Raw genomic sequence first — 115,343 nt, forward strand, 5'->3', positions numbered from 1 at the left:
ATCTTATGCCGAGAGTCTGTATTTGTCACTTATCAATTCATTCTGTCATAATTAGGCATTCTGGTCAGTGATCACACTGCCGCTTTCGCACCGGACTTATCATCCCGTTTCATGAATAAGAGAACAGAAATACATGCAAGCCCGATCGCAAGGAACCATTTCGGATGAATCGGATCTCCTGTCTGTGGCGAAAGATCGGTAGCCGCAGTCAGATTCGCCGTATCCACATAGATCGTATAAGGTGAAAAGTGCGTTGCTGTAAAGGAAATACAGTCTACACCGTCGATCGTATTATAACGGGCATTCAGCTTATCCAGAGTCCCATCCACGACACCTGCCGCCTTATTGTTTCCGGCATAAGCAATCTGTCCATCCGGAATGGGCAATGTGATATTCACCTGCAAGCCGGAAGCATCTGCAATCTGCACCGTCCCCGTGGAATCATACAAAGAGATGTCCATCGACGTATATACAATATTGTCCAAACTGCCAAACTCATTGATCAGTGCAGCCTGCACTGCTTCGTCCGCAACGGTACTTTCCGTAATTCTGACAATAAAGTTATCATCAGAGCCTTCCACCGTGGCAGAAGCAAGATCTGTGTTGGAAAATCCGGGCTTCGTGACAATCACAGTCGTATTTGTATCTGGCGTCGTGTCATTTATCGTTGTTACCGTACCATCCGTGCCGTCTCCTGTGCCACTGCTTCCTCCACTGCCGTCTCCGGAACCGCTGCCCGTACCCGTATTGCTATCCGTTCCCACGACTGGGGCAGTCGTACTGTAAGTAGTCCCGTTTCCGCTGGAACCATCCTTGTAATGTGCAGTTACCGTAACACGATTGTCCGGCATTGTAAACGTTGTCGTAGAATTTTGCGCATTAGCCAGTGCTACATTTTCTGACTCTGTTGTCCAATAATGGAAGCTCTGTCCCTCTGGCGCCGGATTAGCCGTAATTGTAACCGTACGGCCCTTCTTATAACGCCCGCTTCCCATTCCGTTGATGACAGTTACGGTATGGATGTCATCATCATCGTCATCGTCGTCATCATCATCGTCGTCATTGTCATCATCCGAACTGTTACTGCCATTGTTACCCGGATTGTTCGGATCATTGGGGTTTCCCGGATTACTCGGATTGTTCGGATCATCAGGGTTATTCGGGTTATCCGGATTATTTGGATCATCCGGACCCCCGTTATTTCCGTTATTCAATGGTTCATATTGGGCAATGATAACCCGATCTTCATATACCTTTTCAAAACTACCTTTCCAGCCTGTAAACCGGTATCCCTCTCTGGTAGGGCTGTCAGGCAGGATGGCGTCTTTGCCCTCCTCCACATACTGCGGTTCTCCGATCAGACTTCCATCATAATCGTAGAAACATACACGGTAGGTTTCTTCCAGATATTCCACTCTTACGCCATTATCTTCCGCATAGGAAGCTGCTGCACTGTCTCTGTACGTACGGATCGTCACTCTCTCCGAATGGTCAAAAGCCTCGTCATGGACAGACACTTCTCTGCCCGGAACTGTAACGGTAAGGCTCGGAACATTGACCGGCTCCCCATTTTCATCCAAAAAGTCTGGCCTCGCAAAAGCCTCTTCCTGTATTTTCTTAATAGAAGTAGGCAGCAACACGGAATCGAGCTTTGCACAGTTTTTAAACGCATATTTCGGTATCGTATCAAGCCGCGTCAGATCGCTGAGATCTACCGAACCGATTTTATTACAATTTTCAAATGCAGACTCCTGTATATGCGATACATCCTTCAGCAGGGGATCGGAAGCAGAATTCACAACCCCTTCTTTCTGCGGCAGACATTCTTCAAGAATCAGACTGCCATCCGTATGTTTGGAATACAGAATCAAATTCTGCGCCGGACAGTCTTCACTTCCTTTCAGATCATTCAGATTGTCACAGCCCCTGAATGGTGCATTTCCCACTTTCTTCAGATTGCCCAGCTCTACTTTCTCCAACGCTTCACAGCTGTCGAAAGCATAGTCCGGAAGTTCCTCCACATCAGTGAGAATAATCTCTTTGATATGGTCATTTCCCTTGATCTTCTTTTCTTTATCTTCCGGCAGATCCTCGTCAAACCATCCGCTGAACAGGCCTGGCACAACGCCCTCATCCGCACCGTCCGCGCCGCCGGAGTTCGTATACTTATCTCCGACATCACTCAAATAGTACATTCTGTTGGTACTGTTGGCGGCATCTCTGTAATAGGAATACGCATCGATCGACCGGACGCCTTCCGGAACCGTGATATACATAGTGGCTTCCACAATAGCCGTACCTTTGGCAAACGGAACCGTCTCCACATTCTTCTTTGCATTTTTCAAATCCCTGAGATCTGCAGAGTCACCAGTCTCCGGCTCTGCCCCGTCATAGGTACCATTCACGGCGTTTTCATATACTTTCAGAATATCATACGTATGATCTGCATAATACCTGCCAAGTCCTTCATTCACGGCTACAGAATTATCTGCCGTCACATTTCCATCCGCATCTACTGTAACTTCCGTAATGCAACCGTCAGGATGCGTGCTGGAAGGAGCATCAATCCGATAATGTTTCCCATTATACTCAAATATCATCTTATCGGCGGGAGCCCCCTGATAATTATTCCATGGGCCGTCGCACAACTCAAGCTGTTCATCTGCACCATCCACACCGTTCGCACGGTCAATGAGTGCTTTCGCATACAGAACACGGAATTTGTCAAACTCTTTCGGCATATATCGGCTCTCTAAAGATGCCTCCGCCTCCGCAATGAATTCCGCATTGTCCTCATTGACATCCGCATAATGTGGATAATCCACAAGTGTGGGAACCATAATCGGATTACCGTCCTCGCCTCTTGTTCTGTCGACAAGAACAGTCAGATTCTGCGGCGACAAAGAATAATAACAAACGTTCAAACCGGATTCTTCATTGATAGTTGTTGTCATTGCATACGTAAAAGGCGCAAATTTATTTTTAATATCGCCATGGAATGCCACCGGATTCCCGGCAGACTTAAACGCATCAGTCCCCATCTTAAACGCTTCATAATAAGCGTCCTTGGCACCCTCAGCCTCCGGAGAACGGAAATACACTTCCACCGTCTTATTGCCAAATCCCGGACCGCTGCCGCAGTTTGCAAATGCACTGTTACCGACCGTTGTCACGCTGTCACCCAGATCGATATATGTCAGCTTCGGGAAATTCTCAAAGGCTTTATCCGCTATAGAGGCAATCTTACCACCGCTCTCAATGACAAGACCGGTCATATTTTCCATAACCTCTCCGTCATCCTGATGGAAGCAGTCGGTACTGATCCCTGTTACCGCCGTATCGCCTACTTTCGCCGGTATCGTAACTACCGTATTGGTGCCATCATTGTGGTCGGACGTAATGACTGACACAAGCATCCCAGATTCCGTATTGACTGCGTTGACATACGACTTGTCGTCGATCTCGTAATAATCGACCCGCTCTTCCTGATTGTAATAAATATATGGCACCTGCTGGCTCACAAGCGTTGCCGCAGCCCAGGTAGCTTTTCTCGGTCTTGCAGGATCACTCGTGGCAAACCACTGTGGTCCCCGTACCCGAAATTCTTTATTCTCCACCTCCCAGAACAAAAACGGATCATAAGTTACCGTACGTCCATACTGAGAATTGGTTGGATCGTTGCCGGTGAAATCCACATACTTCAGATTACGGCAGTCCACAAACGTATACTTTGGAAGCGAAAACTCCGTCCTCGTATTTCCCGCCCAGGTCGAATGCGGCATATATACTGTCTCTAAATTGTCCTGCCCTGCCAGAATATAATTACCAAGGAATTTTGTCCCATCACCGGCAGTACCAGTATTACTGTCCGCTCCAAGATCCGGAAACTTGAACTCTTTCAAACTACCGTTTCCTTCAGAGAGCGCAAAGGCCGCGTCATCTATCTTCTGAATCTTGGAACCCGAGCCGTTCCAGTCTACAGTGGCCAGAGCCGTACAATCATAAAATGAAAATTTACCGATCGCACACTGAATATCAATACTCTCTGCAGATACCTTCTGCAAAGTACCACACTTGGAAAAGGCACCCGGTCCCAGTTCTCCCAGACTGTTCGGTATCTCAAACTCTGCCAGCTTTGTCCCGCTGAACGCCTCCGCCCCGATCGTACCGATCGTACCAATTCCATTGGCATTTCTAAAATTCAACGTTTTTAACTCGGAATTCTTAAACGCCCGGTTACCGACGGACTGTACACCAAGACCTGTCAGATCCTGAATAAAAGAATGTTCAAACGCACTGTCACCAATATTATGTAAGTTTGGCGGCAGAATCAGCTTTGTCAGGTTACGCACTCCAAAGAACGCATAGTCAGCTATTCCTGTGATTGAATTGCTGATATCGCCACATACGAAACCGCCGGTCTTATCAACGTTACTTTCCGCATTGGCATCCACTTCCAAAGAGCCGGAGACATTGTTCGACTGCGCCTGCGGAATATATCGGATCGTATTCTGATCGCCCGTCTGATACACCCGCTTCAAAACACAGCCTGACAAGGAAACTCCCTTCACTGTACAGGTCATATCACAGTAATACTCCAAAACCTGATTCTCTGTCAGATTGGCAAAGTTCAGTTCCAGCTTTTCTGTCCATGTCTGCGCAGTATGACTCGGATCTGAATCAGCGATCCAGGCATCATACCTCGCTTTATACGCATTATACTCTTCAGCAAAATATTTACGAACAATGTCAAACATTGTTCTCGGTGTAACCGTCAGCGTATTATGTTCCGTCAACCCATTTGCACCGTCATTCATCAGAGCCGGTACCCGCAGATCGGAAAACTCAACACCGTTAAGTGCTATCTTTTCAATGCTGCTGTAATCAATGGGATCTTTTAACGTAACGATAAATCCCTTCTGCCTCTTGTCTGCAAACGCTCCCTGCAGCATCTCCGCATGAGTTACGACCTCATAGTCTTTGCAGAGAAAGTTTGGAATCTCAATCTCTGTCGTCCCCACCTGATCGTCCAACATGTTGTAATTCGTATTATAATCAGTGATCACGGCAGAGCTGCCGCTTTCATATAATTCAAACTGATCCTGCTGGTAAATAAAGCGACCGCCGAATTCAAACACATAAGAAAACTTCTCCGGCGTCACACCACCCGGGGGCTTCAGGCTCAGTCTCGTAATATCATCCACCTTTGCCACTGTAACTGCTTTTACCGCATCTCTTGACGCTTCACGATTGTCAATTCCGCCTGCATCCCGGAACGCCTGATCCGCCGCTGCATTATAATCCGCATTCACCGCATAGGTCTGATAATCATAACGATGCTCCAGATTTGCCTCATCGGGACCGGTAACCACCGCCTTGGGACCTGCAAACTGCGGAGCCGCCGTATTTTCCGGCACCGGAATCGCCGCTACGATGATCGAAGTGATCAGCATCACAACTGCCGTCGTCTTGCGCGCCCTCCTGCGCAGCTTTCTGTTTTTTTTCTTTTCTCCCTTTGCCATATTTACACTCTCCTCTGAAAATATGCTTAACCTATACGCTTTGCAACAACGACAAATCTGCCGTCTTCCTCCCTGCTGTCACAGGTGGACAAAGTCAATAGCTGATCACCATAAGAAGCCTTGACGCCTGTGTCATAGAGAGACATTTCGGCCATCGCTTTCATATTGGAATCAAATTCCTCCGGGGAATTTGCATCAATAAACTGATAATATTTAAAGGCAATCTCCGTGTCCTGCTTCAATTTATCACGAAACACATACATCACCTGCCATGTCCCCTTTTCATACAGAGTGTCAAACTGTATTGTACGATGCGCTTCCATATATTCTTTCGACTCGTAGAGATCCAGGTCTCCGAACATATTTCCCGATCGCATATGATGCCCATACAAGATCAGATTCGTACTCGGTTTTAAGACATCACACGCCGGATCCATGAAAATAGAACCGTTTCTGTCATATTCCTGATTAAAATTATGTGTCAGGTAATATTCCGAATCCGGTGACCGCATGACAGGGTAATCTATTATTGTATCGTCAATTTTGAGCCATCCGATTAGACTTTTGTTCTTATTATATAAATTTTTATAATCATCCAAAATATCCGGTGTCTCGCTTTCCCCCGTCTTATTGATCAGAAACGGGGTTGACACTGGCTCTTTGCCCCGCAGATCGGCAAGTTCTTCAAACTGACTGCCGGACCTGTCCGCCAGATAATAATATCCTGCAAAATATCCCAGACTTACAATAGCAAGGATCAGACAGACGCTGGTAATAATCCTTCTTCTCCGCACCCGCCTTTTTAACTGGAGAAGAATTTCTTTCTGCATCTTCTCATCGTACTCTTCCAAATGGTATCTGGCCGCCTGCTTTTTCAAGCTCTCCTTCGCCATTCTGTGTATCTCCTCCTGCACATACTCATCCAGTATTTTATTCTTTTACATATTACTATTTTACAATATATTGCGAGAAATTCAAGTACTTTCACAACATATTGCGACAGTTTACACATTTTTTTGTAATATCGGCTTCCTTCGAACCGCAAAAACAGCCCTGTCCTTTGACAGAGCTGTTTTGATCTGTTACATTTACCCACGAAATACGATCAATATAAATATTCCAGTTCCAGATCCGAGTAGACACCTTCTTCAACATGAAAGGAAAATCCTGCCCCAAATGCAATGGTCCCCGTGTCCCTGAACTCACTCTCTTCCTCGATTCTCTCAAATCCATCAACGACTGCCATGATCTCCAGCGTCCCTGACACTTTCTGACCCTCGCCTACCTCCTCCACACGATACTCTTCCACTTCAATTTCATCGATACCGTACAATATGGCAAAATCGATTGTCTCTTCGAATAGATCCGCCAGTTCATAATCATCCAGTTCCATCACACAGTCGTCCGTAAATGCTTCGATTTTATCACCGAAACTGCTTCTTAAAATTTCGGATATAATATTTTGATTAAAGAGCATACGCCTGTCACCCCGACCAATTTCTCTCATTCCACATAATACAGGCCATACCAAGTCTGGTATGTCCTGATCGCATCATACAGCCTGGTCTGCCTGAAATCTTCTTTTCGGTACGAACAGAGTAAAACATTGCGTACCTTTGCCTCTCCAAGTATCTTTCCATTGCCTTCATCGGCAATACCGCCCAAAAACCGGCATATATCATGACCATTGGTAATCTCGTACAATTCTTCCACAGACAGTTCGCAGGCTTCTTCTCTGCATGCCGCCCGCAGCTCCTCCGGTATCCGTACTCTGTCAAACAAGAGATCAACCGGAAATTCTCCTCCCCTTTGGACGAGATCTCCAAAACCTGCCTTCTCAAAATTGATCCCCAGTCCCTGCTCCTCGTTCTTCCTGCGCGCCACACTGTACGGTGAAAGCGCGCGCAACGCTTGCTGCAATAATGCTGACCCGGAGCCATCCTCCTCACAATAGACGCTGCAAAATCCCTGCAGAACGTCCCTGTTTTTTAATAGCATCATTTCCAGGCAGCAAGTATCGTATACAAACATTCTTTCCGGAAGCGTTCCCGGATCGACATAATCCCTGTCCCTGATTGCAATCACCCGCTCGTCACGAATCGAACCGTCCTCTATCAGCTCAGTCAAACCGTTCTTTCCGGCAAACGATTCGTAGGGAACGACATGCTCTGCAAACACTCTCCTGACAAATTTCACGTCGCTGGCGCCTTCCACCAGAATAAAGCAAAGCTCATGACCGAAATCTGCATTCAGCTCTGCCTCAATATAGGCGACAATATCCTCTTTTGTTAAACTGTCACTTATGGAGTCCCTCTGCATACTGTTTTCCCAAATCTCTCTGAATCGCACGATTTCCGTTTACAATCTGCACGGAATGTGTTGCAATAACAGCCTTTATCCCTTTCCTGCGCACAATCGTCTGCATATCCTCAGCGAACATTCTCTGCCAGGCGATATGCAGAGAGATCTCCGGTTCATCAACAAGAAGCAGGCTGTTTCCCGGCACTTCAAAAATCAGTTGATAAAATAACACCAGTGTTTCTTTTTCTCCCGACGACAACCTCAGAAGTGGAATCTCATCGCCCTCATCATCATGGATGCAGATTCCCTCCTGCATGGAGACAGAAATATGCTTAAACCGAAACCTCCGGTTCACAATGTCCGTAAACAACTCCAACTGATCGATCAATTCATCGTACTTCTCGTATTTTTTCTGAAAATCCTCAAAGTAGACTTTCAGCGCCCGGGCGTCCGCCTCTTTGAACTGGATCTCTTCCAGCTTCGCAAAACCGGAAACGCCGTATTTTTGCAGTTTCATCACCTTTTCACGAAGAGAAGAAAGCGCCCGGTCAAATTCCTCCTTTGTCAGTCCTTCCGTCTGCTCAAACAGTCTCTGAGGAAATGTACTGTCCAGCTCACTCGAAATCTGAGAATATTCATATGCCACACTGCCGATCTCCGCTTCCAGCTTTTCTGATATTTCCTCCACAGCCTGAATAATCTTCCGCTCAAACACTTTCTTTCCGTCTGTCCGGTTCACTCTGCGCCGCAAGACGCTTCTCACAAGGCGCTGCTCCTCAATCCAAAATACCTCGCCTGTCATCTGCTTCAACATAAAAATAACAGATGTAATGTCTTCCATCAATTCCACATACTCATCAGACGGCTCCTCTGCCGCCCTCCGCAGACCATACCGTTTCCAGCTCATAAAATCCTGATTGTTAAATGTTACTGCCCCGATAAAAAGGTAGTCTCCGTCTTTTCGAACCACAAGATTATCATTCTGGCCGGTCCCCAGGATTTCGATCTCATCAAATTTCAGGTCAAAGAAATAGTCCATATTACCGCCGGCAAGCGCACTGATTACATGCAGAATCGTAGACTTGCCAAAGCCATTGGGTCCGGTAACGATTGTCATCCCTTCTTCTGAAAATAAAATTGTATAGTCAAAACGTCCGAATAATTTCCTGACTCTGATTCCCTGCACTGTTCTCTCCATCCGGCAAACCACGCTTTCGACTGCCTGGCCTGACGCCTAACTTGCTTTTTCTGTCCTTTTGTTTTCTTTTGTTCAGTTTAACATAATCCCAAATTTTTTTCCATACCGGAAACAATGACAGGCCGTCGCTCATAGTATAAACCATAAATAAACTTTTGGAGGCTTATATGAGCGATTTAACAGCTACTTCCTGCGGATGCAACAATTCTCCTTCCAACGACTGTGGATGCGGCAGCATTCTCTGGATCATTATTTTATTCTGCCTGTGCGGCAACGGCGGCTTCGGCGGCGGCATGAACTGTGGATGCGGCAGCTTCAACATCTGCGGCGGCAATGATAACTGTGGCAGCGGCTGCGGTTGTGGATGTGGCGGCAACATTCTCTGGATCTTGATCCTTCTGTGCTGCTGCAACTAATATTTTCATTCTCAAATGAGCCGTTCTGGCTCACGCAGGCATGTCTGAAGCCTGACAGTATGGAAAGAGGCGGCGTAAAGCTGCCTCTTTTTCTGCATATCTTCTATCCGGACGGCATAATTCTTAATAATGATAATGGAGAGACGTTTCTATGGATGAAAAAGAGCAGGACAACGTAGCGGCTTTCGACACGTTGTTTACGACAAACCAGATACAGATCATGAAGGCTCTCCTGCCCTGCCTCGACCGTCCCATGCAGAAATATCTCGCCATTTATATCAAATATCAGGAACTGCAGTATACCATTTCATATTTTAAGAATCATTCCTACTCGATATGCGGCGATCCCTCACAGCCAAAGACAGACATCAGAAAAGTCCTTCCCTCCATTCTTCCCTACTGTAATGAAACACAAAAACAAAAACTGCAACAGATGGAACAGATGTTTTCTTCTCTGGAAACCTATAAGGAAATGATGGAGATGATGGAAATGATGCAGGCTATGACAAACGCTGCCTCGGACTCGGATGATCCTGATGAAAATGCGAAGCAGGAAAACGGTATGCAGATGCCAGGCATGGAAGCTCTGCTCTCCATGCTCGGTCCTGAGCAGCAGGCAATGATAGAATTGTTAAAAGGAGGAATGCAAAATGAATGAACCGGAATGGATTAAAGATCCGGCGCTTGCAGGTATCGATAAAGCAAAATTAGATTTTCTGCAGATGATGGTGTTTGAAGGAAACAATCTCACCCCCAAGGAGATGCTTCCCTTTCTCATGAACCTTGCCAAAAGAGGAAAAGACAATTCCGTATCTTTCTCCAAAGAGGAGATGGAACTGATCATTACCGTCGTCAAAAAGAACAGTACCCCGGAAGAAATCGTCCGCATGGATAAGATTATGAAACTGATGCAAAGTAAGAAATAGTTCCAGATCAGAAAAGAGGAATCCCACCCGTGGGATTCCTCTTTCATCTATTTTACCACAATGTTGACTATCCTGCCCGGCACATAGATCTCTTTGACCACATTGCCACTTAACTTACTGCCAAGCGCTTCTTCGCCGCGCTTGATGGCATCTTCTTTGGAAATGTCCGCAGGCACATTGATCACGGCTCTTGTCTTGCCATTGATCTGTACGGCAATCTCCTTCTCCGTGTCGGCCATCGCCTCCTGATCGGCCTGTGGCCATACCGCATGGAATACAGAGTCCGTACCGCCAAGTTCCTGCCAAAGCTGCTCACTGATATGAGGGGCAAAAGGAGCCAGCAGAATAACCGCTGTCCGCAGCGTCTCAGCATCCATGCCTTCACTTTTAGCCATCTCAATCATCTTATTGTTATATTCCATAAAGCCGGAGACAACTGTGTTCAAACTGAAGTTTTCCAGCCTTGTCGTTATATCATGAACCATCTTATGACGGAGCTTTACCATCTCTTTCGTCGCTGTTACGTCTTTGTCTCTGTTTTCCATTACGAGCTTCCAAAATCTCGTCAAGAAACGATAAACACCGTCAATCCCTCTGTCATCCCACTCGGAATCCAGTTCCGGAGGACCGACAAACAGCTCATACAGGCGCAGAGAATCACAACCGTAATCCCTCACGAGATCATCCGGAGATACAACATTTCCTTTGGACTTGGACATCTTGATCCCGTTTTTCCCTGTGATCATCCCCTGGTTAAACAGCTTTTTAAACGGCTCGTCAAAATCAATGACACCAATGTCACATAAAAATTTTGTATAAAATCTCGAGTAAAGCAGATGCAGTACCGCATGTTCCACGCCACCGATATACATATCAACCGGCAGATACTGATCGGCTTTCTCTCTGCTCACAAGTTCCCTGTCATTCTTACTGTCCACATAGCGCAGGAAATACCACGAAGATCCTGCCCACTGTGGCATCGTATTCGTCTCTCTCCTGGATGGCGCGCCACAGACCGGACAGGTCGTATTGACCCACTCCTCAATGTCAGCAAGCGGCGACTCCCCGGTACCTGTCGGCTGATAGGACTCTACATCAGGCAACAGCAGCGGAAGCTGGTCTTCCGACACCGGCACACAGCCGCACTTGGGACAGTGAATGATCGGGATCGGCTCCCCCCAATACCGCTGTCTGGAAAACACCCAGTCGCGCAGTTTATAATTCACCGTCTTCCTGCCGATTCCCATCTTTTCGATCATAAGCGGCGCCTCTTTTTTCAGTACCGCACTCTCCATTCCATTCCATTCACCGGAGTTGATCATCGTGCCGTTAGCTTCCGTATAAGCCTCCGTCATCGACTCGATCTCTTTGCCGTCTTTGGCGATGACCTGGATAATCGGAATCTTGAATTTTGTGGCAAACTCGAAGTCTCTGTCGTCATGAGCCGGCACACACATAATCGCCCCTGTTCCGTAGTCCGCTAAAACATAATCCGACAGCCAGATCGGTATCTTTGCGCCGTTAAGCGGATTGACCGCATAACTGCCGGTAAACACCCCTGACTTTTCCTTATCCTGAAGACGGTCCACATTCGACTTCATCGACGTATCATAGATGTATTTCTCGACTGCCGTTCTCGTCTCCTTTGTCGCAAGCTCTGCCGCCAGCACATGTTCGGGAGCGAGTACCATAAAAGTGGCCCCATGCAGCGTGTCCGGTCTGGTCGTATAGACCGTAAGTGTCTCCTCTCTGCCATCGATCGGGAACTCCACTTCCGCCCCATACGATTTGCCGATCCAGTCAGTCTGCATCTTCTTTACTTTTTCCGGCCAGTCCAGCTTGTCCAGATCATTCAACAGTCTGTCCGCATATTTAGTAATTCGCAGCATCCACTGTTTGAGACTTTTTTTCGTCACTTCCTCGCCGCAGCGCTCACATTTTCCATTGACCACTTCTTCGTTGGCCAGACCTGTCTTACAGGAAGGACACCAGTTGATTGGCATCTCCTTTTCATAGGCAAGGCCTGCCTCAAACATTTTGACAAAGATCCACTGAGTCCATTTATAAAAAGCAGGGTCCGTGGTATTGACTTCCATGTCCCAGTCATACAATGCCGCAATCTGGCCAATCTGCCTCTTGATATTGGCGACATTATCCGCCGTTGATTTCGCGGGATGAACACCCATTTTGATCGCATAATTTTCTGCCGGCAGCCCAAACGCATCCCACCCCATCGGGTGAATGATGTAATGTCCTCCGTTTAACATTTTATAACGGCTCCATACGTCGGAAATGACATATCCCCGCCAATGCCCGACATGCAGTCCGTTTCCTGAAGGGTAAGGAAACATATCCAGACAGTAATATTTCGGCTTTTCGCCGTCATTGACATTGACCGGATGCTGCTCCCACTCTTTTCTCCATTTTTCTTCGATTTCTCTGTGATTATATGGTATTCCCATCTTTTATTTCCTCCTGGTTCTCGCCGACTCCCTATATTTTAGTTTTCTGCTCAAAGATTGTCAAGTATTACACAAAAGAAACCGTGACAAACATCCCTGGAGCCGGCCAGTGAAAAGCGATCAGCCATCTCATCCACCTGCTTCCGGCCATGTCAAAGCGGCATACGCCCTCACGGGTATATGCCGCTGTTTTATCTCTCTGCTCTATTGATAGATAATGCTGTAATAAAAGGTTCCTCTGTCTGTCGCAAACGTAATGGTCGTATCGGAGTTGTCAAGGTCATCCAGCACGACAGGCTGCCCGTCGACGATCTGGATCACTTTAAATACCCGTCCCGGACTCTGTAACTCGGCCGGAATCTGGAACTGATAATTTTTCGCAGCCTCGAACGACTCATAAACCTGGTCGCCGGTCGTGACCATATTGGAATACGTATACCCATAAGAGTAACCAGCATATCCATGATTCAAATAATATGCAACAATATTCAGATATTCTTCTCCCTGAACGACACGCCGGGATGTCACCGCCAGGCCTGTCATTTCATAACCAGGCGCGAAACGAAGCGGAGAGACAAACGTCTGTGTCTGGATCTGCTCTTCCTCCCGGCCCGCCATCTCATAACGTCTTGTCGCATCCTCATTGTCCGCCGAGTACACAAACGGCACGTTGGGCAGTGTCTTCTGGCGCAGCTTCATCTTCATATCGCCATTATCCATAATATAGACAATGTTGGCGGTACGGCTCTGCCCCACCCGCGCCCAACTGTCAAGACTCGTATACGGTATTTTGTCGCCGATCATCCTCGTTGTCTCTTCCGTACCGATGATCCGAACCTGCGGCGCGCTGTCTATCTTGTCAAACGCATTCCCGCTTTTGATAAAAGTCGTACTGTAGACTGTAATATATCTCAATTTATTAAATTCCGCAAAGGCTTTCGTCCCGATGTCCGTAATCCCCGGTCCCACATTGACCGCCTCGATCAGAACGCCATGCCAGGGCCGTGTATACAATGTATCATTTGTGTAATCCGGTATCGCCCCCGTCCCTTCAAAATAAAGGACTCCTTCTTTCACATAGGCGGTGACATTATCTCCAACCTCCCACACCTGTGAAGACTGGGACCACTCATGACGATCGATTTTTTTAGCCTCGGCCTGCAGCGGTACAGCACACATTGCACACAGCGCCGCCGACAACATCATCGTCAGAACTTTCCTTCCAAATCTGCCCATCGCATATCTCCTTTCCAGTCATTTTATAGTCTAAGTTTACCTATTTTGTAATATTTTGTCAACACGGGGATCTTTGGCAGAACAGGAAACTTCTGCCAGAGTCCGGCCTTTGGACCCTTGCGCTCTTACCCGATCTCTTTTACCGTATGCAGGCCATATCCCTCGGTATAACGGAGCGAGATCCGGTCCCCGATCACATAACGGATGATACCGATCAGATCCTCATCAGCCATCGATACGTCAAAAATATCTTCCGAGCCTTCCACACACACATAATAGTGCGTCGTTCCTTCCAGCACGATGGGCGCCACCGCGGTGATCTTACCCGTGATCTGCTTCAGTGCCTCCGCATTCGGACTGACAATGCCGTTCGTGTTCAAAAGCTCACTGTAATTTTTTTCTCATTCCTGGATGGTGTCTCCGATCGCCACCCACTGATATTTCTGTACGTTGACCATCGCATATTTCTTGACCAGGCCGGAGGCATCCTTGAGCGCCATGAAGTACGTAGGTTCGTCTGCAATATTCAAAAGCAGCGGGAACGTGGCCACATAACCAAGGTTCTGTACCTGCCCTTCCGCCGATGACATGGCGGAATCCTCGATTGCACCCTCCACCTTATAAAATCTCGTCTCCATCGTGCGCTGATTCATCAGTACAAATCCCACATTGGACTGGTCACCGCTGACGGAAGTGACACCGGAATAGACCCACACATCATCGTCGAGCGCGATATAATTGTAGCCGTTCGTAGACTGGAGACAGTCTCTCTGACCAAGTACACTGTTCAAAAATCCATGCTTCAAGATCCCGGAATAGTCATACAACTGTGTCAACAGCTCCGCAGAATATACTTTATCGACCCACTGGGGCACATCTTCCACCGCATAGTCAACACACTCTCCCGTCACAGCGTTGCAGAGTACGACATTGCCCACAGTCTGACCGCCGAACAGCCCGATATTAAACTTCTTCACCGGGCACACCCAGTAAGGCGTTCCCTCCTCATCGATCTCAAAGAAAAGCTGATCGTCAAAAATATAAGTCGGATAGCGGAACCGCAGATGCCGGTACAGATTGCGGTTGAAATATTCCGATTTGGAATACTTGATGCCTTCCGGAAGTTTGACACACTCCGTATCCTGTGTCGCCATGTCGATCAGTATATAGGCCGGGATGCCGTTTCTGTTATTTGTCAGCCACTTGATCGGATTGGCATAGGAAAGCGGTGTCACCCGCACCGGTTTCCCCTGATAATTGATCTGGGTATAATCGTTGCTCACTTCAAACTGAGACACCATATCCACGAGACTTCCCATCTTGCGGTTGCCGAGAAGCGCCGCCGAATTTTTGTCGAGCAGCGGAATCGTATTGTAATCCGCCTCTTTGATGTCGTCGGTAAAGTTTCTCTCTTCTATCATCAGAAGCTGCTGGTATTTTGCGGCGTTGACAACCGGCGAAGATAAAATGCTGCCGACCAGATAGATGACAAACACCACCCCCAGCAGGATGCCCATATATTTCAGCCCTTTCATCTCCTGAAAGTCCACATTAAGCCGCAGTTGTCTGCCATCTGTGACAAACAGACGCCTTCCGGCCTTTCGGAACCCATAGACCGCCATGCATACGACGATCAGGCCCATTATAAAAAACCAGAAGCTGGCAGAGTGGATGTTCACCGCCGGCAGGTAGATATAATATAAAATGCCTGCGGCCAGCAGTCCCGCCAATATAAAAAGTAAATTCCGCGTCATTTTTTTCATGATTTGTCCTCCAAAAATAGTATGTGGAAAATTATACTACATATTCTCTCTGCCGTCTCTTAAATAATACTTAAAATTACTTCGTCAGTCAGCTCAGATACCAAAAGGACCCGGGAAAGAGGCCGCATACCGCGGACGCATTTCCACAGGTCCCAATCTTCCTGATTTCAATCTTTCAGTTGCAATGTGTTACTGTCACATTTGCCATCTTGCTTTTCATCAGCGCCATGGCCATCCTGCTTTTGATCAGGCACACCTGTCCGTCACGGTCATGCTGTCAGGCGTCCGCATTCTCCGCCACCTTCGCTGCGCGATCGGCCACTTCCTTCTCCTGCACGTCGGAGGGTGCCTGCTCATACCGCGAGAATTCATAGGAATACACACCCCGGCCACCGGTCATAGACCGCAGATCGGTGCAGTATCCGAACAGTCCCGTCATCGGTACATCCGCCTCGATGACCTGTTTGCCGCTGGCAAGCGGATTCATACCAAGGACACGGCCCCGGCGTTTATTCAGATCACCCATGACATCGCCCGTGTACTGATCCGGCACGGTCACTTTCAGAGAGACGATCGGCTCGAGCAGGATCGGCTGAGCTTCCATAAAGCCTTTTTTAAACGCCTGGATCGTCGCCATCTTAAATGCCATCTCGGACGAGTCTACCGGATGATAAGACCCATCATACAGCACGGCTTTGACGCCGACAACCGGGTAAGCCGCCAGAGGACCTCTGAGAACAGACTCCTGAAGTCCCTTCTCCACCGCCGGAAAATAATTTTTCGGTACGGCGCCGCCCACGACTTCCTGCGCAAACGTAAAACTCTCTTCCAGATTACCGGAACTCTCAAAACGCATCTTCACGTGACCATATTGTCCATGTCCACCGGATTGTTTCTTATATTTGTATTCCACATCGGATTTTTTCCGTATCGTTTCCCGGAACGCAACCTTCGGTTTGGACAGTTCCACTTCCACCTTATATTCATTCAAAAGTCTGCTGACCACGATCTCCAGATGCTGATCGCCCATTCCATACAGCAGCGTCTGTCTGTTTTCACTGTCGTTGACTGCCTTTAATGTCAGATCCTCGTGCATCATCTTCTGCAATGACTGTGAAATTTTATCGATGTCGCCCTTATTCTTTGCGTGATAACGCATATACGTATACGGTGTGGAAATTTCTGTCTTCCCATAGCGGATCGGCGCCGCTTTCGTGGAGAGTGTATCGCCGGTTCTTGCCGCCGTCAGTTTTGCCACCGCCCCGATGTCACCGGCATGAAGCTCCGGCACTTCGATCGGCTTATTGCCCTGCAGTACATACAGCTTTCCAACCTTTTCTTCCAGCTCTTTGTCCTGATTGTAGATCAAATCATCGGATTTGAAGACACCCGAACATACTTTGATCAGAGAATATTTACCGATAAACGGATCGACAATCGTCTTGAAAATATAGGCAGATTTCGATTTTGCAAAATCATAGTCAGCCTGGAAAATCTCGTTCGTCTTCAGATTAACACCGGCGATCTCCCTGTTCTCCGGACTCGGAAAATATTTCACAATATCATCGAGCAGTGTGTAAACGCCCTGGCAGAGCACATTGGAACCCATGGACATCGGTACGATCGTGCCGTCCATAACGTTCGTGCGCACCGCTGCACGAATCTCCGCCTCGGAAAAAGTCTCTCCGGCAAAATAGCGGTCCATAAACTCTTCACTCGTCTCTGCCACAGATTCCATCAATGTATCCCGGCAGAGCTGCAGATTCGCCTGACTGTATTCAGGAATCTCGCAGTCAACGACTTCCTTGCCTTTCCATCTGTGTCCGGTCTCGCTGATTACGTTAATATAACCGACAAACTTCTCGTTCTCACGGATCGGCAGATGAAACGGCGCCAGCTTCTTACCATATTTCTCTGTCATATCTGATACGACCTGCCGGTAGGAAGCATTATCCACATCCATATCAGTGACAAATATCATCCGCGGCAGTTTATATTTCTCACACAGCTCCCATGCTTTCTCAGTTCCGACTTCCATTCCCGCCTTACCGGAGACAACAATCACAGCCGCATCCGCCGCACTGACCGCTTCCTCCACCTCTCCGACAAAATCAAAATAACCGGGCGTATCTAAAATGTTGATCTTGGTCCCTTCCCATTCCAAGGGAACTATGGAAGTGCTGATGGAAAATTTTCTCCTCTGCTCCTCTTTCCCAAAATCGCTGACGGTATTGCCATCTGTGACCTTACCCATCCTGGATGTAAGGCCCGCCAGATATGCCATCGCTTCTGCCAGAGAGGTCTTTCCTGCACCGCCATGTCCGAGTAATACTACATTGCGAATTTTGTCAGTTGTGTAAACATTCATATAAATTCCCTCCAATTATGCTGTTTAGGGTGTTTTGCCAAGATCTGTTCTCATCCTTTCACATGCCCCATGTGTACATTTTACTAAATTCCGGCATCAATTACAAGTAACTTTACACATTTTCGATAATCCTTTGTCCGCTCTTGCCCGCGTTGAGACTTAGTGTTATCATGAGTACGGAAAGGAGTCATCCACATTATGAAAGCAATTTCCTGCGGTTTTATCGGCCTCGGCCTGATTGGAGGTTCTATCGCCAAGGCCCTGAAGGAAACCCACAATACAATTACAATTTATGCCTGTGACACGAATGCCAAAGCGCTCCGTCAGGCAAAAGAAGAAGGCGTTGCCGACTTCATCTTCGATCAGGTCGACGCTGCCTTTTCCGGCTGCGATATGATATTTTTATGCGCGCCCGTCTCCTGCAATGAAGAAAATCTGCTGCGGCTGAAGCAGTTTCTGGCAAAGGACAGTATTCTCACCGATGTCGGAAGCGTAAAGACAGGCATCCACAGACAGGTGGCGGCTCTGGGACTGGATCAATCCTTTATCGGAGGCCATCCGATGGCCGGCAGCGAACGCTACGGCTATGCCAATGCGAAGGCAAAGCTGCTGGAAAACGCCTACTATATTTTAACCCCCACGGAAACTGTCCCTGCGTGGAAACTGGATTTTTATAAAGATCTTGTCTCTTCCATCGGCGCCATTCCGCTTGTCCTGCCGTTTGCACAACACGATTATGTCACGGCAGCCATCAGCCACCTGCCCCACGTCATCGCCTCCTCCCTCGTGAATTTTGTCAGAGATTCCGATTCGCAGGACGGCATCATGAAACTGATCGCCGCCGGAGGCTTTAAGGATATTACCCGCATTGCCTCCTCCTCATCCGACATGTGGCAGCAGATCTGTCTGACAAACACAGATAATATTTCCGAGCTCCTGGGACGTTATATTCAGGCGTTGCAGCGTGTCAAAGCACAGATCGATGCACAGAGCGAAGACGAGATCTATGACTTTTTCAGCAGCGCCCGCATTTACCGCGATTCTTTTATCGAGGCATCCAGCGGTCCGATCAAAAAAGTATTTTCCATCCGGATCGATATTGCCGACGAACCGGGGGCACTGGCCTCTATCGCCACGATTCTGGCTCTGAACAGCATCAGTATCAAAAATATCGGCATCACCCATAACCGGGAACGGGAAGAAGGCGCTCTGCGCATTGAATTTTACGGGGAAGAAAAGATGCAGGCAGCCATCTCCATTCTCAAAAACAAAGGCTACCACATTTATGAAAAAAAATAACATGCGACAATGTTACCCTCAGTGGACAAGGGCACGAAACAACATTCATAATACATACAACTATGGAACTGTAAAAGGAATACCAACAATAGTGAGGAAAACAGACGTGTACAGCAAAGAGAATATCATATGTAAAAAAGCAGAAAAACTGCGGGGAACCGTAACTGTCCCCGGTGACAAGTCCATCTCCCACCGGAGTGTGATGTTTGCCTCCCTGGCAGAGGGAACCTCAAAGATCAGCGGATTTCTGGAAGGCGCGGACTGTCTCTCCACGATCGCCTGTTTCCGGAAAATGGGGATTGAGATTGAGAAACAGAAGAACCCGGGCCATATCCTCGTCCGCGGGCGGGGCCTGCACGGGCTGTGCGCCCCCTCTTCCACATTAGATGCCGGCAACAGCGGCACGACGACCCGGCTGATCTCCGGCATTCTCGCCGCTCAGCCGTTTACATCAAGACTGACCGGTGACGCTTCCATCCAAAAACGTCCGATGAAACGTATTATCGAACCCCTCTCCCGGATGGGCGCCCAAATCAAAAGTGAACGTGGCAACGGCTGCACCCCCCTTCTCATCGAAGGGGCTCCGCTCCATGGTATCCACTATACGACAAACGTCGCTTCCGCGCAGGTGAAATCCGCCATCCTGCTCGCCGGTCTGTACGCGGACGGAGAAACCAGAGTCACAGAGCCTTATGTAAGCAGAAATCATTCCGAGATCATGCTGCGTCTGTTCGGGGCTGACATCTCCTCCGAAGGAACGACTGCGCTCCTCCGACCGGGCAATGCCCTGTACGCACACAATATTCAAGTGCCGGGAGATATTTCCTCCGCCGCTTATTTTATCGCCGCCGGGTCATTGGTTCCCGGTTCTGAGGTCCTGATCAAAAATGTGGGCATCAATCCGACGAGAGACGGCATCCTCAAAGCCGCCAGAATGATGGGCGCTCACCTGACACTTGAAAATATCCGTGACGACGGCGGGGAACCGTGCGCGGACATTCTCGTCCGCTCTGCTTCTCTGCACGGCTGCGAGATCGGCGGCAGCCTCATTCCAACATTGATCGATGAGCTTCCTGTCATCGCTGTCATGGCCGCCTGCGCCCAGGGTACGACCGTCATCCGGGACGCCGCCGAGCTGAAAGTCAAAGAGTCCGACCGCATCAGCGTGATGGTGGAAAATCTGCGCGCGATGGGCTGTGAGATTGAGGCCACCGACGACGGCATGATCATCCACGGTGGCAGACCACTCCACGGCGCAGTCATCGACTCTCACAACGATCACCGCATCGCCATGAGCTTCGCCGTGGCCGCCCTTATCTCCGACGGAGAGACACAGATCGCCGGCGGCGACTGCGTTGCCATCTCTTATCCGACATTTTATGAACATTTAAAGGCGTTATGCTGACAAACTCTATGCTTGCGCCAGCTCTGCCCGGCTTCCAGTCCGCGGGATATTCTCTGCTGATGACCGTCTTTGGCTGGACGCCGATCAATCTTTCCTATCTAATAAAAAAGCGTCTGTTTTCAGACGCTTTCCAGTGCTTCCCCTCTTATTCTCCCTGTCTGTTTCTCAGACATTTGTAAGCGGATTTTCTCATCAAATAATAATACATACCATGCCGCCATTAGAGTCGTTGACAATCTTCTGCATCGTTTCCTGCAATTTTACCTGACTTTCATCACCGATCATGGCGATTTTGCTCGAAATTCCGTCATTCACAAGCTGTTCCACCGTCTTACCAAATATATTTGTCTCCCAGATGCCATCTTCCGTATTCTCCGCCTCAGAGATATAGCGGATCAGGTCTTCCGCCTGCTGCTGGGTACCGACGATCGGCGCGATCTCTGTCTGGATATTGGCACGGATCATATGGATCGAAGGACTTTCCGCCTTGATCTTTACGCCGTATTTGTTGCCATGCCGGATCACCTCCGGTGTCGCAAGACTGATCTCCTCCCGCTCCGGCGTCACAACGCCGTACCCTTTGGCCCGCACGGACTCTATGGCATGGATCACTTTCACATACTCTTTTTTCATCTGCGCAAGTTCCTTCATCACAGAGATCAGATGATATTCCCCTGTGATCTCCTCGCCAATCAGATCACTGAGCATCTGATAATAGTAGGCGTCTTCCACCTCCAGCACGACCCGCACCGTGCCGTCCGACATACTGATACCGTCTGTCTTGCATCGTTTCACATATTCGCTGCTCACTGTGACCGGATGTTCCAGCACATCACGGATCGTATTCATATCCCTGACAAGGCTGCTCACCTGCTCGATGATGTCTGCCTTCAGCGGATGAGTAACCGGCAGCATCTCCACCCATTTCGGCACATAAAATTCTATCATCGAGAGCGGGAACTCATACAGCACATTTTCCAGAATATGATAAATGTCGCTTTCTTTCAACTGTTCACAGTTGACTGGCATCACAGTCAGGCCGTATTTCTCCGTCAGTTCTCCGGCCTGTCGTTTCACATCTTCCGAATATGGCTTTTCCGTATTCAGCAAAACGATAAACGGCTTCTTCAGACGTCTCAGCTCATGGATCGTCCGTTCCTCCGCCTCTATGTAATTTTCCCGCGGCAGTTCTCCGAAGCTGCCATCCGTCGTCACAACGATGCCGATCGTGGAATGGTCGCTGATGACTTTCTTTGTCCCGATCTCTGCCGCCTGTGTAAAGGGAATCTCCACGTCAGACCATGGCGTTTTCACCATCCGCTCCACGTCTTCTTCCATATGTCCGGCAGCGCCCTCTACCATATAGCCCACACAGTCGATCAGCCGTACTTTTACGTCCACACCGCCGCCGAGTGTGACGCCCGCCGCTTCTTTTGGTATGAATTTCGGTTCTGTCGTGGTGATCGTTTTACCGCCGGAGCTCTGGGGCAGTTCGTCCTGTGCCCGTGTCTTCGCGTGTTCATCATTCATATAGGGAAGTACCATCAGATCCATGAACCGCTTGATAAACGTAGATTTTCCGGTGCGTACCGGACCTACCACACCCAGATAGATCTCCCCTCCGCATCGATTTTTAATATCTTTGTATAAATCATATTGCTGCATTGTCGCTGTATCCATAAAACGACCCCTTCCATCCTTTACTGTAATCAGGTAATTGCGAAACTGATTTCTGTGATAACGAGTTCGGTCAAAACATACAAAACAGAGCTCAAATACGTTTTAAATTCGCTCTTTATTTCTATGTTTTGTCAAACTCTGCTTTAAAGGACTGCCGTTTCGCAATTTTTATTTTACTGTAATGTATGAAAGGGGTCGTTTATTTATGACAAAGGATTCCACCGTCACCGCTTCGCCTGCGTCATCAACACGGTCATCGCCCGGTTGAGACCGTCCACCGTCAGCTTATACATGGGAAATACTTCCTTCACGGCTGTCTCCGCTTCGCGCCACGGCGCTTTCCCCGGAGCCATCTTCGGATTCATCCAGACGATCTTTTTATAATGCTTTTTCAGGAGCAACAGCCAGTCCATGCCGGCAAGTCCGCCGTTTGGTCCCCTGTAATTGCCTGTCTCGGAATACAGCTCTTCCGGGGCCATGGCCGCGTCCCCGACAATGATCACTTTATAGTCGCTGTCCAGATTGCGGAACATCCACTCCGTCTCAATCCAGTCGCCGTTCTCGCATTCCGGCGTCTTATACAGATGGCTGTAGATGCAGTTATGAAAATAATAGACTTTTACGTCCTTATAGTGATTGGACTTATTTACGGACTGAAACAGATCGTTGAGCAGCCTTGTGTAAGGGATCATCGTCCCGCCGGAGTCCATCAGCAACAGCAGCTTAACCGCATTCTTCCTCGGTTTCTCCATCACGATCTGCAGGCAGCCGCCATTATTGCATGTCTTATCGATCGTTCCATTTATGTCCAGTTCCGTCTTGGGAATATCCAGTCTCGTGGAAAACTGACGCAGACGCCGCAGCGCCTGCTGGAACTGTCTGTTGTCAAGCACTCTGTCATCGCGGAAATCCCGGAACTTACGATCGCCGATGACCGCAAACGCCGACTGGTATCCGGTCTGTCCGCCGACCCGCACACCACCGATATTGCCGCCCGTATTGCCGAACGATGTTTTGCCCATCGTCCCGATCCAATAGCTGCCGCCGTTGTGTTCGCTGTCCTGATCTTTCAGCCGTTCTTTAAACTTCTGCTCCACATCTTCCTTATCGACTTTGATCTCCTCGAGCTGATTGAGCCACTGCTTTTCCTCGATCTGCAGCATTTCGTTCATCTCTTCCTTGTTAAGCCAGCGGAGCATCTGATTCGTCAGCGCATTCTCGGACTGTATGCCCTGAAAGCATTCCTCAAAGGCCATATCAAATTTATCAAATTCCACCTCGCTCTTAACGAGGATCATGCGGGAAAGATAATAAAATCCGGTCAGACTGCTCCCGGCCAGCCCCTTATCCAGCGCTTCCTGCAATGTCAGCCATTCGCTCAATGTGATCTTCAGGCCCTTGGCTTTGCATACTTCGAAAAATTTCTGAAACATAAACGCTCTCCATCCGCCTCATTCGGGCAGTCATCAATCCGTATTGTGCAGCACAGTCTGCAAATCTTCGTCTTTCTTTACGACAACGCCGATAAACGGCAGCGCCGTTTTGATCTGCTCCGCGCAGATCCCGCCGATCTGCAGTGCATTCACCCAGTCGATCAGCTCCGATGTACTCGGTTTCTTGCGGATGTCACGCATCGAACGAATATCATAAAAAGCCTCCATGGCATTTTTCAGAATATTATCTTCCACGTGCGGATAGTGTACTCTGACAATCTCTTCCATCAAAGCTGCATCCGGAAACGCAATGTAATGGAAGATGCACCTGCGCAGAAATGCATCCGGCAGTTCCTTCTCCGCATTGGAAGTAATGATCACGATCGGCCGCTGTTTCGCCTTAACGGTCCGTTTTGTCTCATGAATATAAAATTCCATCTGGTCAAGCTCCCACAACAGATCATTGGGAAATTCCAGATCGGCCTTGTCAATCTCATCGATCAGCAGTACGACCTGCTCCTCACTGTCAAAGGCTTCCCCGAGCTTACCCAGCTTGATATAGCGGGAGATGTCGTCCACGCCTTCTTCCCCGAACTGTCCGTCATACAGACGCTGGATGGTATCATACACATACAGGCCATCCTGTGCCTTCGTCGTAGACTTGATGTTCCAGACAATCAGCCGTTTGCCGAGAGATTTTGCCACTGCCTCCGCCAGCATCGTCTTGCCTGTTCCCGGCTCCCCCTTAATCAGCAGCGGCTTTTGCAGAGCGATCGCCACATTGACGCTCGCCATCAGCTCTTCCGAAGCTACATATTCCCTCGTACTTGTAAAATTGTTTTCCGCCATACTCTTCTCCTTTTTCATTCCCACGGCATATCTGTATTCTCTAATTTTTTATCCCGCAGCATCAGATCTCTTACCGCCTCGTCCGCCTTCTTTCCGTGGAACAGTACTTCATTGACCTGCTCGATGATCGGAATCTGCACATCATACTTCGCAGCCAGTCCCATGGCCGCCTTTGCGGAGTGCACGCCTTCCACTACCATCTTCACCTCTTTCATTGCTTCCTCACAGGTATACCCCTTCCCGATCAGAATACCCGCCCTTCTGTTTCTTGAGTGCATACTGGCGCAGGTGACAATCAGATCGCCGATGCCTGAGAGTCCGGCAAATGTCTTCGTCTTGCCTCCCATCGCCGTACCGAGCCTTGCGATCTCGGCAATGCCTCTCGTAATGAGCGCCGCCTTTGTATTGTCTCCATAACCGAGGCCATCGGCAATGCCCGCCGCCAACGCCACCACATTTTTCAGCGCCCCGCCAAGCTCGATACCGAGCACATCCGGGCTCGTATAAACGCGAAACACCTCGCTCATAAACACGCTCTGTACATATTCCGCCGTCTCTCTGCTCTCTGCGCCGACCACAATCGTCGTCGGTATCCCCCTGCCGACTTCCTCCGCGTGGGACGGACCGGACATGACCGCCACATCGGCCTGCGGAATCTCTTCTTTGATGATCTGCGACAGTGTCATCAGTGTTGCTTCCTCAACACCTTTGGCCACATTGACAATGATCTGTCCCTCCCGCACAAGCTCTCTCATATTGTGCGCCGTGCTGCGCACAAAAGGAGACGGTACAGCCAGAATCAGCATATCTTTCGCCACAGCCTGTGACAGATCCGAGGTTACGAGCAGGTCCTCCGGCAGTTTCACACCGGGGAGTTTATCCGGGTTTTCTCTCTTTGTCCGCAGCAGCTCCACTTCTTCCTCAATCACGGACCACAAAGCCACCTCATGTCCATTATTGTACAAAAGCAGTGCCAGAGCGGTGCCCCAGCTCCCTGCCCCGATTACACCAATCGATGCCATATTTCTGTCCTCCTGTATGATAATTTTCTGATTCTTCTTACACTCTGTCATGGATTCCGATGTCAAAAGGCATCGTTTTCCATATTCTGTCCGTTTTTATCTGTTTCTGTTCCTGCAACTTGACGGAGAAGAGCATAACGGAAACTGATGAAAACGGACAATGTAAAAACAAAACCTGCCTTTTGACACCGGAATCGTTTTCTCTTCCTACACTTTATTCTTTTTCGTCAGATATGTCTTTCTCTCCTCACCCTTACAGAGCCGCACGATATTGGCCCTGTGTTTCACATAGGCCATGACCGTCAGAAAAGCGCCGACGGCATACAGCTCACAGAGGGCCGTCTGGCTCATATGGAAAAATCCCATCTGCCCCATCACGATAAGCTGGATCAGAAAGCCCGCATAGAGCATGAGCGATCCGAGGGATACATAGTGTGTGACAAGAAAGACCGTAAAAAACACAATCACACCCATCGGCAGAAAAGCAGGATGAAACGCAATCAGTCCAGCCGTAGTTGCAATGCCTTTACCTCCCCGAAAGCCCATATAAAACGGGAAATTGTGTCCCAGTATCGCACCTGCTGCCGCATACAGCATCAGCAGATAGACAATATCCGGTCTGCTGCCGCTGAATAAGAACCTTGCCAGCAGAACCGCGATCACGCATTTCAGTACGTCTCCGACAAACACGATCAGACCGGCTTTTGCGCCAAACACACGCAATGTGTTAGTCGTACCCGCGTTGCCGCTCCCCATTTGTCTGATGTCCACGCCATGCATCTTCCCATAAATATAAGCCGTCTGAAAAAGTCCCAGCACGTATCCCATTCCAAGACAGATGATCCGTTCCATTATTTTTCTTTCCTTTCTCTTATGATAAACCGCAGAGGCGTCCCCCGGAACCCAAACGCTTCTCTGATCTTATTTTCAATGTATCTCGTATAGGAAAAGTGCATCAGCTCCCTGTCATTGACAAAGATAACAAAGGTAGGCGGCTTTACCGACACTTGTGTCATATAATAGAGTTTCAGTCGTTTGCCCTTGTCTGAGGGAGGCTGCTGCAATGCCACCGCTTCCGTCATAATCTCGTTCAGCACACCGGTCGCCACTCGCTGAGCGTGATTTTCGATGACTGCGTCGATCAGATCAAACAGTTTCGGCAGCCGCTGCCCTGTCCGTGCGGAGATAAAGATCAATTCCGCATAAGGCATGTATGACAGCACTTCCCGCACCTTGTTCGTATATTTATAGATCGTCTTGTCGTCCTTCTCCACTGCATCCCATTTGTTGACGGCGATGATTACGCCTTTGCCCCTCTCATGGGCAATTCCGGCGATCTTTGCATCCTGCTCCGTGACGCCGTCCTGAGCGTCGATGACGAGCACCGCCACATCCGCCCGCTCTACTGCGCCAACCGTGCGGATGATCATAAACCGCTCCAGCTCTTCCTTAATTTTATTTTTCCGCCGCAGTCCTGCCGTATCAATCAGCACATATTCCCGGCCGCCATGCACGACCTCCGTGTCAATAGCGTCTCTCGTCGTCCCGGCAATATCCGAGACGATGACCCGGTTTTCCCCGATCAGCTTATTGATGATCGACGACTTACCGACATTGGGCTTGCCGACAATGGCGATCTTCGGACGATCATCCTCTTCCTCATCCTCCGCAGTCTCCGGGAAATGACTGATTACCTGATCAAGCAGTTCACCGATTCCCAGACGGCTGGATGCCGAGATCGGAATCGGTTCACCGATCCCCAGATTATAAAATTCATAGACGTCCGGCATGTACTTGTCAAAACTGTCCACTTTATTGACAACGAGAACAACCGGTTTCTGAGAACGGCGCAGCAGATCAGCCACTTTCGCATCCGCATCGGTAACGCCCTGTCTGACGTCTGTCATAAACAGAATAACGTCCGCCGTATCGATGGCGATCTGTGCCTGTTCCCGCATCTGGGATAAGATCACATCTCTGCTGTCTGGCTCAATGCCTCCGGTATCAATCAGCGTAAAGGCTCTGTCAAGCCATGTGACGTCCGCATAGATTCTGTCTCTTGTAATTCCCGGCGTGTCTTTTACGATGGAGATCATTTCTCCCGCCAGTCCGTTGAACAAGGTGGATTTTCCTACATTCGGCCTGCCCACCACTGCCACAATCGGCTTTCCCTTTTTTCCGCTCATCTGGTTCTCCTGTTTTGGTCTGTCTGATTTCGGTTTCGATTCCTGTTCCCGATTCCCGTTCTAAGTTTTAATTTTCCGTATCCGATTCCCGATTCTGTCTTTTATTCAGGTCCTGCACTCCGACCAGCTGTTTCACAAAATCATATCCGCTTGATTTTACAATATTTATGTCTGCTTGTAAAGCACTTCCCAGTTCGGACAGGGTCATATCGTCCAGAAATACCTCTTCCCCGCTGCGCAGCACATTCTCCGGTAAAAACAGGGTCTCTCCCAGCTCTTTTCCTGCAAGCTGCGCCCTGATGTCACTGCCCGTCAGCAGACCCGAGACAGTGATCTGTTCCCCGAAGAACTGATTGCGGACCGGATAGACCCGTATCGTCAGCGCAGGCTGTATGTCCGTCAACCGCTCCGCCATCCTGCGAATATAAGAATACGCCAAAAGTCCCGTAGCCACAGACACTTCCCGCCGGCGTTCCAGGCGAAAACCACTCTCACAGAGGTCCTCCAACGCCTCCCGAAACTCCTCTTCCAGAAGCCGGAGCATCCCCACCCCGTTTTCAAGCTGCAGATAACCGTCATAACGCTCCTGTTCGGGCATCTCCTGCCCCGCCAGAATATACCACTCATCACTGGCATGGACAAAGTGCAGACCCGTCCGCGCATAGAGCTCTTTCTGCCAGCGGTGGATCACAGAGAGCACTAGGACCGCGTCCTCCTTCGAAAACGGTTCCAGCGGATACAGGCCTTCCCGGTACTTCGATAACCCGACCGGCACAACCGAGACACTCTCCAGAAGCGGCATATATCCGGTCAGATCACGGATGCTCCGCTCCAGCTCCGCGCCGTCGTTGATCCCCTTGCACAACACGATCTGTCCGTTCATCGCAATCCCGCCTTCATAAAGCCTGTCTACCTTTTTCAGCGCTTCCCCGGCGAAACGATTGTTCAGCATCCGGCAGCGCAGTTCCGGATTCGTCGTCTGAAAGGAAATGTTGATCGGCGAGAGACGATACCGGATGATCCGCTCTATATCATGCTCCGACAGATTGGTCAGCGTCACGTAATTCCCCTGCAAAAAAGAAAGTCTGGAATCATCGTCCTTAAAATAGAGCGTTTCCCTCATCCCCGGCGGCATCTGATCAATAAAACAGAAAATACATTTATTATGACAGGACCGGTAATCATCCATCAGTCCATTTTCAAACTCGACACCGAGATCCTCTTCGTATTCTTTGTCTATTTCCAGAAGCCATTCTTCTCCCGAAGGCTTTCTGACCAGCACTTCGACGGCTTCGTCCTGCATATAATACTGATAGTCGAAAATATCTGTGATCTCATTACCGTTAATGGAAAGCAGCAGGTCTCCCGGCTCAATTTCCATCTCCTGCGCAATGCTTTCCGGCAGCACGTTCCGGATCAGATGTCCTTTTTCCTTCATTTTCATGGCTCCTTTTCCCTTTCATTTTACTAGAATTTTCTTGACGTGTCACTAACATAATGTTATAAAAATTATGAGTGATCCTATCACAAATTATCATTTTTCCGGAGGTAATCATGCCAAATGTCGAAAAACTGGAGTCTGCCCTCCCGGTGGCTCCATTAAAACTGGTCGCTATGCACTCCGCGGAGAATCTTGGCCGCAAAATCAACGATCACCTTGTGGAGTTTCGCCGCAATATCCATCACTCTTTAAAAAGTGATCCCGCCTTCCATGGCTACACAGAGAGCAGCTATCTGTGCCATGCGGAATGCCCCCGCTTCGGTTCCGGGGAAGGTAAAGGCATTTTCTATGAAAGCGTCCGCGGAAAAGATCTCTATATTCTCGTAGATGTCTGTAACCACAGTCTCACCTATCAGGTGAACGGCTATACCAACCATATGTCACCCGATGATCATTATCAGGACTTAAAACGAGTCATCTCCGCCGCGGCCGGGAAAGCACACCGGATCAATGTTATCATGCCGTTTCTCTATGAGGGAAGGCAGCATAACCGCGCCAACCGGGAATCCCTGGACTGCGCTTATGCACTGGAAGAGCTGAGCAATATGGGCGTCTCCAATATCATCACTTTTGATGCCCATGATCCCCGTGTGCAGAACGCGATCCCGCTCTCCGGTTTTGATAACTTCACTGCGCATTATCAGTTTTTACAGACCCTTCTGAAAAACGAACCAGATCTGCTTATCGACAAAGAACATACCGTCGTCATCAGCCCCGACGAGGGCGCCCTGAGCCGCGCCGTCTATTTCGCGGGTGTACTCGGTGTGGACACCGGCATGTTCTACAAGCGCCGCGATTATTCCACGATCATAGATGGGAAAAATCCCATTGTGGCACATGAATTTCTCGGGGACAATATTGATGGAAAAGATGTGTTCGTCATCGACGATATGATCTCCTCCGGAGAAAGCATTCTCGATACGGCCAAGCAGCTCAAGGCCATGAATGCCAAGCGTGTCTTTCTGTGTACGACATTCGGTCTCTTTACGAATGGACTGAAGCAGTTTGACTATGCGTATGAGCACTGCTGTTTTGACCGTATTATTACGACGAACCTCTGCTATTTGCCGCCGGAAATCAAAAACAAGCCTTATTTCCTGGAGGCTGACATCAGCAAATTCCTTGCATCTATCATTGACTTCAGCAATCATGACAGCTCTCTCGGAAATGTACTGACGCCCACGGAGAAGATTCATGCTATCCTGAAAAAATACAATTCCAGGGAAGCTGTGAAATTGTAAAACAGCGACACCGGATAAAATTACATACAATAACTGAGGGGCGAATCACTTCGCCCCTTTTCGTATGCCATATCTTTTATAAAATGTTATCTGCTTCTCTCCCATCCGCTGTCAATCCGCTCCTGCAACTCCTGAAAACTTTTCAGACCGCTGAGCGTATCGTATGTTTCCACACAGGAAGCACCGGCAGCAGCGGCAAACTGCAGACATTTTTTCAGCGGACAGCCGTCGAGCATCGCCATCAGAAACGCACCGATCGCCGTATCGCCCGCTCCTGTGGCGGAACGCACCTTCTCCGGCACAAAACTCGGCATAAACCCTTCCGCATCCGTCCAGTCACCGCAGTCATGTCCCAGCTTTCCCGACAGCCTGTCGGCAAGCTCTTCTCCCGCCGTCCTGTAATACAGCCCCGGCGCGCCGCATTTGACGACGACACATTTCGCTCCCATGGCGATACAGCGTTTGGCGAGAGGCTTTACATCTTCCTCAATGGAAATAACTTCCGTCACATCCCCGCCGCCGCTTCTCTCCAGTACTTCGTAATATTTCTCTCTGTCCAGCAACTGCAGCAGCTCTTCCACGCTCGGAAGGAAGAAGTCAATATAAGGCAGCACCGCCGCCAGAATCCCCGGCCAGTCCGCCATTGCAGCCTGAGACTGTTCCTGCATTACGGACATGTCGAGCGATGTGAGCACGCCAAGTTCGGATACGGCCTGAAACATCCGGATCAGTTCCGCCCCATTGTTTTCATTCATGGACTTCATCACCGTCGGATAGCCGAAATGAAATAATTGTGCCTGTCTGATTTTCTCCAGATCGAGGTCTTCCAGATAAAACGTATCATTGGCACCTGCATTATGAATAAAAATACGGTCAATCCCCGGGATGGCCAAGATAATGGAATAAGCCGTACTCACCCCTTCCGAGACGATCAAGTCTTCCCCGCAGCCGTATTCCGCAAAGAGACGGCGCAGAAGCCCTCCGAAATCGTCTCTGCCCGTCTTACCCATCAAAGTCACGTCCCCGCCCAGTATCTTCATGGCCAGTCCGGTGTTCGACACCGAGCCGCCGGCGCTGACTGTTACATCGCCGGCAAGAAGCAGTTTCCCCGGCGCCATGACCTCGCTGAGATGGGATACTTTTCTCCCCGGAATCTCCGGTGTGATGTCAATACAGACATTCCCTGCCGCAACGATTTTCTTCCCCATATTTATGTACCTTCCTTTTTGTAATCAGACGAGAGAAAACACAGGATAACAGATCTGTCTGCAAGCAGCCAGTTTGCCATCCTGTATTTTCGCACTGTTCAATGTCTTCGTGTCTCCTTGTCCTCTGAGGGTATATTATCACTATACCACAAGGGAGAAGGTAATCACAACCTTAAACAGGTCGCCGTCAGAGAAGATTTCAAATTTTCCTTTCTGTAATTCGGTGAGGTTTTTGGCGATCGACAGTCCGAGACCGCTGCCCTCTGTCGTGCGGGCGGCATCTCCACGGATAAATCGTTCCGTCAGATCTTCCGCCTCCAGGTTCAGCGGCTGATCGGAAATATTTTTAATCGAAAGGCGCACCTTTCCGGGGCTGTCATCCTCCGGAATTTTCTTTACCTCCACATACACTCTCGTATTTTCCAGTGCATATTTATTCACATTGTGAAAGAGATTTTCCACCACGCGCCAGATCCGTCTCGAGTCGGCATAGATCAGCAGCGGCCGTTCCTCCATATTGACGATCAGACGCAGCCCTTTTTCTTCGAACCGTTCCACAAATTCCCCTACCGTCTGGTTCATCAATTCCACCAGATCAAGTTTATCACATTGCAGTTCAATATTACCGGAAGAGATCTTGGATGCTTCCACCAGGTCTTCGGTCAGCTGTTTCAGGCGCTGTGACTTGTTCTCCAGTATTTTCAGATAATCTCTGACCTTCTCATTTTCCGTCTCCTCCCGTTTGATCAGATCAACGTAATTGATGATCGAAGTGAGCGGCGTCTTAATATCATGAGATACATTCGTGATCAGGTCGGCCTTCATCCGCTCGTCCTTCATACTTGTCTCCACCGCATGCCGGATTCCGTTGCCGATACTGTTTACCGCTTCGGCCAGTATGCGGTTGTCGCCGTGCATTTTCGCCACGTCAATCTGATAGTCCAGATCACCGCCGCGGATCTTCTCAATCCCTTTTAAGATCTTCTGTCTGATCCTGTTATTGTAATATAGAAAAATTCCCACAAACAGATCGAGCACAATCGCGATAAACGTACCGCCCCGCTCAAACGGATTATCCAGGCTGATCAAAAACAGATTGACGCTCACAAAGAGCAGATAAGGCACCCATATTCTGACCACATTTCTGCTGTCGTCATAAATTCTCATGAGAATTCTCTTTATAGCCAGAAAAATCCGATAGATCAGAAAATTCTTCCAGAAAATTCCTGCCTTGATCCTGCGGATCAGACTTAAATAGAAAAACAGGAATGCACTTCCGGTGATTGCCGAGCCCACTGCCAGCGCTGTCAGCATCTGCATACGGTCCGCCATCTCATCATAGTAAAGTTCACTGACTCCGATTCCGGTCATCACAAACAAGGAAAGCACTACACCTGCTGCCAATGAGGCGGCAACCTCCGTATACCACCTGTCAAACCACAGCAGGGAGATCGTCTCTGATTCTGTCTTTCTGCCCGCCATATAAGTCATCACGCCCAGCAATACAAGCGCCAGAATGCCACAGATCACACTGCATAAAATATACAGGTACCCCGGCGCTGCCATCTGATAGCTTTCCTGTGCGCTTTGAAACAGATCCGCATATTGGAAAGAAGTATCGATCCCCACCCAGATCAGCGTATCGTCCGGATAAGCGTAACGGTATTTGTTCCACACACCGCGCACGGATTCTTCCCGGATGGACATATTGCTCTCATAGGTAAAATCCGCCGGCGAAAAATAAAGGCTTCTCCCCAGGCCGGAAAAGTATTCGTATACTTCCTGCATCTCTTTCCCAGCAATCGCCGTATTGGTATAAACCTGGGTTTTTCCGTCTCTCTCCTGAACTATATAGTACTTAAAATTCATTTCTTCATTATCATATCGCTGCTGATATTCTTTATAGGAAATATAATTATCTCCGAGCATGTGGAGCGACTCACGCAGATAAAAGGTCATATTCTCCAGCTCCTCCACGCTGTCTACATGGGCCAGCATGGATCTGCCATCTGCCGGAAGATAACGTTCCACCGGCACAAGCGCATATTGATCTTCCTCCTCGTACGCCGCGTTTTCTTCCTCCCAATCCGTCCCGTCCGGCTCCCAGTCAATAGATTCCTCAATCACTGTCAGATCATTTTCCTCAACCGTCTCCCCGGTCAGAATTGTCTCCTCCACCCCCTCTGCGACATAGACATGCTCTGTCACTTCCACCAACGCTTCTTCCTCATCGGCGCTCTTTGCCTTTTCAAAATTCCCGGTTTCCCATTCCTCAGTCTTCTCCTGCTTCGTTCCTGCCGTTTCCGCGCCGGTCTGCGACGAAGACTGCTGCGCGCTCCTTTCCTTTTCCTCCCGTATCATCTGTTCCACCTGTTCACAGGTATATTCATTGACGGAAATTCCTTCCCCGTACTGTCCCCATTGAAGCAGATCGCCCAGCCGATAAGAGATACTGGTAGCTGTCACCGGAACTTCTTCCAGATGTCTGGCATACTGTTCAATATCTATCTCCTTCTCTTCATCAAATATGCCGTCTGTCTCCATCTGATTGCGGATCACACCGTAACGGACGACGTCGCACATGCTGTCATAGACCACATCATAAAAGACATCGGAATCCTCAAAATCTTCTGTCTTGGAAAAAGGACTGATATAATACGGCCGCCCGGAGATTCTGATCACTGCGTTGCACGATACGATACCAATACATACGACACACAGGGTCATGAAAGCAACCTCCAGAACTGTCACCGCTGCTTTCACGCCTCTCCCATATTTCCTCGTTTTCATCATTGTTCCTCCCTTTTCCTGTGCACCACCCCGCAGCCAGTGGCCGGACGGTCATCTTTCATTGTTTATCCACTTTGTACCCGACGCCCCATACGACTTTCAGATAGCGCGGCTCTTTTGGATTGATCTCAATCTTTTCCCTGATATGTCTGATATGCACAGCCACCGTATTGTCAGCGCCAATGGCCTCTTCGTTCCAGATACTCTCATAAATCTGACTGATGGAAAACACCTTTCCCTGATTTTTCACAAGCAGCAGCAAAATATTGTATTCGATCGGTGTCAGCTTTACCGGCTCATCATCCACTGTCACCTCCTTCGTCATGTCATTCATGACAAGACCGCCCGTCCGGTAGATCTGCTCCATGTCTTCCGCATTGCCGATACTGCCGAGCTTCGTATATCTGCGCATATGCGACTTTACACGGGCTGTCAGCTCCAGCGGATTAAAAGGCTTTGTCACATAGTCATCGGCACCGATATTCAAACCGAGTATTTTATCTGCGTCTTCGGACTTCGCAGAAAGTATAATGATCGGAATGCTATATTTCTCCCTGATTTTCAACGTAGCGTGAATACCGTCCAGTTTTGGCATCATCACATCCATGATAAGCAGGTGGATCTCCTCCGACTCCAGAATTTGGAGCGCCTCTTTTCCATCGTAGGCTTTGAAGACCTGATACCCTTCCTGCACCAGATAAATCTCTATTGCCTCCACAATCGCCCTGTCATCATCACACACTAATATATTAGACATTTTTAATCCCTCTCATATTGCGCTTTCTCTCTCGTATCTTCCTGTCATATCCTATTGTAACAGACACTCATTAAGACATAGCGCATGTTTTGATTAAGCTTTTCTTAAATTATTATAACGCATTTACATAAATAGCGGCTATTTTCATAAAAAAGAATCCTGCAAGGCAGGATTCTCCGCCTGCGGCGGGTCGCGACAGCGACATATTCCCCCTCCGCCGCAGTGCGATAATCATTTTTTTACCATATGGGAAATTCGGAGAACTTTCCTATATGGTAAAAAAAGAGCGGTGACATGCGCCGCTCTCTCATACTTTTATTCATAAGGCTGTTTTTTGCAGGCTTTCACTAACAACATCATCGGCCGACGCAGTTCATCTTTCATTCCAGGTAAGCCCATCATTTCCACGGGTGGCTGCGCCTCCTCCACAGCCTCTAGCACAAAGCCGCTGTTCAATAATCCCATCAATATCTGTGTGAGTGTATGATGCTGTTTCACTACGTCACACCCTAAAAACTTTGTGCTCCGCGCTCCCGGCAGAAAATAGTTATCAACCGGCCAGTACTCAGGATCTCCGTTTTCCGTATGTTTCCCGTTTGTACCGGCTGCCATTCCCATATCCCCAGTCACCGCAGCACAAGAAACACGCCCAGATTACCTCTCATCCCCTGCGATGCCCTGTGGGAGAATAAAAACTGCGGATTGCAGCAGGTACAAATGTCGGTGACACTGATATGTTCTTCCAAAATGCCTGCCTCGCGCATCACTCTCCGGTTGGCTTCCCAGAGATCAAGCAGATATTTGCCGCCGCCCTTTTCCTGTAATACACTCTTTACCGCCCCGTTCGTTTCGCGCTCCTGCCCGGTATTCGCGGGAAATGCCTGCCGGAATTGCCCGGCCACGTCCTCTCCAACCTCATAACAGGAACCACAGATCGACGGCCCGATCGCCGCCACAATATCACCCGGCTGACTGCCGAACGCCCGCTGCATCGCCTCCACTGTCACCCGGCCGATCTTTTGCACTGTCCCTTTCCAGCCGGAATGAGAAAGGCCGACTGCCCGTCTTACCGGGTCCACGAAGAGCAGCGGCACACAGTCCGCAAAGAATGCGGACAGCACAATCCCCGGCACATCGGTAATCAGTCCATCCACATCGGTATAATCCCGCTCTCTCACAAGCCCCTTTCCCCGGTCGTCCTCCGTCACTCTTCTCACATTGGGCGTATGTGTCTGATCGGTAAAGACAAAGTCGGTACAATCTCTGCCAAGCGCTGCCGCGATCCTGCGAAAGTTTTCATCGACGTTTTCCTTTCGGTCCCCTCTCGTATAACTGAGGTTCATACTCCCCAGATGTCCTTCGCTGACACCGCCAAGCCGGGTACTGCACAGATGATCTGCCACACCCGCAGCCTCCAGCGCCGGGAACGTCAGATACACAAGCCCGCCTTCCCGGTGAACCCGCAGATTCTTATGATCTGCATTCGCTCTGTCAGTCTCTTCCTTTTTTGTCTTTCCTTTTCTTATGATCTCCATAATTTCTCCTTCTGTCAGTGTTCGCTTCTGTTGGCCGCTGCCCGCTCACAGGCAGATATGCTCAAACGCATTCCGGTGCCATCTGATCTCCCGTCCGGTAATAGCCACCACATCATAGCGGAATGGATGGTAATCCCCATAATGATGAAGATACCGGTAGTAATCCGCTGCTCTGCAAATCTTTTTCTGCTTCTGCATCGTAACGGCACTTTCCGGTGTCCCAGTTCTTTCGTCTCTTCTGTATTTTACTTCCACAAAGACAAGACAGCCTTCGTGGTATCCGATAATGTCGATCTCTCCCTGTCTGCCGGAAAAGTTTTTCTCGCAGACTCTCATGCCCTGTGTCTCCAGATAACGGACTGCTGCCGCCTCCCCTTCTCTGCCAAGCATGTACTTTGACTTTTCTCCCCGCATATCCCTCCTGTTTTCTCCTGACTTTCCCGCTCTGTTTCCCTAACGTTTTCTATTTTTTCATCTTCGCCTTGATCTTATCCATGGCGTCCACGAACACAAGAATCTCTGCCACCGCCTCATACAATTCCGGCGGAATGGCATCTCCGATCTCCAGACGTGACAGGGTATCCGCCAGCTTCGTGTCTGCATGGACCGGTACCTCGGCCTCCTTTGCCTTCTCGATGATCCGCTCTGCCAGTGCACCCCGGCCACTGGCCACGACTCTCGGCGCATTGTCCGATGGATCATAAGAAAGTGCAATCGCCTGTTTTGGTTTCTCGTCTCTGCCACTGCCCATATCCGGTCTCCTTATGCTCTCACATCAAACGACAGATCACTGACGACACTGATATTTCTGTCTGTCTTTATGATCTCTTCCATCACATTATCCTGATCCTCTTTCAGCATCAGCTTTGTCTCCGCATGATACCCTTTCTCTGTAAGCCTTTGGGTAAGCCGGTCAATGTTTTTCTCCAGAAGATCCAGACTTGCCTCGTCTGCCAGATAAAAATTGGTATTGATCCTGCCCCGCTCCATCGCCACATACACATCGACCCGGCCCAGATGTGACATATCCAGATGCAGAAAGGCACTTACATTGCCATCCTTCCTGGCCAGATTCTTCTTATTTGTATATACATAGAGATCGCCATGGGCATTTTGTCCTTTGAATTTCAGCGGAAGCTGCACATAGGCGTACATCTGATTGAGCTGATTCATAAAATCGACGTTTTCTCTGATATTCTGTACACTTCTAAAGAGCGGTGAATCCGTTCTCGCCGTCTCCGACAGGGCGCGCGTCAATGCCCGTGTCTGTTCATTCAGACGATCGTACAGCTTCGCCACCTCTTTCTTCTCCACCTCTTCCGGCGAAGTAAGGGTCCACTGATTCGATATTTTATCCTGAAGCACCTTTTGAAACGGTTTTGATAAAAACAGATCTTTCACCGCTGCCTGTTGCTCGGGGCTCTGTGCCTGCCTGCTCAGCTCCCTGACTGCCCGGTAAAGCTCATCTTCTCCGAGTTCTCCCTGCTGGAGCTGACGGATCAGTTCCTCGCTGCCACCCGCCCCTTTCACAAGGGCTGCCAGCTTCGCCTGTTCCTCTTTCAGCACGGCATTTTCCACTGCCGATGCCTGTTCCGTTCCGGCTTTCCCGGTCTGCGCGGTTTCCTGCGGCTTCTGTCCGTCCAGGGTCTCCCCGATCTCCTCCTCCACAAAAACCGCTGCTTTCTGTCCCTCGGACGCCGCTTTCTGCGCCGTCTCCTGCGACTCTGCCTTTCCAGCCGCCTCTCCTTCCGGGCGCACGGCTGTTTCCTGCTCCGTCTCCTGCCCTTCTCCCTCTTCCAGTATCGAGACATCTTCCAGCACCTGTTGTCCTGACACAGATGTCATATCCCCGGCGGCGGCTTCCTGCCCTTCCTTTCCGGCAAAAATCGTCAGCAGCTGATCGATAAACGCCGCCGTCTCCCCGGGGCCTCCCGTGGCAAACAGGTCCATCACAGCCTGCGGAATCTCCTCCGCCACCTGCGAGAACGCAGAGAGAAGCTGATGTTCATAATTTTTATAAGCCGTGAACTGCTGCAGATTTTCCGGCGTCACCGGAATGCCCAGCCGATTCATCTGAACAATGGCAGTCACATCCGCCTCCGGCATTTCCGCTACCTGCTGGTACATATCCTGCACCGCTTCCTTCCCGATCGACATCCCTTCGGACATCATGGAAAAGATCATCTGCATACTTCTCCCGTTTGCCTCAATGCCAGCCTGTGAAAGCGCTTTCAGCGCTGTGCTTTCCTGCGACATATTCCAGAACAGCGGACGCAGGTTAATCACACCGGAAGACTGGGAACGGACTTCGAACGTCACGTTCTGTCCTGTGGAAGCTGCGATCTCCTGATCCATCCTGGCGTTGACGACAACGTCTCTGGCGATCCGTATCTGTATTTCATTGCCGCTTTTGCCGACAATCTCACCACTGATCGTCTGTCCCGGTTCCAGGCTGCCCGTCTGAACAGGCGTCTGCGGCCTTCCCCCATCGTTCGTCGTCGTATCTGTACGGGAAGGGACAGTATCTGTCCTCATATCCGATCCGTTCGTATAAAAAAGTCCCGATAAATTCAGCGCCATGATCTCTCCTGTCTTTACCTGCCCTGATCTCTGTCCTGTCCGCTCTGTTCGCCACCCGGCTGATCCACTCCGGAGCCTGATATATTTTTAATAAAAGTCTTTCTGTGAATCGGGCTGGGCCCGAGTTTTCTCAGCGCGGCAATATGTTCCTGTGAGCCATAACCTTTGTTGGCAGCAAATCCATAGCCCGGCAGTACGGTGTCATAATCTGTCATCATCCGGTCTCTCGTTACCTTCGCTACAATACTCGCCGCTGCAATCGATATGCTTTTGGCATCTCCTTTGATGATCGGTATCTGCCTGATCTCCACCTGCGGTATCGTCACCGCATCGTTGAGTAAAAGATCCGGCTTTACCGTAAGCGCGCTGATCGCCTGCCGCATCGCCTCATAGGTAGCCTGCAGAATATTGATTTCATCGATCCGCTCCGGAGATACAAAGCCAAGCCCCACACTCACAGCCTTTTCTATAATTATATCGTACAATTCTTCTCTTTTTTTAGCGCTGAGCTGTTTGGAATCGTTAAGATACAAAATATCACAATTCTTTGGCAAAATAACAGCCCCCGCCACGACCGGCCCTGCCAGCGGCCCTCTGCCAACCTCATCGATACCACAGATATAGGTGTACTGCCCATACTTTTTCTCGTAAGCCTGCATCGCCTCCGTGCGCTTTTTCTCTTTTTCCAGAGCCATGACCTGCCTGCGCGCCCGCTTCACAAGCGCCTGCACGCCCGCGCGCGCATCATTTTCATATTGTTTGACAAATGCAGGCAGCTTTTCCGTATCCGCTGCCTGCATTTCTTCTCTGATCACACTGACCGTAACCGCACTTATCTTCCGTTCCATGGATCTCCTTTTACCGATGATCATTTGTAACCGCCATCTACTGATGCTTCAATATCCCAAATTTACTGAACGGCCAGATCCGTATCCAGGCCCGGCCGATAATGTCCTGACGCCGGATATTCCCTACGCTTGGGTCCCGGCTGTCCGAACTGTTGTTTCGATTGTCACCGAGCACAAAATATTCATCTTCACCGAGTGCAATCTCTTCGTAAGCACGTCCCGGCGATTCCATGATCTCCCGGCCGTAAGACTCTTCCAGTACTTCGCCGTCGATATAAATCGTTCCTTCTTCATCGATCTGCACGGTTTCTCCCGGCATACCGATGATCCGCTTAATATAATAGGTATCCTCATCATACCGGAACGGAAACACGATGATGTCAAACCGCCTGGGGTCACTGAACCGATATGTGATCTTATCTACGATCAGGTTATCGCTGTCGCTGAGCGTAGACTCCATGGAACTGCCGCTCACCTCTGTCCTCTGCCCCACAAAGGTAATAACCAGATAAGTGAGTGCCAGTACGACTAACAGATAAATACTTGTATCCAATAGTTCTTTCACTGCTTTTTTCATTTTATCTTACCTGCTCCGGTCTTTCCAGAGTAATCCTTCCCAGCTTTCCGCTTCTGAATTCTTCCATAAGTATGGAAGAGGCTTTTCGTATATCAGGTTGTTCTCCCTTTAAAAAGCATCTGCGTTTCACACAGATTTCCGTCAATATAGAATAATCGTCCCCCGTCTCCTCCACCGAGAAGCGGTCATATAAAATTCCCGGATACTGCTCCCGCAAAAAGGAGATCAGCTCGACCGCCAGTTCATCCATATGCAGAATTTCATCGTTCATGGAGCCAATCAATGCCAGCCGCAGTCCTGCCCGCTGATCCTCGAATTTCGGCCAGAGGATTCCGGGAGTATCCAGCAGCTCCACGCCCCTGCCAAGCCGAATCCACTGTTTTCCCTTCGTCACCCCCGGCTTATTTCCGGTTTTGGTGCAGGCTCTGCCCGCAAATGCGTTGATAAAAGTCGACTTTCCGACATTGGGAATGCCCGCCACCATCGCACGCACCGGACGATTCAAAATCCCTCTTTTCCTGTCCCGTTCGATCTTTTCCCTGCACGCTTCCTGCACGGCTCCCTGAATCGACTTGACTCCGGCGCCGGTCTTGGCGTTCACTTCCACCGCCAGGATGCCTTGGCTCTTAAAATATTCCATCCACAACTGATTGACTGCCGCATCTGCCAAATCAGACTTATTCAGAAGGATCAGCCGATATTTATTTTTTCCAAGCGCATCGATGTCCGGATTTCGGCTGCTCTGCGGGATTCTCGCATCGACCAGCTCTATGATCAGATCGATCAGTTTGCTATTCTCCTGCATCATACGCTTTGCTTTCGTCATATGACCTGGATACCATTGATAATTCATTGTCTCACACCTATTTGATAAATCCCATACCGCTCTCCGCAGAGGCCATATGGAACCATGCTTTTCCTGTAATATTGTCGCGTTTTACCGGCCCGATGTTGCCGGAACGGCTGTCTTCACTGTTATTGCGGTTATCACCGAGCACAAAATATTCGTCGTTTGCCAGCGTAATCTCATTTTCCGCAATGCCCGCATCGGCCATCTTATCGTAGATCTCGTCTTCTTCCACCATCACGCCGTTGATATACAATTTTTCATCCTGTATCTGTACCGTCTCACCTGGAAGCCCCACTACACGCTTGACGTAATAGTGAGTATTGGGATTGCCATTTGGCAGAAATACGATCACATCTCCCCGCTTGGGGCTGACAATTCCATAGATAAAATGATTGATCAGTATCTCCTGACCATTATACAGTCCCGGCTCCATCGACACACCGATCACACTCGTGCGCATTCCTACGGAAAGCACGAGCACTCCTGCAATCAAAACGGCAGTAAACAACAGGAAAAACCACTGCGCAATTTCGCGGATCGCCGTGCTGCTGATTTTCTTTTTCTTCCGGTAAAAACTCAATCCCTTTTTTCTGCCCATCCGGCTCCACCACCATTTACCATTTTACACAGATCATTGTAAGAGAACGGAAAATAAATTGTCATTTCCACAACAATGCCACGATTTCTCAATGATCTGATAAACGATATTATTTTACCACAAAACAAAAACAGGGGCAACTGCCGCCAGCTGCCCCTTTTCTCTCTTTTCTTATCTTACAAGTTCCTTTACTTTGGACTTCTTACCAACGCGGTCTCTCAGATAGTACAGTTTCGCACGTCTTACCTTACCCCTTCTCACGACTTCAATCTTCTCCACGTTAGGGGAATGCAACGGCCATGTCTTCTCAACGCCCACGCCATTGGATGTTTTTCTGACCGTAAATGTCTCACGGCTGCTTCCTCCCTGTCTCTTCAGTACCGTTCCCTCGAAGATCTGAATTCTCTCCCGGTTTCCCTCTTTGATCTTACCATACACTTTTATGGTGTCACCTACGTGAAACTCCTGAACTTCTGCTTTTAACTGTTCCGCTTCAATACTTCTGATAATATCGTTCATGTTGTGCCTCCTTGTATCTTCGGACGTTCTTAATGCACTTCGCAACAGAGGACCATCTCATCTTCGCAACATTAATAATTTACCATACCTGGCCCGGAAATGCAAGCTATTTTTCCGGAATCAGCCGGACGGAAACAGCCCGGCAGACAGATAAACAAACGGCATGTAAAAACACAAATATCAAATCAATACTTCCTGTGGTTTTCCCTGTATTTCTCATACAGATCGGGCCTGCGCTGTCTGGTACGATTGACAGCCTGCTCCATTCTCCACTCCTCAATCTTTTTATGATTGCCGGACAAAAGCACTTCCGGTACCTGTCGGCCATGCCAGACCGGTGGCCGGGAATACTGCGGATATTCCAAAAGTCCGTCCTGAAAGCTCTCCGTCTGCGCCGATTCCTCATTGTGAAGTACGCCCGGTACGAGTCTGGCGATGGCATCAATCATGACCAGAGCCGGGAGTTCACCGCCAGTCAGCACATAATCACCGACGGAAATGTAGTCCGTCACTGTCTCCTCCAGCACTCGTTCGTCGATTCCCTCATAGTGTCCACACAAAAATATCAGTTCTCTCTCCCCGGCAAGTTCGCGGGCAAGCTCCTGCGTAAAAGTACTGCCCTGCGGCGTCACGTATATCGTGCGCACAGCTTTTTCTCCCTGAACCGCTTTCCAGGCATCATACACGGGCTGGGCCTGCATCAGCATACCGGCGCCGCCGCCATAAGTGTAATCGTCTACCTTTTTATGCTTATTCAGCGTATAATCTCTGATATTGACCGTATGAAAAGACAGACAGCCTTTCTCTGCCGCCCGCCCAAGAACGCTTGTTCTTAAACACGACTCCACCATGTCCGGAAACAACGTCAAAATATGGAATTCCATCGCGATCTCCTGTCTGTCACTCATCGACCAGTCCCGGCAGCAGATGGACGTGCATCTGTCCCTTTTCGATATTGATGTCCAGAATACAGTCTTTGATCGCGGGAAGCAGGATTTCCCCGCCCTCTTTTGTCGTCACACTGTAGACGTCATTGGCGCCCGTCCCGATCACATCACTGAGGATACCGATCTCCCTGTCCTCTTCATCCAGCACGGAAAGACCAAGCAGATCAGCAATAAAATATTCATCCTTCTCCAGCGCGACCGCATGTTCTCTCGTCACATATAACTCTTTCCCTTTATAGATCTCGATCTCATTAATGCTGTCATAGCCCTTGAATTTAAGGATCACAAACTTTTTAAAATATTTGACGCTCTCCACTTCCATCACTTTTTTTTCTGTTCCTGTATCCAGCAACAGTTCCCTGCAATCCTGAAAACGTCCTGCATCATCTGTCAGAGGGAATATTTTGACTTCCCCTTTGATGCCATGTGTAGAAGTGATAACCCCTACTTTCAATACCTGTTCCATATATTCTCCCTGCGCATGGTAAGAGACTAACAGACAGGGACGACTCTGCCGAGTCGTCCCCACCTGTCAGATGATTTCTACATCCACTTTCTTATTGTCTTTCGATGATGCTGCTTTTACAACAGAGCGGATTGCTTTTGCAATTCTGCCTTGTTTCCCGATCACCTTTCCCATATCAGATGCTGCCACATGAAGTTCTACCGTCACATTTTTTCCGTTTTCCTTCTCTGTCACAACAACTTCGTCCGGACGATCCACAAGTGCTCTTGCAATCACTTCAACTAATTCTTTCATAATCCACCTCCGGAAGTCTGCCCCACGCGGTATACGCAGTACAGACAAGTCTATTTTTCAATCCCTGCCTGCTTAAAGATCCTGCTGACAACTTCCGTAGGCTGTGCACCGTTTGCAAGCCATTTCTTCGCCAGTTCCTCATTTACCTTAAAAGTACTGGGCTCTGTGTTCGGATCATATGTGCCGATTTCCTCGATACATCTTCCATCTCTTGGAGAACGGGAATCCGCAACTACGATTCTATAAAAAGGAGCTTTCTTCTGTCCCATTCTTCTTAATCTGATTTTTACTGCCACTTTCTTTCACCTCCGAAAAATTTTCAATTCCTTACCATTGGGTTTCCACCCTGTATATCTAACGGGCAGGTACAGTTTCCTGACCGCTGCGCGGGACGCGCGCTGCCTTTGCAGCTCTTACCCCTGTGCATTAAAAAGGAAATTTGAATCTTCCCTTTTTACTACCAAAACCACCCATCATGCCCGGAAGCTGTTTCATCATCTTCTGCGACTGTTCAAACTGTTTGATAAACCGGTTGACAACGCTGATGTCTACCCCCGCCCCTCTGGCAATCCGATGTTTGCGGCTGGGATTAAGCAGCTTTGGGTTTCTTCTCTCTTCTTTGGTCATGGAGAGCACAATCGCTTCCATGCGGGCCATCTGTTTGTCGTCGATCATCGACTCGATGTCACCCAGCTTACTGCCGCCCATGCCCGGCATCATCGACAACAGACTCGTAAGACCCCCCATTTTTTTCATCTGGGTCATACTCTCCAGGTAATCTTCAAAATCGAATTTCCCCTTTTTGAGACGGCCTGCCATCTCTTTGCCTTTCTCTTCATCTATATCAATACTGTTTTGCGCCTTCTCGATCAGGGAGAGCACATCTCCCATTCCAAGTATCCGGCTGGCCATCCTGTCCGGATAAAACTGCTCGAGATCGGATAATTTCTCGCCCATGCCGACATACAGGATCGGTCTGCCTGTCACAGCCTTGACCGAAAGTGCCGCACCGCCTCTGGAATCACCGTCCATCTTGGAAAGGATGACGCCGTCCACGCCTACTTTCTCATCAAAATCTTTGGCCACATTGACTGCATCCTGACCTGTCATCGCATCCACGACCAAAAGTGTCTGATGCACGTCTACATTCGCCTTTATATCCTGCAGCTCCTGCATCATCTCTTCATCGATATGCAGCCGCCCCGCAGTATCCAGTATCACAACATTATGTCCGTTTTTCAGAGCATGCTCCAGCGCTGCCTTCGCAATGTCCACCGGTTTATGCCGTTCTCCCATGGAAAAAACATCGACCTGCTGTTTTTCCCCATTGACCTGAAGCTGTTTGATCGCCGCCGGTCTGTACACGTCACAAGCCACAAGAAGCGGCTTCTTGCCTTTCAGTTTCAGCTTTCCGGCAATCTTCGCCGTCGTTGTCGTCTTACCCGCACCCTGAAGGCCGCACATCATAATAACGGTGATGGCCTTACCTGGCTGAAGCGTGATCTCTGTCGTCTCCGAACCCATCAGAGCGACCATTTCCTCGTTTACGATCTTGATAACCATCTGCCCCGGATTAAGACCGTTCATCACATCCGCACCGATGGCGCGCGCTTCCACGGATTTAATAAACTGTTTCACGACTCTGAAGTTGACATCGGCCTCCAGCAGAGCCATCTTTACTTCTTTGAGCGCAGCCCTGACATCCTCCTCGGTAAGCCGTCCCTTGCCACGGAGCTTTTTGAATACATTCTGCAATTTATCAGTTAAACTCTCAAATGCCATCTATAACTCCTCTAAGATCTCCTCCGCAAGTCTGCCGATACGGCTCATCGTCTGACCATCTTCGCAGCCTTCTCCTGCGCTGAGCGCTTTGATCTGCGCCGCCCTCTGTCTGACATACACAAATTTCTTCACCAGATGAAGTTTATTTTCATAGTCAGTCAGAATCTTATCACACCGTTTCAGCAGATCATGGACACCCTGTCTGCTGATGCCATTGCTCTGGGCGATCTCACTCAATGACAGGTCATGAAACACAACGTCCTCGTAAATCTGCCTCTGATGCGCCGTTAGAAGTTCTCCATAAAAATCATATAAAATTCCCTGTTCTACGATTTTTTCCATAACTTCTCCTGCACTGCTTTGACACAAGTCCTATCATAACGGAAATCACAGATAGTGTCAAGTATTTTTTCTTGACACACTCCTTTTTGTAAGATTTATGGTTTGTGATCACATACTGTCAGATTGCCGGTTCCATAATCTCCACCAATGCCTGACACATACTTTCATCTCCTCTCAATTCTTCTATCATCTGTTTATTCGCTCCGACACTTATTTTAATATGGAATCTGCAAGTTCCTTGTCAAATTTTTATCCATAGGCGTATATTATTGCATCGTGAAAGCAGGCATCCCCTATCAGGACCCGCCGTTGGAGTTACAGATACAGTATACTGTCAATATGAGGATTGGCGAAACACTGGTGAAGGATGGTTGCCTGCTTTCTATATGCGGAGGAATTGCCCGTTTGCTTTATAAATTGATGTTAAAGAAAAGGCACAGGAAATAGAACCCCGGTTTTCAGAATTGTAGTTACTCGAATTTACCGCGTTATCAAATTGAATATTATCCTCCTTGGGAGCCACCAGTTTCCCGCTTGAGAGCCACCTGGAAGTTTCCACCTTGAGAGCCACCCCGGACACAAGATATAGTAGTACTGCCTCTGTTGCTTCAAAATACAACAGAGGCAATAACATGTATAGCTTATTCAGACGATCATGATTCTATTTCGTCAACAAGCTTTTTCAGTTTCTTTGAATCATACAGCTTTCTCAGGTTTGTTTCATTTGTAGGGATTTCATAGGCATTATGGATAATCCTGTCCATGATGGAATCTGCCTGCGTTCCGCCGCCGAGCCTGCCATGCCATTCATCGAACGGAATCGCAGCATTGAACAGTAACGCTCGCAGCTTACTTCGGCCTCTTTTACTAATGGTCGTCTGTCCCTTATGCTTTCCCGAACTATTTTCCCGTAATGAAAGTCCGGCCAGTTTTTGTATCTGCCTTGGTGAAGCCAATCAGGAAGATTGTAGTAAATCAGAACACGCACAACATAATCACTAAGACGCATACCCACACGAACCTCAAAGCTGTGGACTTCGGCTTTTGCACAAAAAGAAAGGACAAGCCTATAGTGCCAGTATTCAGAGTAGAAAAAGTTAAAGATTATACAATCATGCCATGTCGAATCCCCCTTGGGCATTCGACTCTCGCGGCAGTCGTCAAGGTCAAGCCAGCTTGACTTTGACTCGTTGCTCGCGGAAATACCCACTTACGCAACCGCCAGTTATCCCTGCGGGCAAAAGGATTGCTCTGTCAAATGCTCTCATTGCCCCCGGAATGTAATTTTACCCTGCAAGGGTTAGCTTATATCAACAAAGAGGGGTTAGACGCTATTACAACGATTATACACGAACTGGAGCAGGCAGGATATATTACCCGCAACAGAATACGCGATGAAAAGGAACAGCTTCGGGAAATGGAATATACAGTCTATTCTTCTCCAAAACTGAATGTCAGCTATGGCAATAATTCAATCGTGGAAAACCCTACACCGGAAAATCCAACATTGGATCTTCCAACACAGGGAAAACCAACGCAATAAAATATAGATATATAAAATACTAAAGAATAAATTACAGAATGATAAATTATCTATTCCTTTCCTATCCGTTCTTTTGATTTTTAATTAGATTATCCCTATCGCATGAGGGGAATGGAAGGGAAAAGAGGTTGATACAACATAGATATTCATTTATGCCTTAATTACCCTTTATCAACGGCAGACAGCCAAGTCAAGGATTTACCGCTTTAGCGGCGTTTACGTCCTTGATTTGGCTGTTTGGCGTTGATAGTCTGGGAAAAGCATAAAGAAGAATTTGCGGGGCTTGTGTTCCTGCCTGCTGAAGATATGGCGTAATATTTATATTTTCTTTTTGCAATTAACCTTAACATTTTAAAAAAACTATTGACAAGCAAAAAAAAAATCCTTATAATCTTTTTGTAAAATTTTGAGTGGACTTTTCCAGATTGATATGTCATCTTTTTGCCACACAGTTATCAGTTTGATAACTGTGTGGCTTTTTGTTGTTATAATTCGGAAAATGTTTATCAAATTTTGGAGGATATATGATGGCTGAAAATAAAATGGAAGTTATGCCAGTTGGAAAGCTGATTTTTGAAATGTCATTACCGCCACTATTTTCCATGTTTCTTCAATATTCATACAATTTGTTAGACAGTGCTTTTGTCGCCCAGTTAAGCGAGAACGCATTAACGGCTGTTTCTCTGTCTTTTCCAATCACAACATTAATGAATGCGGTATCTATTTGGATTGGGGTTGGTATAAATGTCATAATTGCGGGACATCTTGGAAAACGTGAACAAGAAGAAGCAAATAAAACGGTTACTCTTGGACTGATCCTTTCCTTTTTGGTTGGCATTATTTTAAATATAACGGTATTACTAATTATACCCCAATACTTCAAATCGTTTACTGAAAATAACGATATTTATACTTTGTGCATGGAGTATATGGGTGTTTGTTCTTTCATGCAGATACCAAACATGGTTCATATCGTTATTCAAAAAATGATACAGGCAACCGGGAACATGATTGAACCCATGTTGTTTCAACTGACGGGTGTTATAACCAATTTCATTTTTGACCCACTTCTTATTTTTGGAATAGGTTTTTTCCCGGCAATGGGTATTAAAGGAGCTGCTACGGCAACAGTTTTGGGATATTCTGTTTCAATGGTTTTGGCATTTATTATGTTTTTAAAAGCAAAACATAAAATAGCACTTAAAACAGTTGGATTTCGTATTGAATGGAGCATTGTACAAAAAATAATTATTTTAGGGCTGCCTTCTTTTATTATGAATGCCCTAAACGCTTTTACCGTAACGATTGTAAATCTGTTTTTAGTCGCATATTCAGATACGAGCATTGCTTTTTTTGGAGCATATTTTAAAATACAGCAGTTAATTATTATGACTATTAATGGATTAATACAAGGCTGTTTGCCCATTATGCGATTTAATTATGGAGCAGGAAATTTAAAAAGGCTTCAATCAGTTTTTCGATACAGTACAATTTTAGTAACTTCTCTAATGATGTTTGGAACATTAATTATCATGCTGTTTCCGACACAGATTTTGAGTTTGTTTATGGCTTCGGAAAAAATGCGTTCTTATGGGATTATGGCAATGCGGATTATGGCAACAGGTTATTTATTTTGCGGGCTTTCGACAATGATTTCGACTTATATGCAAGCGATTGAAAGAGTGTTGCCAAGCATTATGATACAAATATTCAGACAGATGTTTTTTTTGATACCTATTATGTGGATTTTAGAAAAAGCATTACTAATCATTGGTATTTGGATTGCATTTCCAGTTACTGAATTATTGACGTTTGTTGCAGCAGTCATTCTATTTATGAGATTGAAATTTCAAAATAATAATAAAGATATAGTTGGAGGTAAATAAAAATGTACAAGGAAGATACATCTTTTACAATTAAAACGGGGGGTGAAAATATGTCCCCAAAAGAGGTAGTAAATCTTTTAAGGCAAACTGTATGGGCGAAAGACCGAAAAAAAGAGGCTATCATCAAATCATTAAATCATTCAATCTGCTACGGTGCATTTACAAAAAACGGACAACAAGTTGGATTTGCCAGAGTGATTACTGATTATGCAACGCATTTTTACATTTGTGATGTAGTTGTAAAAAAAGAATTTCGTAATAAAGGTATAGGCAGGCAGCTTCTTAAAACAATTACGGAAAATGAAGATTTAAAACCATTGTTAGGAATGCTGATAACCGAAAATGCAGAAAAATTTTATGAGCCTTTTGGTTTTACAAAAAATCCTATTTGTTTTATGACAAACAAATAGATACACGTTTTTTTATGTTAGCAAATTAAGGGAGGAAATAAAATGGACGAAAAATTTATGAAAGAAAAACCTGTATTGCCATTAATTTTATCAATGTCACTTCCTATGGTACTCTCAATGTTGGTAAATTCTTTATATAACATTGTAGACAGCTTTTTTGTAGCCCAAATTAGTGAGGACGCTATGACGGCATTGTCATTAGTCTTTCCTGTTCAGAATTTTATCAATGCTGTTGCTATTGGCTTTGCCATAGGAATTAACGCAGCAATAGCTTTTTATTTGGGTACAGAAGAATATTCAAGGGCAAATATGGCAGCTACACAAGGCATGGTATTTGCTGTTATACATAGTATCGTTATTACCGTTAGTGTAATTTCTATTATTCCAACTTTTTTAAGAGTATTTACATCATCAGAACCCGTTATTGATTTCGGTATTCGATATTCTGTTATAGCCTTTTCTTTTACTTTTATCATTATTTTAGGCGGAACATTTGAAAAAATATTCCAAGCCGTAGGTAATATGAAAGTAACTATGATAAGTATGATGTGTGGGTGTATCGCAAATATTATCTTAGACCCGGTGCTTATTTTTGGGATTGGTTTTTTCCCCGCAATGGGAATAGAGGGAGCAGCATTGGCAACCGGCATTGGACAGACAATAACGCTTGCTATCTATTTAGTTATCTACTTTGTGCGCCCTATTCGTATTCGCATTAGCAGACAATTTCTTACTTTTGATAAAAAAACAGCTTTCAAACTGTATTTTGTTGGTATACCCGCAACTTTAAATATGGCTTTGCCGTCTGTTTTAATTTCAGCATTAAATTCCATTCTGTCCTCATATTCAGAGGTATATATTTTAGTTTTAGGAATTTATTATAAATTGCAGACTTTCCTATATCTTCCTGCCAATGGTATCATTCAAGGAATGCGTCCTTTAATTGGTTATAATTATGGAGCTGGTGAACAAAAGCGTGTTAAGAAAATTTATAATATTGTTCTTTGCATGAGTAGCGTAATCATGGTTTTAGGCACTATTATCTGTTTGCTCATTCCCGGTCAACTAATAAACCTGTTTACTCATGTGCCGGAAACAATTCATACTGGGGAAATTGCACTCCGTGTTATTAGCGCAGGCTTTCTTGTTTCAGCTATTTCAGTAACTTCATCAGGTGCGTTAGAAGGATTAGGAAAGGGTATGCCGTCATTAATTATTTCTCTATGTCGTTATATTATCATTATCATTCCGTCCGCATTTTTGTTTAGCAGACTTTTTGGTGCAGTCGGCGTATGGAATGCTTTTTGGGTGGCTGAATTTATTACCGCAATTATTTCATTTTTTATTTATCACAGAATAATAAAATGTAATTAGAAAGACAACCGCATACCGGGAGGTGGTAACGTGGGAAAATTGTTACTACTGACACTTAACGAACAAGAAGAAAAAATGATTGACAAAATCATAACGGCAATATCTGATTATATACAAATTGAACCTATGGAGATTACGCCCGCTTCCATGTTATCTTTTCCGGGACTGGAAATAAGGCAGAGCCAACACAGAGTAATTCAAGGCGGGGAAGATGTAAACCTTACCCGCCTTGAATATAATACCCTTGTATTCCTTGCTTCCAATCCCGGCATTGCATTAACACGGACACAGATATTTGAAGCCGTCTGGAACATGGATAGTGATAGCTGCCATTCAAGCGTTGCTAACGTGATTTACAACCTACGGAGAAAGATAGAGCCGGACTGCAAAAACCCGACCTATATAAAAACCGTGTTAGGTGTCGGCTATAAATTTGACGGATAAACGCCGGTAAATGATGATAGATACATTGTCATTCCCCGGCGTTTTTTCTGCCATTGTGGACGCTTAGAAGCCCGTTTCCGGGCGGCAATGGTTATTTCTTTGTTGCACTACAAAACGCCCCGGAAATGCCCTTAAAACGCTCTTTGCTCCTGTTCTATGTCTGTATTTGTTTTCCATTTTCGTTTTTCTATAAGGGTTTGGGAAACTTCCCAACAAATAAAAATTCTATACATTACTTCTCATAAAGATAGAGAATTTTTCGGGATTGAGTACTCAATCCCTATGCTTGCTATTCCGCTATTCTAAACTTTTTATAAATTTTCCCGGAAACTTTGCCATTTTTTACCTCCCGTGCGTAGTAAGTAGTAAAGGGGGAGTTTACGCTATTCCTGTATAGTGTACTTGCCGCTTCTCATAAAATTTAGGGAAACCGTCAAAGGAGAAAGTTTATGCCAAGACCTAATAACTCTCCTACACCCGATACTCAGATACGAATGGAAAGCCTTTCCAATGAAGAAAAGCATTTTATAGAAGAAAGTCTTTCCATAGATAAAATGAGGCTGACCGTTACCAACGTCTACCCCGCCTTTCAGAAAAAATCAGAACAGGAAACCCGACAGGAAATCGGGGCAAGGCTCTATCAGATTTTCAAAAAATATGCGTAAGCCCTTGCAAAACAGTCATGGAAACGATATGATTGTTTTGTGGATATGCGTCTTACGTTTTAGGAGGTAGATAGAATGTACGACGCATTATATGCAAGACAGTCAATCGAAAAAAAGGACAGCATATCCGTAGAAAGCCAGCTTGAGTATTGCAGATACGAAACCCACGGGGAAGCCTGTATTGAATATACGGACAGAGGTTTTTCGGGCAAAGACACCAACCGTCCCGGCTTTGAAAAAATGATGAATGATATTCGTGCAGGAAAAATCAAACGGGTTATTGTCTACAAACTCGACCGTATCAGCCGTTCCATTTTGGATTTTGCAAACATGATGGAGATATTTCAAAAGTATCATGTGGAGTTTGTTTCTTCCACTGAAAAATTTGACACGTCCACACCAATCGGCAGGGCAATGTTAAATATCTGTATCGTGTTCGCCCAACTGGAACGGGAAACTATACAAAAGCGGGTAACGGACGCTTATTATGCAAGGTGCAAGCGCGGTTTTTACATGGGCGGGCGTATTCCCTACGGCTACCGTCTGACGAACACGGTCATTGACAATATCCGCACGTCCATGTACGAGGAAGTCCAAGAGGAAAGCGAACAGCTAAAGCTGATTTACTCCATGTATGCGGACACGGACAATTCACTTGGGGATATTGTACGATACTTGAACGAACACCAGATTAAAAATCTGCGCGGCGCAAACTGGAATACCGCCCGTATCAGTGAAATGCTCCGCAATCCCGTGTATGTGCAAGCCGATATTGACGTGTACCAGTTTTTCCAAAGTCAAGGTGCAAACATCTATAACCCGGCAAGTGACTTCACGGGTTACAATGCCTGCTATCTCTACAAAGGTACGGTTTCCACTTCAAGAAAACAGAGCGACCTGTCCGACAAAGAGATTGTGCTTGCGCCGCATAAGGGTTTTATCCCCTCTAAGACATGGTTAGCCTGCCGTATACGGTGTCTAAATAACCGACAGTCAACAAAGACTTGCAAGCCGAAAAACTCATGGCTTGTTGGTAAGGTAAAATGCGGCAAATGCGGTTATGCGCTAACAATCCGTAAGGCGAAAACAAAGTGGGGACGCTACTTTGTTTGCAGCCAGTCGGGAAGCCGCGGAAGCAACTGCACCGGGGCAGGCTGTACGGTTTATGCAGACGTTTTAGAGGAATATATGCTTGGTGCAATTAAGGATAGACTGTCAGAGTTTCAGAAACTTTCCTGTCTATCTGAAACAGGAGAAGAACAAAAGCAAATGACGAAAAAAATCCGTCTGACACAGATTGAGGAAGAAATCGAAGAACTTCTCTCCAAAGTGTCCGGGGCAAGCGGCGTTCTGATGAAATACATAGATGAAAAAGTATCAGAACTGGACGCAGAGCGGAAAGCCTTGCAGGAAGAAATCGTTACGGCAAATGTCACAGACACAGAGGACAGATTGAAGCAGATAACCAATCATGTAAAAACATGGGAAACGCTTTCTTTCGAGGACAGACAGGCGGTAGTCGATACGCTTATCAAAGTTATCCGCATTGCAGACGGAAACATTGAAATCACTTGGAACATATAACCATTAGCCATGAAAGATTGAAGTACGGCATTTTGAGGGAAATATTTTATGAGATATTTTTACTTCAATCCTCCCGTTTCGGTGATTCGAAACGCTTCACATCACCAACCTCCGCCAAAAATCCGGCTACCGTGATTACTCCTATCCCTTTGATGGCAAGCATCTGCTCGCTTTCGGGTATCTTTTTACACAAACCTGTTATCTCGTCCATTATGGAATCAAGCTGTGCCATCTTGTATTCATAATCCGCAAGCAATAACTTCATTTCATACTCAGCAGCCGAAGAGCCTTTCCTTAAGCCAATGCTTCGTCTGGCTGTTTCACACAGGGTCGTTGCCCGTTTCATTCCAACAGCTCTTAACTTTGCATCACGCCAGATTTGATTGATTCTTTCCGCTCCAAGCTCCATGATTGCCTTCGGAGTACAAGCAACTTTCAAAAGCAACATACTGCTTTGTGCTTCATAGTCCCCAAAAACTTCCTTGTATTCAGGAAAATATCTGGCAAACCATCTGGCAAATCTGTTTTTGATCTGGGTAAGTTCCCTAGTGAGTCTCTTACGATTGGCCACCATAATTCTTAAATCTGCATACACACCATCCGGTGTATACGGTGCAGAATATCTTCCCTCAATGACAAGCTTCTCTATCACCTTAGGGTCTTTTCTGTCATTCTTACTTTGGCTGTTGTCATCCAGTTCCTTGGTCTGCTTTACCGCATAGGGGTTAACCATAACCAGAAGGATGCCCTCATCCTCAAGATAAGCGCCAAGGTCAAACCAGTAATGACCTGTTGGTTCGATTCCTACTATTGCATCTGACTTTTTGTTTTTGTCCTGTAACCTCTGCATCCAGCTTTTGAAGTTTTCGAAACCTTCCCTGCTGTTACTGAATTTAAAGACTTTCCCAAGTTCAATGCCGCGCCAGTCAAAAGCCCTGGCATACTGTGTAGTACTTCCAATATCAATTCCAACTACCAAAGTTGATTCTTTTACTTGATTGATTCTCTGATTTTGTTTACAATTCATTTATGGGTGTCTCCTTTGAACAATGATTTTTATTAACCGCCAAGTTAACAATCATTATTCTATGGGTGACACTCATTTTTTGCAAATCTGTTATTTGTTACTTAACAGGAATGCTCCTTATAGATTATTTGGTGATACTGCATTTGCAGTTCTCCAGAAATAACTATAAGGAGATCCATAATAAAATCAAATATACATGGCAGCACAATATGTTGTGGTGGCTCTGAAGGTGGAAAATATCCATTCCGGATGGCTCTCAAGCGGGAAACTGGTGGCTCCCAAGGAGGATAATATTCACCGTTACTTTTTCCAGCGCTTTAATGTCGGGAACCATTCCTTCATACGTCTTCTTGCCTCTTCTTCACCCATATCAGGGTTGGCGTCCGCCATATTGGGGACACACAGTTCGATCAGCTCTTCCATTGTCCCCTGAAAAGTAAACGCGCCATCCACAAAGCAATACTTGCAGTATTCCTCATTTTTGCTGCCATCTTCATTTGTTCCACACAGTTCGTCGGTGTCTCCCATAGGCATACCGCAGCTCTGACAAAATTTCTGATTACTCTCCTTCATTTTCCAGCCTCCGTTCTTCCGAATATTTCGGATTTATATATCGTTATCTTGTTCTCGCATTTATGATAGCACAAATAACCTGACACCTTTTGTCAGGATTTATTTTTTTCATAAATTGCCTTCGCCTGCCGTGCGATCTCTTCCCGCAGATCAGCAGGGGAAAGGATGTCGATCTGCGTTCCAAACGACAACAGAAACCCTGTCAGCCACGCATCCTCCGGCAATCTGGCACAGACAAGCAAGTCTCCATTTTCCTGTTTTTGTACCTGCGCTCTGTCAAACTCATCATAGACACGATATGTCATCTCTTTCGGAAAGCGCAGCGTAATCTGACGATAAGTTCTCTCGAATGGTTCTGCCGGTTCTGAAAGCGCATGGCGCACAAACCGTTCCTCCATAACCTCCAGATCTAAGATACGATTCAGTTTGAAAATTCTCAGATCCTGTTTCTCCGTACAGAACGCTTTCAAATACCATGCGCTTGCCTTGTATACGAGTTTCCATGGCTGGACAACCCTTACGCTGATCGCTCCACAGACGCCCGCATAATGAATCTTAACACTTCTGCAATGAATGACCGCTGATTTCAGCAGCTCAAACTTCTCATTGTCGGCTCCCTCATTGCCCCACCGGGAAAAGTCCACTTCCAGCCAGTCCTCCGAACGCAGATGAAAGATCGCCGAAAGTTTCCGTAAGATATAGCCGCCGTCGTCATTCCGTATGGCAGACACGCTCTGTAACGCCGTGAGAATCTCCCGCTTCTCTTCTTCCGAAAGCACAACCTTATCCAGCACAAAATCATTCATCAGGTGAATGCCGCCATTTCTTCCTGCTTCCGTATAGACAGGAATCCCTGCCGCACTCAACGCATCTATATCTCTGTAGATTGTTCTCACCGACACCTCAAACAGTTCCGCCAACTGTGGAGCGCTCGCCTGTCCCTTGTCAAGTAAGTAATAGAGAATCTTGAATAATCTGCTTTCCTGCAATCTGTCTCCTCCTTTCTGCTCCGGCCTTCTCTTACTTCTTGATGCCCGGATTTTATGTTCTTCAGATTGTCGAAATCTTCTGTCTGTGATACGATAAGGTTATTGTTATCACTACTTTTTCCAGGGAGGGAAGTCCTATGATCATCAACACAGGCGGGCGGACAATACCGTACAGTATTACACACAATGGCTGCTTCACCGTTTTGCAGAAGGTTATGTGCTCTCGCACAATCCGCTTTTTCCAGACAAAATGATGCACTGTGAATCCGGGTGCCGGTCATGAATAATCCGGCAACAGTAAAAAATGCCCTCAAGGCAGCTTTTCCCCATACAATACCGATCTTTGCGGGCTTTTGGTTTCTTGGTATTACTTACGGCATTTATATGAAAACTTCGGGCTTTTCCTTTCTGTTTCCGGCAGCCATGAGTCTCACGATCTTTGGCGGTTCTCTGGAATTTTTAGCAGTGAAGATGCTGCTCTCCGCCTTTGCTCCGGTGCAGACGCTTGTCATGGCGCTGATGATACAGGCGAGACATTTGTTCTATGGCATTTCCATGCTGGACCGTTTCAGGGGACTTGGCTGGAAGAAATATTACCTTATTTTCGGTATGTGCGATGAAAGTTTCTCCATCAACTATTCCGCACAAATACCGGATCGGATCGACAAAGGCTGGTTTATGTTTTTTGTGACCCTGTTCAATCATTTTTACTGGTTTTCAGGCGCCGTCATCGGCGGACTTCTCGGATCCCTGATTTCTTTTAACACAAGCGGGCTGGATTTTGTAATGACAGCAATGTTCGTCGTCATTTTCCTTGAGCAATGGCTGAAAGAAAAGAGACACGATACGGCGTTGATTGGCATTGCCGTCTCTCTCATCTGTCTGCTCTGTTTTGGCGCCGATGCCTTCCTGCTTCCAACTATGATGGGTATTTTAGTCATCCTCACCCTGTTTCGCGGCCCGATCAGAAAGGCAGGTGAAAAAGAATGACACTGACTCAGCAGATTATCACGATCGCCCTCTGTGCGCTCGGCACCATGGCGACAAGATTTTTACCATTTCTGGTATTTTCTTCCAGGAAGCCGACGCCGGAATACATCCGATATTTGGGAAGGGCGCTTCCCTCCGCAATTTTCGGTATGTTAGTCGTCTATTGCCTGAAAAATGTTTCGATTTTATCAGGCAGTCATGGACTGCCTGAGTGCATTGCAATCGTAGCCGTAGTTGCTCTGCATTTGTGGAAACGGCAGATGTTGCTGTCGATTGCCGCCGGAACTGTCTGCTACATGCTGCTCGTTCAATTTGTATTTTAATTCTAACCGATCAGGAGGAATCATATGCTCACTACTATTGTTCGTCGTAAACCAAACAGTGTACCGTCCATTTTCAGTCTCAGATGGCTGTCCCTGGCAGCAGCAGTATGGGGCGCATTATCGCTGGCACTTTTCATATCTGTGACAGCACAGGCCGCCGAAACAAAAGCTGTCACTGTCTCCTCCAGTAACAACAGTCTGGGCGCTGTGTTCTGTACCCACAACGAAACTTCGTTTGAACATTACACCTACGCGGAACCTGCAGATTATATTTCCGTGACTGCGCTGCCGGTCAACAAGAACTATCATTTCCTGCACTGGACTGACAATGGTGTCATCGTCAGCAACGACAGCACCTATTCGTTTGCCGTCAAAGATCAGAATCATATGCTTGTCGCCCACTTTGATGCCAAGCCGGAGATGAAGCATAAGCGATATGATCCGGACAAGAACATTTCTTCCATTACCCGCAACACAAATGCCTGTGTCTTCGCTCCGGGATATAAGATCGATGGTATGACAATCAATACTGCCCTCATTCCCGTCGACGAAACAACGGAAAATGCCGTCGAAACCATGACCGGAGGCAATTTTACTGGCGCGTTCCGCATTCAGTTTACCTTCGGATATGATGGAAAAGAAAAGCAGACGCTCGATCAGCCGACAAGGATCATACTCAAACTTCCTGTCGCTCAGGCCGGAACCTGCCGTATCGTATCTCTTGCCGGCGCCGCACCTGTCGTCCTTGACGATCTGGACACAGAAGAACAGACCGTGACATTCGAGATCAGCGACAGCGGACTGTACATCGTGACCTGTACAAACACCAGTACGGCGACGCCTCTCCAGCCGACTGCACCTCTGCCGCCGGTCATCCCGCCCCAGCCGGCTGTTCCTCTGCAGCCGACCATCCCGGCTCAGCCGGCTGCATCTCCTCTGCCGCCGGTCAGCTCATCCCAGCCAGCCGCCCCTGTCACCCCTGTCGTTCCGGCGCCGTCCGTGACGACTTCTGTTAAATCGTACAGTCCGTACAATATCCGTACACTTCAATCTTGTGTCCGGTGATCTGAAATGTCCCTTCCGTCTCTTGCAGATGAATGTCATGGAAGGGACATTCCTTTAAAGGAATCCTTTTGTGACATTTGAGGCAGATCGCATAATGCTGATGACAGCCTGTATTCCACTCATACAAAGCCACATCGGTATCCGGCAGGCTCATCCTGCAGATCAGTCCCTGCTCCTCGAACGCCTGCAGTGCACGATAGACGGTAGACACCGCATAGCCACAGACCCCGTCCTCACGCAGCAGCGCCTGATAAATATCCGCTGCGCTCATCGGTCTTTCCGCCGCTGTCAGTATCTGACAGACCCGTTCTCTTTGCTTTGTCTTTTTCATTCTCTTCCAGATCATTTCCTGCCGCTCTTCCACTCATGCCCCTCCTCTCTACATTCCCACTGTACTCACCATAATACCGCAAATGACCCCCACCAGATAGAGGCTGGCTGTAATACACACATTTTCTTTCCAGTGATGGTTGACCCGGTATAAGACAAGCAGTCCAATGCCAGAGCCTGTCAGCAGCCCGCTGAGCAGAGCGCCAAATGACAGCGCGCCCTTCAGATAAAGCTGTGTGAGCACGACAGAGGAAGCACAGTTGGGGATCAGGCCGATCAGGCCTGCCGTCAGCTCCCCCACGACAGGGTACTGAATAAACAGACCGGCCAGTGCATCTCCGCCAATCTGCTCCAGCAGCAAATTCAAACAAAGACTGACCAGGAAAATAAAAAAGAACACTTGCAGTGTGTGACTGGCCGCAGACCGCAGAATTCCTTTCCCACAGCCGCAGTGCGAATGTCCGTCTGACTCACTTATCCCCCTGAGCAATCTTCTTTTCTTCTCTTCGCCGCGCCGGCGCAGTAACAGATCGACAGACAGACCGACACACAGCCCGATTACGATCTTACATAAAAGTATCCTGCCGATGAGCGCCATTGGCGCCGCCTCGGAGATCAGGATCGGCAGCATCTCATCGGAGGTGGACAGATAGATCGAAAAAAGTGTGCCCAGTGTGATGACTCTGCCCGCATAGAGACTGCTTCCGGCGGCTGAAAACCCGCACTGCGGAAAGGCACCCGCCACCGCTCCAAACAATGGTCCCAGTCTTCCCGACTTTTGTACCGCCTGCCTTGCCACCTTCCCGGTTTTATGCTCCAGCCACTCCATCAACAGATATGTGACAAATAAAAACGGGACCAATCTGACACTGTCTGTCGCCGTATCCAAAAGAATCTCTTTCATATCCATACTCTCATTTCCTTCACCATACTTATTTTGACTGTCTTGTCAATCTTCCTCGACATAGCGTAGTTGCAACTGCTATTGATTCGCATTTAGAGAGTATAACACATTTTTAATCAATGAGAAAGAGCGAATTTAATACCGTTGTCCATATTCTTTTCTGGCTATGTCCGTGTACATTTTCACAAACTCGCTTTTCGCCGCCGTATACCCATCTCTGTGATACCGGAAAGTTTCCGCCAGAGCCAACTTCCGCCTTTCATATTCCTCCGCAACAGCCGGATTCTCCCGCAGGTAATCTCTGAAATACAACTCATCATTATCTCCCCATAACCGGAGATGGAGATGGAACACACGATCCGCAAAACCACTCTCCGTATATCCTTTGTTCAATGAAATTCTATGCTGTTTCCGGTCCATACACAGCCAGCCATGATCCAAAAGAATGTCCGACACCGTCAGCATATTTCCCCTGTCTTCCACCTCCAGTAAAAGATCGACGATATTTTTAGCCCATAGATTCGCAACTGCGGTGCTGCCGATATGAGAAAGCCTCATCGCCGTTTTCTCCGGTACCAAAGACCTGATCGCTGCTGCCTCGCATTCGTACCACGTTTTCCATTCCTGCCTGTGAGAGACAAGACTGATTGGAAATAACTGCCACAGCTCTTCCAGACTCCTTTCGTTTAACGGCTTTCCCATACATCCTCCACACGCTTCCTCTACGTACCCCTGCACATCACAAAACGCCGCCCAGTCTCCCGGACGGCGCTGCTTTTTTCTATGATCTCCATTACAATATAACTTTCTTCGGACACTTCTCCTGGCAAATGCCGCATCCCGTACATTTGTCATAATCAATCCTGGCATGGAACTCTTCGATGACAATCGCGTCGCTCGGACAGTTCTTCTTACAGAGCTGGCAGGCGATACAGCCGGCCTGACAGGCTTTCATCGTCACAGGACCCTTATCTTTGGAGCTGCATGCCACCATATGTTTGGCGTCATAAGGGATCAGCTCGATCAAATGTTTCGGACAGGCTTCCACGCACTTACCGCAGGCCTTGCAGGCTTCTCTGTCCACGACCGCCACGCCGTCCACGACATGAATCGCATCAAACGGACAGGCCCTGACACAGCTTCCATAACCAAGGCAGCCATAATTGCAGCTCTTCGGACCGCCATTGGGCACAAAAGACAGCATACGGCAGTCCTCGCTTCCGTGATATTCGTAGTCGACTCCCGCTTTTTCGCAGGTACCGATACATTTGACAAAAGCGACCTTTTTCACGCCTGCCTGCGCTTCCACGCCCATGATCGCAGCAATCTTGTTGCCGACAGGTTCTCCGCCTACCGGGCAGGCATTCACCGGCGCCTCCCCTTTGGCGATTGCCGCCGCCAGACCGGAACAGCCCGCATACCCGCAGCCGCCGCAGTTATTACCCGGAAGGGCCGCCAGAACAGCTTCCTCCTTCTCGTCCACCTTCACTTCAAACTTGATCGCCGCGATTCCAAGAAACAGACCGATAAACAGACCAACGGCTCCCACCACAAGTGTCGCTATGATAATTGCTGAAACTTCCATCTGTCTACCCCCTTATCAGTCCCGCAAACCCGCAGAACGCTATGGCCATCAGCCCCGCCGTCACAAGTACAATCGGCATCCCCTTAAATGACTGTGGCACATCGTTGTATTCCATCTTCTCCCGAATGCCGGCGAGAATCACGATCGCAATCGTAAACCCGGCAGCAGTGGCAAAACCGTTGACGATCCCGGCCACAATTCCGTAATTTTTCTGCACATTATTCAGCGCCACACCGAGTACGGCACAGTTCGTGGTAATCAGAGGCAGGTAAACGCCGAGCGCCGTATAGAGCGCCGGCATAAATTTCTTCAGCACCATCTCTACGAACTGTACAAGCGCCGCGATAACGAGAATGAAGACGATCGTCTGCAAATATGTAATATCCAGAGGAACCAGTACAAATTTATAGATCAGCCCGGCCACCGCAGAGGCCAGCGTAATTACGAAGATAACGGCAGTTCCCATACCGGCCGCGGTCTCCACCTTTTTGGACACACCAAGAAAGGGACACAAGCCTAAAAACTGGCTGAGCACTACATTGCTCACAAGACTGGAGCTGATCAGTATAATGAGTAAATCTTTCCACGTCGATGCCATCCTACTTTACCTCCCCCTTCTGTTCTCCCGGCTTTGCCGTCGATACTGCGTTCGTGCTCTCTTTGCCGCTCTCTCCGTAAAATCTGCGTGAACAGCCGCTGTCACCGCAGTTCATACAGTCGGAGTTACAGCCGGACTGGATTTTGGACATATCTTTGCCCTTTTTCTCACCATTTATTTTCACTTTGTTCTGTAAAGCAGTCAGACAGGCCAGCACAAAGAACGCTCCCGGCGCCATGATGAAAATGTTAAACGGCACATAAGAAGCCGGCATAAAATGAAATCCGAAGATCTCACCCGCACCGAGGATCTCTCGGATGCCGCCGATACAGGTCAGAGCCAGGGAAAATCCCAGTCCCATACCTACCCCGTCAAAAAAGGACGGGATCACCGGATTTTTCGATGCATACGATTCCGCTCTGCCAAGGATGATACAGTTTACAACGATCAGCGGAATATAGATGCCGAGCGCATCGTATAAGAAAGGCAGATAAGCCTGCAAAGCCATCTGTACGACCGTCACAAATGAGGCGATGATAACAATAAACGCCGGAATCCTCACCTTATCCGGAATGATATTGCGCAGCAGTGCAATGATTGCATTGCTCAGCGCCAGTACAACCATCGTCGTCAGGCCCATACCGAGACCGTTGATGGCCGAAGTCGTAACTGCCAGAGTCGGGCACATGCCCAGCATAAGCACTAAGGTAGGATTTTCCTTGACAATACCGTTATAAAGCCGTTCTCCTGCACTATTCATTGCCACTGCCCCCTTCCAAAGCCGTATGGAAATAATAGAGTCCTGCATTGACTGTATTAGTCATTGCATTGGTCGTGATTGTCGCGCTGCTGATAGCGTCGATCTGGTCATCGGATACGGCTCCTGTCTTTGTATAAGTAAACTGCGCTACCTGCTTTTCGGCAAACTGCGGCTGCAGCACTTCTTCTGCGCGCATACCGAGACCGGGCGTCTCTGCGATCGAAAGAATAGAAATGCCGTTCAGCGTTCCATCCATGCGCACTCCCATTGAGAACTGAATATCCCCGCCATAACCTTCATGAGAAGTAATTGTAATCACATATCCAAGGTCATTGCCGGCCGTGTCCTGTGCCCGCATCACCTGATTGACAGAAGATTTCTCATAACCGCCCGCCGCCAGGACTACAACCGTCTCTTCCTCATTTACCTCCATAGCCTCAAACGCTGCCGCATCCGCAAATACTTCCTGACAGGCCTCCTGTTTCTTCTTCTCTTCCTGTTCCGCGATCGGCTCCTTTGTCACACTGTAAACAGACCCGAGGATCGCCCCTGCGACAACTGTTATGACAAAAAGGATCGCAGCATCTCTCAACATATTTTTCATGCCCTCTCCCCTCCTTTGCCAAATGCTTTCGGAAGCGTCACTTTCTCGATCAGAGGTACCAGCAGATTACCAATGATGATTGCATAGGAGACACCCTCCGCTCCCGGACCGAAAAGCCGGAAAATACCGGTCATAATCCCGAGGAAAATCCCAAACACATACTGTCCCCTCTTAGTAATGGGCCGCGTCACATAGTCGGTGGCCATGAAAAAGGCACCCAGCATCAGACCGCCGCCCGCAAGCTGTGCCGATATGTAAGCGCTGTCAAACCCCCGTCCGCTGAATAAGACGAGAAAGATTACAAAGCTGACAATATAACTCCCGGGAATGCGCAGGTCAATAATATCAAGCATAATCAGAATACACGCCCCCAATACGATGGCAATCATCGACGTCTCACCGATCGTACCGCCCGTGCGTCCGATAATCATATTCATCACATTGACGCTCTCTCCCGCCTTCAGAGCTGCCAGCGGTGTCGCTCCTGTATAAGCATCACAGTCAAAATTGGTCATAATAGAGGCAAAAGAGATCAGAAGAAAACACCTGGCTCCCAGCGCCGGGTTCATAAAGTTCTGCCCCAGACCTCCAAACAGCATCTTTACGACAAGAATCGCAAATACACCGCCGACCACTCCAATCCACAGCGGTGCATTCGGCGGCAGGTTCAAAGCCAGCAAAATTCCTGTCACAGTAGCCGACAAATCGGATACCGTCACCGGTTTCTTCATCAAAAGTTCATAGATATATTCCGTAAGCACAGTGGATGCCACTGTCACCAGAACAAGGATCAGCGCCCGCAGTCCAAAATTATACACACCGAAAAACACCGCCGGAAGCAGTGCCAGCACGACCGCCCCCATAATACTGCCGGTCGTCGCTTTGGAGCGTATATGCGGATTGGATGACACCTTCATCAAATCGCTCATTGCAGTACCTCCTATTTCTTTCTTTTTGCAAGCTGTATTTTACGCATGGACTTAATCTCCTGTGTCAGCGGTCTCTTGGCCGGACACACATAGCTGCAGCATCCACATTCACAGCATTCCATCCCGTTATGCGCAAGGAACTTCTCATCGTCCCCGTGCTCCGCGAAGTCCGCCAGCTTGCTCGGCATCACCCTGCCGGGACACACTTCCACACATCTGCCACAGTTGATACATGCGCTCGGTTCGTACCGGGACACTTCATCTTCCGTCATACATAAAAGCGCTGAGGAAGTCTTCGTCGTCGGTACATCAAGTCCGAACAGCGCAAATCCCATCATTGGACCACCGGACACGATCTTCGCCGGCTCACTCTGAAAACCGCCGGCCTCCTCGATCAGCTCATGATAATTGGTGCCGATCCGCACAATAAAATTGCAGGGGTCTGTCACTGCATCTCCCGTTACCGTGACGATCCGGTGCATCAGAGGCTTTCCCTCCCGCACTGCCTGATTGATCGCCACGACCGTATCTACATTGTCCACGATACAGCCCGCGTCCGCCGGAAGCATACCGGAATTGATTGCCCGCCCTGTCGCCGCATAGATCAGCTGCCGCTCCGCACCCTGGGGGTATTTTGTCTGCAATGCCTTCACAGTGATATTCGGCTCGTCCGCCGTCAGCTTCTTCAGTGCTTCCACACAGTCCGGTTTATTGTCTTCCACCGCAAGAATACCCTTGGCATTGTCAAACAGACGCAGCATGACTTTCATGCCGTCCACTATCTTCTCCGGCTCTTCAACCATCCTCCGATAGTCGGACGTCAGATAAGGCTCACACTCCGCACAGTTCGCGATCACATATTCGATCTTGTCCGGTTCCTTCGGCGACAGTTTTACATGTGTCGGAAATCCGGCGCCGCCCATGCCGACGACTCCGGCTTCCCTGACCATATCCACGATTTCTTTTTTACTCAGTTCTTCCAGCGGTTTTACCGGACCATAATCCCGTTCTTCATAAAGACCGTCGTTCTCTATCACGATACAAGTGACCATATCTCCGGTTACAACGCGACGCGGCTCGACCGCTTTCACAGTGCCGGATACGGTGGCATAGATCGGAGCAGACACAAAACCGCCTGCCTCCGCGATCTTCTGTCCGGTAATGACACGGTCTCCTTTGGCTACCACAGGCACGGCCGGCGCACCGATATGCTGAGACATCGGATAGACAAGATCTCCCTTCGGCAATATGGACCTGATCGGTTTATCCTTTGACAGATTTTTCCCGTCATATGGATGGATACCGCCCATAAATGTCAATTTCGCCATGTTCTCCCCTTCTTTCTTTCTATTTCGATAACTTTCATCCTCTTCCAATCATACTATTTTTTCGACAAAAATACCACTACAAATTTTTCCGGCAGTGTGATATACTATGAGCACTTAGTGAGGTATTTTCGAACTTAGTGCGAATGCATACCGCAACTCTTGATGAGGTATTTTCGAGTCTAGTGTTCCGGTATACTATGAGCAACCAGGTATTTTCGAACTTAGTGCGAATGCATACCGCAACTCTTGATGAGGTATTTTCGAGTCTAGTGTTCCGGTATACTATGAGCAACCAGGTATTTTCGAACTACCACACTGCCACAGCATTTTACACCCGGGAGGTTATCATGCGTACAATTCGCAAAAAACTGACAGAGATCCGCCTGTCCTATCCACTTGAAAAAGAGGCGCCTTTATCGAATGTGCTCTTTATTGATATAGAAACGACCGGCTTTTCCGCTCAAAATTCCATCCTTTATCTGATCGGCTGTGCCTATTATGAGGAAGAAACATGGCATACGATCCAGTGGCTCGCCACTTCTTATGAGGAGGAAAAAGAAGTTGTAAAAGCCTTTTTTAAATTTGCATCCGGACACTACACACACCTGATCCATTTTAACGGAAATCAGTTCGATCTTCCTTTTATTTTGCAAAAATGCACCCAGTACCGGTTGCCCTATGACTTTTCCTGCTTCTCGGGAATCGACATCTACCGGCGTGTCACACCCTTTAAAAATTTTCTGAAACTGCCGGATTGTAAGCAGAAAACACTGGAGCGATTCATGGGTATTCACAGGGAAGATCCTTATGATGGCGGCCAGTTAATCTCTCTCTATCATGATTATGTAAAGAATCAGACAGATAGCACTTACAACGCCATCCTTGACCATAATTGCTCTGATCTCACAGGTATGTTTCATATCCTGCCGATTCTGGCCTACGGTGACATTTTCCTGAATCGGACCAAGGTAAAAAAAGTCCAGGCCAATTATTATCGTGACCTGGACGGCAACAAGCGGCAGGAACTGTACATGAAACTGACACTTCCCACGCCGCTCCCCAAAGAGATTTCTTACTGTGCCAACAGTTGTTATTTCAGCGGAAACGGGACGGAAGGTACGATCAAAGTGCCCCTCTATGAGGAGGAATTGAAATATTTTTATGCCAACTATAAAGACTATTACTATCTGCCTCTGGAAGACATGGCAGTCCATAAATCGATTGCTTCTTTTGTAGACCGGGAACACCGCACGCAGGCGAAAGCCCACACTTGCTATACGAGAAAGCAATCGGCTTATCTCCCACAGTGGGATGTCCTGTTTGAGCCTTTTTTTAAACGAGACTACAAAGATTCCGCTCTCTTTTTTGAGATCACTGACTCCTTCAAAAAAGACCGCAAAGCGTTCCAGACTTATGCACTCCATGTCCTGAAAATGCTCTCTGAAAACTGATGAGCTTGTTATCAAGAAGCATCGCAGGAGGTAAGCGAACCATGAAATCTGTTCAATCATATATCATTCCTTCGGTCCTTTTCCTGATACCATTTTTTTTGTGTGCCTGTGGCTATTCGAGAGAAGAAAAACAGCAGATGAAAGAGATCGCAGCTCTTGGTGAAGAAAATGCCATCCGTTATATCGAGGAAAAATATGGCTTCACACCGAAAACTCTGGGCATTGAAGTCTGCAAAGACCATGATGACAACACATCCTATCCACCTGCCAACGGCTACGTGCTCGCCAATATGGAATATGGCGGCCGACAGTTTCAGGTCTATATCAATGGCCAGACACCCTCACAGACAGGCATCGATGATTATCAGCACGACGAAATCGTCAGAGATGCCAGAGAATTTTTTGAATCATTACTGGACTACGAGATCTATGATCTCTATCTGGAATATAAAGAAAACAAAATCGAAGGCGATCCCTATGCAGACAATCAACAAGATAATCTGATCAGTGAGACATATGAATCCGGCAGTTTTGAGACTTTTTTGCAGCGGCATCCATCCAGTATCCGCATCGACGACTGCCTGAATCAAAATTTGACAATGTTGTCACAAATAAATGCCACTGCCACTGCCTTTCTGGATAAACAGGCTAAAGATCATCAGATGAAAGCCATACTTATCTCCTACCGGAGCGAACAGGACTACGAAAATGGTTATTCCCACACGTATGGGCACCATCGTCTGACTGACTATGAAATATATTATGACGGTCTCTATATCCATTCCTACTACACTTTTGAGGAAGACAAAAGTAAGGCAAACCGCTTTCTATTACAGGAATGTGAAGACCTCATCTTCAGCTACGCTGACAGTGAAAACAGCAAAGACCTTGCGATCACTGTCGGAGCAAACACATGGATGGAACTCGGAGAGACCGACAAAACGCCCGCTTCCAGCGTTTACTCTGTGGCAGCCGAAACCCGCGGTGAGGTCACCGTCTATCTGCCCAAAACCTGGCTTGCCAGATACGGCCGCCATCCGGCTGTCTATATCCAGCATTACACAAATGACAAGTGGCGGCAATATGATCCAACCAGGAACGAAACAAAAGATGAACAATATATCTTTGTCACCTACCACGGTGTCCATGGCTGCAGCTTTGATCTCGCAGTATTTTGAATGAAAAAGAAACCGGGTATCGAAAGACATTCGGCTTCCAATATATAATATATAAGGAAAACGGAGGAAACACAAATGGGACTATTTTCAAAAAAACCGAAAGAACTGGTGTATGACGCCGCGGAATGTCAGCGCAAAAAAGAGCTGATGCGGCAGATGTTCAATGAGACACTCGCCGACGGAGACAGCTACGAGATACTCCATGCCACGGAAACGACAACCAAATTTGAACATGGGTTCGTATTTGATACCAATACGACGAGTTTCTATCACTACATACTCGGTTATCGCAAAAGCGACGACAGCATCGTTCTCGTGCAGGTCGATCAGCAGCTGACCCAGCACAGCGAAGCCTGCTACGTCGATATGCCCGCAGTCGTAGGTGTACACTACAATCCCAAATATTCACAGGCGGTTCTGACTTACCGCAAAAATTATCCGCAGTACGCCGAGATCCTGGATATCGGCGATACCGGCAGCCAGACAATGGCCGGAATTACCAACACCGTACAGAAAGAAGAACGGGAAGCCTTTCTCGACTATCTGGAAGTTCTTCGGGAGAAGCTGTTACAGCAAGGACATAAACAGGAAAAATGGAAACGTTCCTGAAAAAACAAAGAACCCGGTGCCATCTGCTCCGGGTCCTGCTATTTTTCTTATAACTTTTCGATTGTTCTGCTCTATACTTTCTCGTAATAAAAAGAACTTTTCTTTTCCAAGCCAATCTCTTTGTAATTGATAATCTGCTCCGTACTGCCGATGAATAAAAATCCACCTTTCGCAAGAGACTTCTGAAATTTCACATAAATCTCATCCTTTGCCTCTTCCGTAAAATAAATCAGTACATTTCTACATACGATCATATGATAACTGGTCGGATATGTATCTTTTAAAAGATTATGCTCCTTAAATTCCACCCTGGATTTGATCTCATCGGAAATCTGAAAGGAAGGCCCTACCTTTGTAAAGTATTTCTTTTTCAGATCTGCCGGAACAGCCGCAATGCTCTTTGCAGAATACAGACCGACTTTGGCTTTGGCAATGACCTGTTTATCCAAATCTGTGGCATATATTTTGATCCGGTTTAAAGGAATATGTCTGGACAACGCCATGACAAGCGAGTACGGCTCGTCCCCGGTGGAACATGCCGCGCTCCAGATCTTCAGATTACTGCCAAACTTTCGGATCAATTCCGGAACAATATCCTTTTCCATCATCTCCCACTGACCGGGATTTCTGTAAAATTCCGACACATTAATCGTCAGATAATTGACAAATTCTTCAAATCTCTCCTTATTTGTCTTCAGGACCTGAACATACTTATCATATCCCGTTATGCCGTGCTTTGCAATCAAAGTATTGATGCGCCGCTTCATCTGCTTTTCTTTGTATGCGTTCAGATCGATCTTTGTCAGATCAAATACTGCTTTTTTAAAATACTCATAATCGTATGCCAATATTTTGCACCTCGAAACTATTCTTTATTCCGCTGACTGCTCCTGGGCAATCACCGCGTCAATATCAACCGAAACAGTATCTGCATCGTCGTCATCTCTTGCTGTTTCCTTCTGTCCCTGTGCAAGAAGCGCTTTAATACTCAGACTGATCTTTTTGCTCTCTTCATTGAAATCAACGACTTTTGCCGTAATACTTTCTCCGATCTTAAGGACATCCGACGGTTTCTCCACATGCTCCTTCGAAATCTGAGATACATGCAGCAACGCATCCACGCCGGTCTCCAGCTCCACAAATGCCCCAAAATCAGTCATCCTGGCTACGGTTCCTGTCACTACACTGCCTGTCGCATACTTGGAAGCCGCGTCTTTCCACGGATTAGCATCGGCAAACTTCAAACTGAGAGCAATCTTCGTGCCTGAAATCTCCTTGATCAGTACTTTCAGTTCTTCACCGACTTTGAATACCTTCTTGGGATTTTCCACTCTGCCCCAGGACATCTCTGAAATATGAAGCAGACCGTCGATACCACCCAGATCGATAAACGCACCGAAATCCGTAACATTCTTTACCGTACCTGTAATCGTGTCTCCTTCTTTGATCTTCTCAAACAGTTCTTTCTGAAGTTCTGCTTTCTTTGCAACGATCAGCTGCTTGCGGTCACCGATATATCTCCTTCTCTTAGGATTATATTCGCTGATTACAAATTCAATCTCCTGATCCGCATATTTCGTCAGATCTTTTTCATACGTATCCGATACAAGACTTGCTGGAATAAAAATTCTTACTTCCTCTACGATCACACTCAGGCCGCCGTCCAGCACCTGTGCAACTTTCGCTTTGAGCACCTCTTTGTTATTGTATGCTTCTTCGATACGCTTATTTCCTCTGTCTGCCGCAAGTCTCTTATAAGTCAGAAGAACTTGTCCTTCTCCGTCGTTTACCTTAAACACTTTCACTTCCATCGTATCTCCAACATGCAGTACCGATGTCAGATCAACATTAGATTCATTTGTGTACTCGTTCTTCGTAAGAATACCATCTGACTTATATCCGATATTAAGAACCGCTTCATCCGGTTTCACATCAATGATCGTGCCCTCGACTACCTCTCCTGCATGTATTGTCTTAAACGACTCGTCTAACATTTGTTCAAAAGTTAACTCTGACATAATTTTGAACCTCCTCAATAATATTATTCGGGGTCGATGCCCCTGCAGTAATACCCACTCGAAAAACAGAATTAGGAAAGTCTAATTGCACGTTATCCAGTGTCTGTATAAAACAGGTGTTCTCACATTCCTTCCTGCATATTTCATACAGTTTTCTTGTATTGGAACTGTGAGTTCCTCCGATTACTATCATAGCATCAACTTGGGAGGCGATTGCTGCCGCTTCCGCCTGTCTCTCCTCAGTTGCGTTACATATAGTGTTCACAACACTAATATTGTAACCTTTTTTTTTCATAATTTCAACTAAATCTTGAAATTTATTGTAGTTAAATGTCGTCTGCGACACGAGACAGATGTCTTTTCCGTCCAGACACACAAAATTTTCCGCCTCTTCCTCAGACTCAATGACGATCGCAGGTGTCTCGGACCAGCCCATGATCCCCTTCACCTCCGGGTGCCGGGAATTGCCGATGATCACGATCTGCTTCCCTTCCCTGCTCTCTCTCTCCACAATCTTATGGATTCGCTTGACAAAGGGGCAGGTCGCATCGACGCATTCCAGCCCTTTCTCTTCTATTATACGGCAGATCTCTTTTGACACGCCGTGAGAACGGATGACGACCGTCCCACTCTCCAGCGCCTCCAGATCAGAGTTGTCCCGCAGCATCTTCACACCTTTTTTCTCAAGGTCACTTACGACTTCTTCATTATGAATAATCGGACCATACGTGTAAATATCCCTGCCACTCTCAGCCAGTTCATAGACGGTATCCACCGCCCGTTTGACGCCAAAACAAAATCCGGCGCTCTGTGCAAGAATCACTTCCATCCTTTTCCTCCGCACAGCCGTATGACCGCCTCCGCCGCTTCCGTGACATTCAGATCGGAAGAATCGATCAATATGGCATCCTCCGCCTGTCTCAGTGGTGAAATGTCGCGTGTCATATCACGACGGTCTCTCTCCCGGATTTCCGCCTCGATCTCCGGCAGACTGCACGACTCTCCTTTGGCGATCAGCTCATCAAACCGACGCTTTGCCCGGACAGCCACACTGGCGGTCAGGTAAACCTTTACCTCTGCCTGCGGCAGCACACAGGTTCCGATGTCCCGCCCATCCATAACGACATTTTCCCGTTCTGCAAGCTGTTGCTGCAGACGGACAAGTTTTTCCCGCACACGCGGATGCGCCGAACTGACCGAGGCCATGTTACTCACTTCCTGTGTCCGTATCAGCCCGTTCACATTCTCACCATTTAAGAGAACGACCTGTTCTCCATTTTCGTAGCGGATTGTTATGTCCGCCTCCTCACATTTCTCACCAATCCTTTCCGGCTCCTGCGGACTGATGCCGCTTCTGATCATAAACAGAGCCATCGCCCGATACATGGCGCCCGTATCGACATAAATATAATTCAGTTCCTTTGCGATTATTTTTGCGACAGTACTCTTCCCTGCTCCCGCAGGACCATCGATCGCCACATTATGACTCATCTTCCGCCTCCTGTATGCTCATTCTTACCATATCTTCCGTATCCCGTTATGTTGTCCCTTTTGGGACAAGCCTTCCTTCTCCGGCCGCAGCGCCCTTTGCAGCGAACACTGTCTCACCGGTCTGCACTTGTCACAGCGGCATGTTCTCCTGCCAGATACCCGGTCGACCAAGCGATCTGCAGATTAAACCCTCCTGTCAGCGCATCAAGATCTAAAACCTCTCCTGCAAAATAGAGTCCCTTTACTTTTCTGGATTCCATCGTAGAAGGATTTACTTCCTTTACCCGAATCCCTCCCCTTGTAACAATCGCTTCCGCGTAATCTCTCGTTCCCCTGACCTCTAATTTCCAGTTCTTAATCACAGAGACAAACTGTTTTCGCTCTTCCTTCGTGATCTCATTAACCGCCTTGTCCGGAGAGATGCCGGACAGCTCTATCATAACATGAATCAGTTTAGACGGAAATAGCCCTCCCAGTACATTTTTAAACTGTTTATTCTGATTCTCAGTAAAATCCCGCAAGATCCGCTTATCCAACTGCTCTTCCGTCAGAGACGGTTTTAAATCCAACGTTATATAACATTTGCTATTTTTATCTTTTGTGTCATGATAATAACAGCTGGCACTTAATATCAGCGGCCCGCTCAAGCCAAAGTGTGTGAACAGCATTTCTCCAAACCCCTGATAGAGAGGTTTTGCATTTCCTTCGCAGTGCAGTGCCACGCTTACATTCTTCAAAGATAACCCCTGTAATTCCTGCGGGTACTTTCCAGCGACCTCAAAGGGAACGAGAGAAGGCGACAGCTCCGCTATGCTATGCCCCAATTTCTCTGCCATTTGATAACCGTCTCCGGTAGAACCGGTGGTCGGATAAGAAAGTCCTCCCGTAGCGATCACAACAGCGTCCGCAGCGATCCGTTCCCCGTTCTTTAACACTACTACTGTTATTTTATCTTCCTCCTGCAGAACTTCTCTGACCTCCGTATGCAGACGAATCTGCACCTGCTTTTCTCTCAATGTCCTCTCCAGGGTACGAATCACATCGGAGGCATGATCAGATACCGGAAACACCCGTTCTCCACGCTCTGTCTTCAGAGGACAGCCGTTATGCTCAAAAAAATCCATCACCATGAAATTAGAAAATCCATAAAAGGCACTGTACAGAAACTTTGCATTACGGGTCACATGGGCAAACAGAGCCTCCGTATCACAGGCGTTAGTCAGATTACATCTTCCCTTACCGGTAATGTATATCTTCTTCCCCATCTTTTCGTTTTTTTCCAGCACAATTACTTGTGCCCCACATTCTGCTGCGCGCAAAGCCGCCATCATCCCTGCCGCCCCTGCGCCGATCACGATCACTCTACTCATCTTTTTCCTTTTTCAGGGAATAGTTCAAAATCGGTTCTTCCCGTATATAATTGATCTCGTCGTTCATCGATACCTGATACGTATCCCACACAGCTTCCAGTGTCTCAAGTCCCCGCTTCACTTCCTCCGGTCGTTTGAGGCAAAGCGCCACCACCAGTGCATTGATCACACTCAGGGGAGCCACTAGAGAATCCACAATCGACACCATATCGCTGCGCGCCAGCAGGTTACAGGACGAATAGAGATTCATCGGGGAATGTACGCTGTCCGTAATTGCGATCACTTTGGCATTTCTGTCGTTTGCAAACTCCATCGCTTTCAATGTACGCATGGAATACCTGGGAAAACTGATACCGACGACCGCATCCTTTTCATCGACCCGTATCATCTGCTCAAATATCTCACTGATATTGGTTGTGCTGATCAGACGAACATTTCCCCGTATCATATGCAGATAAAAGCTCAGGAAATCAGCCAGCGGTCCGCAGCTTCTGATGCCTATAATATAGACATTCCTGGCCTCCAAGATGGTGTCCACTGCAGTCTCAAAGGCGACCGGGTCCAGATTATCCATTGTATCCTGAATCTTTTCCATGTCCGCAGAGAGAACAGCGCTTAAAATTTCAGACTGTGTACTTTTTCCATACTTGACTCTGATCTTCTGTACCGTACTGAGCTTATTCTGTACCCATTCCTCCAGCGCTTTCTGAAATTCCGGATAGCCCTCATAGCCAAGCCCGGAAGCAAAACGAACAACCGTGGATTCACTGATCCCCAGCTTCTCTCCCAGTTTTGCCGCCGTCATAAATACCGCCTGATCATAGTGATCCATGATAAAAGCGGCAATCCGCTTATGGCTCTTACTCATATGAGGGAATCTTTCATTCATTCGTGCGATAATATCATGTCTGCTCTGTTCCATTCCACCTCTCACTCCACCACTTCTGCATACGCACGATAGGAATTCACCAATAAAGTCAATGTCTCTTCCTCCGTCAGATCAAAATCGCCTGTCAGAGACATACAGGCTGCTCCGTGGATAAAAATCCACATTTTCATAAACAGTTCCCCCGGACTTCTGACACCCGCTGCCTTCGCCTTGGCAGCGTCTTTGCTGACAACTCCCTGACTGCCGTTCAGAAGCTCATACATACTGCGTTCTCCGCGATGTTCCGACAAAAATAACAGACGAAACATATTTTTCTCCACCGTAGCAAAACGAATATAAGCCATTCCCAGATTAATAAAAGGAAGTTCCTCATTCCATGGACAGGCCGTATAAAAATCTTCGAAATATGTAATCGCTTTTTGATATACATTGCTGACCACTTCTTCCATATTTTCATACATACGGAATATCGGCTGTGTGGAGCAGCCTGCCTTCGCCGCCAGCTTTCTCGCCGTCACCTGTTCAAAGCCTTCCTCCCGCATCAGCGCAAAAGCGCTGTCCAGAATCATATCTTCCGTAACAGTTGCTTTCCTTGCCATAATTTCTCCTTAGAATCATAACCCCAGTAACACATGTTATGTTAATACAGATCCCAGAAAATGTCAAGATACCTCCCGCGTTTACCAGGATTTTATCATGGAATACAGACAATAAAACTCCGGGCTGTCTGTTGACAACCCGGAGTTTTTCCCCTGTTTATTCACGTTTTATCTTTATACTCCCTTTTTCCGCAGACCCTCAGTCATCAATGTCATAGGAAAGAATCGTTCCGTTTACTGCATGGATCTCGTATTCATATTCCAGTTGACCTACCACAAAATCAATCTCATAAACCGGAACCCCATCCTCATAATCAAATTTGACCTCTAATTTTCTGACGCTGTCTGCACTGACTCTCGCATGACTTGTTGCGATCTGTACAGCTTTATCTTTCTCTATGTTGGCAGTCTGCGCCGGCTTCTCCGTTGATGTTCCCGGAGGCGTCGGTACCGGTGTCACCGTTGTCGGGGGCACGGTATTTTGCATCTCGAACTCTCCCTTTACAACGACGCCGCTGGCGCTGTCCACATCGTACTCAAATTTATAGTTTCCCGCCAGAAACTTTACTTCGTATCGTTTTAATCCATCGTCGTAGTCCTCTTTGATCTCCAGAAAGGTGATCTGATCTGCCGTAAGCCCACTACATGTATAGACCGCCTGCTTTGCTCCCTCTGTTCCAATGTCCGCCGCCGGAGCTGCCAATATCCGCTGCCCGGAAACCAGAAGCGCCGCTCCAAAGCTCAAAAGTATACCTGCCGCTGCTAATCTTTTTCTGTTTCTTCCCTTCATATTTCTATTCCTCCTTTTAAATACTCCCCTCTTTGCTTATCTTATGCTCCATATCACATATTTTGCATAGTTTCTTTTGATAATCTTATCATACGACAGAAAGATTAAAAGAACATTAAAGGGGAATAAAAAATATAGTGAAATAAAAGAGTCAAATTTTCCAAATTCATATCGGTTTCCACCAGAGAAAGTGACGCGATGCTTGTCGCGCCTGTCTATCTGCGATATAATAAAAGAAGAATTTTACGAATGAAAGGAAACCGCTTTATGGAATCTATTTTAGTGTCACTTCTAAATACCATCGTATCCTATGCCATCTTATTGTTTGAGTTTGTGGGTGTATTCATTATCATCATCGCCTGTCTCCATGGTATTGTGGACTACATCCGCAAAAATTCAGATATTCGTCTGAACCTCGCCAAGGGGCTGGCCATGGGCCTGGAATTTAAGCTCGGCAGTGAGATCCTCAGAACGGTAGCCGTAAGAGAATTTCGGGAAATCCTTATCGTAGCCAGCATTATCGCCCTGAGGGCGCTGTTGACTTTCCTCATCCACTGGGAAATCAAAAACGAGGAACATGACAAGGAAGAAAAATAGTCGCACATACGCAATTTGCTGCGTGTGAACAGACTGCCTCCGTAGTAATTTCCACTCCGCGAGCTGCGTAGTATGTTTGTTATCGTATAAGAAATTCCTGTACGACAAAAAATCCGCCGACCCTGGCTTTTGCCAAAGGCAGGCGGATTTCTTTTTTATTTATACCGGATAAGCGCCGTTTTTCGTATCGGCCTCTGTCATATCCACTTTTTCCTGCTGCGCCTGACGATACTTAAAGAAGTCAGTTGCAACCTGCGGGAACAGTGCGTAGGACAACACGTCCTCATCCTGCTGTTTCCATTCTTTCATTTCGGATTCCAGTTTATCCATCTCATTCTCGATCAAGTCAGCCGGACGGCAGGTAATTCTCTTCTCACCCGGAATAACCTTATCGATAACTTCCTGACTCATCGGTTTTACTGTCTGGCCATATTCACCGCGGAGCACTGCTTTCGTCTCCTTTGTCGCCATCTTGTATCTCTCACCCATCAGTACGTTAAATACAGCCTGGGTACCAACGATCTGAGAAGACGGTGTAACGAGAGGCGGCTCACCGAGGTCTTTCCGTACGGCCGGAATCTCCCGAAGCACATCATAGTATTTATCTTCCGCATTCTGCTCTTTCAACTGGCTCACCATATTGGACAGCATACCGCCCGGTACCTGGTAGAGAAGCGTCTTAATATCCACGCCCATCACCTTCGGATTGAGCAGGCCGTTTGCCAGACACTCGTCTCTGTACGGTCTGAAGTAATCAGCGATCTCAGCGAGAATATTCTGGTCATACCCGGTATCATACGGCGTACCCTTAAATGTCTCAACCAACACTTCCGTTGCCGGCTGGGAAGTTCCCATCGCAAACGGAGAAATCGCACAGTCAATCACATCAACGCCTGCTTCCACCGCCTTCAGATATGTCATGGAAGCGACGCCGGAAGTATAATGCGTATGTAACTGGATCGGCAGCTTCGTCGCGCCCTTCATAGCTGCAATCATCTCGGATGCCTTATAAGGCACTAGCAGACCGGCCATATCTTTGATACAGATAGAATCCGCGCCCATCTCCTCGATCTTCTTCGCCATATCCACCCAGTACTCCATCGTATAGGCATCACCGAGCGTATAGGAAAGCGCTACCTGAGCATGGCCTCTGCCTTCCTGTTTCTTAATCTTGTTTGTCGCATTGACTGCCGCCTGCAGATTGCGCAGATCGTTCAGGCAGTCAAAAATACGGATAATATCGATACCGTTGGCGATCGACTTCTCAACGAAGCTGTCTACCACGTCATCTGCATATGGTCTGTAACCGAGAATATTCTGTCCACGGAACAGCATCTGCAATTTTGTATTTTTAAAGCCGTCACGCAGCTTGCGCAGTCTGTCCCACGGATCTTCCTTCAGGAAACGCAGCGATGCGTCAAACGTAGCGCCTCCCCAGCACTCTACTGCATGGTAGCCGACCTGATCCATCTTTTCCACGATCGGAAGCATCATGTCGGTAGGCATTCTCGTCGCAATCAGTGACTGATGCGCGTCACGCAAAACGGTTTCCATTATTTTAATTGGTTTCTTTTCCATTTTTCATTTTCCTCCTGTCTTAGAATACGCCAAATACGGCCATAAATGTTCCGGCTGCCACTGCGGTACCAATAACGCCGGCTACGTTAGGTCCCATAGCGTGCATCAGCAGGAAGTTGGTAGGATCTGACTCCGCACCGACTTTCTGAGAGACTCTGGCTGCCATCGGCACTGCGGACACACCTGCGGAACCGATCAGAGGATTCACCTTACCACCCGACATCTTACACATGATCTTACCAAAGATAACGCCTGCCGCCGTACCGAAAGCAAAGGCAATCAGACCTAAAATGACGATCTTGATCGTATCCCAGTTCAGGAATGCCTCCGCACTTGTCGTTGCGCCTACGGAAGTACCGAGCAAAATAACGACAATATACATCAGTGCATTGGATGCCGTATCGGTCAACTGTCTGACAACGCCCGACTCCCGGAACAGATTACCGAGCATCAGCATACCAACCAAAGGCGCCGTCGTCGGAAGGATCATACATACGACGATCGTAACGATAATTGGGAAAAGGATCTTCTCCAGTTTGGATACCGGACGAAGCTGCCCCATCTTGATCTTTCTCTCCTGCTCCGTCGTCAGCAGCTTCATAATCGGTGGCTGAATAATCGGAACGAGAGACATATAGGAATATGCCGCAACTGCGATCGGTCCGAGCAGAGACGTCTGTCCCAGCTTACCTGCAAGGAAAATAGACGTCGGGCCGTCCGCTCCACCGATGATGGAGATAGCGGCGGCTGCCTTGTCGTTGAAATTCATTGCAATCGCACCAAAATACGCCGCAAAAATACCAAACTGCGCCGCTGCGCCGAGCAGAAAGCTCTTCGGATTCGCAATGAGAGGACCGAAATCAGTCATAGCGCCTACTCCCATGAAGATCAGGGAAGGAAGGATCGCCCATTCATCTAATAAATAGAAATAATACAGTAAGCCGCCTGCGCCGTTAGCAGAATCTTCGATTGACATCATAATGTCAGGATAGATGTTGACGAGCAGCATACCGAATGCTATCGGAGTCAAAAGGAGCGGTTCAAATCCTTTTGCAATAGCAAGATAAAGAAATACACAAGCCACTGCAATCATAACGTAATTTCCAATCGTCAGATTGAAAAATGCCGTCTGATGCACCAGATTGTCTAATGTTGTTGCTATATAAGACATTTTATCGACCTCCTGTTGTCATTCGCGCTCACGTGACAGTAATTAATTTAATGTTGCAAGCAAAGCGCCTGCCTCAACAGGATCACCCACTGCCACATCAATACTTGCCACCGTGCCGTCAGAAGGAGCGACAACCGGAATCTCCATCTTCATAGCTTCCAGGATTACAACAGGATTACCAGCCTTTAACGCCTGTCCCACACTTGCCTCGATCTTGAACACCTTACCTGCCGCACCGGCCTCTACCTTAATGCTGCCTGCTGCGCCGGATGCCTTGGGTGCTGCCGCCGGAGCTGCCTTGGGTGCTGCTTTCGGTGCAGCCTTCGGAGCCGCTGCAGGTGCTGCACCTGTGGATGCTCCCTCCTCTACTACTACATCATATACGTTTCCATTTACGGTAATGGTATAATTTTTCATCTCAATATCCTCCTGTTCGTTAGGCTCTCTGCCATTTATTCGTATTTGCTCTTCTGATACTCCTTACCACAAATCCGTCTGTGGAAGCAGCGCCCTCGCTGGCAGCAATGGCTGCTGCGATCACGGCAACAAGTTCCAGATCGTCTGTCAGATCTTCTTCCTCTGCAGCGACCGGTGCAGCGGCTACTGCCGCTGGTGCTTCTTTCTTCTCCTCAGGCTGTTTGCTCTTTTTAGAGAATGCCGCCTGGATCTTCGGTATATATACAAATGCAGAAATGATGATGCTGATCAGAATCAGTACGGTAAACACGGTGCCCATACCGATCACGGTGTTCAGCGCCGCCGTTGTCATCAATTCCCCAAAAGAATATTCCACATTCGTGGCGATGCTCGTCGCCTCGATCGTTCCGTTCTTTTTGTCGATCTCCCAGATGATCTCCACTTTCGCATCTCTGACAGAGCCGTGTACCGATACGGTGTCGGTGACTGTCATGTTGTCATACTCTATCTCGTGGCCTGTGATCTCCTGGAAAGTACCCATATCATCCTGTGCGGACTTCCAGCCTCTGATCGCTGCGGCATACATATCGTCCGTCAGTTCCAGATCCTCTTCCGTCACTTCGATCAGGGTGAAGCCACTGAGCTGTTGTATCTCCCGCTCCGCCAGGGCGATCACTTGTTCCTTCGGGACCATCCGCATCGCCGCCGGCTCTTTCTCCTCGGAGCCGCAGGCCGTAAGACCCAGAACACAGGCAATCATACCTAATACTAACAGCAATTTTTTCATATTAAGTATCATCCTTTCTTAATTATACTGTTCCATGCTTCTTAGCCGGACGATCTTCTCTCTTTGTAAACAGCATCTCAAAAGCGCCAATTATGTACTTTCTCGTCTCTGCCGCTTCCACGATCTCATCCACATATCCTCTTCTGGCTGCACTTTCCACGCTCGTCTGCAGCTTGGCATATTCTGCCGCACATGCGTCGATCGCCTCCGCACCCTGTCCGTCGCAGATGATCTTCGCTGCCAGTTTGGCATCCATCATGCCGATCTCGGCATCCGGCCAGGCGATCGTAATGTCTGCGCCGATTGCTTTGGAATTCATTGTCACATAAGCACTGCCATATGCTTTGCCGATGATCACATTGACTTTCGGAACAGTAGCGCCCGCAAATGCCGCCGTCAGTTTTGCCGCTGCTTTGGCAATCCCTTTTTCGGAGCACAGTGTCGCTTCATATCCCTTTACGTTAGTCAGCGACAATACCGGAATTTCAAACGCATCACAGAAATTGACAAAATCAGCCGCTTTCTCACAGCCCTTTTTGGTCAGGACAGCGTCAAACTTGTCCGCCACTTTGCCTTCTTCATCATAGACTTCCGTCCTGTTGGCAACGGCTCCTACCGTCATCCCGTTTAACTTAATAAATCCTGTCACCATTTCTTTCGCATAGTTCTCTTTGATCTCAAAGAAGACATTGTTGTCGGAAATCGTCGACAGGGCAATGGAGGTATCTCCCACACAGTTTGCAAGGTCTTCACACGCTCTGTTCAAATCATCCGTGCACTCTGTGTAAGAGCTGTCGTCTTCATTGTTCGCCGGCAGCATGGAAACAAGTTCACGAATCTTAGCCAGTACGGTCGCCTCATCAGCAACGACATCTGCCACGCCTGTCTCTCCGCTCTGGAATGCCGCAGACGCACTGTCACATTTCTGTGTCGTATTGCCTTCCAGCGCATTCGGTGCATTGACAAACAGTTTTGCTTTCTTTTCTTCCATAAAAGTGAAATCCACAAGGCTGGAAGCAACGGCAAGCCCGCCGCCGCACACGCCAAAAACAGCGTTGATCTGCGGAATCACGCCCGATGCCATCACCTGTTTTTTATAGATCTCGCCAAAACCGTTCAAAGCGTCCGTCGCTTCCTGCAGTCTGAGTCCCGCAGACTCGATCAGTCCGATGACAGGTGCGCCTGTCTTTAACGCCAGATCGTAGAGGTTTGCAATTTTCTTTGCATGCATTTCGCCGACACTGCCGTTTAATACGGAAGCGTCCTGACTGTATACATACACAAGACTGCCGTCGATCACTCCGTAACCGGTGACAACACCGTCAGAAGGAGTTTCCGTCTGTTTCAGATTAAAATCTGTGGCTCTGGCAGTAATGCGCGCACCGATTTCAACGAAACTGTTTTCATCGAGCAAAGCTGTGATTCTTTGACTCGCTTGTGAAGTAGTACTCATTTTTTCAGCCCTCCATTTTATATAAATAGTAAATAATAAAACGTTTTTTGTGGAAAAAGATAACAAGCCGTTCTCCCACGTATATAAAAGTATATCATAAAAGGAAGGGTCTGCCTAGTTCCAATCACACGAAATTTGCAAAAATTAGAGAGTCATTTTCCCGACACTTCTGTCATAACAGGTATTGCTTCCATAGGTAAGTAACTACAAATAAAAAGTCTTTCTGTTCCACTGAGGCTCCGGCACATATCGCCTCTTCGGCCAGATATTGCCGCTCGCCGCTGCCATCGACAAGATAATAAGTGATGCACCCTACCTCTTCCCCCTCTTTCACCGGCGCCTGAAGAACCTTTCTGATCTCTGCCTGCGCCACTACTTCTTCCCCCTCCGCCGTCAACAGGCGAACCGGCAGTACTTCTTCCTGCTTCCGCACTGTGACAGCCACCTCATGGAACGGATTCCCATCCTCCGCGGCCCCGTCCATGACCGGAATCGGCGCCAATGCTGTCTGTGGTGCAAACTCCCGGTACTGATAATTTTCCAGCCCATACGTAAACAAAGCTCTGCTGTCAGACCATTTCCATGTCTTATGATTCGGCCAGCCGCAGGCAAGCAGCGCCAGAGCAAACTGTTTCCCGTCCCGCTCCAGAGCGCCCACATAACAATAGCCTGCCTGGTTCGTGAACCCGGTCTTGCCGGACAGCACGCCATCCATCATCGTCAGGAACGCATTGTGATTGTTACAGGAATAGTTTCTCTTACCTTCCGTATCTGTAAAAGCCCAGGAGGCAGACTGCGTGATCTCCAGAAATTCGTCTCTGCACTCAGACTGCGTAATACAGTAGCGCATGATCCTCGCCAGATCCTCCGCCGTAGTCGAATGGACGATCATTTCCCCGTCTGTCCCTTCCGCCTCTGCATCGAGGCCGTTCGGTGTCAGAAAACAGGTATGCTCACAGCCAATCTCTCTGGCCTTTTCTGTCATTTTGTCGCAGAAAACTTTGACCGCCTCCCTGCTCTCTTCCTTCGTCCGTTCACTCGCCTCCGGCAGGCCAAGCTCTTTAGCTCCCAGATGTTCCGCAATCGCAACTGCAGAATCATTGTGTGACTCTAACATAAGAGAATGCAGAAGGTCGTCCATTTGATAAGACATTCCTTTCTGCATTCCCAAGTGCACTTTCGGCTGTCCTGCCGCATAAGCGGATGCCGTCACTGTCTCCTCTCTGTCCCCGAGTTCAAGCGCCATGATACAAGTCATGATCTTCGTCGTACTGGCCATCGGAAGCACATCTGTCCCGTTTTTCTCATAGAGTACTCTTCCGCTGTCCATATCGATCAGCACCGCTGCTCTGGCATACAGCTTGTTTGTCAGCGCCTGCTTCTGTTCCTCCCTCTGTGCGCTGGCCGCCTGCTGATCTGTCTCGCCGGTAACCGTCTGCCCCTGCTCTGTCTCTCCGATGACCGTCTGCTCCTGCTCCGCCTCTCCGGTGACTGTCTGCTCCTGCTCCGCCTCTCCGGTGATCGTCTGTTCCAGCTCTGTCTCTCCGGTGACTGTCTGCTCCTGCTTCCTCTCTTCGGTATTTTCCACCGCTGACGTCGACGCCGTCCAAAACGCCAGACAAAGCAGCAAAAGAATGATTGCAACCTGATATTTCCTGCCCATCTTATCCGTCCATATGCTTCCTTACCTCCATATATATGAAAAGAGCATACCATTTCATTCCTTTCGAATGGTATGCTCTCAGACATCTACCTTCAGATCAATCTCTTCCTCCGCCTGATGCCGGAAATCGTCGATCTGTTCTTCATTCAGGGCCGGAAGCTCATCCAGCGAGCGAACCCCGAAGCTGCGCAGAAATTCCTGTGTCGTGCCAAATAACAGGGGCTTTCCCGGCGCATCCAGCCTGCCCACTTCTTCCACCAGCCCGAATTCCACGAGACGGTTCACCGCATGATCACTGTTGACGCCTCTGACCTTTTCTACCTCCAGCCTTGTGATTGGCTGTTTATAGGCCACGATCGATAATGTCTCCAGCAGAGCGTCCGTCATCACATATTTCTTTGGTGTTTTGGCAATCTGCAACAGGTACTCGTACAGTTCCCCCTTCGTACACATCTGATATGCGTTTTCCAGCTCAATGATGGAGATCCCTCGCCCTTCATCCTCCAGCTTTTGCATCATCCCGGTTACAATCTCTCTCGTCGTCTTTGGATCTTCTCCGATCACCTCTGCCAGTTTGGAAATCTCCACAGACTCGCCCATCGTAAACAAGACCGCCTCGATCACCGCTTCCGCCTTTTTTCTGTCCAAATCTTCCGTACCTCTACTTTCCATTCCAAAGCATTAAGCCGCTTCCACATATTCAATCAGAATATCGTCAAAAATATCTTCCTGTTCGATTCGTATCTTTCCTGTCTTAATCAGCTCCAGAATCACGAGGAAAGTGACAATCATCTCCATCTTACTGCCCCGCTTCTGCAGCAGACTGCGAAAGCTCAGCTTCCTGCGCTCTCTGATACAGGTCTCAATATACGCGGACTTTTCATCCATATTGATCTCATCTTTTTCGATCTTGCCGTACTTACTCCTGATTGGATCGATACGGTCCTCCTGTCGCCTGATCATATCCCGAAAGACCGTGTGCAGACGGGTGAGTGTCAGACTGCTGAGAAGCTGTTCATAGTCGACCGGCGGCTGATATTCTGCAATCTCTTTTGGCAGCGTTCTCTTCTTAAACAGACTGCGTCCCGCATCGATCTGCCGGTCTTTCAGCTCATAAGACATATATTTATACATCTTATACTCCAACAGCTTTTCCACCAGCTCCGCTCTCGGGTCTTCTTCCTCTCCCTCTTCATTGACCTCTTTCGGAAGCAGCATTTTGCACTTGATATCGAGCAGAGTAGCCGCCATCACGAGAAACTCACTCATCACATTCATATCTGCCTGCTCCATCTGCCGGATATAGTCCAGATACTGCTCTGTGATTTCCACGATCGGAATATCATAAATATCTACTTTGTTTTTATCAATCAGATGCAGAAGAAGATCCAGCGGACCTTCAAACGCCTGCAGCTTTACTAACAGCGCCATGCTTTTCCCTTCTTTCCTCCGGCAGCAACGTCACCAGCACGATTTCCCCCGGATTCCACATCCGCACGGGCAACGTATGAGTCCCCAGTCCCCTGCCGAGCAGCATCGTACTGCCGGCTCTCTCAAACCGACCGCCGTCATACTTCGGAAACAGAGTAAACGCCGGAGAGACGGCGCCGCCCAGAAACGGCAGCCTGACAATACCGCCGTGCACATGACCGGAAAGGACCAGATCAGCGCCCCACCCGGCATATTCTTCAAAATAAAGGGGATTGTGCGCCAGTAGTATCTGGAACCTGTCTCTGCTTGCCTTGCCCGTCAGGTTTTCCATATAGCCTTCCGGCATCTCTCTTTTCCTGAAATGCTGAAAATATTTGCGCTCGATCTGGCAGCCGCACAGATCAATATTGTAATCGGGCAAAGACACATGTTCATTGACAAGCGTGCGGATTCCACATGCGTGCAGCCGCTCCATATAGCGGTCATACAGATCCCCGAATGCCTTACGACTCTCGCTTGTCTTGTGTTCATGATTACCGTTTGCAACATAAACAGGAAACCGCTTTGACAACGCCTCCAGCAATGCCAGCGCATTGTCAAACCCAGTTCCCTCTTTGGATGTATACATATCTCCCGCCGTCATGACACTGTCCGGCTGGCAATCCATGATCGCCCGGACCAGCTTCTCATTGTCCCTGCCATACGATTTATTGTGCAGGTCCGAGAGCATGACAAACGTATACTTATGTTTTATTTTACGCGACCGTATCTCATAGGGAACGATCACAAAGCGGTTCATGTCGCGGACAATTACAGCGACACCCCAGAAAATGACGATAAACAATATCGATAATAAATACCACATGCCTGTTAGTATATCATGGATTCCTGAATTATAAAAGTACCATCAAAAGAAAAGTTGAAATACCTTTTTCACATAATCACGGTATGTCGCTTTCTCCACCGTATCGGTAAAAAGAATATCCACCGTACCGATTTCTTTTCCTCCCAGCGTATAGACTGCCTTACCCGCTATGTCTCCTGCTCTCACAGGCGCCTGTACTTCCTCCGGCAGCCGGATCTCTTTCTGGATCTGGCTCATGTCACTGCCTTTGACGTCAAGATAGCGGAACGCCTCTTTGTAGGCCGTTCCAGCCGTTTCCGTCACACCGCCGGATACCTTCACGGCAGAAAGCTGCTCTTTGTTCTCGTCCGTATAGACACTGCTGACCGCAAATCCATAGTTCAGCAGTTTGATCGCGTCCTGAAAACGGATTTTGTAATCCGGCGCCGCCATTACGACCGCGATCAGATCAATGCCGTCTTTATTGGCCGTGGCTGACAGACAATATTTGGCCTTGTCTGTGGAACCGGTCTTCAGTCCGGTCGTGTAAGGATATTGTTTCAACAGTTTATTCGTGCTTGACAACGTGAACTGACTGCTCCCCTGTTTGGTTGTATGAGTAATATCCTCCATCCATATTTTCGTATATTGATAAATTTCCGGATGCTCCGTGATCAGCGCCCTCGACATGAGTGCCACATCTCTTGCCGTCGTGTAATGGTTATCCGAGTTGGTCAGGCCGCAGCAGTCCTCAAAATGAGTGTCCACCATGCCGAGTTCTTCCGCCTTTTTGTTCATCATCGCCACGAATTCTTCTTCCGATCCGGCGATATGTTCCGCCATCGCCACAGAAGCGTCATTGCCGCTGGCCACCGTGATACATTTGATCAATGTATCGACCGTCTGTACCTCTCCTTCTTCCAGGAATACCTGAGACCCGCCCATCGACTTGGCATGGGCGCTCGTGATAACCTCGTCTTCCAGACGAATCCTGCCCGCCTCCAGACTGTCAAAGATCAGCAACAAAGTCATGATCTTTGTAATGCTGGCCGGACTTCTGCGCTCCTGTGCATCCCGTTCAAAGATCGCCTGCCCGGTAGACGCCTCCATCAGGATCGCTGAGGGCGCCGCAATATCCACACTTGCGGATTCCGTCTCTTCTGTATCCTCCGCAGCTCCGGCAGCATATGTATCCGGACAACGAAATGTCAGACTGCTCAGCATGACTGAAAAACAGACTGCCAAAGCCAAAATCCTGTATTTGTTTCGTTTCACAACATCACTCCTGCTCGTGAGTTCTGTCACATATATATGAATTTTCCCGAAACATTATACACAAATTTCCGCGGGCAGTCCGCACACAATTTAATACCAGCGAGCACGAAACATTTCGTACTTTTCTTTTATCTTCTCATAATATTTCCCGACATTCCATCCCAGCGCCTGTGCCAGATGGAATAAAAGGTCAAACGAAGCCACTATCACAAGAATCGTACACACTTTGATTCCTGACTCATACGAATACCTGTCGATAAACCCCATGATCTTTCTGTTGAGAAACATAATAATGATCACCGCATAAAACCCCCAGGCAATCGTACTCTCCAGGCATACGATTCCTTTGTAATTAAACGGTTTTTCATTGTAATCCCACCAGAGCTCTCCAAATGCCGCCAGCATCAGTTTCCCGACGAGAAACTCAAACAAAGTGGCAATCACCGCTCCGGCCAGATAAAGTTGTATGTATTTTCCCTCCAGAGGATGTAAAATCAAATAGCCGATGACACCGCCAAATCCATAAATCGGACAAAACGGCCCTTTGGCAAACCCCCGGTTCGTAATTTTTTTGTTACAGACAGACATATAGATTGATTCCACAAGCCATCCCAATATACTGTATATGATAAAGGATGCTATAATGTGGTAAATGTCTGTCCCAAACATCTCCTTCCTCCACATATTCTCCTCCCCTTTCCATGGACATATTTCCCGAGTGACAAAAAGTCCCCGGTATTCACCAAGGACTTTTCAGATTCATTAATTATATTTGCGCTTTCTTGCCGCTTCAGATTTCTTTTTACGTTTTACGCTTGGTTTCTCATAATGCTCTCTTTTACGGATCTCCTGCTGGATACCGGCTTTTGCACAGCTTCTTTTGAAACGACGTAAAGCGCTATCTAAAGTCTCGTTTTCTTTTACGATGACGTTCGACATAAACCACACCTGACCTCCCTTCAGTCCCTTCGAATCAACACGACTGACCGGGTAATTTTTTTATGCACTCTCATGCACATATATTATTATAGCACATTTCGTACAGACGTCAACCATTTTTCCTATTTCTTTTTGCAAATCTTCCATATTTTTCATATTTACAGGAAAATACAAAGATTTAAAGCTGGCTTTCCAACACTTTGGCCGCCTCCGCAACGGCATTGTCGATGCCTGCCGGATTTTTGCCGCCTGCCTGCGCCATATTAGGCCTGCCGCCACCACCGCCGCCGACCAGTCCTGCAATGCCCTTGATCAGATTTCCTGCATGAGCACCCGCTTTCTGCGCCGCTTCCGTAGCCATGACAACAATGTTCACCTTGCCGCTCTGCTCAGAGAGAAGTACGACCACGCCCTCGCCCAGCTTGTCCTTGAGCTGATCTCCCAGCTCTCTCAGCCCATTCATGTCGACATCTTTCACCTTGGAGGCAAGCAGTTTCACTCCCTTGATCTCACACACCTGATCCATGACATCACCAAGGGCATCCTTTGCCGCCTTGCTCTTAAGCGCCTCATTTTCACTCTGTAAGCTCTTCACTTCCGCAAGCAGATGCCGGATTTTATCCGTCAGGTCAGCAGGTGTCGTCTTCGCCAGTCTGGCCGCCTCTTTCACCGTCGCTTCCAGTCCGTCATAATAATGAAGAAGCCCCTTGCCGGTCAGCGCCTCGATTCTTCTGACACCGGCAGCCACGCCGCTCTCGGAGATAATTTTAAAGGCAGTGATCGTTCCCGTGTTCGCCACATGCGTACCGCCGCACAGTTCCACAGAGAAATCTCCCATCGTGACCACGCGCACCGTCTCTCCATATTTTTCACCGAACAGAGCCATCGCACCTGTCTTCTTCGCCTCTTCAATCGTCATTTCCTTCGTCAGGACAGGCAGAGAGGCCGCGATCTCTTCGTTGACGATCGCTTCTGCTCTGGCCAGCTCTTCCTCTGTCATCGCCGAGAAATGGCTGAAGTCAAACCGCAGTCGCTCGCCGTCCACATAGGAACCTGCCTGCTCCACATGCGTCCCCAGCACAATACGCAGCGCTTTCTGCAACAGATGGGTGGCACTGTGGTTTTTGCACGTATCCACACGATTCCCCGCATCAACGGACAGCGTGACCTGATCCCCCTTGCGCAGCATACCTTTTGTGACCGTACCGATATGACCGATCTTTCCACCGAGCAGCTTCACGGTATCCTTCACCCGGAACTCGCCTTCCGGACCGCATATAACACCAGTATCTCCGTTCTGTCCGCCCATCGTCGCATAAAACGGTGTCTCATCTACGATCACCGTGCCATTTTCTCCCTCTGTGACCGCCTCCACGATCTCCGTCTCCGTCGTGATCACAGAAATCTCCGACGAATGCTCCAGACTGTCATATCCTACGAAAGCAGAGGTGACCGCAGGGTCAATCGACTCATAGACTGTCACATCGGCACCCATATAATTTGTCACTTTGCGGGCCGCTCTCGCCTTTTCCTTCTGCTCCTTCATCGCAGCCGTAAAGCCGTCTTCATCCACGCAGAACCCTTTTTCTTCCAGTATTTCCTTCGTCAGATCAAGAGGGAAGCCATACGTATCATAGAGTTTAAAGGCATCCGCTCCCGAAAGCTCCTTCTTCCCCGACTTTTCCATCAGACTCTCCATTTCCGAGAGGATAGTAAGTCCCTGATCGATCGTCTTGTTAAATTTGTTTTCTTCCTGTGTCAATACATTGAAAATAAATTCTTTCTTTTCTTCCAGCTCCGGATAGCCGTCCTTGCTGCCCTCGATCACCGTATTACTCAGATTTGCGAGGAACACACCGCCGATACCGAGCAGTCTGCCATGTCGTGCAGCGCGGCGGATGATCCGGCGCAGCACATATCCTCTGCCCTCATTGGAAGGCATGATGCCGTCGGAAATCATAAAGGTCGCGGAGCGGATATGATCGGTCACGATACGAATCGACACGTCCCACTCGTATTTCTTTTTATATTCTTTGCCGGCCAGTTCACAGACACGACTGCTCAGCGCCCGGATTGTATCTACATCGAATATGGAATCCACATCCTGAACAACGGTTGCCAGACGTTCCAGTCCCATACCGGTATCGATATTTTTCTGCTCAAGCTCCGTATAATTGCCTTTGCCGTCATTGTCAAACTGGGTAAACACGTTGTTCCAAATCTCAATATAACGGTCACACTCACAGCCTACCGTGCAGTCCGGTTTTCCGCAGCCGTACTTTTCTCCGCGGTCATAGTACACTTCCGAACAGGGACCACAGGGGCCGGAACCGTGTTCCCAGAAATTATCTGCCTTGCCAAACCGGAAAATGCGCTCCGGCGCAATCCCGATCTCATTTTTCCATATCTCAAAAGCCTCTTCGTCGTTTTCATAAATGGACGGATATAATCTGTCCGGATCCAGTCCTACCACTTCCGTGAGAAACTCCCATGTCCAGCCGATCGCTTCCCGCTTGAAATAGTCCCCGAAAGAAAAGTTGCCGAGCATCTCGAAAAAGGTGCCGTGTCTGGCTGTCTTACCGATATTCTCAATATCGCCGGTACGGATACACTTCTGGCAGGTCGTCACTCTCCTGCGCGGCGGGATCTCCTGACCGGTAAAATAAGGCTTCAAAGGAGCCATACCGGAATTGATGAGCAGCAGGCTATTGTCATTGTGTGGTACGAGTGAAAAACTCTTCATCGCCAGATGCCCTTTGCTCTCGAAAAATTCCAAAAACATTTTACGCAGTTCATTTACACCGTATGCTTTCACGTCATTTCCTCCTAATATGCGATCATTTCTATAATCAGAATGTAAACTTATCGGCAAAATAAGCATCCAGTTCTGCGATCGCTACACGCTCCTGCTCCATGGAATCGCGGAAACGAACTGTGACACAGTTGTCAGTTTCAGAATCAAAATCGTATGTAACGCAAAACGGCGTACCGATCTCGTCCTGACGGCGGTATCTCTTCCCGATATTTCCCCTGTCGTCAAATTCACAGTTATATTTTTTCGAGAGCTGCGTGAACACCTTCTCCGCCCCCTCGTTCAGCTTTTTCGACAGCGGCAGCACACCGATCTTCACCGGCGCCAATGCGGGATGGAAATGGAGCACCGTCCGCACATCACCTTCCCCAATCTCTTCCTCGTCATAAGCGGCGCAAAGGAAAGCAAGCACTACCCTGTCAGCGCCAAGCGACGGCTCGATGACATAAGGAATATATTTCTGGTTTTTCTGATCGTCAAAATAGGTCATATCCTGACCGGACGTATTCTGGTGCTGTGTGAGATCATAGTCCGTTCTGTCCGCGATCCCCCAAAGCTCGCCCCAGCCAAACGGGAACAAAAATTCGATGTCGCTCGTAGCCTTGGAATAGAAGGAGAGTTCTGCCGCATCATGGTCACGCACCCGCATCTCCTCATCTTTCATGCCAAGGTCTTTCAGCCAGCGAATACAAAATTCTTTCCAGTAGCGGAACCATTCCAGATCCGTATCCGGCTCACAGAAAAATTCCAGCTCCATCTGTTCAAATTCTCTTGTGCGGAATGTAAAGTTACCCGGCGTGATCTCGTTGCGGAATGATTTTCCAATCTGTCCGATCCCGAACGGAATCTTCTTGCGGGAAGTTCTCTGTACATTCTTGAAGTTGACAAAAATGCCCTGCGCGGTCTCCGGACGCAGATATACCGTATTCTTGGCATCCTCTGTAACACCCTGGAATGTCTTGAACATCAGATTAAACTGACGAATGTCTGTAAAGTTATGTTTGCCGCATGTCGGGCAGGCGATATTCTGCTCTTCGATAAAGGCTTTCATCTTCTCCTGACTCCAGCCATCGATGCTTTCCTCCAGTGTAATCCCTTTCTCCTGACAATAATCCTCTATGATCTTGTCCGCCCGGAAACGCTCATGGCACTCCTTGCAGTCCATCAGCGGATCGGAAAATCCGCCCAGATGTCCGGAAGCCACCCATGTCTGCGGATTCATCAGGATCGCACAGTCGACACCTACATTATAAGGATTTTCCATGATGAACTTCTGCCACCACGCCTTTTTCACATTATTTTTCAGTTCCACACCAAGGTTGCCGTAGTCCCAGGTATTGGCAAGCCCGCCATAAATATCAGACCCCGGATACACAAATCCTCTCGCCTTTGCCAGTGCCACGATCTTCTCCATTGTCTTTTCCACACTCATGATCCATTTCCTCTCATAAATCAGATTATTTTTGTTTATATACAAGATAGACCGGCGACGCCCCGTCCCCGGATATTACCGCTGTTGCTTTTTCCACCGACTCCGCACCGCTCTGATACAGTATCTTACCACTCGTTTTCACTGTCAGACGTTCTCCCGCCTGCAGTCCGATGATCACGATTCCCCGGCTTCCCATCTCCAGGAGCTGATCTCTTGTGATAACATCACCTTCGGTATCCACATCATCCAGCGTTACCTGCAGATCAAATCCTGCTTCATAGGCCTCCGCCACCGTGCCGCTGAACATTGTATAGCCGTTGAATGCTGCAAAATCTTCCGCGCTCTGGAACTGCATCGTCAGCCTGGCCGTGTCCTTTTTCACTTCCAGTTTCTTGACTGTAATCCGGTCCTCCCCCACTCTGCTGTTATACCGGCCTGCTTCCATCAGTATAAATTCTTTCAAAGACTCTTCGTCATAATATTCGGAGGCAAATGCTTCTTCTATATTGCTTGTGACAATGCCGTCTTTTCCGATCTCCGCCGTATAGCTGTCCACTGCAGCCGCTTCCTGTCCTTTGCCTTCGCTTTTCCCACATCCTGCAAGGCCGCAGGCGAACAGGAAAAGTACGCACGATAATAACACGATTTTTCTGTTCATGACTTTCCTCCTTAACTTTTTCATTATAGCGGAGTTACTGCAGATTTTCAACATACAATTTATCCAATACTTCCAGACTCTTAAAATTCCTGTCCATCACCCGTTTCCGTGCCTTACCCGCGATTTTGCCCAGTTCTGCAAGAACTTCGGGAGTCACGGTAAACGTATAGAGTTTTTCGATCGGCGACTGCACAATATGGGAAACGGCGTAGCGAGTAGACACATCTATCGCCTCCGTTTCCAATGTATCGGAAAATTCTCCATTGACAGCCATCGCCCTGATCTCAAATATGTACCGGATCAGCAAGTTCAAAAGATGTTCGTTCTGCAACGCCCGCATCGATTGATACAAGAGTTTTAACATTTCTCTTTCGTCATTATTCTCTCTTGCATAATAATCCGAAATCTCCAAAAAATAAATGCCATAATAGGCACCCTCAAAATCTGCCCGCAGGCCTTCAAAATAATTGCTGATGTCAGCTTCCATTACATTATAGGAAGTCTTTCCCGGAAACAACTTGAACGTACCAAAAGAGAAAGGATTCGCTGCTGCCGAGAAGCGGCTCGTCTGCCGCCTCGCTCCCTTTGCAAATGCAGAAATCTTTCCTCTTTCCTTTGTCAGTATCGTAATCTTTCTGTCGTACTCACCGACAGGCATCGTCTTGATTACCATCCCTGTCACGACAATAAACTCCTGCATAATACTGCTCTCCTGCCCTGCCGCCGGCCTTCTGCGCTGTTTCCTTATCCTTAAATTCCAGATAATCTGTGACTTTGCCGGAACAGGTAAACCGTTCCCATTCTTCTTCTGCTCTCATCTTGCGCCCCCTGTCTTCAGTATAGGATTAGAGTCTGCACATTTCCGTTTTCTATGCGCAGGGGATGCCGTCAATTCCTTCCAAATTTTTCTTAGCCGTTATGATCCTGTCATTCACTCTTCCTGCCGATAACCGAAATTTTTCAAGAGAAAATCACTGTCCCGCCAGTCTTTTTTCACCTTCACCCACAACTGTAGATTGACCTTACTCTGTAAGAGGTCTTCGATGTCAAGGCGGGCCTGAGAACCGATCTTCTTTAACATGCTGCCATTCTTGCCAATGATAATCCCCTTGTGGGAGTCTCTCTCGCAGATGATCGTCGCCTCAATATCCATGATCTCCTTCCTGCGCTTCATCCGCTCGACAGAGACCGCAACGCCGTGCGGTATCTCATCCTCGAGACAGCGCAGCGCCTTCTCCCGGATCAGTTCCGCCACAATCTGGCGTTCCGGCTGGTCCGTCACCGTGTCCTCATCATAGAACGCAGGCCCATATGGCAGATATTTCATAATACAGGAGACGAGAACATCCGTATTATCGCCCCTGAGCGCGGAAACCGGAACGATCTCCTCAAACTCCATCTCTTTGCGGTAAGTATCGATAAAGAGCAGCACCTCTTCTCTCTTTACCGTGTCCGTCTTATTGATGACCAGAATCACCGGCGTACTGCACTTTTTAAGGATTTCGATTATATGCCGTTCTCCTGCACCGATAAAAGTCGTCGGCTCCACAAGCCAGAGCACGACATCCACATCCGCGATCGTATGCTCCGCCACATGGACCATGTAATTGCCGAGTTTATTTTTGGCCTTGTGGATTCCCGGCGTGTCCAGAAATACAATCTGCCCTTCCTCCGAAGTATAGACCGTCTGTATCCGGTTCCTTGTCGTCTGCGGCTTCTTGGATGTGATGGCGATCTTTTGCCCGATGATCTGGTTCATCAACGTGGATTTCCCTACGTTAGGCCGACCGATCAACGCCGCAAATCCCGCTTTATACTGCTTTTCCGTTTTATCCATTCTGTCCGTCCTTTTCTTTCCCAGCTCCCGTTCCCGGTCCTGCTTTTCCTTCCTGCTCCGGCTCTTTGTCCCCTGTCGGCGCCGATGCCGGTTTCACTCCCGCCGCGGCCCCGTCAGACTCATTGCCGGTCGGAATGATCTCGTAATCATCCTGCCCACGTGCAGCCACCGCTTTCTGCCTGCGCGCCTGCCGGCCCGCCGCCCATCTTGTCTTTCTCTTCCCGAGAATCCTGCAAAACAGCACCACTGCAAAAAGCAGAATAAGGATAAAGACAATCCACACGATGAGATAAGGCAGACTGATGATAAACCCGATGACCAGATTCTCCAGATCGTCCAGCACACGGTATACATTATTGCCAAATCCGTCCGCGATCTTATCCCAGACGCTTTTCTCGGCTGCCGGAGTATAAATCTTCACTTCATAAATACTTATGTAAACGGTGCTGTATGTCACCTGATTGTCGATCGTGCGCAGTCTGGCCTCCAGACTCTCGATCTCATAATTGATCTCAGACAGGCGGCTTTCGATCTCAATGATGTCCGCTACTGTCTCCGCCCGCTCAAGCAGCTCCAGCAGACGGTCCCGCTCCACGATCATCGCTTTCTTGCGGGTATCGAGATCCACATATTGCAAAGTCACGTCATCGACCGACTCATTCCGGTATACGACATTCGACTCCTGCGCTACCTTGTCCAGAAAGCCGTCGAGCGCCTCGCTCGGTATTCTGGCAACAATGCTCGCAGTTCTCGCATCTTCCGCCGAATAGTTGCTGCTGCTGTAATTCTCCACATAACCACCAAGCGCCGCCACCTCGGAAGTGAGATTGCCGAGCAGATTGTCAAACTCTGTCGTCTCCACTTCCAGATTCACATTGCGGATCAGCTTTTTCTCCACGGCGGTCTGCTCCGGCAGAGTTTCCCCGCCCCCGGCTGCTCCCTCGCTCCCGGCTGCATCGTTCGCCTCCGGATATTCCATGACTTCCCCGGCTTCCTCTGCCGCCGCTGCCTCCTCCGGCCAGGCTTCATAGGTGTCCGCCGCCGCGCTCTTGGTATAGACTGCTCCGTCGTCCGTCGCCATACCCGCCTCGGCTGTCTCCTCATAATATACCATATTTCTGCTGCCGCAGGCAGTCAGGCAGGTTGCCGCCATGACTAGGACTGCCGCCGACCACAAATGAATTCTCCTCTGTCTCATATTCCCCTCCGTTTCTGCCTGTTCTTGACAGGTATTCGCGAATTTTCTTCTGCAAAAGCAAGTAAACATCATGTGACCGCTATGAAAATGAGCAATCACGCTCCTTCTGTTTCCCCTTTTGACAAATGCTCCAGATGCAGGAACAGTTCGCTCTGCTCTCTGATCTTCCCTTCATTGCCGACGACGCAAAGACAATCGTCTGATAAAAATGCTTCCACATAATCTGCCAGCCTGCGAATGTCGTCTGCCCGCGCATCAAGCAGTTCATCCCGCTCCTTCTGTGTCTCCTCATAGGTAGTATTTGTCAGGTAGGCCGTCAGCGAACGGGCCCCCCTGGCTGATGGCGTCAGCGGCATGTCAAGCTCACTGACCGCACCGATCATAAACTTCGTCATCGTCCGTTCATCGGCATCAAAATTTCTGATATACTCACAGGCGCTCTCATATGCCTCGATCGTCCGCTCCAGATTGGGATCACGGTATGAGACAAAATAACTGTCTCCCGATCTGCCAAAGCTGCACATACAGCCATAGGCGCCACCTTTTACACGTACCTGATTCCAGAGATATTCATATCCCATAATCACTTTCAACATCCGCAGCGCGCCCGTATACGGAAATCCCTTTTTGATAAAATTACCTGCCCGGCACACGTACTGGATCTGTGCGGATGATAGAAATCCTTCGTTTTTCTTCTCCACCTGCGGCACATAGCACTCTTTTTCCACCGGTCCCTGCGGGAGTGCCATCTTTAATTTTTTGACCAATTCGGTCAATCCTTTATTTCCGCGCTCTTCTGCCGTATAATCCACAAGCAGGTTTTCCGGACGGAAGATCATTCCGGTCAATGTTTTGAGCTTATCGACCACGTCGCGCGCGCGCATCTCAAAATGATCATCAATATCTTCCAGCAGGCGATACAGCGGCAGTCCGCTGAACTGCTCCGAGATAGCCGCCGCCCTGGAAAAATACGACATTGCCCGCAGCGCAGCCAGCGTATGTCCGGCGTTCATAAAGCCCGCCTGCACCCGTGAGCGGGCCTCACTGATAATCTCATGGAGCCGTTTCTCATCATCCAAAACGGTATGCAGTATCATCTCCTGCATCAGTGCAAAGGCTTTATCCAGATTCTCGTACAATACCTTTGCCCGAATCTCGAATTTGATCTGGTATTCATCGAGATTTTTGGAATTGGTATAAGTCGTAACCGTCGTCCCTATGCCGCCCGTACAGAGATTGATCTCGTTAAAAAGATCACCATAACTGTAGCGCTCCGTGCTCATCAGGCCGAGAACAGCCTTATAGATGCCAATATACGGAAACAGCTCCCGCGGCACATTGCCGACATCAAACAAGAGCTTCACATAGCCAATGCCGTTCGTAAACAGATCATGATGTAAAATGACAGTATCGTCACATTTTTCTTCCCGATTGCAAAAGCCTTCCGCTTTCCTTGTCATATCTTCCCGGCGAAGGAGCGGGATCGTCTCCACAGCTTCTTTCGTATCCGGTGTCTCCTGGTATGCCTCCAGCGCTTTCGTCTCTCTGACAAGCGCTGCCAGCGCCTCCGCGCTCATGGAGTCTTTGAGGGCAGCCAAGCGCTCCCTCTGCTTCCTTTCTTCCTTCGCAGCCAGATTGCGCACCGGCTCCACAAGCACAACCGATCTGTGTGTATTGGCGAGCAGGTAATCACGGATCAGTGTTTCAAAATAATCGCTCTCTGCCTTTTCTTTCATACTGAGAAAGACAGCGTCGGCCTCCACATGGAGAAACGGTCTCTCCTCATCATAGAGCCAACTGTCAAGCGCCTGCAGTCCATACATCAATCCCTTAGGGTAAGATCCGAAATCGGCCTCCTTATACTTAAATTCATAATAATTGACCGCCGCTTTCAGCGCCTTCTTATCGATACCGTCACGGCATAATCCCTCCAACGTCTTTCTGATCGTCTCCAGAAACGCATCTTTCTGAGAGATGTCCGCGTTTTTAGAAACAATACTGAAATAAGGCTGGCGAATGCCGTTTTCATATACACTGTAAATATCCTTGCCGATGCCCGCATCAGTCAGCGCCTGTTTGACAGGAGCCCCCGGAGCCGAACAGAGCACATAATCGAGAATCTGAAACGCCACATACAGCTCCCGGTCCAGGACATCGCCGACAACCGTATTATAGGACAGATATGCGTTCCCCCGGAGCGGCTCACTGTCCGTCACCGGATATTCCTTTTTCACTTCCACCGGCTCTGTGAAATGTGGCTGCAGTCTGATCTCGGAATCGATCGTCAGCGCATCAAAATGAGACAGATACTGCTCATCCAGCCAGTTCAGTCTCTCCGCCATATCCATATTGCCATACAGATAAATATAACTGTTCGCCGGATGATAATATCTGCCATGAAAATCCAGAAAGTTCTCATACGTCAGATCCGGAATGCAGGCCGGATCCCCGCCGGACTCTACTCCGTAAGGCGTATCCGGAAACAGAGAATTGAACACCTCCCGGTCCAGCACATCATCCGGAGAAGAAAAGGCACCCTTCATTTCATTGTAAACGACACCGTTGATCTTCAGCTCATCCGCCTCATTTTCAAGTTGATAATGCCATCCTTCCTGCCGGAAGATCTTTTCTTCGTTATAGATATTCGGATAAAATACCGCGTCCAGATATACGTTCATCAGATTTTGAAAATCTTTGTCGTTACAGCTCGCAACCGGATAGACTGTCTTGTCCGGGTACGTCATCGCATTTAAAAAGGTATTCAGAGAACCCTGAGCCAGCTCGATAAACGGGTCTTTGACCGGAAACTGCCTAGAACCGCAGAGAACGGAATGTTCCAAAATATGAGCCACGCCCGTACTGTCCGCCGGAGGGGTACGGAACCCGATATAAAAAACTTTATTCTCATCGTCATTGGACAGGAGCGCCACTCTCGCGCCTGTCTTTTTATGTCTCAGCAGACACCCCTCACTGTTCAATTCCGGAATCATCCGCTGCTCTGTCACTTCATATGCACTGCACGATCTTAAATCCATAAATGCCTCCATACCTGTTAATTTAAACTTAATATAGTATAACACTTTGCCTATGTTTTATAAAGACAATTCACCTTGTTTTCATACCGTTTTCGTGCTATTCTGATTTATGGTCTCCCAGACCAGGTTTTAAAGATCTGCAAAACCTGTCAATTTGGCAGATACACAAAGACAAAGTGAGGAATCTGACATGAAAGAAAAGCACAAAAGAAACGGTATTTTTCTGGCCCTGGCAGGCGGATGCCTGTGGGGGCTTTCCGGCACCTGCGGGCAATTCCTGTTCGTAGAAAAAAACGCCTGCTCTGACTGGCTCGTACCGATCCGTCTCGTCATCGCCGGCACTTTGCTGACAGTCTTTTATCTTTTCGCGCATCCGTCTTATAGCAGACAGATATGGACCAACAAAAAAAGCGCCGTCACTCTTGTGTGCTACGGCATTTTCGGCTTGATGCTCTGTCAGTATTCTTATTTCAAATCCATAGAATTTTCCAATGCGGGAACGGCAACCGTACTGCAATACCTCTCGCCCGTACTGATCATGGTCACTATGTGCATCATCGAAAAGCGGCTCCCCGGTCTGATCGACATCATAGCCATCCTTCTCGCCCTGTCAGGCATCTTCCTGTTGGCGACCCACGGACAGCCGGGCCAGCTCGTTGTCTCCGGGCAAGCCTTATCCTGGGGATTGTTCTCCGCTTTCACCGTCGTCCTCTACAATCTGATTCCGCGGGGACTGATGAAGAGCTTTCCCACTCCGTTTCTGCTTGGTTGGGCCATGCTGATCGGCGGCCTGCTGCTCTGTATCGTCCGCAGACCATGGCAGTATCATCCCAACATCGACGCAGGCACCATAGTTTGTTTCGCCGTGATCATCTTATTGGGTACGATCGCATCCTTTTCCTTCTATATGCAGGGTGTTAAACTGATCGGACCGGAAAAAGCCAGTCTCTACGCCTGTGTGGAGCCGGTCGCCGCCACCCTGTTTTCCTTTCTGTGGCTGCATGTATCTTTCACCCCGATCGATTTGCTCGGCTTTGCCTGCATCCTCTCCACCCTGTTTCTGATCACGCTATTTGGCAGGCATTAGTGCCTGCCCCCCCACATCCTTCCGGATGAGTCCGCCCTACAGGCTCATCAGCATCATCTGCAGTTTGCCGATCACCATCTCTTCCACGACAATCCGGTCTTTATCGGCCTGCCATTTCTCTCCCCCGACAATCTCCTCAATCGTATGGTATGAGCTCTGATACTGCCAGACGCTCTTTCTCGACAGCACCGGGACATGCAGCTTGAATTTGATCTTCATCTGCCGGTACACCATATAAGAAAGATCCGTATCTTTCATATAAAAAATATGATTTTCCGGCGTTGTGTCTCCCGCGACCTCCTTGAGGATATAATGGCTGAGAATCGCCTTCCACTTAAAGGGCACGTCCTCCGCCTCCATCATCTCCTGATACGAATAACGGGCACCGATATAGATCCTTGACGGGTCCTGTAGCACATATTTAAAATCTCTGTTTTCCGTTTCCACGTTCATCTTCTATCTCTTCGATCTTTCTGGCCGACAGTCGCAGCGCCTCCTGAATCTCTTCAGCCGAAAACCCTGATTCCGCCGCCAGTTCCCCGACCGTCACCTTTCTCAGAAGTGCATCGGATAGCTCCTTCGCCGCATCCCTCACCTTATTGACCCGCTCCGCAGCTTGTTTCCCGATATTTCCTGACTGCATATTCTCCGCAATATGAGCCTCCATGGCATCCATCACTGCCCTCGCTAGCATTCCCTGCACCTCCGATGCCTGTTCAAGTGCGCCGAGCATCTCCACAGCGCAGGCAAGAGCCACATTCCCCTCGCCGATCAAGTCTTCCAGAAAGACGCCCTGGCCCGTATACAGTTTGGCAATATCCACGACCGAAGGAAGATAGAGAGTGATCAGCTTCTTTTTTGCCTTCGTCTCCCCTGCCATCGCAGACAGTGTCACAGCCTCTCTTTCTCCCTCGCTGACTGTGTCTGACAGGGCAAGCTCCTGTAAATAGAACGCCAGATATTTTTTATCTTTGTTATCCAGATAATCATCCGGATCGGATGGTTCTCCCACACCGATCCCGTGTTTTTTCAGATAATCATAGATGAGAACAAGCTGCGCTTCCTCCAGTGCAAGCGAGGAAAACGCCTCTCTCACATCCTCCTGCGAGATCACATTGCCCTGCTCCCTGGCCTTCTTTCTCACCGCTTCCAGTGTCTGCCCAAAAACAACTTTTCTGTCCATACTGCCTCCCGTCAATGCCGCCTCACATGCTCATGCGTAAACAAATGGTCCTGACAGTATTCATAATTGCCCTCACATTTGGAACAGAACCGGAATTCCAGATTGCCATCCGCCTCCGTGCGCCCGCAAATCGCACATTTATGCCTTGTCGTGCCTGTGCTCCTCCTCATCTCCTGCCGGAACACCTGACGCCTGCGAATCTGTTTCGGACTCATCCGCATGACACTTCTTGTCGCCAGGAAAAAGATTACCACATTGAGCAGTGAAGCGCCGATCACAATCCTGATCGCAGGACCACCGAGGAAAAAGCCATATAAAGTGAGCGCCACATCAAAAAGTCCCAGCCATTTCACTTTGATCGGAATCACAAAAAACAGCCGCACCTGTACTTCCGGAAAGGTAAGCGCAAAAGCGAGAAAAATCGACAGATTCACATAATAGGTGCTGAACAGGCTGAACGAATTCCGAATTTCATGAAAAAAGGCCGTGGAACCCAGAACCGCGATCTCCGGCGCATACTGGATGTAACAAAATGCCAGAAGCACAAAACTGCCCAAAATCGTAAAGAAAATACCACCCAGCAAAAACAAATTATAGCGAAATGTCCCCCATGTCCGCTCCAGTGTCGTACCCAGCCAGTAATAAAAATAAAGGGAAATCAGGGTAAAGAAAATATCAAAACCTGCCGGCGGTATGATAATCCAGGTGACAAGCCGCCATACCTGTCCGCGCAGGATCAGATAAGAATTGAGCGTCAGATAGTTCAGAAATCCCGGATTGACAATCTGAATGGCATATCCGAACCCATAGCAGATAATCAACATCAATGATATATTCTGAATAGCATATTTGCCAAATTTTTTTTCTAACCGGTCCAATAATTTCATTTCCAATTTCTCCCATCATGTTCTACAGCGTATATGAATATATTCTAACATTCCCTGAAATAAAAGTAAACGGAACTTTCTCTAAATATTAACCTCATAATTTTTTAAGAATTTGCCTGATTGCAATTTGTCAAAAGCTGTCGTATAATAGTCAGGGTTTTTATGCCTGCCAGAACATATAGTAAATAAGAAGAAAGAGTGATGATTTTTATGGATAACTCTCGTTATTATCTGGGAATCGACATCGGTTCCACCACAGTAAAAATAGCCATTCTGGACAAACAAAATACCATCCTTTTTTCCAATTATAAACGACATTTTGCTAATATAAAGGAAACGCTCTCCGACCTGCTGCAGGAAGCGCATGGCAGACTGGGAAATATCATCCTCCATCCGGTTATCACCGGTTCCGGCGGACTGACACTTGCCAATCATCTGCAGGTTCCTTTCGTGCAGGAAGTGATCGCTGTCGCTTCCTCTCTGGAGACGTTTGCCCCCAAGACCGATGTAGCCATCGAACTGGGCGGCGAGGATGCAAAGATCATCTATTTCGAAGGCGGTAACGTCGAACAGCGCATGAACGGGATCTGCGCCGGCGGTACCGGGTCTTTTATCGACCAGATGGCATCTCTGTTACAGACAGATGCCTCCGGTTTAAATGAGTATGCCAAAAATTACCAGTCCTTATACACTATCGCGGCGCGCTGCGGCGTATTCGCCAAATCTGACATTCAGCCGCTGATCAATGATGGCGCCACGAAAGAGGACTTATCGGCTTCTATCTTTCAGGCGGTTGTCAACCAGACAATCAGCGGACTCGCCTGCGGCAAACCCATCCGCGGACATGTGGCTTTTCTCGGCGGCCCTCTGCACTTTCTGTCCGAATTGAAAGCCGCTTTTATCCGTACGCTGAAGCTCGATGAAGAACACGTGATCGATACAGACAATTCCCATCTGTTCGCCGCCATGGGGTCTGCACTCAATTATAAAGAAGAAGTATCTGTCACCATGGAAGAAATGGTCGGCAAACTGTCCGGCGACATCAAAATGGAATTCGAAGTGGAACGAATGGATCCGCTCTTCTCCTCCCGGGAGGAATATGACGCGTTCTGTTCCCGCCATGCCGCCCACCGCGTGCGGACGGCTGACCTTGACAGCTATCATGGCAACTGTTATCTGGGCATCGACGCAGGGAGTACAACGACCAAAATTGCCCTTGTGGGAGAAGATGGTTCGCTGCTGTATTCTTTTTATTCCAATAACAATGGCAGTCCTCTGAAAACCGCCATTGGCGCTCTGAAAGACATCTATGCCAAGCTGCCCGCGGGAGTACGGATCGCCCGTTCCTGTTCAACCGGCTACGGGGAAGCGCTGATGAAAGCCGCTTTCCTGCTTGACGACGGCGAGGTGGAAACGGTCGCTCATTACTATGCGGCCGCCTTTTTCAATCCGCAGGTAGACTGTATCCTCGACATCGGCGGTCAGGATATGAAGTGTATCAAGATCAAAAACCAGACGGTCGACAGCGTCCAGCTCAACGAAGCCTGCTCCTCCGGCTGCGGCTCCTTTATCGAAACATTTGCAAAATCGCTGAACTACAGTGTTCAGGATTTTTCTTCCGCAGCCCTGTTCGCGGAGCACCCGATCGATCTTGGCACACGCTGTACCGTATTTATGAATTCCAAAGTAAAACAGGCCCAGAAAGAAGGGGCGGAAGTATCCGATATTTCTGCAGGCCTTGCCTACTCTGTTATCAAAAACGCCTTATTTAAAGTGATTAAAGTCTCCGATGCTTCCGACCTCGGCAGGCACATCGTCGTCCAGGGAGGTACGTTCTATAACGACGCTGTACTGCGCAGTTTTGAAAAGATCGCCGGCTGTCAGGCCATCCGTCCGGACATCGCCGGGATTATGGGGGCATTCGGCGCAGCGCTCATTGCCAGAGAACGATTTCAGTCCCAGCCGGATTACCGGACGACAATGCTCTCTGTGGAAAAGATCACAGCGCTTCGGTTCGAGACAAGCATGGCCAAATGTAAAGGCTGCACAAACAGTTGTCGGCTGACAATCAACAAGTTCACCGGCGGCAGACAGTATATCTCCGGCAACCGCTGCGAACGGGGACTTGGCAAAAAGAAAAATGAACAGCATGTCCCCAATCTGTTCGATTATAAATTAAAGCGAATGTTTGATTACGAACCGCTCACGGCAGACAATGCGCCCCGGGGCAAAGTCGGTATTCCGCGTGTACTGAACATGTATGAAAACTATCCGTTCTGGTTCACCTTTTTCACGGATCTCGGCTATCAGGTCGTACTCTCTCCGGTATCCACCCGAAAGATCTACGAGCTCGGCATTGAGTCCATACCAAGTGAATCCGAATGTTACCCCGCCAAACTGGCGCACGGACATGTGACATGGCTGTTAAAACAGGGCGTGCCTTTTATCTTCTATCCCGCCCTCTTTTATGAGAGAGCGGAATTCGAAGACGCCAACAACCATTACAACTGTCCGATTGTCACTTCCTATTCGGAAAATATTAAAAACAATATCAGCGAGATCGGCCGGGGAGATGTCGTCTTCCGCAATCCGTTTCTCTCTTTTCAAAATGTGCACACAGTTACAGAAGCGCTGACAAAAGAATTTGAAGAGATACCAGCCGGAGAAATCCGGGCTGCCGTAGAACATGGCTGGCAGGAACTGGAACACGCCCGCAACGATATGCGTCAAAAAGGGGAAGAAACCTTAAACTATCTGAAAGAGACCGGCAAACACGGCATAGTTCTCGCCGGCCGGCCCTACCACATTGACCCGGAAATCAATCATGGCATCCCCGAACTGATTACCGGCTATGACGTGGCTGTTCTCACGGAAGATTCGATCTGTCATCTCGGCAAACCGGAACGCCCGCTCATTGTCTCTGACCAGTGGATGTATCACTCCCGGCTCTATGCGGCTGCCGCCTATGTACGTACAACTGATCAACTGGATCTGATCCAGCTCAACTCCTTCGGCTGTGGCCTGGATGCTGTGACGACCGATCAGGTCAATGATATTTTGTCCGCTTCCGACAAAATCTATACCTGTCTGAAGATCGACGAAGTCAACAACCTCGGCGCCGCCAGAATCAGAGTGCGTTCTCTGCTGTCCGCGCTTCGCGTCAGAGAGCAAAAGGGAACGCAGCGTAACATCCGCTCCTCCGCGATTCATAAAATTGCCTTTACGGAGGAGATGCGCAGAGAATATACGATTCTCTGTCCCCAGATGTCTCCGATCCATTTTGAACTATTGGAAGCTGCCATCCGCAAATGCGGCTATCATCTGGAAGTACTGCCCAATGCCAACAAACAGGCAGTCGATATGGGCCTGAAATATGTAAACAACGACGCCTGCTACCCGTCTCTGATGGTCGTGGGACAGATCATGGAGGCGCTGCACTCAGGCAGATATGATTTAAACAAAGTAGCCGTCATAATCAGTCAGACCGGCGGCGGCTGCCGCGCTACCAACTACATCGGTTTTATCCGCCGCGCACTGGAGAAGGCCGGCATGGAACAGATACCGGTTATCTCCCTGAATCTGTCCGGTATTGAAAACAACCCTGGCTTTCGTCTGAATGCAGGGCTGCTCACAAGAGCGGCTTATGCCGTCCTGCTCGGAGATGTTCTCATGCGCTGTCTCTATCGGATGCGTCCTTATGAGAAGGAGCCCGGCTCCGCGAATGCGCTGCACCGCAAATGGGCCGAGAACTGCAAGCGTTTTGTCTCCGGCAGCCATCCCGGCTACTTGCGCTTTGGCCGCCTGTGCGCAGACATCGTCCGTGACTTTGATGCTCTCCCGATAACAGATGCGAAGAAACCCCGTGTGGGCATCGTCGGTGAAATCCTTGTCAAATTCATGCCTGCGGCTAACAACTATCTTGTCGATCTGCTGGAAGCAGAGGACGCGGAAGCCGTCGTACCCGATCTGCTTGATTTCATGCTCTACTGTTTCTACAACCAGATTTACAAAGCGGAGCATCTGGGCACAAGCAAAAAGAACGCACTGCTGGCAAACCTTGGCATCCGTGTTCTCACGTTTCTGCGAAGACCTGCGGCAAATGCGTTTAAAAAAAGCAGGCATTTCACTCCGCCTGCCAATATTTATGATCTCGTCCGCTATGCCGAACCGATCGTTTCCATCGGCAATCAGACCGGGGAAGGGTGGTTCCTGACTGCGGAGATGATGGAGCTGATCCACAGCGGCGTCGGCAACATCGTCTGCGCCCAGCCTTTCGGCTGTCTCCCCAACCACGTGGTAGGGAAAGGTGTGATCAAAGAGCTCCGTCGTCGCTACCCTGCCTCAAATATCGTGGCTATCGATTATGATCCGGGCGCCAGCGAGGTCAACCAGCTCAACCGCATTAAGCTGATGCTTTCCACTGCCCAGAAAAACCTGCAATAATACAGAACCGCGTCTTGAGCGACTCCCGTGCTCAAACGCAAACGAGCCGTGAAGCAGCACAGGGAATGATTTCTGTCATAAAAAATATAATCGTAGTCAAAAATGCGCCGTGCACACTTTCTCGTTTTCTCTGTGCACGGCGCATTTGGTTTTTTATCTGGCGGCAGCCTGAAATTTTCTATCTGGCAGCCTGAAATCTCGTTCTCACTTCATAAAAACCGACGCTCTACCGAAGGCCATTGACAGCCGCCCTGCCCATCAGCGCCTGCCCGGCGCGGTTCGGATGAATATCGCCCGGCTTTCTGACATAATCCTTTATATTTTCCCCTGTAATGCCACACGGATAAAGATCAATGACATGCAGGCCCAATTCCCCGCCCACCGCGCGGATCACATCATTCATCTGCAGCACATACAGCTCCAGCAATCGGTTTCTGTCATCTTCCGTCCCGTCGCCGATATACGGATAGGTAAAAAGGATGATCTCAGCCTCCGGGTATCTGTCTCCGGTCTTTTCCAACATCAATCGGTACTCATTTGCCACTACCCCGATGTCCTTTCCCACGAACAGATCATTCAAACCAAGCAGAACGAAAATACAGTCCGGCTCATGGTCCCTGGTATGGAGATTCGTACATTGATTCAAACCGCTGTTTCCCGCGCCCTCGGGCACATCCACGCCAACCCCGGTACTGCCGACCGCTCTGTTCGCCAGTATATTCATGCCCAGCTCTTTCGCAGCAAGATACCACCACTTAGTCGCCACATTCAGCCCTTCCCCGTCGCTCTGCAGACTGCCCGCCAGTTCCACAGACGAAAGACTGTCACCGAGAATCGACAGATATTGTCCCGTATAGGCAGACAGATTTGCCTGCGCACCGGGAATGCCTGCGTTCAGAGACTCCACTTCACTCTCATAAATATACATCCCCACTTCCCTTATATCGTCAGGCAGAGAAATGCTGTGCGTCCCGGACCCAAATGTCCCCAGCATGACCTGCTCTCCGTTCGCACGGGCGCCCCACACACTGTGGACTTCATTTTGCGTAAACGTAACTTGCAGCGACGTCAGCGGACACATCTGTTCCTCCGCCTCAATCATGTAAGTGATCACTTCATTTCCTTCTACGGCCATCACATGCCCATACACGGATACCGGAGCGGAGGACAAAGCGTAACCGCCGACTCCCACTTCCTCTGCACTTACGGAAAATGCACAGAAAAAAGTGAACCATAATACAAAGACCGGCAGGCCATATAATTTCCTTTCCTTATTTCTTTGTTCTCTCGGATTTTTCATAATGTCTCCCCTATTACCTTATTGGCTGCCTGTATTACCGATTATCTGTAATCCGCAATTACCTTACCCTGAAAACCAAAAATTGACCGCCAAAGAAAGCAGTCAACTTTTTGTTTCTCATCATTCATTTCTGATAGTCGGAGTGACAAGATTCGAACTTGCGGCCTCCGCCTCCCTAAGACGGCGCTCTAACCAAACTGAGCCACACCCCGATTCCGCATATCATCTATGACAGCTTTAATATAATATCATATTTTCCTGCTGGAATCAAGAGGTTTGCCGTTTTTCTATATAAAATTTATTCAGAGAAATAACTCACAGTCTTTCCTGACGGAACATACTTTTTTCATTGCCAGCGCCGCGGCGGATACCATACCGCCGTTGACTTTTCTCGCAGAATAAGGACAGTTTACGACACAGCGCATACAGGAAATACATTTCTGTGAATCTGCTTTTCTGATCTGATTCCGGTCGATGGCTCCTGCCGGACACTGCTTTGCGCACAGGCCGCAGTTGACACAGTCATTTCCCGCTTTCGGAACAAGACCAACACCTCCTGTTTTCTTATACGGCCGATCACCGGGGATCTGCATCGCAGCATCCGCCGATCCGTTTCCGATCTTATTGATTTTTTCCATAATCATTCCGGCATATGTTTTCAGCTGCCGTATGTCGTCCGCGTCCGGCCGCCCGGTTGCATACTGGTGCATGATCGAATGCTCCGCGACCGCAGAGACAGCCGCAGCTACCAGAAAACCACAATCCTGCGCAAGATCAGCCATTTCGACTAACGTATCCTCATAGGCCCGATTACCGTACACGCAGAGCAGGACACAACTGGCGCCGTTTCCCCGGATCTGTGACAGCCGTTTTGCTGCAAGAGCCGGTACCCGCCCGCCATAAGACGGCAGCGCAATCAGAACCATGTCCTCCTGCTCTATCTTACAGTGGGAAAAATCTGCATTTGGATCAGAGAGGTCGATCGTTGTCACACTGTCGCTCCACGCTTCTGTCATTGTCTCCGCTACTCGCTTCGTCCCGCCTGTCGGGCTGAAAATTATCTGTATGTACTTCATTTTGTTCTCCTGTCCTGTTTTGGTGATTGTTTCCTTCGTTGATTATTTAAACTGTCTTATTTTCCTGACATTCTGCATTTGATACCGTTTTTTTGTTCGATCAGAATCTCATCCGATTTCATCCAGATCATACGGCGTCGCCTGATAGACGTAATAGTTGAGCCAGTTGGAATAGAGCGTATTACAGTGGGCCCGCCACTGCAGATTTGGGCGCACCGTATAATCACCGTCCGTATAATAATTTTCCGGCAGCGCAATCTCCAACCCTTTCCCTTTATCCCGCATAAATTCATTATGTAATGTCACCCGGTCATATTCCGGATGGCCCATGACAAAGATCTGACGCCCACCCTCTGTCATACACAGGTAGACACCCGCTTTCTCCGACTCCGCCAACACAAGCAGATCCGCACAGGCATGAATGTCCTCGCTTGATACGGCTGTGTGTCTGCTGTGCGGCGCCAGGAAAATATCATCAAAGCCCCGTACAAGCGGCACCTTTCTGTTTTTTACTTTATGCGCAAACAGACCGAACAGTTTGGCATCCAGAAGATGTTTACGGATTCCAAAATGATAATAAAGCCCTGCCTGCGCTCCCCAGCAGATGTGAAACGTAGATGTCACATGACCTTTTGTCCAACGCATGATCTCACACAACTCCTCCCAGTAATCGACGTCCTCGAACGCGATCTGCTCCACAGGAGCTCCGGTTATGATCATCCCATCATATTTCTGGTCTTTCAGCTCATCAAATGTATTGTAAAACTTATTCAGGTGTGTCACCGAAGTGTTCAGCGACACATGACTGTTCATCTTCATAAAAGTGATATTGATCTGAAGCGGCGTATTGGACAGTGCCCGCAAGAGCTGCAGCTCCGTATCTTCTTTTATCGGCATCAGGTTCAGAATACAGATTTGCAACAGACGAATGTCCTGATGAATCGATCTGTTCTCATCCATAACGAATATATTTTCATTTTCCAATATCTCCTTAGCCGGAAGATCATTTTGTACTTTGATCGGCATATGCTCACTCCTTCTTTTCTTTTTCTCTGCCTGCTTCCCCGTTTTGCAGATATTGCCCCGCAAACGCTTCCTCCGAAAGAATGGGAATCCCCAGCTCTTTCGCTTTTTTGTTTTTGGAAGAATTGGAGGCAGTGTCGTTGTTGATCAGCGCGGTCGTCTTCGATGTCACACTTCCTGTCACCTTACCGCCCCTTCGCTCGATCTCTTCCTTGAGTGCATTCCGGTTTTCAAAAAGCTGTAAACTGCCAGTCACGACGAAAACATTTCCTTTCAGTGTCAGGCTGCTCTCATCGACCTGTTCCACCACAATGTCCAGTTCCGGGAGAAGCAGCCTCAGCTCTCTGCGGTTTTTCTCCTGCTGAAAATATTGGAAAAAAGCGGCGGCAATCACTTCGCCAACCCCGTCTGTCTCACTCAACTGATCCACATCTGCATTCATCATGCGCTCCAGATCATAGTCAAATTCCCGGCAGAGCATTTTAGCATTGGCTATGCCGATGTTAGCAATGCCAAGACTGTAGATCAGCCTTGGAAGCGTCGTATGCCTGGCTGTCTCAATGCCCGACAGCAGATTTTGATATGATTTTTCTCCAAAGCCGTCCAGTTCCACGATCTCTTCATGATGGTCGTCCAGATGAAAAATATCTGCGTAATGGTGGACAAATCCGCGCGCAATAAACTTCTCCAGTGTCGCCTCCGACAGACCGTCAATATTCATGGCATCTCTGCTGACAAACAGTGTGAACGATTTGATCTTTTTGGCGTCACAGTCCGGATTAACACAATACAGAGATTCCACTTCATTTGTCTTTTGTATCTGTGTCGGTCCGCCGCACACAGGACAGGCGGCAGGCGGTTCGATCGTGCCGCTTCCCGTGAGATTATCCGCGATCTGCGGAATGATCATATTGGCCTTGTATACTGTGATCCGATCGCCTGTTCCCAGCTTCAGCGCCTTTAAAATACTCACATTATGCACGGATGCGCGGCTGACCGTCGTTCCTTCCAGTTCCACCGGTTCAAAAATCGCCACAGGATTGATCAGACCGGTACGGCTGGCACTCCACTCCACTTCCCGCAATGTCGTCTCCGCCTGCTCATCCGCCCACTTAAAGGCAATCGAGTCCCGCGGAAATTTAGCCGTCGTCCCGAGCGAGCGGCCGTATTCCAGATCATCCAAAGAGAGTACAAGCCCGTCGGATGGCACGTCAAACGTCCGGATCTCCCTCTCAAACCATGCCACGGCCTCCATAATATTGTCTTCCGATACCCGTCGATAACCCACGACGTCAAACCCCTGCTCTCTCAAAAATAAGAGCTGCTTCTCCCGGGAGTTTTCAAACTCCACCCCATCTGCCTTCACGAGAGAAAACGCATAGAAACGCACATTCCGGGCTGCTGTCACCTCATTGTTAAGCTGTCTCACCGATCCGCTGCAAAGATTGCGGGGATTCTTATATCTGGCATCGGCATCTCCGATCGTTTCATTTATTTTTTTAAAATCCGAATAAGTGATCACCGCTTCCCCCCGCAGGGTCAGTTCTCCCCGACAGGTAATCTGAAGCGGAATATTGCGGAAAACACGGGCGTTGCCTGTGACAATTTCGCCAATCTCACCATTCCCGCGGGTAACTGCTTTTGCAAGTTTTCCGTCATGATAGTGAAGCACGACTGTCAGTCCGTCCAGCTTCCAGCTGAGGATCCCCTCATGACCTTTGAGAAAATCACGCAGCTCTTCCCGGCTCTTTGTCTTACCGAGCGACAGCATCGGTCTCTCATGTCGTTCCTTGGGCAGCTCTTCCACCGCCTCATAGCCTATCTGCACAGTCGGACTGCCAGCCAGCACAATACCAGTGCTCTGTTCGAGCTGTTCCAGCCGCTCATAGAGAGCGTCATATTCATAATTGCTCATAATCTCCCGATCCTGTGCATAATACGCTCTGGAGGCTTCCGTCAGACGCTGTGCCAGTTCCTTCATCTCCGCCATCTGCCGTTCACTCCGGTCCCCATGTGTTTCTGGCTGCTCCGGATCCCGCGGTCCCATATTTTCCTGTCTTGTTATCTCTGTCATCTGCTCTTTCCTGCCGTTTCCGCCGCCCGGTACAAGGTGGCCTTTTCTTCCCCTGAAATCTTCCGATATTCCCCTGGCTGCAGTCCGTCCAGAGTGATATTAATGACCCGGATCCGTTTCAGAGAAACCACATCCACAGAGAGCTCCCGGCACATTCTCCGTATCTGCCTGTTCAATCCCTGAGTCAGTATGATATGAAACGTGTATTTCCCTTTTTGTGCAATATGGCAGGGCCGTGTCGTTACATCCAGCTCCCGCAGATAAACCCCCTCCGCCATCTTCTGCAAAAAAGCCTCTGTGATCTCCTGTTTTGTCTTTACGATATATTCTTTTTCGTGTCCGGCAGAGCCCTTCATCATACGCTGAATCAGATCACCGTCGTTACTCAGAAGCAACAGCCCTTCCGAATCCTTATCCAGACGGCCTGCATAGGTAACCCGCACCGGATAACCGATCTCCTCCGTCACGATACGATCCGCGTATTTATCCCTTTCCGTACAGGTAACGCCCTGTGGCTTATAATAAGCAAGTACGACCGTCTCTTCTCTGCCCTGTACCGCTTTGCCATCTAGCGCCACAATATCTGTCTGTCTGACTGACAGGCCCATCGGGGCCGTAGTCCCGTTTACCGACACCCGGCCCGCCGCGATCAATTTATCTGCTTCTCTTCGGGAACAGATACCGCACTGCGCCAGATATTTATTCAGCCGAACTTCTTCCATCTCCTATATCCTGCTTTCTTTTTTTCTTTCTATTCATCATAGCAGAAGAATTTTCATGAATCAATCTTTCTCATGGATATTCTGCACCAAAAGAAAGCCATCCCCTCGTGGAATGACTTTCTCTCATTGATCTGCTGTTCTTTTACGGCCGTTACACCGCATACAGTTCCCATTTTCTCCCGTCTGTCCCCTGCAGTTCATCACTCAGTCCATAGACGACGTTACTGATCACGTACTCCCCATGGTTTACAAACACTTCGATCAGATTGCGTTCTGCGTAAATATCCAAATGCCAGCCGTCTTTTACATCCGGCGTCTCAAACCGCAAACGGTACCCGCAGCAGCCAGCAAAAACGGAGCTTCGATCCGTAGTGATTCGTGTTCCCTGACGGCGGATCAGATACCCGCCGACATTGACTGTCTCCCCATCCTCTATCTCCAGACTGAGCCGATACCCCGCGCCTTCTGCTTCCTGCACGGAAGCGATCCGCCTTGAATAGGCCTGATCCACATCAGGATGCACACGAAAATAAATATGTCCGTTGCTGACTTCCACCACCCGGGGAATGCAATACATACCGATCCACGCCCCGTTCACCGCTTCCGGCATACGCATCCATGCGACCATCACCCGCCGTCCCTGTGCGTCCGTCGTGCTCTGTGCCGCATACAGATCCAGCCCGTAGTCAATATATTGCCAGTGATCCGAAATGTCCATATCGCACGTTTCTTCGTCAAATACCGCTCGCATACAGATTGCCTGTTCTTCCTTCTGTCTGCCATCTTTGAGAAAGCCCATCGGGGAAAACATGAGTACGCCGCCGCCCTCCGTCTCAAAATAGTCCGGACATTCCCACATCCGCCCAAGTCCCGGTTTCGACACACTGCCTGATAACGACCATTGCAGCAGATCCGCACTCTTATAAAAGAGCAGTTTTCCCTGGCCTTCTTCCGTCTTGCTGCCGACAACCATATACCAGCCGCCGCTCCCCCGCCAGACTTTCGGATCTCTCGTATCTGTCCTGTCACCGATCCTGCGGTCGCAGACAGGCGGAATCACCACTGTCTTACGGAAAAAATTGTCGAATGTTTCCCCATCATCAGAGACGAGCAGCATCTGGCATGCCTCAAACCGATCTTCCAGGCACACATGAATATTGTCCGGATCGGGCGTTTCGTAATGAATACCTGTATAATACAGATACAGACGTCCT

Annotated in this window: 105 protein-coding genes, 1 tRNA gene and 3 pseudogenes (1 of these 109 only partly in view); 23 read left to right on the forward strand and 86 right to left on the reverse strand. The window is 48.4% G+C overall.

Annotation, left to right across the window (positions count from 1 at the left end; translation table 11 throughout):
- Nucleotides 1–71: 71 nt before the first annotated feature.
- The 5 genes from V1224_09520 to V1224_09540 all read right to left on the reverse strand — a co-directional run bounded on the left by V1224_09520 (nt 72) and on the right by V1224_09540 (nt 9,021).
- Nucleotides 72–5,522, reverse strand: a complete 5,451-nt coding sequence (locus tag V1224_09520; GenBank protein WWR14744.1) for a leucine-rich repeat protein — start codon at nt 5,520–5,522, stop codon at nt 72–74.
- A 26-nt stretch (nt 5,523–5,548) separates the two neighbouring features.
- Complete coding sequence (srtB, locus tag V1224_09525; protein WWR14745.1) at nt 5,549–6,415, reverse strand: class B sortase; 867 nt, start codon at nt 6,413–6,415, stop codon at nt 5,549–5,551.
- A 212-nt stretch (nt 6,416–6,627) separates the two neighbouring features.
- A complete protein-coding gene (locus V1224_09530; protein ID WWR14746.1) occupies nt 6,628–7,029 on the reverse strand; it encodes a hypothetical protein in 402 nt (133 codons plus the stop codon).
- Nucleotides 7,026–7,841, reverse strand: a complete 816-nt coding sequence (locus V1224_09535; protein WWR14747.1) for a hypothetical protein — start codon at nt 7,839–7,841, stop codon at nt 7,026–7,028. Before V1224_09535 ends, V1224_09530 begins: the two co-directional genes overlap by 4 nt.
- Entirely contained in the window at nt 7,819–9,021 is a 1,203-nt protein-coding gene (locus V1224_09540) for an AAA family ATPase (GenBank protein WWR14748.1), read from the reverse strand. Before V1224_09540 ends, V1224_09535 begins: the two co-directional genes overlap by 23 nt.
- Nucleotides 9,022–9,188: 167 nt before the next feature.
- Between V1224_09540 and V1224_09545 the strand changes: the two genes are divergently transcribed.
- The 3 genes from V1224_09545 (at nt 9,189) to V1224_09555 (ending at nt 10,363) form a co-directional block, all read left to right on the forward strand.
- The gene (locus tag V1224_09545; GenBank protein ID WWR14749.1) at nt 9,189–9,437 is read left to right on the forward strand and encodes a chorion class high-cysteine HCB protein 13; all 249 of its coding nucleotides are present in this window, start codon (nt 9,189–9,191) and stop codon (nt 9,435–9,437) included.
- Nucleotides 9,438–9,588: 151 nt separating this feature from the next.
- Nucleotides 9,589–10,095 carry a hypothetical protein gene (locus tag V1224_09550; GenBank protein ID WWR14750.1) on the forward strand — a complete coding sequence of 169 codons (507 nt, stop codon included), beginning with the start codon at nt 9,589–9,591 and terminating at the stop codon, nt 10,093–10,095.
- Nucleotides 10,088–10,363 (forward strand): hypothetical protein, encoded by a 276-nt coding sequence (locus V1224_09555; protein WWR14751.1) that lies wholly within the window; start codon nt 10,088–10,090, stop codon nt 10,361–10,363. Before V1224_09550 ends, V1224_09555 begins: the two co-directional genes overlap by 8 nt.
- Nucleotides 10,364–10,410: 47 nt before the next feature.
- On the opposite strand, the gene leuS is transcribed toward V1224_09555, so the two are convergent.
- The 4 genes and pseudogenes from leuS to V1224_09575 form a co-directional block, all read right to left on the reverse strand.
- Entirely contained in the window at nt 10,411–12,825 is a 2,415-nt protein-coding gene (gene leuS, locus V1224_09560) for a leucine--tRNA ligase (protein ID WWR14752.1), read from the reverse strand.
- A gap of 204 nt (nt 12,826–13,029) precedes the next feature.
- Entirely contained in the window at nt 13,030–14,061 is a 1,032-nt protein-coding gene (locus V1224_09565) for a hypothetical protein (protein WWR14753.1), read from the reverse strand.
- A 125-nt stretch (nt 14,062–14,186) separates the two neighbouring features.
- A pseudogene (locus V1224_09570) lies at nt 14,187–15,824 on the reverse strand (CvpA family protein).
- A gap of 277 nt (nt 15,825–16,101) precedes the next feature.
- Entirely contained in the window at nt 16,102–18,192 is a 2,091-nt protein-coding gene (locus V1224_09575) for an elongation factor G (GenBank protein ID WWR14754.1), read from the reverse strand.
- A gap of 198 nt (nt 18,193–18,390) precedes the next feature.
- Between V1224_09575 and V1224_09580 the strand changes: the two genes are divergently transcribed.
- The 3 genes from V1224_09580 (at nt 18,391) to V1224_09590 (ending at nt 21,075) form a co-directional block, all read left to right on the forward strand.
- Entirely contained in the window at nt 18,391–19,491 is a 1,101-nt protein-coding gene (locus V1224_09580; protein ID WWR14755.1) for a prephenate dehydrogenase, read from the forward strand.
- A gap of 124 nt (nt 19,492–19,615) precedes the next feature.
- Nucleotides 19,616–20,896 carry a 3-phosphoshikimate 1-carboxyvinyltransferase gene (gene aroA / locus V1224_09585; protein WWR17451.1) on the forward strand — a complete coding sequence of 427 codons (1,281 nt, stop codon included), beginning with the start codon at nt 19,616–19,618 and terminating at the stop codon, nt 20,894–20,896.
- Nucleotides 20,890–21,075: a hypothetical protein gene (locus V1224_09590; protein WWR14756.1), complete on the forward strand. Its 186-nt coding sequence runs from the start codon at nt 20,890–20,892 to the stop codon at nt 21,073–21,075. The genes aroA and V1224_09590 overlap by 7 nt, the downstream gene beginning before the upstream one ends.
- Nucleotides 21,076–21,088: 13 nt before the next feature.
- On the opposite strand, the gene spoIVA is transcribed toward V1224_09590, so the two are convergent.
- The 7 genes from spoIVA to V1224_09625 form a co-directional block, all read right to left on the reverse strand.
- A complete protein-coding gene (gene spoIVA, locus V1224_09595; protein WWR17452.1) occupies nt 21,089–22,561 on the reverse strand; it encodes a stage IV sporulation protein A in 1,473 nt (490 codons plus the stop codon).
- Between the two features lie 239 nt (nt 22,562–22,800).
- The gene (locus V1224_09600) at nt 22,801–24,009 is read right to left on the reverse strand and encodes a VWA containing CoxE family protein (protein WWR14757.1); all 1,209 of its coding nucleotides are present in this window, start codon (nt 24,007–24,009) and stop codon (nt 22,801–22,803) included.
- A gap of 33 nt (nt 24,010–24,042) precedes the next feature.
- On the reverse strand, nt 24,043–24,858 hold the full coding sequence (locus V1224_09605; protein WWR14758.1) for a MoxR family ATPase: 816 nt from the start codon (nt 24,856–24,858) through the stop codon (nt 24,043–24,045).
- Nucleotides 24,859–24,872: 14 nt separating this feature from the next.
- Complete coding sequence (locus V1224_09610; protein WWR14759.1) at nt 24,873–25,880, reverse strand: NAD(P)H-dependent glycerol-3-phosphate dehydrogenase; 1,008 nt, start codon at nt 25,878–25,880, stop codon at nt 24,873–24,875.
- Nucleotides 25,881–26,087: 207 nt separating this feature from the next.
- Nucleotides 26,088–26,732: a glycerol-3-phosphate 1-O-acyltransferase PlsY gene (gene plsY, locus V1224_09615; protein WWR14760.1), complete on the reverse strand. Its 645-nt coding sequence runs from the start codon at nt 26,730–26,732 to the stop codon at nt 26,088–26,090.
- Complete coding sequence (der, locus tag V1224_09620) at nt 26,732–28,066, reverse strand: ribosome biogenesis GTPase Der (protein WWR14761.1); 1,335 nt, start codon at nt 28,064–28,066, stop codon at nt 26,732–26,734. Before der ends, plsY begins: the two co-directional genes overlap by 1 nt.
- Before the next feature lie 67 nt (nt 28,067–28,133).
- Nucleotides 28,134–29,504, reverse strand: coding sequence for a DUF512 domain-containing protein (locus tag V1224_09625; GenBank protein ID WWR14762.1), 1,371 nt, complete (start codon nt 29,502–29,504; stop codon nt 28,134–28,136).
- A 116-nt stretch (nt 29,505–29,620) separates the two neighbouring features.
- Here V1224_09625 and V1224_09630 point away from each other — a divergent pair, with 116 nt between their 5' ends.
- Complete coding sequence (locus V1224_09630) at nt 29,621–30,808, forward strand: ribose-phosphate pyrophosphokinase (protein WWR14763.1); 1,188 nt, start codon at nt 29,621–29,623, stop codon at nt 30,806–30,808.
- A gap of 86 nt (nt 30,809–30,894) precedes the next feature.
- Here the strand turns inward: V1224_09630 and V1224_09635 are convergent, their stop codons facing one another.
- The 20 genes and pseudogenes from V1224_09635 to V1224_09730 all read right to left on the reverse strand — a co-directional run bounded on the left by V1224_09635 (nt 30,895) and on the right by V1224_09730 (nt 47,845).
- Nucleotides 30,895–32,016 (reverse strand): carbohydrate kinase family protein, encoded by a 1,122-nt coding sequence (locus V1224_09635; GenBank protein WWR14764.1) that lies wholly within the window; start codon nt 32,014–32,016, stop codon nt 30,895–30,897.
- A 141-nt stretch (nt 32,017–32,157) separates the two neighbouring features.
- Complete coding sequence (locus V1224_09640; protein WWR14765.1) at nt 32,158–34,809, reverse strand: HAMP domain-containing sensor histidine kinase; 2,652 nt, start codon at nt 34,807–34,809, stop codon at nt 32,158–32,160.
- A gap of 55 nt (nt 34,810–34,864) precedes the next feature.
- Nucleotides 34,865–35,563 (reverse strand): response regulator transcription factor, encoded by a 699-nt coding sequence (locus tag V1224_09645; GenBank protein ID WWR14766.1) that lies wholly within the window; start codon nt 35,561–35,563, stop codon nt 34,865–34,867.
- A 315-nt stretch (nt 35,564–35,878) separates the two neighbouring features.
- Nucleotides 35,879–36,151: pseudogene (locus V1224_09650) on the reverse strand (SAM-dependent methyltransferase).
- A 38-nt stretch (nt 36,152–36,189) separates the two neighbouring features.
- Nucleotides 36,190–37,098, reverse strand: a complete 909-nt coding sequence (gene pgeF, locus V1224_09655) for a peptidoglycan editing factor PgeF (protein WWR14767.1) — start codon at nt 37,096–37,098, stop codon at nt 36,190–36,192.
- Between the two features lie 45 nt (nt 37,099–37,143).
- Nucleotides 37,144–37,512: a YraN family protein gene (locus tag V1224_09660; GenBank protein ID WWR14768.1), complete on the reverse strand. Its 369-nt coding sequence runs from the start codon at nt 37,510–37,512 to the stop codon at nt 37,144–37,146.
- Between the two features lie 49 nt (nt 37,513–37,561).
- Nucleotides 37,562–37,849 (reverse strand): EscU/YscU/HrcU family type III secretion system export apparatus switch protein, encoded by a 288-nt coding sequence (locus tag V1224_09665; GenBank protein WWR14769.1) that lies wholly within the window; start codon nt 37,847–37,849, stop codon nt 37,562–37,564.
- 11 nt (nt 37,850–37,860) lie between these two features.
- The gene (locus V1224_09670; protein ID WWR14770.1) at nt 37,861–39,678 is read right to left on the reverse strand and encodes a flagellar hook-length control protein FliK; all 1,818 of its coding nucleotides are present in this window, start codon (nt 39,676–39,678) and stop codon (nt 37,861–37,863) included.
- 14 nt (nt 39,679–39,692) lie between these two features.
- The gene (locus tag V1224_09675) at nt 39,693–40,526 is read right to left on the reverse strand and encodes a ribonuclease HII (protein ID WWR14771.1); all 834 of its coding nucleotides are present in this window, start codon (nt 40,524–40,526) and stop codon (nt 39,693–39,695) included.
- A 37-nt stretch (nt 40,527–40,563) separates the two neighbouring features.
- Nucleotides 40,564–41,103 (reverse strand): signal peptidase I, encoded by a 540-nt coding sequence (gene lepB / locus V1224_09680; GenBank protein ID WWR14772.1) that lies wholly within the window; start codon nt 41,101–41,103, stop codon nt 40,564–40,566.
- 1 nt (nt 41,104) lies between these two features.
- Nucleotides 41,105–41,956, reverse strand: a complete 852-nt coding sequence (ylqF, locus tag V1224_09685) for a ribosome biogenesis GTPase YlqF (GenBank protein ID WWR14773.1) — start codon at nt 41,954–41,956, stop codon at nt 41,105–41,107.
- 10 nt (nt 41,957–41,966) lie between these two features.
- On the reverse strand, nt 41,967–42,551 hold the full coding sequence (lepB, locus tag V1224_09690; GenBank protein ID WWR14774.1) for a signal peptidase I: 585 nt from the start codon (nt 42,549–42,551) through the stop codon (nt 41,967–41,969).
- A 171-nt stretch (nt 42,552–42,722) separates the two neighbouring features.
- Nucleotides 42,723–43,070, reverse strand: coding sequence for a 50S ribosomal protein L19 (rplS, locus tag V1224_09695; protein ID WWR14775.1), 348 nt, complete (start codon nt 43,068–43,070; stop codon nt 42,723–42,725).
- A gap of 185 nt (nt 43,071–43,255) precedes the next feature.
- Nucleotides 43,256–43,954 (reverse strand): tRNA (guanosine(37)-N1)-methyltransferase TrmD, encoded by a 699-nt coding sequence (trmD, locus tag V1224_09700; protein ID WWR17453.1) that lies wholly within the window; start codon nt 43,952–43,954, stop codon nt 43,256–43,258.
- Between the two features lie 16 nt (nt 43,955–43,970).
- Nucleotides 43,971–44,483 carry a ribosome maturation factor RimM gene (rimM, locus tag V1224_09705; protein ID WWR17454.1) on the reverse strand — a complete coding sequence of 171 codons (513 nt, stop codon included), beginning with the start codon at nt 44,481–44,483 and terminating at the stop codon, nt 43,971–43,973.
- 66 nt (nt 44,484–44,549) lie between these two features.
- Nucleotides 44,550–44,777: a KH domain-containing protein gene (locus V1224_09710; GenBank protein WWR14776.1), complete on the reverse strand. Its 228-nt coding sequence runs from the start codon at nt 44,775–44,777 to the stop codon at nt 44,550–44,552.
- Nucleotides 44,778–44,827: 50 nt separating this feature from the next.
- Nucleotides 44,828–45,073 (reverse strand): 30S ribosomal protein S16, encoded by a 246-nt coding sequence (gene rpsP, locus V1224_09715; GenBank protein ID WWR14777.1) that lies wholly within the window; start codon nt 45,071–45,073, stop codon nt 44,828–44,830.
- 130 nt (nt 45,074–45,203) lie between these two features.
- Entirely contained in the window at nt 45,204–46,559 is a 1,356-nt protein-coding gene (gene ffh / locus V1224_09720) for a signal recognition particle protein (GenBank protein WWR14778.1), read from the reverse strand.
- A complete protein-coding gene (locus tag V1224_09725) occupies nt 46,560–46,901 on the reverse strand; it encodes a YlxM family DNA-binding protein (GenBank protein ID WWR14779.1) in 342 nt (113 codons plus the stop codon).
- Nucleotides 46,902–47,719: 818 nt separating this feature from the next.
- Nucleotides 47,720–47,845, reverse strand: a pseudogene (locus V1224_09730) (transposase).
- Nucleotides 47,846–48,132: 287 nt separating this feature from the next.
- Between V1224_09730 and V1224_09735 the strand changes: the two are divergent.
- The 7 genes from V1224_09735 (at nt 48,133) to V1224_09765 (ending at nt 54,807) form a co-directional block, all read left to right on the forward strand.
- On the forward strand, nt 48,133–48,444 hold the full coding sequence (locus V1224_09735) for a hypothetical protein (protein ID WWR17455.1): 312 nt from the start codon (nt 48,133–48,135) through the stop codon (nt 48,442–48,444).
- A 524-nt stretch (nt 48,445–48,968) separates the two neighbouring features.
- Entirely contained in the window at nt 48,969–50,330 is a 1,362-nt protein-coding gene (locus V1224_09740; GenBank protein WWR14780.1) for an MATE family efflux transporter, read from the forward strand.
- A gap of 2 nt (nt 50,331–50,332) precedes the next feature.
- Entirely contained in the window at nt 50,333–50,740 is a 408-nt protein-coding gene (locus V1224_09745; GenBank protein ID WWR14781.1) for a GNAT family N-acetyltransferase, read from the forward strand.
- A 42-nt stretch (nt 50,741–50,782) separates the two neighbouring features.
- The gene (locus V1224_09750; GenBank protein ID WWR14782.1) at nt 50,783–52,114 is read left to right on the forward strand and encodes an MATE family efflux transporter; all 1,332 of its coding nucleotides are present in this window, start codon (nt 50,783–50,785) and stop codon (nt 52,112–52,114) included.
- A 30-nt stretch (nt 52,115–52,144) separates the two neighbouring features.
- Nucleotides 52,145–52,558, forward strand: coding sequence for a winged helix-turn-helix domain-containing protein (locus V1224_09755; protein WWR14783.1), 414 nt, complete (start codon nt 52,145–52,147; stop codon nt 52,556–52,558).
- 449 nt (nt 52,559–53,007) lie between these two features.
- Complete coding sequence (locus V1224_09760) at nt 53,008–53,223, forward strand: hypothetical protein (GenBank protein ID WWR14784.1); 216 nt, start codon at nt 53,008–53,010, stop codon at nt 53,221–53,223.
- A 75-nt stretch (nt 53,224–53,298) separates the two neighbouring features.
- Nucleotides 53,299–54,807, forward strand: coding sequence for a recombinase family protein (locus tag V1224_09765; GenBank protein WWR14785.1), 1,509 nt, complete (start codon nt 53,299–53,301; stop codon nt 54,805–54,807).
- Nucleotides 54,808–54,871: 64 nt separating this feature from the next.
- Here the strand turns inward: V1224_09765 and V1224_09770 are convergent, their stop codons facing one another.
- From V1224_09770 to V1224_09780, 3 genes are all read right to left on the reverse strand, one after another.
- Nucleotides 54,872–55,834: an IS110 family transposase gene (locus tag V1224_09770; protein ID WWR14786.1), complete on the reverse strand. Its 963-nt coding sequence runs from the start codon at nt 55,832–55,834 to the stop codon at nt 54,872–54,874.
- Nucleotides 55,835–56,134: 300 nt separating this feature from the next.
- Nucleotides 56,135–56,407, reverse strand: coding sequence for a zinc ribbon domain-containing protein (locus V1224_09775; GenBank protein WWR14787.1), 273 nt, complete (start codon nt 56,405–56,407; stop codon nt 56,135–56,137).
- Between the two features lie 92 nt (nt 56,408–56,499).
- Complete coding sequence (locus V1224_09780; protein WWR14788.1) at nt 56,500–57,396, reverse strand: YafY family protein; 897 nt, start codon at nt 57,394–57,396, stop codon at nt 56,500–56,502.
- Between the two features lie 279 nt (nt 57,397–57,675).
- Between V1224_09780 and V1224_09785 the strand changes: the two genes are divergently transcribed.
- Genes V1224_09785 through V1224_09795 form a run of 3 tightly spaced genes read left to right on the forward strand, consistent with a single transcriptional unit; the run spans nt 57,676 to nt 59,774 of the window.
- Nucleotides 57,676–58,386 carry an AzlC family ABC transporter permease gene (locus V1224_09785; GenBank protein ID WWR14789.1) on the forward strand — a complete coding sequence of 237 codons (711 nt, stop codon included), beginning with the start codon at nt 57,676–57,678 and terminating at the stop codon, nt 58,384–58,386.
- Nucleotides 58,383–58,709, forward strand: a complete 327-nt coding sequence (locus V1224_09790; protein ID WWR14790.1) for a branched-chain amino acid transporter permease — start codon at nt 58,383–58,385, stop codon at nt 58,707–58,709. Before V1224_09785 ends, V1224_09790 begins: the two co-directional genes overlap by 4 nt.
- 24 nt (nt 58,710–58,733) lie before the next feature.
- Nucleotides 58,734–59,774 carry a hypothetical protein gene (locus V1224_09795; protein ID WWR14791.1) on the forward strand — a complete coding sequence of 347 codons (1,041 nt, stop codon included), beginning with the start codon at nt 58,734–58,736 and terminating at the stop codon, nt 59,772–59,774.
- Here V1224_09795 and V1224_09800 read toward each other — a convergent pair.
- The 9 genes from V1224_09800 to rsxC all read right to left on the reverse strand — a co-directional run bounded on the left by V1224_09800 (nt 59,722) and on the right by rsxC (nt 66,812).
- The gene (locus tag V1224_09800) at nt 59,722–60,138 is read right to left on the reverse strand and encodes a transcriptional repressor (protein ID WWR14792.1); all 417 of its coding nucleotides are present in this window, start codon (nt 60,136–60,138) and stop codon (nt 59,722–59,724) included. The genes V1224_09795 and V1224_09800 overlap by 53 nt on opposite strands.
- 15 nt (nt 60,139–60,153) lie before the next feature.
- Nucleotides 60,154–61,014 carry a putative manganese transporter gene (locus tag V1224_09805; GenBank protein ID WWR14793.1) on the reverse strand — a complete coding sequence of 287 codons (861 nt, stop codon included), beginning with the start codon at nt 61,012–61,014 and terminating at the stop codon, nt 60,154–60,156.
- 129 nt (nt 61,015–61,143) lie between these two features.
- Nucleotides 61,144–61,863 carry a GrpB family protein gene (locus tag V1224_09810; GenBank protein ID WWR14794.1) on the reverse strand — a complete coding sequence of 240 codons (720 nt, stop codon included), beginning with the start codon at nt 61,861–61,863 and terminating at the stop codon, nt 61,144–61,146.
- On the reverse strand, nt 61,802–62,593 hold the full coding sequence (locus tag V1224_09815) for an RnfABCDGE type electron transport complex subunit B (GenBank protein WWR14795.1): 792 nt from the start codon (nt 62,591–62,593) through the stop codon (nt 61,802–61,804). The genes V1224_09810 and V1224_09815 overlap by 62 nt, the downstream gene beginning before the upstream one ends.
- A 4-nt stretch (nt 62,594–62,597) precedes the next feature.
- Nucleotides 62,598–63,191: an electron transport complex subunit RsxA gene (gene rsxA, locus V1224_09820; GenBank protein WWR14796.1), complete on the reverse strand. Its 594-nt coding sequence runs from the start codon at nt 63,189–63,191 to the stop codon at nt 62,598–62,600.
- A gap of 1 nt (nt 63,192) precedes the next feature.
- Entirely contained in the window at nt 63,193–63,951 is a 759-nt protein-coding gene (locus tag V1224_09825) for an electron transport complex subunit E (protein ID WWR14797.1), read from the reverse strand.
- Entirely contained in the window at nt 63,944–64,555 is a 612-nt protein-coding gene (locus V1224_09830; protein ID WWR14798.1) for an RnfABCDGE type electron transport complex subunit G, read from the reverse strand. Before V1224_09830 ends, V1224_09825 begins: the two co-directional genes overlap by 8 nt.
- Nucleotides 64,552–65,484, reverse strand: a complete 933-nt coding sequence (locus tag V1224_09835) for an RnfABCDGE type electron transport complex subunit D (GenBank protein ID WWR14799.1) — start codon at nt 65,482–65,484, stop codon at nt 64,552–64,554. The genes V1224_09830 and V1224_09835 overlap by 4 nt, the downstream gene beginning before the upstream one ends.
- A gap of 11 nt (nt 65,485–65,495) precedes the next feature.
- Nucleotides 65,496–66,812, reverse strand: a complete 1,317-nt coding sequence (gene rsxC / locus V1224_09840) for an electron transport complex subunit RsxC (GenBank protein ID WWR14800.1) — start codon at nt 66,810–66,812, stop codon at nt 65,496–65,498.
- A gap of 347 nt (nt 66,813–67,159) precedes the next feature.
- Between rsxC and V1224_09845 the strand changes: the two genes are divergently transcribed.
- From V1224_09845 to V1224_09855, 3 genes are all read left to right on the forward strand, one after another.
- On the forward strand, nt 67,160–68,263 hold the full coding sequence (locus V1224_09845; GenBank protein WWR14801.1) for a ribonuclease H-like domain-containing protein: 1,104 nt from the start codon (nt 67,160–67,162) through the stop codon (nt 68,261–68,263).
- Nucleotides 68,264–68,304: 41 nt separating this feature from the next.
- On the forward strand, nt 68,305–69,441 hold the full coding sequence (locus tag V1224_09850) for a hypothetical protein (GenBank protein WWR14802.1): 1,137 nt from the start codon (nt 68,305–68,307) through the stop codon (nt 69,439–69,441).
- Nucleotides 69,442–69,516: 75 nt separating this feature from the next.
- Nucleotides 69,517–70,050: a hypothetical protein gene (locus V1224_09855; protein ID WWR14803.1), complete on the forward strand. Its 534-nt coding sequence runs from the start codon at nt 69,517–69,519 to the stop codon at nt 70,048–70,050.
- A gap of 71 nt (nt 70,051–70,121) precedes the next feature.
- On the opposite strand, the gene V1224_09860 is transcribed toward V1224_09855, so the two are convergent.
- The 8 genes from V1224_09860 to V1224_09895 form a co-directional block, all read right to left on the reverse strand.
- Nucleotides 70,122–70,898, reverse strand: coding sequence for a protein-glutamate O-methyltransferase CheR (locus tag V1224_09860; protein ID WWR14804.1), 777 nt, complete (start codon nt 70,896–70,898; stop codon nt 70,122–70,124).
- Between the two features lie 24 nt (nt 70,899–70,922).
- Nucleotides 70,923–72,068, reverse strand: coding sequence for a 30S ribosomal protein S1 (rpsA, locus tag V1224_09865; protein ID WWR14805.1), 1,146 nt, complete (start codon nt 72,066–72,068; stop codon nt 70,923–70,925).
- Nucleotides 72,049–72,897, reverse strand: coding sequence for a 4-hydroxy-3-methylbut-2-enyl diphosphate reductase (gene ispH, locus V1224_09870; GenBank protein WWR14806.1), 849 nt, complete (start codon nt 72,895–72,897; stop codon nt 72,049–72,051). The genes rpsA and ispH overlap by 20 nt, the downstream gene beginning before the upstream one ends.
- Entirely contained in the window at nt 72,888–73,559 is a 672-nt protein-coding gene (cmk, locus tag V1224_09875; GenBank protein ID WWR14807.1) for a (d)CMP kinase, read from the reverse strand. Before cmk ends, ispH begins: the two co-directional genes overlap by 10 nt.
- Before the next feature lie 113 nt (nt 73,560–73,672).
- Entirely contained in the window at nt 73,673–74,929 is a 1,257-nt protein-coding gene (locus tag V1224_09880; protein WWR14808.1) for an NAD(P)/FAD-dependent oxidoreductase, read from the reverse strand.
- Nucleotides 74,922–75,851, reverse strand: a complete 930-nt coding sequence (locus tag V1224_09885) for a MurR/RpiR family transcriptional regulator (protein ID WWR14809.1) — start codon at nt 75,849–75,851, stop codon at nt 74,922–74,924. Before V1224_09885 ends, V1224_09880 begins: the two co-directional genes overlap by 8 nt.
- 8 nt (nt 75,852–75,859) lie before the next feature.
- Nucleotides 75,860–76,417, reverse strand: coding sequence for a TetR/AcrR family transcriptional regulator (locus V1224_09890; protein ID WWR14810.1), 558 nt, complete (start codon nt 76,415–76,417; stop codon nt 75,860–75,862).
- Nucleotides 76,418–76,616: 199 nt separating this feature from the next.
- Complete coding sequence (locus tag V1224_09895) at nt 76,617–77,207, reverse strand: PepSY domain-containing protein (GenBank protein WWR14811.1); 591 nt, start codon at nt 77,205–77,207, stop codon at nt 76,617–76,619.
- Between the two features lie 267 nt (nt 77,208–77,474).
- Here V1224_09895 and V1224_09900 point away from each other — a divergent pair, with 267 nt between their 5' ends.
- On the forward strand, nt 77,475–77,804 hold the full coding sequence (locus V1224_09900) for a DUF1622 domain-containing protein (protein ID WWR14812.1): 330 nt from the start codon (nt 77,475–77,477) through the stop codon (nt 77,802–77,804).
- A 159-nt stretch (nt 77,805–77,963) separates the two neighbouring features.
- On the opposite strand, the gene V1224_09905 is transcribed toward V1224_09900, so the two are convergent.
- The 20 genes from V1224_09905 to V1224_10000 form a co-directional block, all read right to left on the reverse strand.
- Nucleotides 77,964–79,382 (reverse strand): oxaloacetate decarboxylase subunit alpha, encoded by a 1,419-nt coding sequence (locus V1224_09905; protein ID WWR14813.1) that lies wholly within the window; start codon nt 79,380–79,382, stop codon nt 77,964–77,966.
- A gap of 19 nt (nt 79,383–79,401) precedes the next feature.
- Nucleotides 79,402–80,553: a sodium ion-translocating decarboxylase subunit beta gene (locus tag V1224_09910; protein WWR14814.1), complete on the reverse strand. Its 1,152-nt coding sequence runs from the start codon at nt 80,551–80,553 to the stop codon at nt 79,402–79,404.
- 42 nt (nt 80,554–80,595) lie between these two features.
- Nucleotides 80,596–80,970: a biotin/lipoyl-containing protein gene (locus V1224_09915; GenBank protein ID WWR14815.1), complete on the reverse strand. Its 375-nt coding sequence runs from the start codon at nt 80,968–80,970 to the stop codon at nt 80,596–80,598.
- Nucleotides 80,971–80,989: 19 nt separating this feature from the next.
- Nucleotides 80,990–81,757: an OadG family protein gene (locus tag V1224_09920; protein WWR14816.1), complete on the reverse strand. Its 768-nt coding sequence runs from the start codon at nt 81,755–81,757 to the stop codon at nt 80,990–80,992.
- Nucleotides 81,758–81,779: 22 nt separating this feature from the next.
- The gene (locus V1224_09925; GenBank protein WWR14817.1) at nt 81,780–83,210 is read right to left on the reverse strand and encodes a carboxyl transferase domain-containing protein; all 1,431 of its coding nucleotides are present in this window, start codon (nt 83,208–83,210) and stop codon (nt 81,780–81,782) included.
- Nucleotides 83,211–83,382: 172 nt separating this feature from the next.
- A complete protein-coding gene (locus V1224_09930) occupies nt 83,383–84,873 on the reverse strand; it encodes a D-alanyl-D-alanine carboxypeptidase (protein ID WWR14818.1) in 1,491 nt (496 codons plus the stop codon).
- A gap of 78 nt (nt 84,874–84,951) precedes the next feature.
- Nucleotides 84,952–85,545 (reverse strand): SMC-Scp complex subunit ScpB, encoded by a 594-nt coding sequence (scpB, locus tag V1224_09935; protein ID WWR14819.1) that lies wholly within the window; start codon nt 85,543–85,545, stop codon nt 84,952–84,954.
- Nucleotides 85,546–85,554: 9 nt separating this feature from the next.
- The gene (locus tag V1224_09940; GenBank protein ID WWR14820.1) at nt 85,555–86,304 is read right to left on the reverse strand and encodes a segregation/condensation protein A; all 750 of its coding nucleotides are present in this window, start codon (nt 86,302–86,304) and stop codon (nt 85,555–85,557) included.
- Entirely contained in the window at nt 86,273–87,169 is an 897-nt protein-coding gene (locus tag V1224_09945) for a metallophosphoesterase (GenBank protein ID WWR14821.1), read from the reverse strand. The genes V1224_09940 and V1224_09945 overlap by 32 nt, the downstream gene beginning before the upstream one ends.
- Nucleotides 87,170–87,211: 42 nt before the next feature.
- Complete coding sequence (locus tag V1224_09950) at nt 87,212–88,423, reverse strand: D-alanyl-D-alanine carboxypeptidase family protein (protein ID WWR14822.1); 1,212 nt, start codon at nt 88,421–88,423, stop codon at nt 87,212–87,214.
- A 90-nt stretch (nt 88,424–88,513) separates the two neighbouring features.
- A complete protein-coding gene (locus tag V1224_09955) occupies nt 88,514–89,107 on the reverse strand; it encodes a putative ABC transporter permease (GenBank protein ID WWR14823.1) in 594 nt (197 codons plus the stop codon).
- A gap of 78 nt (nt 89,108–89,185) precedes the next feature.
- A complete protein-coding gene (gene rpsU, locus V1224_09960) occupies nt 89,186–89,362 on the reverse strand; it encodes a 30S ribosomal protein S21 (protein WWR14824.1) in 177 nt (58 codons plus the stop codon).
- A 178-nt stretch (nt 89,363–89,540) separates the two neighbouring features.
- Nucleotides 89,541–92,144 carry an alanine--tRNA ligase gene (gene alaS / locus V1224_09965; GenBank protein WWR17456.1) on the reverse strand — a complete coding sequence of 868 codons (2,604 nt, stop codon included), beginning with the start codon at nt 92,142–92,144 and terminating at the stop codon, nt 89,541–89,543.
- A gap of 67 nt (nt 92,145–92,211) precedes the next feature.
- Nucleotides 92,212–93,600, reverse strand: coding sequence for a glycine--tRNA ligase (locus V1224_09970; GenBank protein WWR17457.1), 1,389 nt, complete (start codon nt 93,598–93,600; stop codon nt 92,212–92,214).
- A 31-nt stretch (nt 93,601–93,631) separates the two neighbouring features.
- Nucleotides 93,632–94,264 carry a hypothetical protein gene (locus V1224_09975; GenBank protein WWR14825.1) on the reverse strand — a complete coding sequence of 211 codons (633 nt, stop codon included), beginning with the start codon at nt 94,262–94,264 and terminating at the stop codon, nt 93,632–93,634.
- 34 nt (nt 94,265–94,298) lie between these two features.
- Nucleotides 94,299–94,964, reverse strand: coding sequence for a DNA repair protein RecO (recO, locus tag V1224_09980; GenBank protein WWR14826.1), 666 nt, complete (start codon nt 94,962–94,964; stop codon nt 94,299–94,301).
- The gene (locus tag V1224_09985) at nt 94,909–95,082 is read right to left on the reverse strand and encodes a hypothetical protein (protein ID WWR14827.1); all 174 of its coding nucleotides are present in this window, start codon (nt 95,080–95,082) and stop codon (nt 94,909–94,911) included. Before V1224_09985 ends, recO begins: the two co-directional genes overlap by 56 nt.
- Before the next feature lie 113 nt (nt 95,083–95,195).
- Nucleotides 95,196–96,101, reverse strand: a complete 906-nt coding sequence (gene era / locus V1224_09990; GenBank protein WWR14828.1) for a GTPase Era — start codon at nt 96,099–96,101, stop codon at nt 95,196–95,198.
- Nucleotides 96,094–97,299: a DUF4349 domain-containing protein gene (locus V1224_09995; protein ID WWR14829.1), complete on the reverse strand. Its 1,206-nt coding sequence runs from the start codon at nt 97,297–97,299 to the stop codon at nt 96,094–96,096. The genes era and V1224_09995 overlap by 8 nt, the downstream gene beginning before the upstream one ends.
- 95 nt (nt 97,300–97,394) lie before the next feature.
- Entirely contained in the window at nt 97,395–100,334 is a 2,940-nt protein-coding gene (locus V1224_10000) for an insulinase family protein (protein ID WWR14830.1), read from the reverse strand.
- Nucleotides 100,335–100,524: 190 nt separating this feature from the next.
- Between V1224_10000 and V1224_10005 the strand changes: the two genes are divergently transcribed.
- Nucleotides 100,525–101,421, forward strand: coding sequence for a DMT family transporter (locus tag V1224_10005; protein WWR14831.1), 897 nt, complete (start codon nt 100,525–100,527; stop codon nt 101,419–101,421).
- Nucleotides 101,422–101,457: 36 nt separating this feature from the next.
- Here V1224_10005 and V1224_10010 read toward each other — a convergent pair whose 3' ends face one another.
- The 3 genes from V1224_10010 to V1224_10020 are packed head-to-tail and all read right to left on the reverse strand — an operon-like array spanning nt 101,458 to nt 103,491.
- The gene (locus V1224_10010) at nt 101,458–101,874 is read right to left on the reverse strand and encodes a hypothetical protein (protein ID WWR14832.1); all 417 of its coding nucleotides are present in this window, start codon (nt 101,872–101,874) and stop codon (nt 101,458–101,460) included.
- The gene (locus V1224_10015; protein ID WWR14833.1) at nt 101,843–102,604 is read right to left on the reverse strand and encodes a sigma-70 domain-containing protein; all 762 of its coding nucleotides are present in this window, start codon (nt 102,602–102,604) and stop codon (nt 101,843–101,845) included. The genes V1224_10010 and V1224_10015 overlap by 32 nt, the downstream gene beginning before the upstream one ends.
- Nucleotides 102,605–102,615: 11 nt before the next feature.
- Complete coding sequence (locus tag V1224_10020) at nt 102,616–103,491, reverse strand: hypothetical protein (GenBank protein WWR14834.1); 876 nt, start codon at nt 103,489–103,491, stop codon at nt 102,616–102,618.
- Nucleotides 103,492–103,701: 210 nt separating this feature from the next.
- On the opposite strand from V1224_10020, the gene V1224_10025 reads away from it, so the two are divergent.
- Nucleotides 103,702–107,934: an acyl-CoA dehydratase activase-related protein gene (locus V1224_10025; GenBank protein WWR14835.1), complete on the forward strand. Its 4,233-nt coding sequence runs from the start codon at nt 103,702–103,704 to the stop codon at nt 107,932–107,934.
- A 226-nt stretch (nt 107,935–108,160) separates the two neighbouring features.
- Here the strand turns inward: V1224_10025 and V1224_10030 are convergent, their stop codons facing one another.
- The 7 genes from V1224_10030 to V1224_10060 form a co-directional block, all read right to left on the reverse strand.
- A complete protein-coding gene (locus tag V1224_10030) occupies nt 108,161–109,234 on the reverse strand; it encodes an SGNH/GDSL hydrolase family protein (GenBank protein ID WWR14836.1) in 1,074 nt (357 codons plus the stop codon).
- Between the two features lie 137 nt (nt 109,235–109,371).
- A tRNA-Pro gene (locus tag V1224_10035) sits at nt 109,372–109,446 on the reverse strand.
- Nucleotides 109,447–109,536: 90 nt separating this feature from the next.
- Entirely contained in the window at nt 109,537–110,310 is a 774-nt protein-coding gene (locus tag V1224_10040; GenBank protein WWR14837.1) for a 4Fe-4S binding protein, read from the reverse strand.
- A gap of 108 nt (nt 110,311–110,418) precedes the next feature.
- Entirely contained in the window at nt 110,419–111,336 is a 918-nt protein-coding gene (gene metA, locus V1224_10045) for a homoserine O-succinyltransferase (protein WWR14838.1), read from the reverse strand.
- A 4-nt stretch (nt 111,337–111,340) separates the two neighbouring features.
- Nucleotides 111,341–113,314, reverse strand: coding sequence for an NAD-dependent DNA ligase LigA (gene ligA, locus V1224_10050; GenBank protein WWR17458.1), 1,974 nt, complete (start codon nt 113,312–113,314; stop codon nt 111,341–111,343).
- Nucleotides 113,315–113,403: 89 nt separating this feature from the next.
- Nucleotides 113,404–114,129, reverse strand: coding sequence for a pseudouridine synthase (locus V1224_10055; GenBank protein WWR14839.1), 726 nt, complete (start codon nt 114,127–114,129; stop codon nt 113,404–113,406).
- 151 nt (nt 114,130–114,280) lie between these two features.
- A protein-coding gene (locus tag V1224_10060; protein ID WWR14840.1) for a glycoside hydrolase family 32 protein crosses the window boundary here: on the reverse strand, nt 114,281–115,343 show its 3' portion. Its footprint extends 251 nt past the window's final position; the window shows 1,063 of its 1,314 coding nt (coding positions 252–1,314); the start codon falls outside the window, past its right edge; its stop codon occupies nt 114,281–114,283.

It is taken from the genome of Lachnospiraceae bacterium JLR.KK008 (genome assembly GCA_037015955.1).
Classification (GTDB): domain Bacteria; phylum Bacillota; class Clostridia; order Lachnospirales; family Lachnospiraceae; genus VSOB01.

What these genes read in the sequence shown, in the direction of transcription:
- V1224_09520 (WWR14744.1), bottom strand. Translation starts at nt 5,522, where the DNA reads ATGGCAAAGGGAGAAAAGAAAAAAAACAGAAAGCTGCGCAGGAGGGCG.
- srtB (WWR14745.1), bottom strand. Translation starts at nt 6,415, where the DNA reads ATGGCGAAGGAGAGCTTGAAAAAGCAGGCGGCCAGATACCATTTGGAA.
- V1224_09530 (WWR14746.1), bottom strand. Translation starts at nt 7,029, where the DNA reads ATGAGAGAAATTGGTCGGGGTGACAGGCGTATGCTCTTTAATCAAAAT.
- V1224_09535 (WWR14747.1), bottom strand. Translation starts at nt 7,841, where the DNA reads ATGCAGAGGGACTCCATAAGTGACAGTTTAACAAAAGAGGATATTGTC.
- V1224_09540 (WWR14748.1), bottom strand. Translation starts at nt 9,021, where the DNA reads ATGGAGAGAACAGTGCAGGGAATCAGAGTCAGGAAATTATTCGGACGT.
- V1224_09545 (WWR14749.1), top strand. Translation starts at nt 9,189, where the DNA reads ATGAGCGATTTAACAGCTACTTCCTGCGGATGCAACAATTCTCCTTCC.
- V1224_09550 (WWR14750.1), top strand. Translation starts at nt 9,589, where the DNA reads ATGGATGAAAAAGAGCAGGACAACGTAGCGGCTTTCGACACGTTGTTT.
- V1224_09555 (WWR14751.1), top strand. Translation starts at nt 10,088, where the DNA reads ATGAATGAACCGGAATGGATTAAAGATCCGGCGCTTGCAGGTATCGAT.
- leuS (WWR14752.1), bottom strand. Translation starts at nt 12,825, where the DNA reads ATGGGAATACCATATAATCACAGAGAAATCGAAGAAAAATGGAGAAAA.
- V1224_09565 (WWR14753.1), bottom strand. Translation starts at nt 14,061, where the DNA reads ATGGGCAGATTTGGAAGGAAAGTTCTGACGATGATGTTGTCGGCGGCG.
- V1224_09575 (WWR14754.1), bottom strand. Translation starts at nt 18,192, where the DNA reads ATGAATGTTTACACAACTGACAAAATTCGCAATGTAGTATTACTCGGA.
- V1224_09580 (WWR14755.1), top strand. Translation starts at nt 18,391, where the DNA reads ATGAAAGCAATTTCCTGCGGTTTTATCGGCCTCGGCCTGATTGGAGGT.
- V1224_09590 (WWR14756.1), top strand. Translation starts at nt 20,890, where the DNA reads ATGCTGACAAACTCTATGCTTGCGCCAGCTCTGCCCGGCTTCCAGTCC.
- spoIVA (WWR17452.1), bottom strand. Translation starts at nt 22,561, where the DNA reads ATGCAGCAATATGATTTATACAAAGATATTAAAAATCGATGCGGAGGG.
- V1224_09600 (WWR14757.1), bottom strand. Translation starts at nt 24,009, where the DNA reads ATGTTTCAGAAATTTTTCGAAGTATGCAAAGCCAAGGGCCTGAAGATC.
- V1224_09605 (WWR14758.1), bottom strand. Translation starts at nt 24,858, where the DNA reads ATGGCGGAAAACAATTTTACAAGTACGAGGGAATATGTAGCTTCGGAA.
- V1224_09610 (WWR14759.1), bottom strand. Translation starts at nt 25,880, where the DNA reads ATGGCATCGATTGGTGTAATCGGGGCAGGGAGCTGGGGCACCGCTCTG.
- plsY (WWR14760.1), bottom strand. Translation starts at nt 26,732, where the DNA reads ATGGAACGGATCATCTGTCTTGGAATGGGATACGTGCTGGGACTTTTT.
- der (WWR14761.1), bottom strand. Translation starts at nt 28,066, where the DNA reads ATGAGCGGAAAAAAGGGAAAGCCGATTGTGGCAGTGGTGGGCAGGCCG.
- V1224_09625 (WWR14762.1), bottom strand. Translation starts at nt 29,504, where the DNA reads ATGAAGGAAAAAGGACATCTGATCCGGAACGTGCTGCCGGAAAGCATT.
- V1224_09630 (WWR14763.1), top strand. Translation starts at nt 29,621, where the DNA reads ATGCCAAATGTCGAAAAACTGGAGTCTGCCCTCCCGGTGGCTCCATTA.
- V1224_09635 (WWR14764.1), bottom strand. Translation starts at nt 32,016, where the DNA reads ATGGGGAAGAAAATCGTTGCGGCAGGGAATGTCTGTATTGACATCACA.
- V1224_09640 (WWR14765.1), bottom strand. Translation starts at nt 34,809, where the DNA reads ATGATGAAAACGAGGAAATATGGGAGAGGCGTGAAAGCAGCGGTGACA.
- V1224_09645 (WWR14766.1), bottom strand. Translation starts at nt 35,563, where the DNA reads ATGTCTAATATATTAGTGTGTGATGATGACAGGGCGATTGTGGAGGCA.
- pgeF (WWR14767.1), bottom strand. Translation starts at nt 37,098, where the DNA reads ATGGAGATCATAAGAAAAGGAAAGACAAAAAAGGAAGAGACTGACAGA.
- V1224_09660 (WWR14768.1), bottom strand. Translation starts at nt 37,512, where the DNA reads ATGCGGGGAGAAAAGTCAAAGTACATGCTTGGCAGAGAAGGGGAGGCG.
- V1224_09665 (WWR14769.1), bottom strand. Translation starts at nt 37,849, where the DNA reads ATGGGCAGTGGCAGAGACGAGAAACCAAAACAGGCGATTGCACTTTCT.
- V1224_09670 (WWR14770.1), bottom strand. Translation starts at nt 39,678, where the DNA reads ATGGCGCTGAATTTATCGGGACTTTTTTATACGAACGGATCGGATATG.
- V1224_09675 (WWR14771.1), bottom strand. Translation starts at nt 40,526, where the DNA reads ATGGAACGGAAGATAAGTGCGGTTACGGTCAGTGTGATCAGAGAAGAA.
- lepB (WWR14772.1), bottom strand. Translation starts at nt 41,103, where the DNA reads ATGAAAAAAGCAGTGAAAGAACTATTGGATACAAGTATTTATCTGTTA.
- ylqF (WWR14773.1), bottom strand. Translation starts at nt 41,956, where the DNA reads ATGAATTATCAATGGTATCCAGGTCATATGACGAAAGCAAAGCGTATG.
- lepB (WWR14774.1), bottom strand. Translation starts at nt 42,551, where the DNA reads ATGGGCAGAAAAAAGGGATTGAGTTTTTACCGGAAGAAAAAGAAAATC.
- rplS (WWR14775.1), bottom strand. Translation starts at nt 43,070, where the DNA reads ATGAACGATATTATCAGAAGTATTGAAGCGGAACAGTTAAAAGCAGAA.
- trmD (WWR17453.1), bottom strand. Translation starts at nt 43,954, where the DNA reads ATGGAATTCCATATTTTGACGTTGTTTCCGGACATGGTGGAGTCGTGT.
- rimM (WWR17454.1), bottom strand. Translation starts at nt 44,483, where the DNA reads ATGGAACAGGTATTGAAAGTAGGGGTTATCACTTCTACACATGGCATC.
- V1224_09710 (WWR14776.1), bottom strand. Translation starts at nt 44,777, where the DNA reads ATGAAAGAATTAGTTGAAGTGATTGCAAGAGCACTTGTGGATCGTCCG.
- ffh (WWR14778.1), bottom strand. Translation starts at nt 46,559, where the DNA reads ATGGCATTTGAGAGTTTAACTGATAAATTGCAGAATGTATTCAAAAAG.
- V1224_09725 (WWR14779.1), bottom strand. Translation starts at nt 46,901, where the DNA reads ATGGAAAAAATCGTAGAACAGGGAATTTTATATGATTTTTATGGAGAA.
- V1224_09740 (WWR14780.1), top strand. Translation starts at nt 48,969, where the DNA reads ATGATGGCTGAAAATAAAATGGAAGTTATGCCAGTTGGAAAGCTGATT.
- V1224_09745 (WWR14781.1), top strand. Translation starts at nt 50,333, where the DNA reads ATGTACAAGGAAGATACATCTTTTACAATTAAAACGGGGGGTGAAAAT.
- V1224_09750 (WWR14782.1), top strand. Translation starts at nt 50,783, where the DNA reads ATGGACGAAAAATTTATGAAAGAAAAACCTGTATTGCCATTAATTTTA.
- V1224_09760 (WWR14784.1), top strand. Translation starts at nt 53,008, where the DNA reads ATGCCAAGACCTAATAACTCTCCTACACCCGATACTCAGATACGAATG.
- V1224_09765 (WWR14785.1), top strand. Translation starts at nt 53,299, where the DNA reads ATGTACGACGCATTATATGCAAGACAGTCAATCGAAAAAAAGGACAGC.
- V1224_09770 (WWR14786.1), bottom strand. Translation starts at nt 55,834, where the DNA reads ATGAATTGTAAACAAAATCAGAGAATCAATCAAGTAAAAGAATCAACT.
- V1224_09775 (WWR14787.1), bottom strand. Translation starts at nt 56,407, where the DNA reads ATGAAGGAGAGTAATCAGAAATTTTGTCAGAGCTGCGGTATGCCTATG.
- V1224_09785 (WWR14789.1), top strand. Translation starts at nt 57,676, where the DNA reads ATGAATAATCCGGCAACAGTAAAAAATGCCCTCAAGGCAGCTTTTCCC.
- V1224_09790 (WWR14790.1), top strand. Translation starts at nt 58,383, where the DNA reads ATGACACTGACTCAGCAGATTATCACGATCGCCCTCTGTGCGCTCGGC.
- V1224_09795 (WWR14791.1), top strand. Translation starts at nt 58,734, where the DNA reads ATGCTCACTACTATTGTTCGTCGTAAACCAAACAGTGTACCGTCCATT.
- V1224_09805 (WWR14793.1), bottom strand. Translation starts at nt 61,014, where the DNA reads ATGGATATGAAAGAGATTCTTTTGGATACGGCGACAGACAGTGTCAGA.
- V1224_09810 (WWR14794.1), bottom strand. Translation starts at nt 61,863, where the DNA reads ATGACAAATGTACGGGATGCGGCATTTGCCAGGAGAAGTGTCCGAAGA.
- V1224_09815 (WWR14795.1), bottom strand. Translation starts at nt 62,593, where the DNA reads ATGGAAGTTTCAGCAATTATCATAGCGACACTTGTGGTGGGAGCCGTT.
- rsxA (WWR14796.1), bottom strand. Translation starts at nt 63,191, where the DNA reads ATGGCATCGACGTGGAAAGATTTACTCATTATACTGATCAGCTCCAGT.
- V1224_09825 (WWR14797.1), bottom strand. Translation starts at nt 63,951, where the DNA reads ATGAATAGTGCAGGAGAACGGCTTTATAACGGTATTGTCAAGGAAAAT.
- V1224_09830 (WWR14798.1), bottom strand. Translation starts at nt 64,555, where the DNA reads ATGAAAAATATGTTGAGAGATGCTGCGATCCTTTTTGTCATAACAGTT.
- V1224_09835 (WWR14799.1), bottom strand. Translation starts at nt 65,484, where the DNA reads ATGAGCGATTTGATGAAGGTGTCATCCAATCCGCATATACGCTCCAAA.
- rsxC (WWR14800.1), bottom strand. Translation starts at nt 66,812, where the DNA reads ATGGCGAAATTGACATTTATGGGCGGTATCCATCCATATGACGGGAAA.
- V1224_09845 (WWR14801.1), top strand. Translation starts at nt 67,160, where the DNA reads ATGCGTACAATTCGCAAAAAACTGACAGAGATCCGCCTGTCCTATCCA.
- V1224_09850 (WWR14802.1), top strand. Translation starts at nt 68,305, where the DNA reads ATGAAATCTGTTCAATCATATATCATTCCTTCGGTCCTTTTCCTGATA.
- V1224_09855 (WWR14803.1), top strand. Translation starts at nt 69,517, where the DNA reads ATGGGACTATTTTCAAAAAAACCGAAAGAACTGGTGTATGACGCCGCG.
- rpsA (WWR14805.1), bottom strand. Translation starts at nt 72,068, where the DNA reads ATGTCAGAGTTAACTTTTGAACAAATGTTAGACGAGTCGTTTAAGACA.
- ispH (WWR14806.1), bottom strand. Translation starts at nt 72,897, where the DNA reads ATGGAAGTGATTCTTGCACAGAGCGCCGGATTTTGTTTTGGCGTCAAA.
- cmk (WWR14807.1), bottom strand. Translation starts at nt 73,559, where the DNA reads ATGAGTCATAATGTGGCGATCGATGGTCCTGCGGGAGCAGGGAAGAGT.
- V1224_09880 (WWR14808.1), bottom strand. Translation starts at nt 74,929, where the DNA reads ATGAGTAGAGTGATCGTGATCGGCGCAGGGGCGGCAGGGATGATGGCG.
- V1224_09885 (WWR14809.1), bottom strand. Translation starts at nt 75,851, where the DNA reads ATGGAACAGAGCAGACATGATATTATCGCACGAATGAATGAAAGATTC.
- V1224_09890 (WWR14810.1), bottom strand. Translation starts at nt 76,417, where the DNA reads ATGGCAAGGAAAGCAACTGTTACGGAAGATATGATTCTGGACAGCGCT.
- V1224_09895 (WWR14811.1), bottom strand. Translation starts at nt 77,207, where the DNA reads ATGAAGGGAAGAAACAGAAAAAGATTAGCAGCGGCAGGTATACTTTTG.
- V1224_09900 (WWR14812.1), top strand. Translation starts at nt 77,475, where the DNA reads ATGGAATCTATTTTAGTGTCACTTCTAAATACCATCGTATCCTATGCC.
- V1224_09905 (WWR14813.1), bottom strand. Translation starts at nt 79,382, where the DNA reads ATGGAAAAGAAACCAATTAAAATAATGGAAACCGTTTTGCGTGACGCG.
- V1224_09910 (WWR14814.1), bottom strand. Translation starts at nt 80,553, where the DNA reads ATGTCTTATATAGCAACAACATTAGACAATCTGGTGCATCAGACGGCA.
- V1224_09915 (WWR14815.1), bottom strand. Translation starts at nt 80,970, where the DNA reads ATGAAAAATTATACCATTACCGTAAATGGAAACGTATATGATGTAGTA.
- V1224_09920 (WWR14816.1), bottom strand. Translation starts at nt 81,757, where the DNA reads ATGAAAAAATTGCTGTTAGTATTAGGTATGATTGCCTGTGTTCTGGGT.
- V1224_09925 (WWR14817.1), bottom strand. Translation starts at nt 83,210, where the DNA reads ATGAGTACTACTTCACAAGCGAGTCAAAGAATCACAGCTTTGCTCGAT.
- V1224_09930 (WWR14818.1), bottom strand. Translation starts at nt 84,873, where the DNA reads ATGGGCAGGAAATATCAGGTTGCAATCATTCTTTTGCTGCTTTGTCTG.
- scpB (WWR14819.1), bottom strand. Translation starts at nt 85,545, where the DNA reads ATGGAAAGTAGAGGTACGGAAGATTTGGACAGAAAAAAGGCGGAAGCG.
- V1224_09940 (WWR14820.1), bottom strand. Translation starts at nt 86,304, where the DNA reads ATGGCGCTGTTAGTAAAGCTGCAGGCGTTTGAAGGTCCGCTGGATCTT.
- V1224_09945 (WWR14821.1), bottom strand. Translation starts at nt 87,169, where the DNA reads ATGTGGTATTTATTATCGATATTGTTTATCGTCATTTTCTGGGGTGTC.
- V1224_09955 (WWR14823.1), bottom strand. Translation starts at nt 89,107, where the DNA reads ATGTGGAGGAAGGAGATGTTTGGGACAGACATTTACCACATTATAGCA.
- rpsU (WWR14824.1), bottom strand. Translation starts at nt 89,362, where the DNA reads ATGTCGAACGTCATCGTAAAAGAAAACGAGACTTTAGATAGCGCTTTA.
- alaS (WWR17456.1), bottom strand. Translation starts at nt 92,144, where the DNA reads ATGTTTTTGGAATTTTTCGAGAGCAAAGGGCATCTGGCGATGAAGAGT.
- V1224_09975 (WWR14825.1), bottom strand. Translation starts at nt 94,264, where the DNA reads ATGAACAGAAAAATCGTGTTATTATCGTGCGTACTTTTCCTGTTCGCC.
- recO (WWR14826.1), bottom strand. Translation starts at nt 94,964, where the DNA reads ATGCAGGAGTTTATTGTCGTGACAGGGATGGTAATCAAGACGATGCCT.
- V1224_09985 (WWR14827.1), bottom strand. Translation starts at nt 95,082, where the DNA reads ATGAGAGCAGAAGAAGAATGGGAACGGTTTACCTGTTCCGGCAAAGTC.
- era (WWR14828.1), bottom strand. Translation starts at nt 96,101, where the DNA reads ATGGATAAAACGGAAAAGCAGTATAAAGCGGGATTTGCGGCGTTGATC.
- V1224_09995 (WWR14829.1), bottom strand. Translation starts at nt 97,299, where the DNA reads ATGAGACAGAGGAGAATTCATTTGTGGTCGGCGGCAGTCCTAGTCATG.
- V1224_10000 (WWR14830.1), bottom strand. Translation starts at nt 100,334, where the DNA reads ATGGATTTAAGATCGTGCAGTGCATATGAAGTGACAGAGCAGCGGATG.
- V1224_10005 (WWR14831.1), top strand. Translation starts at nt 100,525, where the DNA reads ATGAAAGAAAAGCACAAAAGAAACGGTATTTTTCTGGCCCTGGCAGGC.
- V1224_10010 (WWR14832.1), bottom strand. Translation starts at nt 101,874, where the DNA reads ATGAACGTGGAAACGGAAAACAGAGATTTTAAATATGTGCTACAGGAC.
- V1224_10015 (WWR14833.1), bottom strand. Translation starts at nt 102,604, where the DNA reads ATGGACAGAAAAGTTGTTTTTGGGCAGACACTGGAAGCGGTGAGAAAG.
- V1224_10020 (WWR14834.1), bottom strand. Translation starts at nt 103,491, where the DNA reads ATGAAATTATTGGACCGGTTAGAAAAAAAATTTGGCAAATATGCTATT.
- V1224_10025 (WWR14835.1), top strand. Translation starts at nt 103,702, where the DNA reads ATGGATAACTCTCGTTATTATCTGGGAATCGACATCGGTTCCACCACA.
- V1224_10030 (WWR14836.1), bottom strand. Translation starts at nt 109,234, where the DNA reads ATGAAAAATCCGAGAGAACAAAGAAATAAGGAAAGGAAATTATATGGC.
- V1224_10040 (WWR14837.1), bottom strand. Translation starts at nt 110,310, where the DNA reads ATGAAGTACATACAGATAATTTTCAGCCCGACAGGCGGGACGAAGCGA.
- metA (WWR14838.1), bottom strand. Translation starts at nt 111,336, where the DNA reads ATGCCGATCAAAGTACAAAATGATCTTCCGGCTAAGGAGATATTGGAA.
- ligA (WWR17458.1), bottom strand. Translation starts at nt 113,314, where the DNA reads ATGAAGGAACTGGCACAGCGTCTGACGGAAGCCTCCAGAGCGTATTAT.
- V1224_10055 (WWR14839.1), bottom strand. Translation starts at nt 114,129, where the DNA reads ATGGAAGAAGTTCGGCTGAATAAATATCTGGCGCAGTGCGGTATCTGT.